The 90777-nt window shown below is 74.8% G+C and carries 92 protein-coding genes and 1 pseudogene; 51 read left to right on the top strand and 42 right to left on the bottom strand.

All coding sequences use genetic code 11. The features are described 5' to 3' along the window. Together ACI792_RS16100 and ACI792_RS16095 are read left to right on the top strand one after the other, a co-directional pair. A pseudogene (locus ACI792_RS16100) lies at positions 1 to 124 on the top strand (IS481 family transposase); the annotation flags it as partial. Between the two features lie 574 nt (positions 125 to 698). Then, positions 699 to 1271, top strand: a complete 573-nt coding sequence (locus ACI792_RS16095) for a hypothetical protein (RefSeq protein WP_456603476.1) — start codon at positions 699 to 701, stop codon at positions 1269 to 1271. Between the two features lie 748 nt (positions 1272 to 2019). Here ACI792_RS16095 and ACI792_RS16090 read toward each other — a convergent pair. Beyond that, positions 2020 to 2199 carry an RGCVC family protein gene (locus ACI792_RS16090; protein WP_456603479.1) on the bottom strand — a complete coding sequence of 60 codons (180 nt, stop codon included), beginning with the start codon at positions 2197 to 2199 and terminating at the stop codon, positions 2020 to 2022. Positions 2200 to 2438: 239 nt separating this feature from the next. Here ACI792_RS16090 and ACI792_RS16085 point away from each other — a divergent pair, with 239 nt between their 5' ends. From ACI792_RS16085 to betT, 10 genes are all read left to right on the top strand, one after another. Further along, the gene (locus ACI792_RS16085; protein ID WP_456603475.1) at positions 2439 to 2933 is read left to right on the top strand and encodes a DUF2975 domain-containing protein; all 495 of its coding nucleotides are present in this window, start codon (positions 2439 to 2441) and stop codon (positions 2931 to 2933) included. Beyond that, positions 2933 to 3178, top strand: a complete 246-nt coding sequence (locus ACI792_RS16080) for a helix-turn-helix domain-containing protein (RefSeq protein WP_456581108.1) — start codon at positions 2933 to 2935, stop codon at positions 3176 to 3178. Before ACI792_RS16085 ends, ACI792_RS16080 begins: the two co-directional genes overlap by 1 nt. After that, complete coding sequence (locus ACI792_RS16075; RefSeq protein WP_456603474.1) at positions 3175 to 4110, top strand: ABC transporter ATP-binding protein; 936 nt, start codon at positions 3175 to 3177, stop codon at positions 4108 to 4110. The genes ACI792_RS16080 and ACI792_RS16075 overlap by 4 nt, the downstream gene beginning before the upstream one ends. Continuing rightward, positions 4107 to 4904, top strand: coding sequence for a hypothetical protein (locus tag ACI792_RS16070; protein ID WP_456603473.1), 798 nt, complete (start codon positions 4107 to 4109; stop codon positions 4902 to 4904). The genes ACI792_RS16075 and ACI792_RS16070 overlap by 4 nt, the downstream gene beginning before the upstream one ends. After that, complete coding sequence (locus tag ACI792_RS16065) at positions 4901 to 6040, top strand: FAD-dependent oxidoreductase (RefSeq protein ID WP_456603472.1); 1140 nt, start codon at positions 4901 to 4903, stop codon at positions 6038 to 6040. Before ACI792_RS16070 ends, ACI792_RS16065 begins: the two co-directional genes overlap by 4 nt. A gap of 9 nt (positions 6041 to 6049) precedes the next feature. Further along, complete coding sequence (locus tag ACI792_RS16060; RefSeq protein ID WP_456603471.1) at positions 6050 to 6616, top strand: dienelactone hydrolase family protein; 567 nt, start codon at positions 6050 to 6052, stop codon at positions 6614 to 6616. A gap of 265 nt (positions 6617 to 6881) precedes the next feature. Further along, positions 6882 to 7103: a hypothetical protein gene (locus ACI792_RS16055; RefSeq protein ID WP_456581113.1), complete on the top strand. Its 222-nt coding sequence runs from the start codon at positions 6882 to 6884 to the stop codon at positions 7101 to 7103. Beyond that, the gene (locus tag ACI792_RS16050; RefSeq protein ID WP_456603470.1) at positions 7093 to 7965 is read left to right on the top strand and encodes a hypothetical protein; all 873 of its coding nucleotides are present in this window, start codon (positions 7093 to 7095) and stop codon (positions 7963 to 7965) included. Before ACI792_RS16055 ends, ACI792_RS16050 begins: the two co-directional genes overlap by 11 nt. Positions 7966 to 8190: 225 nt before the next feature. Then, positions 8191 to 10863, top strand: a complete 2673-nt coding sequence (locus ACI792_RS16045; protein WP_456603469.1) for a putative bifunctional diguanylate cyclase/phosphodiesterase — start codon at positions 8191 to 8193, stop codon at positions 10861 to 10863. A gap of 118 nt (positions 10864 to 10981) precedes the next feature. Continuing rightward, positions 10982 to 12976, top strand: a complete 1995-nt coding sequence (gene betT / locus ACI792_RS16040) for a choline BCCT transporter BetT (protein WP_456603468.1) — start codon at positions 10982 to 10984, stop codon at positions 12974 to 12976. A gap of 14 nt (positions 12977 to 12990) precedes the next feature. Here betT and phaZ read toward each other — a convergent pair whose 3' ends face one another. From phaZ to ACI792_RS16010, 6 genes are all read right to left on the bottom strand, one after another. Then, positions 12991 to 13818, bottom strand: a complete 828-nt coding sequence (phaZ, locus tag ACI792_RS16035; protein ID WP_456603467.1) for a poly(3-hydroxyalkanoate) depolymerase — start codon at positions 13816 to 13818, stop codon at positions 12991 to 12993. Beyond that, positions 13802 to 15565: a PHA/PHB synthase family protein gene (locus ACI792_RS16030; protein WP_456603466.1), complete on the bottom strand. Its 1764-nt coding sequence runs from the start codon at positions 15563 to 15565 to the stop codon at positions 13802 to 13804. The genes phaZ and ACI792_RS16030 overlap by 17 nt, the downstream gene beginning before the upstream one ends. Before the next feature lie 110 nt (positions 15566 to 15675). Further along, positions 15676 to 16323 (bottom strand): phosphatase PAP2 family protein, encoded by a 648-nt coding sequence (locus ACI792_RS16025; protein ID WP_456603465.1) that lies wholly within the window; start codon positions 16321 to 16323, stop codon positions 15676 to 15678. 25 nt (positions 16324 to 16348) lie between these two features. Further along, positions 16349 to 17443: a flippase-like domain-containing protein gene (locus ACI792_RS16020; protein ID WP_456581120.1), complete on the bottom strand. Its 1095-nt coding sequence runs from the start codon at positions 17441 to 17443 to the stop codon at positions 16349 to 16351. Next, positions 17440 to 18027 (bottom strand): hypothetical protein, encoded by a 588-nt coding sequence (locus ACI792_RS16015; protein ID WP_456581121.1) that lies wholly within the window; start codon positions 18025 to 18027, stop codon positions 17440 to 17442. The genes ACI792_RS16020 and ACI792_RS16015 overlap by 4 nt, the downstream gene beginning before the upstream one ends. Further along, on the bottom strand, positions 18024 to 19739 hold the full coding sequence (locus ACI792_RS16010; protein WP_456603464.1) for a phosphatase PAP2 family protein: 1716 nt from the start codon (positions 19737 to 19739) through the stop codon (positions 18024 to 18026). Before ACI792_RS16010 ends, ACI792_RS16015 begins: the two co-directional genes overlap by 4 nt. Before the next feature lie 89 nt (positions 19740 to 19828). Here ACI792_RS16010 and ACI792_RS16005 point away from each other — a divergent pair, with 89 nt between their 5' ends. Then, complete coding sequence (locus ACI792_RS16005; RefSeq protein ID WP_456603463.1) at positions 19829 to 20725, top strand: ABC transporter substrate-binding protein; 897 nt, start codon at positions 19829 to 19831, stop codon at positions 20723 to 20725. Positions 20726 to 20806: 81 nt separating this feature from the next. Here the strand turns inward: ACI792_RS16005 and ACI792_RS16000 are convergent, their stop codons facing one another. After that, entirely contained in the window at positions 20807 to 21988 is a 1182-nt protein-coding gene (locus ACI792_RS16000) for an acyl-CoA dehydrogenase family protein (protein WP_456603462.1), read from the bottom strand. Between the two features lie 123 nt (positions 21989 to 22111). On the opposite strand from ACI792_RS16000, the gene ACI792_RS15995 reads away from it, so the two are divergent. Next, on the top strand, positions 22112 to 22819 hold the full coding sequence (locus tag ACI792_RS15995; protein ID WP_456603461.1) for a hemerythrin domain-containing protein: 708 nt from the start codon (positions 22112 to 22114) through the stop codon (positions 22817 to 22819). 221 nt (positions 22820 to 23040) lie between these two features. Here the strand turns inward: ACI792_RS15995 and ACI792_RS15990 are convergent, their stop codons facing one another. Further along, the gene (locus tag ACI792_RS15990; protein ID WP_456603460.1) at positions 23041 to 24081 is read right to left on the bottom strand and encodes a YihY/virulence factor BrkB family protein; all 1041 of its coding nucleotides are present in this window, start codon (positions 24079 to 24081) and stop codon (positions 23041 to 23043) included. Positions 24082 to 24188: 107 nt separating this feature from the next. Beyond that, positions 24189 to 25700, bottom strand: coding sequence for an MFS transporter (locus ACI792_RS15985; protein ID WP_456603459.1), 1512 nt, complete (start codon positions 25698 to 25700; stop codon positions 24189 to 24191). 192 nt (positions 25701 to 25892) lie between these two features. On the opposite strand from ACI792_RS15985, the gene ACI792_RS15980 reads away from it, so the two are divergent. Further along, positions 25893 to 26063 (top strand): hypothetical protein, encoded by a 171-nt coding sequence (locus tag ACI792_RS15980; protein WP_456581128.1) that lies wholly within the window; start codon positions 25893 to 25895, stop codon positions 26061 to 26063. Between the two features lie 66 nt (positions 26064 to 26129). Here ACI792_RS15980 and ACI792_RS15975 read toward each other — a convergent pair whose 3' ends face one another. Then, complete coding sequence (locus ACI792_RS15975) at positions 26130 to 27941, bottom strand: acyl-CoA dehydrogenase (RefSeq protein ID WP_456603458.1); 1812 nt, start codon at positions 27939 to 27941, stop codon at positions 26130 to 26132. A 97-nt stretch (positions 27942 to 28038) separates the two neighbouring features. On the opposite strand from ACI792_RS15975, the gene ACI792_RS15970 reads away from it, so the two are divergent. Both ACI792_RS15970 and ACI792_RS15965 read left to right on the top strand, forming a co-directional pair. Then, entirely contained in the window at positions 28039 to 28485 is a 447-nt protein-coding gene (locus ACI792_RS15970) for a hypothetical protein (protein WP_456581130.1), read from the top strand. Beyond that, positions 28482 to 29651: a zinc-dependent alcohol dehydrogenase gene (locus ACI792_RS15965; RefSeq protein ID WP_456603457.1), complete on the top strand. Its 1170-nt coding sequence runs from the start codon at positions 28482 to 28484 to the stop codon at positions 29649 to 29651. Before ACI792_RS15970 ends, ACI792_RS15965 begins: the two co-directional genes overlap by 4 nt. Before the next feature lie 129 nt (positions 29652 to 29780). On the opposite strand, the gene ACI792_RS15960 is transcribed toward ACI792_RS15965, so the two are convergent. Both ACI792_RS15960 and ACI792_RS15955 read right to left on the bottom strand, forming a co-directional pair. Beyond that, the gene (locus ACI792_RS15960; RefSeq protein WP_456603456.1) at positions 29781 to 31550 is read right to left on the bottom strand and encodes an MDR family MFS transporter; all 1770 of its coding nucleotides are present in this window, start codon (positions 31548 to 31550) and stop codon (positions 29781 to 29783) included. Next, on the bottom strand, positions 31547 to 32053 hold the full coding sequence (locus ACI792_RS15955) for a MarR family winged helix-turn-helix transcriptional regulator (RefSeq protein WP_456603455.1): 507 nt from the start codon (positions 32051 to 32053) through the stop codon (positions 31547 to 31549). The genes ACI792_RS15960 and ACI792_RS15955 overlap by 4 nt, the downstream gene beginning before the upstream one ends. A 176-nt stretch (positions 32054 to 32229) precedes the next feature. On the opposite strand from ACI792_RS15955, the gene hrpA reads away from it, so the two are divergent. Next, on the top strand, positions 32230 to 36192 hold the full coding sequence (hrpA, locus tag ACI792_RS15950; protein ID WP_456603454.1) for an ATP-dependent RNA helicase HrpA: 3963 nt from the start codon (positions 32230 to 32232) through the stop codon (positions 36190 to 36192). On the opposite strand, the gene ACI792_RS15945 is transcribed toward hrpA, so the two are convergent. Further along, entirely contained in the window at positions 36189 to 36551 is a 363-nt protein-coding gene (locus tag ACI792_RS15945) for a hypothetical protein (RefSeq protein WP_456603453.1), read from the bottom strand. The two genes, hrpA and ACI792_RS15945, sit on opposite strands and share 4 nt — an antisense overlap. Before the next feature lie 209 nt (positions 36552 to 36760). Between ACI792_RS15945 and ACI792_RS15940 the strand changes: the two genes are divergently transcribed. From ACI792_RS15940 to ACI792_RS15930, 3 genes are all read left to right on the top strand, one after another. Then, complete coding sequence (locus tag ACI792_RS15940; RefSeq protein ID WP_456603452.1) at positions 36761 to 37150, top strand: ATP-binding protein; 390 nt, start codon at positions 36761 to 36763, stop codon at positions 37148 to 37150. A 75-nt stretch (positions 37151 to 37225) separates the two neighbouring features. Further along, entirely contained in the window at positions 37226 to 37390 is a 165-nt protein-coding gene (locus ACI792_RS15935; protein ID WP_456579812.1) for a hypothetical protein, read from the top strand. A gap of 85 nt (positions 37391 to 37475) precedes the next feature. Then, positions 37476 to 38792 carry a cytochrome P450 gene (locus ACI792_RS15930; RefSeq protein WP_456603451.1) on the top strand — a complete coding sequence of 439 codons (1317 nt, stop codon included), beginning with the start codon at positions 37476 to 37478 and terminating at the stop codon, positions 38790 to 38792. 88 nt (positions 38793 to 38880) lie between these two features. Here ACI792_RS15930 and ACI792_RS15925 read toward each other — a convergent pair whose 3' ends face one another. Continuing rightward, positions 38881 to 40203, bottom strand: coding sequence for a sulfate adenylyltransferase subunit 1 (locus ACI792_RS15925; protein ID WP_456603450.1), 1323 nt, complete (start codon positions 40201 to 40203; stop codon positions 38881 to 38883). A gap of 68 nt (positions 40204 to 40271) precedes the next feature. Between ACI792_RS15925 and ACI792_RS15920 the strand changes: the two genes are divergently transcribed. Next, positions 40272 to 40490 (top strand): hypothetical protein, encoded by a 219-nt coding sequence (locus ACI792_RS15920; protein WP_456603449.1) that lies wholly within the window; start codon positions 40272 to 40274, stop codon positions 40488 to 40490. Here the strand turns inward: ACI792_RS15920 and cysD are convergent. The 6 genes from cysD to ACI792_RS15890 all read right to left on the bottom strand — a co-directional run bounded on the left by cysD (position 40481) and on the right by ACI792_RS15890 (position 46057). Beyond that, positions 40481 to 41389, bottom strand: coding sequence for a sulfate adenylyltransferase subunit CysD (gene cysD, locus ACI792_RS15915; RefSeq protein WP_456603448.1), 909 nt, complete (start codon positions 41387 to 41389; stop codon positions 40481 to 40483). The two genes, ACI792_RS15920 and cysD, sit on opposite strands and share 10 nt — an antisense overlap. Before the next feature lie 82 nt (positions 41390 to 41471). Then, positions 41472 to 42221, bottom strand: coding sequence for an inositol monophosphatase family protein (locus tag ACI792_RS15910; protein ID WP_456603447.1), 750 nt, complete (start codon positions 42219 to 42221; stop codon positions 41472 to 41474). Beyond that, on the bottom strand, positions 42212 to 42934 hold the full coding sequence (locus ACI792_RS15905; RefSeq protein WP_456603446.1) for a PaaI family thioesterase: 723 nt from the start codon (positions 42932 to 42934) through the stop codon (positions 42212 to 42214). Before ACI792_RS15905 ends, ACI792_RS15910 begins: the two co-directional genes overlap by 10 nt. Before the next feature lie 22 nt (positions 42935 to 42956). Continuing rightward, positions 42957 to 44435: a sensor histidine kinase gene (locus ACI792_RS15900; RefSeq protein WP_456603445.1), complete on the bottom strand. Its 1479-nt coding sequence runs from the start codon at positions 44433 to 44435 to the stop codon at positions 42957 to 42959. Next, on the bottom strand, positions 44432 to 45160 hold the full coding sequence (locus ACI792_RS15895; RefSeq protein ID WP_456603444.1) for a response regulator transcription factor: 729 nt from the start codon (positions 45158 to 45160) through the stop codon (positions 44432 to 44434). The genes ACI792_RS15900 and ACI792_RS15895 overlap by 4 nt, the downstream gene beginning before the upstream one ends. 102 nt (positions 45161 to 45262) lie before the next feature. Then, positions 45263 to 46057, bottom strand: coding sequence for a siderophore-interacting protein (locus ACI792_RS15890; protein WP_456603443.1), 795 nt, complete (start codon positions 46055 to 46057; stop codon positions 45263 to 45265). 101 nt (positions 46058 to 46158) lie between these two features. Here ACI792_RS15890 and ACI792_RS15885 point away from each other — a divergent pair, with 101 nt between their 5' ends. Both ACI792_RS15885 and ACI792_RS15880 read left to right on the top strand, forming a co-directional pair. Beyond that, a complete protein-coding gene (locus ACI792_RS15885) occupies positions 46159 to 46368 on the top strand; it encodes a DUF2945 domain-containing protein (protein WP_456579802.1) in 210 nt (69 codons plus the stop codon). Positions 46369 to 46427: 59 nt separating this feature from the next. Further along, positions 46428 to 46892 (top strand): DUF2795 domain-containing protein, encoded by a 465-nt coding sequence (locus ACI792_RS15880; RefSeq protein ID WP_456579801.1) that lies wholly within the window; start codon positions 46428 to 46430, stop codon positions 46890 to 46892. A gap of 24 nt (positions 46893 to 46916) precedes the next feature. On the opposite strand, the gene ACI792_RS15875 is transcribed toward ACI792_RS15880, so the two are convergent. Continuing rightward, positions 46917 to 48011 carry a hypothetical protein gene (locus tag ACI792_RS15875; RefSeq protein WP_456603442.1) on the bottom strand — a complete coding sequence of 365 codons (1095 nt, stop codon included), beginning with the start codon at positions 48009 to 48011 and terminating at the stop codon, positions 46917 to 46919. A gap of 589 nt (positions 48012 to 48600) precedes the next feature. Between ACI792_RS15875 and ACI792_RS15870 the strand changes: the two genes are divergently transcribed. Further along, entirely contained in the window at positions 48601 to 50160 is a 1560-nt protein-coding gene (locus ACI792_RS15870; protein WP_456603441.1) for an LCP family protein, read from the top strand. 93 nt (positions 50161 to 50253) lie between these two features. Here ACI792_RS15870 and pstB read toward each other — a convergent pair whose 3' ends face one another. The 6 genes from pstB to ACI792_RS15840 form a co-directional block, all read right to left on the bottom strand. Then, entirely contained in the window at positions 50254 to 51033 is a 780-nt protein-coding gene (pstB, locus tag ACI792_RS15865; RefSeq protein ID WP_456579798.1) for a phosphate ABC transporter ATP-binding protein PstB, read from the bottom strand. 25 nt (positions 51034 to 51058) lie between these two features. Then, positions 51059 to 52141 carry a phosphate ABC transporter permease PstA gene (gene pstA, locus ACI792_RS15860; RefSeq protein WP_456603440.1) on the bottom strand — a complete coding sequence of 361 codons (1083 nt, stop codon included), beginning with the start codon at positions 52139 to 52141 and terminating at the stop codon, positions 51059 to 51061. Further along, entirely contained in the window at positions 52141 to 53091 is a 951-nt protein-coding gene (gene pstC / locus ACI792_RS15855; protein WP_456603439.1) for a phosphate ABC transporter permease subunit PstC, read from the bottom strand. Before pstC ends, pstA begins: the two co-directional genes overlap by 1 nt. A gap of 130 nt (positions 53092 to 53221) precedes the next feature. Continuing rightward, a complete protein-coding gene (pstS, locus tag ACI792_RS15850) occupies positions 53222 to 54343 on the bottom strand; it encodes a phosphate ABC transporter substrate-binding protein PstS (protein ID WP_456603438.1) in 1122 nt (373 codons plus the stop codon). Positions 54344 to 54494: 151 nt separating this feature from the next. Further along, the gene (gene mshD / locus ACI792_RS15845; protein ID WP_456603478.1) at positions 54495 to 55418 is read right to left on the bottom strand and encodes a mycothiol synthase; all 924 of its coding nucleotides are present in this window, start codon (positions 55416 to 55418) and stop codon (positions 54495 to 54497) included. Positions 55419 to 55428: 10 nt separating this feature from the next. Continuing rightward, positions 55429 to 56184 (bottom strand): winged helix-turn-helix transcriptional regulator, encoded by a 756-nt coding sequence (locus ACI792_RS15840; RefSeq protein WP_456603437.1) that lies wholly within the window; start codon positions 56182 to 56184, stop codon positions 55429 to 55431. A 239-nt stretch (positions 56185 to 56423) separates the two neighbouring features. Here ACI792_RS15840 and ACI792_RS15835 point away from each other — a divergent pair, with 239 nt between their 5' ends. From ACI792_RS15835 to ACI792_RS15815, 5 genes are all read left to right on the top strand, one after another. Continuing rightward, positions 56424 to 57248, top strand: a complete 825-nt coding sequence (locus tag ACI792_RS15835; RefSeq protein WP_456603436.1) for a hypothetical protein — start codon at positions 56424 to 56426, stop codon at positions 57246 to 57248. Positions 57249 to 57250: 2 nt separating this feature from the next. Then, a complete protein-coding gene (locus ACI792_RS15830; protein WP_456603435.1) occupies positions 57251 to 57934 on the top strand; it encodes an LmeA family phospholipid-binding protein in 684 nt (227 codons plus the stop codon). A 47-nt stretch (positions 57935 to 57981) separates the two neighbouring features. Further along, positions 57982 to 58320, top strand: coding sequence for a thioredoxin family protein (locus ACI792_RS15825; protein ID WP_456603434.1), 339 nt, complete (start codon positions 57982 to 57984; stop codon positions 58318 to 58320). A 236-nt stretch (positions 58321 to 58556) separates the two neighbouring features. Beyond that, entirely contained in the window at positions 58557 to 59384 is an 828-nt protein-coding gene (locus tag ACI792_RS15820; protein ID WP_456603433.1) for a sulfurtransferase, read from the top strand. A gap of 6 nt (positions 59385 to 59390) precedes the next feature. Continuing rightward, positions 59391 to 59684, top strand: coding sequence for a DUF1416 domain-containing protein (locus ACI792_RS15815; protein WP_456579789.1), 294 nt, complete (start codon positions 59391 to 59393; stop codon positions 59682 to 59684). A gap of 107 nt (positions 59685 to 59791) precedes the next feature. Here ACI792_RS15815 and ACI792_RS15810 read toward each other — a convergent pair whose 3' ends face one another. Beyond that, positions 59792 to 61549: a SpoIIE family protein phosphatase gene (locus tag ACI792_RS15810; RefSeq protein WP_456603432.1), complete on the bottom strand. Its 1758-nt coding sequence runs from the start codon at positions 61547 to 61549 to the stop codon at positions 59792 to 59794. A 186-nt stretch (positions 61550 to 61735) separates the two neighbouring features. Then, on the bottom strand, positions 61736 to 62839 hold the full coding sequence (locus tag ACI792_RS15805; protein WP_456603431.1) for a right-handed parallel beta-helix repeat-containing protein: 1104 nt from the start codon (positions 62837 to 62839) through the stop codon (positions 61736 to 61738). 395 nt (positions 62840 to 63234) lie between these two features. Between ACI792_RS15805 and ACI792_RS15800 the strand changes: the two genes are divergently transcribed. Together ACI792_RS15800 and ACI792_RS15795 are read left to right on the top strand one after the other, a co-directional pair. Then, complete coding sequence (locus ACI792_RS15800; RefSeq protein WP_456603430.1) at positions 63235 to 63768, top strand: FABP family protein; 534 nt, start codon at positions 63235 to 63237, stop codon at positions 63766 to 63768. Then, the gene (locus tag ACI792_RS15795) at positions 63765 to 65465 is read left to right on the top strand and encodes a DUF885 domain-containing protein (RefSeq protein WP_456603429.1); all 1701 of its coding nucleotides are present in this window, start codon (positions 63765 to 63767) and stop codon (positions 65463 to 65465) included. The genes ACI792_RS15800 and ACI792_RS15795 overlap by 4 nt, the downstream gene beginning before the upstream one ends. On the opposite strand, the gene ACI792_RS15790 is transcribed toward ACI792_RS15795, so the two are convergent. The 3 genes from ACI792_RS15790 to ACI792_RS15780 form a co-directional block, all read right to left on the bottom strand. Beyond that, a complete protein-coding gene (locus ACI792_RS15790) occupies positions 65462 to 66196 on the bottom strand; it encodes a hypothetical protein (RefSeq protein ID WP_456603428.1) in 735 nt (244 codons plus the stop codon). The two genes, ACI792_RS15795 and ACI792_RS15790, sit on opposite strands and share 4 nt — an antisense overlap. A 368-nt stretch (positions 66197 to 66564) precedes the next feature. Next, positions 66565 to 68175 carry a Na+/H+ antiporter NhaA gene (nhaA, locus tag ACI792_RS15785; protein ID WP_456603427.1) on the bottom strand — a complete coding sequence of 537 codons (1611 nt, stop codon included), beginning with the start codon at positions 68173 to 68175 and terminating at the stop codon, positions 66565 to 66567. Positions 68176 to 68264: 89 nt separating this feature from the next. Further along, on the bottom strand, positions 68265 to 69113 hold the full coding sequence (locus tag ACI792_RS15780; protein ID WP_456603426.1) for an aminotransferase class IV: 849 nt from the start codon (positions 69111 to 69113) through the stop codon (positions 68265 to 68267). A gap of 39 nt (positions 69114 to 69152) precedes the next feature. On the opposite strand from ACI792_RS15780, the gene ACI792_RS15775 reads away from it, so the two are divergent. The 7 genes from ACI792_RS15775 to ACI792_RS15745 all read left to right on the top strand — a co-directional run bounded on the left by ACI792_RS15775 (position 69153) and on the right by ACI792_RS15745 (position 74153). Continuing rightward, positions 69153 to 69611 (top strand): Fur family transcriptional regulator, encoded by a 459-nt coding sequence (locus ACI792_RS15775; protein WP_456603425.1) that lies wholly within the window; start codon positions 69153 to 69155, stop codon positions 69609 to 69611. Next, complete coding sequence (gene ygfZ / locus ACI792_RS15770; RefSeq protein WP_456603424.1) at positions 69608 to 70717, top strand: CAF17-like 4Fe-4S cluster assembly/insertion protein YgfZ; 1110 nt, start codon at positions 69608 to 69610, stop codon at positions 70715 to 70717. Before ACI792_RS15775 ends, ygfZ begins: the two co-directional genes overlap by 4 nt. Positions 70718 to 70841: 124 nt before the next feature. After that, positions 70842 to 71402 carry an RsiG family protein gene (locus tag ACI792_RS15765; RefSeq protein WP_456603423.1) on the top strand — a complete coding sequence of 187 codons (561 nt, stop codon included), beginning with the start codon at positions 70842 to 70844 and terminating at the stop codon, positions 71400 to 71402. Then, positions 71399 to 72370, top strand: coding sequence for an asparaginase (locus tag ACI792_RS15760; RefSeq protein ID WP_456603477.1), 972 nt, complete (start codon positions 71399 to 71401; stop codon positions 72368 to 72370). Before ACI792_RS15765 ends, ACI792_RS15760 begins: the two co-directional genes overlap by 4 nt. Before the next feature lie 88 nt (positions 72371 to 72458). Then, on the top strand, positions 72459 to 72923 hold the full coding sequence (locus tag ACI792_RS15755) for a helix-turn-helix domain-containing protein (RefSeq protein ID WP_456579777.1): 465 nt from the start codon (positions 72459 to 72461) through the stop codon (positions 72921 to 72923). A gap of 35 nt (positions 72924 to 72958) precedes the next feature. Then, a complete protein-coding gene (locus tag ACI792_RS15750) occupies positions 72959 to 73732 on the top strand; it encodes a hypothetical protein (RefSeq protein ID WP_456603422.1) in 774 nt (257 codons plus the stop codon). 133 nt (positions 73733 to 73865) lie between these two features. Further along, complete coding sequence (locus ACI792_RS15745) at positions 73866 to 74153, top strand: DUF2516 family protein (protein ID WP_456579775.1); 288 nt, start codon at positions 73866 to 73868, stop codon at positions 74151 to 74153. Positions 74154 to 74178: 25 nt separating this feature from the next. Here ACI792_RS15745 and ACI792_RS15740 read toward each other — a convergent pair whose 3' ends face one another. Both ACI792_RS15740 and ACI792_RS15735 read right to left on the bottom strand, forming a co-directional pair. Beyond that, on the bottom strand, positions 74179 to 74382 hold the full coding sequence (locus tag ACI792_RS15740; RefSeq protein WP_456603421.1) for a PspC domain-containing protein: 204 nt from the start codon (positions 74380 to 74382) through the stop codon (positions 74179 to 74181). A 41-nt stretch (positions 74383 to 74423) separates the two neighbouring features. Then, positions 74424 to 75263 (bottom strand): spermidine synthase, encoded by an 840-nt coding sequence (locus tag ACI792_RS15735; RefSeq protein WP_456603420.1) that lies wholly within the window; start codon positions 75261 to 75263, stop codon positions 74424 to 74426. A 100-nt stretch (positions 75264 to 75363) separates the two neighbouring features. On the opposite strand from ACI792_RS15735, the gene ACI792_RS15730 reads away from it, so the two are divergent. Continuing rightward, the gene (locus tag ACI792_RS15730; protein WP_456603419.1) at positions 75364 to 75711 is read left to right on the top strand and encodes a hypothetical protein; all 348 of its coding nucleotides are present in this window, start codon (positions 75364 to 75366) and stop codon (positions 75709 to 75711) included. 7 nt (positions 75712 to 75718) lie between these two features. On the opposite strand, the gene ACI792_RS15725 is transcribed toward ACI792_RS15730, so the two are convergent. After that, positions 75719 to 76582, bottom strand: coding sequence for a class I SAM-dependent methyltransferase (locus ACI792_RS15725; RefSeq protein WP_456603418.1), 864 nt, complete (start codon positions 76580 to 76582; stop codon positions 75719 to 75721). 34 nt (positions 76583 to 76616) lie between these two features. On the opposite strand from ACI792_RS15725, the gene ACI792_RS15720 reads away from it, so the two are divergent. Further along, positions 76617 to 77663, top strand: a complete 1047-nt coding sequence (locus tag ACI792_RS15720; protein WP_456603417.1) for a UDP-N-acetylmuramate dehydrogenase — start codon at positions 76617 to 76619, stop codon at positions 77661 to 77663. A gap of 64 nt (positions 77664 to 77727) precedes the next feature. Here ACI792_RS15720 and ACI792_RS15715 read toward each other — a convergent pair whose 3' ends face one another. Further along, positions 77728 to 78510: an SDR family oxidoreductase gene (locus ACI792_RS15715; RefSeq protein WP_456603416.1), complete on the bottom strand. Its 783-nt coding sequence runs from the start codon at positions 78508 to 78510 to the stop codon at positions 77728 to 77730. A gap of 84 nt (positions 78511 to 78594) precedes the next feature. Here ACI792_RS15715 and mshA point away from each other — a divergent pair, with 84 nt between their 5' ends. The 4 genes from mshA (at position 78595) to ACI792_RS15695 (ending at position 82872) form a co-directional block, all read left to right on the top strand. After that, positions 78595 to 79932, top strand: coding sequence for a D-inositol-3-phosphate glycosyltransferase (gene mshA / locus ACI792_RS15710; RefSeq protein ID WP_456603415.1), 1338 nt, complete (start codon positions 78595 to 78597; stop codon positions 79930 to 79932). Next, positions 79929 to 80459, top strand: a complete 531-nt coding sequence (locus ACI792_RS15705; protein WP_456603414.1) for a YbjN domain-containing protein — start codon at positions 79929 to 79931, stop codon at positions 80457 to 80459. Before mshA ends, ACI792_RS15705 begins: the two co-directional genes overlap by 4 nt. After that, positions 80456 to 82039 (top strand): MFS transporter, encoded by a 1584-nt coding sequence (locus tag ACI792_RS15700; protein WP_456603413.1) that lies wholly within the window; start codon positions 80456 to 80458, stop codon positions 82037 to 82039. The genes ACI792_RS15705 and ACI792_RS15700 overlap by 4 nt, the downstream gene beginning before the upstream one ends. A 71-nt stretch (positions 82040 to 82110) precedes the next feature. Beyond that, positions 82111 to 82872: a phosphoglyceromutase gene (locus ACI792_RS15695; RefSeq protein WP_456579765.1), complete on the top strand. Its 762-nt coding sequence runs from the start codon at positions 82111 to 82113 to the stop codon at positions 82870 to 82872. 68 nt (positions 82873 to 82940) lie between these two features. Here ACI792_RS15695 and phoU read toward each other — a convergent pair whose 3' ends face one another. Next, the gene (phoU, locus tag ACI792_RS15690; protein WP_456603412.1) at positions 82941 to 83606 is read right to left on the bottom strand and encodes a phosphate signaling complex protein PhoU; all 666 of its coding nucleotides are present in this window, start codon (positions 83604 to 83606) and stop codon (positions 82941 to 82943) included. A 167-nt stretch (positions 83607 to 83773) separates the two neighbouring features. Here phoU and ACI792_RS15685 point away from each other — a divergent pair, with 167 nt between their 5' ends. Together ACI792_RS15685 and ACI792_RS15680 are read left to right on the top strand one after the other, a co-directional pair. Continuing rightward, positions 83774 to 84982 (top strand): sensor histidine kinase, encoded by a 1209-nt coding sequence (locus ACI792_RS15685; RefSeq protein WP_456603411.1) that lies wholly within the window; start codon positions 83774 to 83776, stop codon positions 84980 to 84982. Beyond that, complete coding sequence (locus ACI792_RS15680) at positions 84979 to 85668, top strand: winged helix-turn-helix domain-containing protein (protein ID WP_456579762.1); 690 nt, start codon at positions 84979 to 84981, stop codon at positions 85666 to 85668. The genes ACI792_RS15685 and ACI792_RS15680 overlap by 4 nt, the downstream gene beginning before the upstream one ends. A gap of 64 nt (positions 85669 to 85732) precedes the next feature. On the opposite strand, the gene ACI792_RS15675 is transcribed toward ACI792_RS15680, so the two are convergent. Both ACI792_RS15675 and ACI792_RS15670 read right to left on the bottom strand, forming a co-directional pair. Continuing rightward, a complete protein-coding gene (locus ACI792_RS15675; RefSeq protein WP_456579761.1) occupies positions 85733 to 85921 on the bottom strand; it encodes a DUF3072 domain-containing protein in 189 nt (62 codons plus the stop codon). A gap of 10 nt (positions 85922 to 85931) precedes the next feature. Further along, positions 85932 to 86150 (bottom strand): hypothetical protein, encoded by a 219-nt coding sequence (locus ACI792_RS15670; RefSeq protein WP_456603410.1) that lies wholly within the window; start codon positions 86148 to 86150, stop codon positions 85932 to 85934. Positions 86151 to 86231: 81 nt separating this feature from the next. On the opposite strand from ACI792_RS15670, the gene ACI792_RS15665 reads away from it, so the two are divergent. Then, positions 86232 to 87317, top strand: coding sequence for a helix-turn-helix domain-containing protein (locus tag ACI792_RS15665; protein WP_456603409.1), 1086 nt, complete (start codon positions 86232 to 86234; stop codon positions 87315 to 87317). Here ACI792_RS15665 and ACI792_RS15660 read toward each other — a convergent pair. Next, positions 87201 to 88040 (bottom strand): hypothetical protein, encoded by an 840-nt coding sequence (locus ACI792_RS15660; protein WP_456603408.1) that lies wholly within the window; start codon positions 88038 to 88040, stop codon positions 87201 to 87203. The genes ACI792_RS15665 and ACI792_RS15660 overlap by 117 nt on opposite strands. Before the next feature lie 82 nt (positions 88041 to 88122). Between ACI792_RS15660 and ACI792_RS15655 the strand changes: the two genes are divergently transcribed. Both ACI792_RS15655 and ACI792_RS15650 read left to right on the top strand, forming a co-directional pair. Then, complete coding sequence (locus ACI792_RS15655; protein ID WP_456603407.1) at positions 88123 to 89067, top strand: Ppx/GppA phosphatase family protein; 945 nt, start codon at positions 88123 to 88125, stop codon at positions 89065 to 89067. Next, positions 89067 to 89888, top strand: coding sequence for a hypothetical protein (locus tag ACI792_RS15650; protein ID WP_456603406.1), 822 nt, complete (start codon positions 89067 to 89069; stop codon positions 89886 to 89888). The genes ACI792_RS15655 and ACI792_RS15650 overlap by 1 nt, the downstream gene beginning before the upstream one ends. A 7-nt stretch (positions 89889 to 89895) precedes the next feature. On the opposite strand, the gene ACI792_RS15645 is transcribed toward ACI792_RS15650, so the two are convergent. Beyond that, positions 89896 to 90462, bottom strand: coding sequence for a type 1 glutamine amidotransferase domain-containing protein (locus ACI792_RS15645; RefSeq protein WP_456579755.1), 567 nt, complete (start codon positions 90460 to 90462; stop codon positions 89896 to 89898). Between the two features lie 59 nt (positions 90463 to 90521). Here ACI792_RS15645 and ACI792_RS15640 point away from each other — a divergent pair. Then, a partial coding sequence (locus ACI792_RS15640; RefSeq protein ID WP_456603405.1) for a hypothetical protein occupies positions 90522 to 90777 on the top strand: 256 nt, incomplete at its 3' end.

Genomic DNA, 90777 nt, shown 5'->3' with positions numbered 1-90777 from the left:
CCGCGAACGCGCCGACGTGCTCCCCGGCTGGCTGCACACTTACAACCACCACCGCAGCCACACCGCACTCGACGGCCAACCACCGATCAGCCGCGTCAACGACCTACCTGGTCACTACAGCTAGCGGCTGGCTACGGCACGGACGTCCGCGCGGGCCAACAGTCCGTGCCCAGAGGCGAGATGTCAAAGATCTAAAGTCGGCGCTCGATGCCTTCAAGGCCCAGCAGCTGACCGCGCGTGGCGTATCAGGCAACCACGAGGCCAAGCGTGAGGTCGAGCCGTCAGCCTCCTAACGGTGGCTGGACCTTGGCTGCTGAGAGGTGGCGATGCCCTTGCACGGCCTCAGGGGGCAACCACCTCCCTGGGCGCGGCGCGGCTACGCCCGGGCATGTCCCGAGGCGTGCACCCACCCGAGGACATGCGTCAGAGCTGTCGGCCGCGTTCGCGGCGGCGAGAGGGCACGCAAGCGCCCGCCAGTCCCAGCCACCACTGGGCTGCGCCGGCCCAATCCGAAGCCTGGCCCCGCAGGCTGAACGCTGTCCTGAAGCGGCCTGCTATGGGACATCCGCGTGGGCCCTCGGCGGTTCCTCGTCAACCCCAATCACGACCGCGGTCCTCCCCGCCGAGGCCGCCGGTCAGGGACCTCTCGGCCGTAGCGTGAGTCAGTGCCTTCTGACTTCACGGCGTGGATTGCGCCCGTGGCGACGCTGGTCGGCGTAGTCCTCGGGGCGAGGCTGAACGGGAACAGGACGGAGCGTCGCGAGGATCGAAAAGCGATCTTGGCTAGTCGCGCGGATTTGATCGCGGAGCTGGACCTGGAACCTCTGGCCGCCCATATCCGGATGGGGGAGGGGCGGGACCGTGTGGAGCTACTCCTGCTCGGGATCGGCCTCTCCTCGTGGTCGGTCTGGTCCTTCCTGCGAGTCCTGGAGGCGCATGAGCAGGACAAGGGCTCATTGGCCGTCGACACGGAGCGGAGGATCGTGATTCCCGCCCTCGTGCAGCGGGCGAATGCCTACCGCGACGCGGTCGGGGCTCTATCTCGGTACCTCGACGGTTCGATGAGCCGACGCCGGACTGAGCGCCGCTTGGTCAAGGCTGGCCACCACATCAACACGAGCCGCGGTCGCCTAACGAGGCATAGCCGCCGCTGGGCCAACCACCAGGCCCGCGCCTTCGACCCGCCATTAAAGATTCTCAGCACGCGGAACCACGTCGGGCCTCCCGGGACGCTCGGGGGCAACCCAGGTCCGCGGGGCACTGAGGGTTGAGGCCCTGGCATCGGCGGAGTGGTGACCTGCACTTGCGATCTTCCAACTGGGTTCGACTGGTGGACCACCGACCTCCCGGGTGTCCCTGAGGCCGCTAACTGGGGGAGTGAGCGCTGACTGGTTCGGCTGGTGACGAGCCTTCGCGGGCCCGTCTGCCAGTCGAGGAGGGGTACGGCGGGACGGTCGCCTTGCGTCAGACTCGCCGGGCCGTTACAGCCCCCCGGAAACCCCCCACTTTCAGCGAGAGCTGCCGTGAGTCAGCGTGAGGCCTGAACGAGCTGTCCTCGCGATGACCAGCAAGGATCGTTGTCGGCATGAATCGGCGTGACCCCCTGCCAACTAATCCGCGGGTTGTGGGTTCGATCCCCACGGGGCCCACGCGCGACCGCCGTCGACCAGGGCTTTCACCCGTCGAGGATGGTCCCGTCAGCGAGGTGCTCGATCCGTCCCTCGAGAACGTTCCCCCGGCACAGGTCGGGCTGGGGCCGTTCCTGCGGATGGTCTGCGCCGCCATCGATGTCCCTGGAGGTGGTGGCCTCGGAGACAGCCCGGCGCCCCACCGACCGTGTGCGCTGAGGCCCCATTTCCGGGCCGGGAACGGGGCCCTGCCGCGCACGGTCGACCGGTCTCGATGCCCGATCCGGCGGCCCACAGCGGGCCGCTTCACCAGGTGCCGGCTGCTGGCGGATCCCGTCGCGGGTGCTAACGGCCCGGATCGCCGGGCCGGCGTCGCCTCGCCCGGCGGCGGTCAGGTCCGGCAGGCGCACCCACGGGCGATGGCGCCGTCGACGGTCGCCGAGCAGAACCGCGCGGCGATCGCGTCGTGGTCCGCCCGAGGGTGCGGGCACGCGCCGCACGCGGCGCCGAATGCCGGCGCCTGCTCGGGCGCTCGTCTCTCGACGGAGGTCGTGGTCGGGGCGTGGAGCATGGAGGAGGTCATGGCGGAAGCGGCCTGACTCCACCGCGGCGCGGCGGGATAGCGGTGCGTCGGTCCCGGCGCTGCAGGGAGGCAGCGAACGAGGAGGGGCCGGAACGCCGACGCTACGCCTGGCCCGCGCGCCCGCCGTCGTCCGAGGCAGCGCCGCCCGACCCGCGACGTGACGACCCCGCCGGAGCGCCCGCGCGTTTCTATTGACTTTCGATAGATAGGCGGCGACAGTCGATCGCATGACCCATCTGCGGCACGTGGTGCTCCCGCTCCGGATCCTGCTCGCGGTCGTCCTCGCGGCCCTGCTCGCCGCGCAGCTGTGGGTGGTCCCCGAGCTGCTGCCGGAGATCGCCGAGCCCTCGCTCGAGCAGTCGGCCATGCGCGTGGTCATGCTGGTGGCCGCCGTCGTGGCGCTGGCCTGCGTGCAGGTCGTCGTCGTCTGCACCGGGAGGCTGCTCACGCTGGTCACGCAGGACAAGATCTTCAGCCCGGGTGCGCTGCCGTGGGTGGACGGGATCGTCCGGGCCGTCGCGGTCGGGTGGACGATGCTCCTGGCCACCTTCGTCTGCGCCTACTACTTCATCGTCGACGAGGTCAGCGACGACCCGGTGCTGCCGGCGCTGCTGCTCCTCCTGCTGCTCGTCGGCGCGGTCCTGGGCCTGCTCGTCGTGGTCATGCGGGCGCTCCTGCGGCAGGCCACGAACCTGCGGGCCGACATGGAGGCGGTCATCTGATGCCGATCGTCGTGCGCATCGACGTCGAGCTCGCCCGCCGGAAGATGAGCGTCGGGGAGTTCGCCGAGCGGATCGGCCTCACCCCGGCCAACGTCGCCGTCCTGAAGAACGGGCGCGCCAAGGCCGTCCGGTTCAGCACGCTGGAGGCCATGTGCCGGGTGCTCGAGTGCCAACCCGGTGACCTGCTCGAGTGGGTCGAGGACGAGCACGCCGTGCCGGAGCCCGCTCAGGGAGCCGGCCGGTGATCGAGGTCCGCGGGCTCACCCGCCGCTACGGCGACGTGCTCGCCGTCGACGACCTCAGCTTCACCGTCGAACCGGGCACAGTCACCGGGTTCCTCGGGCCCAACGGCGCCGGCAAGTCCACGACCATGCGGGTGGTCCTCGGCCTCGACCGCCCGACCTCGGGCCAGGCGCTGGTGAACGGGCGCCCCTTCGCCGCCCTCCACGAACCGCTGCGCGAGGTCGGCGCGCTCCTCGACCCCGGGGCCGCACACCCCGGCCGAACGGGACGGCAGCACCTGCGCGTGGCCGCGCGCGCCAACGGGATCCCAGGGCGCCGCGTGGACGAGGTCGCCGAGCAGGTGGGCCTCGACGGCGCCGCCCGCCGCCGGATCCGCGGCTACTCCCTCGGCATGCGGCAGCGGCTGGGCATCGCGGCGGCGCTGCTCGGCGACCCCCGCGTGGTGCTCTTCGACGAGCCGGTCAACGGCCTGGACCTCGACGGCGTCCGCTGGATCCGCGCGCTGCTGCGGCGGCTGGCCGACGAGGGCCGCACCGTGCTCGTCTCCAGCCACCTCCTCAGCGAGATGCAGCAGGTCGCCGACCGGCTGGTCGTGATCGGCCGCGGTCGCCTGATCGCCGACACCACGACGCAGGAGGTCCTCCGCGGCCTCGGGCACGGCCGGGTGCGGGTCCGCAGCCCGCGCGCCGACGAGCTGGTCACCCTGCTCCGGGACGGCGGCATGACGGCCGAGCGCACGGGCGCGGAGGAGCTGGTCGTCGAGGAGGCGACCGCCGGGCAGGTCGGCGAGGCCGCCAACGACGCCCGCATCCCGCTGCACCACCTCTCCGAGGAGGCCCGGTCATTGGAGGAGGCCTACCTCGCCCTGACCGGCGGCAGCGTCGAGTCCACCGACCGCAGCGCCGAGCCGGCAGCAGCCGGGGCCGCACGGTGAGCGCGACCACGGCACGGGGTGCGGCGCACGACGTGCCGGTCACCCGCCTGCTCGGGCGCACCTGCGCCGCCGAGTGGACCCGGTTGTGGACGGTCCGGTCGACCTGGTGGTTCCTGCTCGCGGCGGCGATCGCCATGGTGGGGCTGGGTGCGGTGCTGGGAGGTGAAGCGGCGTCGGACCCCGGGGGTCTGCGGGGTGAGCCGGCCTGGATGGTCTCGACCTTCACCGCGATGCCGGCGCAGTTCGCCCTCCTCGGGCTGGCCGCCCTCGCGGTCACCGCCGACTACGCCACGGGCGGGATCGTCCCGGCGCTGCAGTGGACCCCCCGCCGCGCGGTCCTCCTGCTCGCCCGCACCGCCGTCGTGGTCGCCGCGGCCACCCTCGCCGGGGTGCTGCTCGGCGTCGTCTCGGCCCTGGCGGCCCGCGCGGTGGCCGGCCCCGGGCTCACGCTGCCGCTGGACGCCGGCCTGGACGCCCTCGGCACCCTCGCCCTCGTCGTCGCGGCGGGTGCCGCGCTCGCCACCGGGCTCGGCTTCCTGCTGCGCTCCACGGCCGGCGTGCTCGTCTCGGTCTTCCTCCTGATGCTCGTCCTCCCGCTCCTCCTGCCGCAGTTCGGCTACGACTGGACGACGACGGCGGCGCAGTGGCTGCCCGGGTCCGGTGCCGCGTTCCTGCTCCTCGGGGAGGCGCAGGGCATGACCCGCGGCTCCTCGGTCACCGTCCTGGTCACCTGGGCGACCGCGGCGGTCGTCGTCGGCGGCCTGCGCCTGGTGCGGGACGACGCGCACCGGTGACGCGACCCGAGCCCGCCGACGTCCTCGTGGTCGGCGCCGGGCTGGCCGGCCTGCACACCGCCACCTCGCTCGCCCGGCGCGGCCACGACGTCCTGCTGGCCGACCGGCGCACCGAGCTCGCCGGTGCGATCCGCACCACCGGCATCCTCGTGCAGAAGACCCTCGACGACTTCCCGCTCCCCCCGGAGCACCTCGGCCCGCCCATCCGCCGGGTGGCGCTCTACCCACCGGACCTGCGGCGTCCGCTCGAGCTGGTCAGCGGGCGCGACGAGTTCCGGGTGGGGGACATGGCGGGCCTGTACCGGGCGGCCGCCGCGAGCGCCGAGGCCGCCGGCGTGCGGCTCGCCCTGGGCACGCGGTACGTCGGCCGGCGGTCCGGCCGCTCCCTGCTCGCCGGTCGCGGGGGCCCGGCGGAGGTGCGGGCGCGCTTCGTCGTCGGCGCCGACGGAGCGCGGTCGCGGGTCGCCCGCGACCTGGGGCTCGACCGCAACGACCACCTGCTGGTCGGCGCGGAGGAGGTGTTCGACGTCCCCGGCGTCGACGGACCGCCGACGTTCCACTGCGTCCTCGACCCCTCGCTGGCGCCCGGCTACCTCGCCTGGGTCGTGAACGACGGTCGGCACGCCCACGTCGGCGTCGCCGGCTACGGCGACCGCTTCCCCCACGGGCTGCGCCGCGCGCTGGACCGGTTCGCCGCCGCCGCGCCCGGTCTCGCCGACGGCGGCCGGCCGGCCGACGTCGAACGACGGGGCGGCCCGATCCCGGTCGGTGGGCTGCTGCGCCGGATCAGCAGCGCGGAGGGGCTCCTGGTCGGCGACGCGGCGGGGGCGGTCTCGCCGCTCACCGCCGGCGGACTGGACCCGTGCCTGCGGCTGTCCGAGCACGCCGTCGACGTCCTGGACCGGGCGCTGCGCGCGGGGGATCCCGAGGTGCTGCGCGACTACGACGGCGCCACGCTGCGCGCCCGCTTCCGCGGCCGGCTCTTCCTGCGCCGGGGACTGGCGCAGGTGCGCACGCCGGCCATGGCGGCGGCGGCCTTCGGGCTGCTCCGGACGCCGCTGGGCAGGGCCGCGGCGGCCCGCGTGCTCTTCGGTGACCGGTCGTTCCCCGACCCGAGGGTCGGTGCTCCCGGCTAGCGTGCCGCCATGGCCGAGCTGGTGCTGTTCCACCACGCGCAGGGGCTGACCGCAGGGGTCCGCGCGTTCGCCGACGACCTGCGGGCCGACGGGCACGTCGTCCACACACCCGACCTCTACGGCGGGCGCACCTTCGCCACGCTGGAGGACGGCGTCGCGCACGCCCGGGAGCTCGGCTTCGGCGCGGTGCTGGAGCGCGGCCGGGCGGCCGTGGCGGAGCTGCCCGAGCGGCTGGTCTACGCGGGGTTCAGCCTCGGCGTCATGCCGGCGCAGCTGCTGGCGCAGACCCGCCCGGGCGCGGCCGGTGCGGTCCTGATGCACGGCGCCGTCCCCCTCGGGGAGTTCGCCGACGAGTGGCCCGAGGGGGTGCCGGTGCAGTTCCACGTCATGGACGCCGATGAGTGGGGGGACGTCGCCGAGGCGCGCGAGCTCGCCGCGGCGATCGGTGACGCGGAGCTGTTCCTCTACCCGGGGGACCGGCACCTGTTCACCGACCGCAGCCTGGCCGACCACGTCGAGGCGGCCGCTGCCCAGGTGCTCGACCGCGTGCGGGCCTTCCTCGCCGCCCGGGCGTAGCCCCCGACACGCCGGCGCAGCGGGGCGGCCGCGGGATGACCGAGCTGCTCCCGACCCTCCGCCACGCTCGTGGAGCGGCGGTTTGTCGACAGGTCGGTGCGCCGGGGGAACGGTCACCGGGCCCCTCGCGGGCACCGTGCAACGAATGGGACACGGGCCCGGTCCGGGGCCGGTCGCGGGGGCCGTCGGAGGGGCTCCTCCTCCCTAGCCTTCGGGACGTCCGCGGTGCTTCCCAGCCGCGGTGATCCGCCTGCGAGGAGCCCCTGTGCACGCCACCGCTTCACCGGTCCGCAAGCCCGTCCCCGATCTCCTGGAGGGCGCCGACGAGGGCCTGGGCCTGCTGCGCGAGCTGATGGTGGAAGAGCCCGCCCCGGCGCCGCCGGCACCCCGCCCGCCCCATCCCGGGTGGACCGCCCGCGTGCAGGACTGGACCCACCGCGCCTCGGCCTGGGGCGAGGGGCCGCAGGGGGCCTGGCGTGCCTGGTGAGCTGCTCGCGGTCGCCGCGCCGCTGATCGGGTGCGGCGCGCTGATCGCGATCGTCGTGGTGCTGGGGGCGAGCTCCACCGCTCGCTACGAGTTCGAGCGCAACGGGGTGCAGGCGCAGCGGCGGGCGTCGGTACACGCGTCCCGGCCGGCGGGCCCGGCCGCGGCCCGCGCGTCCGAGGTCACCGCCGCCGCGAGCGGTGCGGCCGAGCGGCCCGCGGCGGAGCGGTCGGCCGTCGGCCTGGCCACCCACCCGGCGGGGCGGGACCTGCCCGAGGGCCCCTCCACGACCGGCTGGTGGCTCGTCGCCGAGCACGACGGCGGCGCGGTGGCCGGCCCGTTCGCCGACTCGATGGACGCCGGGTGGGCGCGCCTCTCCGCGAACCTGACCGACACCACGCGCGTCGTGCACGGCGGACGGCGGCCGGACGGCGGCGTGGTGCGCCGGCAGCCGCCGGAGGAGCGGGAGTGGCTGGCCGACCTCGGGGACCAGCTCGACCGGCTCCCCGAGGACTGGGACCCGTTCATGGTCGACGACGAGGACGTGCTCGCCACGCTCGCCGTCGACGTCACCGCGGCGTTGCTGGAGGCGGGGCTCCCGCTGCACGACTGCGAGGCCCGGGAGCCGGCCGCCCACGCCGCGGGCGGCGTCTGCCTGACCCCGCACCCGGAGGGGGCGGGCGTCCTCGTCACCTGGCGGCAGCACGACCGGATGAACGTGCACCAAGCCCGCGGAGCCGCGCTGGAGGCCGCCGTGCAGCGGACGATGAGCGTCGCCGTCGCCTCCGTGCTGCGGCAGATGGGCTTCGGGGTCGCCGAGTTCGGCTCACCCGGCTGCCACCTGGTGACGGCACCGGACCGCTGACCGGCGGCCTCGGTGCCGGCAGCAGGGGCCCCGCGGACGGCGGGCGCACGGTGGGTCGCACGGGACGGGACGGGCGGGCAGGTCGGTCGCGGAGCTCCCCGGAGGGGCTGACCTCTTCCCGGGTGGGACCTGCGACGTGCCTGCCATTCCCCGGTCCGCTCCCGCCTCACCTGGACGGGTGGGGCCCCCTTCAAGCGACCTGCACCACAGCCCGATTGGAGCGGCGTGCGCACATCCCCGGACGTGGACCGCCGACGGCGGCGCGGCGTGCCGCTGTGGCGGTACCTGACCGCCCTCGTGCTGCTGCCGCTGATCGGCGTCGTCGTCCTCACCGGGGCGGCGGCCCAGGCCCGCGCGGCCGAGGCGGGGAGCGCCGAGCGCGCCGAGGTGGCCGTGCGCGCGCTGGCCCTGCTGGACGCCGCCCGCAGCGGGGTGGAGCAGGAGATGATCCCCGCCCTGTCGCTGGCGGTCATCGACGACCCGGCGGCCGCGGCGGCCTTCGGGCTGCCCACCTTCTTCCCGGCCGCCCAGCGGCAGGTCGCCCTCGACGAGGTGGCCCGGGCGCGCGGCATCACCGACCGTGCCCTGGCCCGCCTCGCCGACGGCCCGGTCGGCGCCGAGGCCGCGGCGCACGCCACGGAACACCTGGGCAGGCTGCGCCGGGGGCAGGACGCCGGGCGCCTGGACCTCGAGGAGCTGCACCTGCGGTTCCTCGCCGTCTCGAACGACCTGATGACCGCGCAGGCCGCCGCCGCAGCGACGGCGACCTCCGAGGGCGTGCCCCGCGCCACGCTGCTGGCCGTCCGTGACGTCCAGACCGTCGCGCACCTGGCCGAGACCGCCGGCCGGCAGATGCCGCTGTTCCTCGGTTCCCTGCTGGTCGACGGCGAGGACCGGCTGATCGGCTCCCGCGCCGCGTGGGAGACCTCGTGGATGGACTACCGGGACGCCCAGCGGACGATGGAGAGCCTGTCGGGGCAACCCCTGCGCGACGCCTGGCAGCAGGTGCGCACCTCGGACGTCGTCGCGGACGTGGACGGGCTGCTCGCCCGCGGCCTCGCCGGCGAGGTCAGGAACCTGCAGCTCCCCGACCTGGTCACCGCGCTCTTCCAGAGCCAGGAGCGCAGCGCCATGATGGCCGAACTGGTCGGGACGGCGGTCGACGAGGCCCGGCAGCTCGTCGCCGCGGACCGCGAGCGCGCCAGCGACCGGTTCCACGCCGTGCTGCTCATGGGGGCCGGCCTGCTCGGCGCCTCCCTGCTGGGGGCGTTCCTGCTGGGCCGCAGCGTCACCCGGGCGCTCCGGCTGCTGGCCGGCCAGGCGACCGAGATCAGCGAGGGGTCGCTGGTCGAGGTGGAGGTGGACGGACCGCGCGAGGTCCGGACGGTCTCGGCCGCGCTCGGCTCGGCGGTCGCGGGGCTCCGCCGGATCCAGGACCAGGCGCAGGCCGTGGCCCGCGGCGACGTCGACGAGGCGCTCCTCGACGAGCCCCTGCCCGGCCCCCTCGGCGCGGTCGTGCACGCGTCGGTCAAGGCCATCGTCACCTCGGTGCGCCAGCGCGAGGAGCTGCAGTTCGCCCTCGCGCACCAGGCCACCCACGACCCGCTCACCGGGTTGCCCAACCGCGCCCAGGCGCTCACCCTCGTCACCTCCGCGCTGCACCGCGGCCGGCGGTCCGGCGAGATGACCGGGCTGCTCTACGTCGACCTCGACGGCTTCAAGGCGGTCAACGACGCGCACGGCCACGCCGCCGGTGACCTGGTGCTGCACGAGGTGGCCACCCGCCTGGGCGCGGCCGTGCGGCCGGGGGACGTCGTGTGCCGCCTCGGCGGCGACGAGTTCGTCGTCCTGGTGGAGCCGGTGCACGCCGAGCACGACCTCATCGACCTCGCCGAGCGCCTCATCGCGTCGGTCGGCGAACCGATCGTCGTGGGTGCGGCGACGGTCGGCGTCGGCGCCAGCGTCGGCGTCGCGGTCAGCCGCGACGGCGGAACCGACGCCGACGTGCTGTTCGCCGAGGCGGACACCGCCGCGAACCGGGCCAAGGCCCACGGGCGGGGCCGGGCGGAGATCTTCGACGAGACGCTCCGGCTCCAGCTCTCCGAGCAGGCCGCGCTCGAGGCCGCGATGTGCCACGGCCTGGCCGCCGGGGAGATGCACCTGGTCTACCAGCCGGTCGTCGACGTGGCCTCCGACCGGCTCACCGGCTACGAGGCGCTCGTGCGCTGGGACCGGCCGGGCGTCGGCCCGGTGCCTCCGGACGAGTTCGTCCCGGTGGCCGAGCGCTCGTCCCTGATCCGGGACATCGACCGCTTCGTGCTCGGGGAGGCCACCCGCCAGCTGACCGAGTGGCGGGCCGGGATCCCGGTGACCCCGGGGTGGCCCGAGCCCACCGTGGCGGTGAACATCTCCGGCCGGCACCTCGCCGACCGGCGGGTCGTCGCCGACGTCGCGGAGGCGCTCGCCGCCGCGGGTCTCCCCGCGCACCTGCTGGTGCTGGAGGTGACCGAGACCGTGCTGGTGGACGACCCGGCCGCCTACGACCACCTGACCGAGCTGCGGGACCTGGGCGTCGGCATCGCCATCGACGACTTCGGCACCGGGTACACCTCGATCGGGCAGCTGCGCAGCATGCCCGTCGACACGCTGAAGATCGACCGCAGCTTCGTGGCGTCGGCCGAGCCCGCCCACCTGGAGCTGGTGGCGCTGATGATCCGCGCCGCGCACACGTTCGGGCTGACCGTCGTCGCCGAGGGCGTCGAGGAGCAGGGGCAGCTGGCCCGGCTCCGGGCGGAGGACTGCGACCGGGCGCAGGGCTACCTGCTCTCCCGGCCGCTGCCCGCGGCCGAGGCCGGCGCGTTGCTGCACCGGCGCGGGGCGGTCGCCGACCGCGCCTGAGGTTCCCGCCGTCCGTCGTGCGGCTGCCCCGCGGCGCGGGGTGTGCCACGATGCGCCCGGTGAGCGGCACAACGGAGTCGGCAGCGCTTTCCGCGTCCACCGGGCGGGGGGAGCGGGCGTGAGCGACCTCGACGTCCGGCCCGCCGAGGCGGAGAACGGGGTCAAGCGCCGGGTCTTCTACGGCTCGATCGCCGGGGTCCTGGCCATCGCGCTGTGGGCGACCGCGAGCCCGACCTCGGCCGCGGACACCATCGGCGCCCTCGTCGGCTGGACGTCGGAGTGGTTCGGCTGGTTCTACATCGCCTTCGCGACCGCGGTGCTCGTCTTCGTCCTGGCCATCGCCTTCTCCCGGTACGGGAAGGTGAAGCTGGGGCCCGAGCACTCGACCCCGCGGTTCAGCACCTTCGCGTGGGCCTCGATGCTCTTCGCCGCGGGCATCGGCACCGACCTGATGTTCTTCGCCGTCGCCGAGCCGGTCAGCCAGTACCTGGCCCCGCCGGTGGGGGAGGGCGGGACCCCCGAGGCCGCCAGCGAGGCGACCGTGTGGACTTTGTTCCACTACGGCATCAACGGCTGGGGCATGTACGCCCTGATGGGCATGGCCCTGGCCTACTTCGCCTACCGCATGAACATGCCGCTGGCGATCCGCTCCGTGCTCTACCCGATCTTCGGCAAGCGGGTGCACGGGGCGCTGGGCGACGCCGTCGACATCGCCGCGGTCCTCGGCACGATCTTCGGCGTCGCGACCTCGCTGGGCATCGGCGTGGTCCAGCTGAACTACGGGCTGTCGGTGCTGTTCGGGATCCCCGAGGGCCGCGCCGCCCAGCTCGGGCTCATCGCGCTGGCCGTCGGCATGGCGACCGTCTCGGCGGTCAGCGGCGTCGACCGGGGCATCAAGCGGCTGTCCCAGCTCAACGTCGTCCTCGCCCTGGGCCTGGCCGGCTTCGTGCTGGTCACCGGCAACACCGCGTTCCTGCTCAACGGGCTGGTGCAGAACGTCGGGGACTTCGTGAGCAGCTTCCCCGGCCTGACGACGGAGACCTTCGCGTACGACCGGCCGGACGAGTGGCTGAGCGCCTGGACGTTGTTCTTCTGGGCCTGGTGGATCGCCTGGGCGTCCTTCGTCGGGCTCTTCCTCGCCCGCATCTCCCGCGGGCGGACGATCCGCCAGTTCGTCGCCGGCACCCTGCTGCTCCCGTTCAGCTACATCCTCATGTGGGTGTCGATCTTCGGGAACAGCGCCATCGACCGGATCCGGCAGGGCGACGCGGCGTTCGGGGAGACCGCGATGAACCTCCCCGAGCGGGGCTTCTACACGCTGCTCGCCGACTACCCCGCGTTCCCGTTCATCGCGGCGATCGCGACCTTCATCGGGCTGCTCTTCTACGTGACGTCGGCCGACTCCGGCGCCCTGGTCATGGCGAACCTCTCGTCACGGCTGCGCCGGCCGCAGGACGACGCAGCCCCGGCCGTGCGCATCGTGTGGGCGGTCGCCACCGGCATCCTCACCGCCGCGATGCTCCTGGTCGGCGGCGTCCCCGCGCTGCAGAACGCGACGATCATCATGGGCCTGCCGTTCGGCTTCGTCATGGTGCTGGTGATGATCGGGCTGTACCGCGCGCTGCGCAGCGAGGCCGACCGCGCCGTGTACCGGCACCGCATCGCCCCCTCGGGCCGGCCGTCCGCACGGCGCCGGGCGCGGCTGCGCCGCCGCCGGGCGCCGGGCCCCACGGGACGGGAGCGGGTCGACCAGTACCTGCACGAGACGGTCCGGCCGGCCCTCGCGGAGGCGTCGGCCGAGCTGCGGGCGCGGGACCTGGCGTCGGACACCCGCTGGGTGGTCGACGACTCCGGGGTGACGTGCGTCGAGCTCACCGCCCAGGGCCACGACGGGGTGCCGTTCCGCTACCGCATCAGGCCGGGCCGCGCCCCCTATCGCGGCGGAGGTGGCGCCCGCCCGGCGTCGGACCTGGGGGGCTCGCGGCTCGACGTCCAGGTGGAGCCGGGCGGCCGCGACGGCGCGGTCGGCTATGACGTCATGAACTTCACCCACGCCCAGCTGATCGACGACGTGATGGACCGCTTCGAGCAGCACGTCGCCGCCCGGGGCTGAGCTGAGCCGGCCGGTCAGCTGTCGAGGAACTCCTCGACGACGGGCGCGAGTTCGTCGGCCTCGGTGACCAGCGCGATGTGCCCGCCGCGGTACACGTGCAGCTGCGCCCGGGGGATCAGCCGGGCCATCACCCGGGCGTTCACCACCGGGATGATCGGGTCGTCGTCGCCGGCGACGACCAGCGTCGGCTGACGGATGAGCCGCAGGAACGGCAGGCTGCTCCAGCCGGTGCTCGAGGCGAGCTGGTAGTAGTAGCCGCGCCGCGGGCCGACCCGGGTGTGGGCGTGCAGCGCCGCCGCGGCGCGCTCGGGCTCGGTGCGCACCGACCCCCCGTAGATCTGGCCGGCGATGCTGCGGGCGTAATCGGAGTCGCGGTGCCGCCGCGGCGTGAGCATGTGGGCCAGCACGCGGGGCCTGGCCGGCACCATGAGCGATCCGGTGGCCGTCGCGGCCAGCACCAGCTTCCGGCAGCGGCGCCGGTGCTGCACCGCGAAGTGCTGGGCCAGCCCGCCGCCCCAGGACAGGCCCAGGACGTCGACCGGCCGGTGGTGGCCCAGCCGGTCCAGCAGCCCGGCGATCACCGGGCTCAGCGTGGAGAGCAGGTAGGGGACGACGGGCGGGGGCGAGCCGCCGACGCCGGGCACGTCGAAGCGGATGACGGTGCGCCGGGGCTCCAGCGCGTCGACGAAGGGCTGCAGCACCTCCAGGCTGGCGCCGATGCCGTTCATGAGCAGCAGCGGCGGCACGGTCTCGTCGGTGCCCGGCCGCACGGAGGTGCGCAACGTCCGGCCGCCGATGGTCAGGCTCCGGACGACCTCCCGGTTGCTACTTGTCGAAGACATAGGTGCCGGGCGCGTCGGCCAGCGGTTCGAGGCCGTTGCCGCCGAGCTGCTGCGGTGCGGGGATCTCCTCGCCCGACCGCTCGCCGAGCCAGGCCACGTAGTCCGGCCACCAGGAGCCCGGCACCGTCTCCGCCCGGCGCAGCCACTCCTCGGGGTCCGGAGGCGTGCTGGGCGCGACCTGGAAGGTCGACTTCGGGTTGCCCGGGGGGTTGACCAGCGAGGCGATGTGCCCGCTGGTCGAGAGGACGAACCGGCTCTCGCCCCCGAGGAGCTGGGTGGTGCGGTAGCAGGCCTGCCACGGGCAGAGGTGGTCGGCGATGCCCGCCGTGACGTAGGAGTCGACGGTGACCTCCGACAGGTCCACCGGCGAGCCGAGCATGGCGGCCCGGCCGGGCTCGGTCAGCGCGTTGCCCAGCGCGACCTCGATGAAGTCGCGGTGCAGGGCCGCGCTCATCCGGGTGGTGTCGGCGTTCCAGAAGAGGATGTCGAAGTTCGGCGGGGGCTTGCCCTGCAGGTAGTTGTTGACCCAGTAGTTCCAGATCAGGTCGTTGGGGCGCAGCCAGGCGAAGACCTCGGCCAGCTGGGAGCCGTCGAGGTACCCCTTCCGCCGCGAGCGCTCGATGGCCGACTCCACGGCCTCGGGGTCCATGAGCGCGGCCATGGTGCCGGCCCGTTCCCAGTCGAGGACGGTCACCGCGAAGCTGGCCGAGCGGACGCGCTCCTGCCGCCCGGTGGCGGCCAGGTGGGCCAGCACCATCGCGGTGATGATCCCGCCCGAGCAGAAGGCCTGGACGCTGACCTGCTCCTGGCCGGTGATCCGGTCGACGGCGTCCATCGCGTCCAGGACCGCCTGGCCGTAGGTGTCCAGGCCCCAGTCGGCGTGCCGCTCGTCGGGGTTGCGCCACACGATCATGAACACCTGCTGGCCGCCGGCCACGTAGTGCTCCACGATGCTGCGGCCCGGCGCGAGGTCGGTGATGTAGTACTTGTTGATCGTCGGCGGCACGATGACGAGCGGCACCGACCGGACGGCCTCCGTCGTGGGCCGGTACTGGATGAGCTCGAAGACGTCGGTCCGGAACACCACGGCCCCGGGGGTGACCGCCAGGTCCTCGCCGACGGTGAACGCGTCGGGTTCCACCATCGAGGGCACCCGCGGCGGGCTCGTCAGGTCCGAGAGCAGGCGGCGCAGGCCCTTGAGGGCGCTGATCCCGCCGGTGTCGATGGCGGCCTTCAGGGACAGCGGGTTCAGCACCGGGACGTTGCTCGGGGCGAGGGCGTCGACCAGGTTCGTGGCGGTGAACCGGATCCGCTCGTCGTCCTGCCAGTCGAGGTCGGCGTCCTCGATCAGCTCCCAGGCGACCTGCGCCGTCGCGAGGTGGGCCTGCATGGTCCGCCGGAGCAGCGGGTTGCCGCTCCAGGCCGGGTCGGCGAACCGCTTGTCCTTCTTGCCGGGCGCGAGGTCGGAGCGGCCGAGGGCGACCTTGCCGAGCTCCTGGGCCAGCTCGCCCGCCCGGCGGGCCACCGTGCCCGGCTTGCGCGCGAGCGAGGTGCCGAAGCGGAGGGCCGTCCCCGCGGGCGGCACCAGCCGCCGCAGGGGGCCGCGGGCGGCGTCCACGAGCACCATGTCCAGCCCCGTGGCGGCCTCCACGGCCTCGTCGGGGCTGCCGGCGGGAGGTGCGCTCTCGGGACCTCCGCGCGGTGGTGCGGAGGCGCTGCGGGCCGGTTCGGTCGCGGGCTGGGCCATCGCGGGTCTCCTCGTGACGCGCTGCCCGGGGAGGCGGCGACGCCGTCCCCCGAGACGCGGTTGTGACCCGGCCCACTCAACCACAGGGCCCGGTGTCCGGCAGCCCGCGCTCAGGTCGTCGACGCCGTCGAGTCCCGCCGGTGCCGCAGCAGCATGAGGAGGGCCGGCCAGCCCAGCGCCAGGCCGGCGCCGATGAGGGCGCCGGCCACGGTGTCGGAGAGCCAGTGCGCCCGCAGGTAGACGCGCGACAGCGCCATGACGGCGGTGAACTCGACCGCGTGCACCTCCCAGCGCCAGCGGCTCGGGCCCGGATGGGCGAACACCAGCACGAGGCCGAGCGCGGTCACCGCGGTGGCGATGGCGTGCCCGGAGGGGAACGACGCGGCCGTCGTCTCGATCAGGGCGCCCGGCGGACGCGGCCGGTCGGTGGCGGCCTTGACGGGCCCGATGAACAGCTCGCTGGTCAGGACGGCGAGCGCGAACGCCGCCATGCGCAGCCAGTGCCGCCGCCAGGCGAGCAGGAGCAGCGCCGCGACGCGCAGCGGCCAGTTGACCTCGGCGCTCCCGATCCAGGAGAGGGCCCGCGCCACCGCGGTCACGGCCTCGCTCTGCGCGGCCCCCGCCCACCGCCACACCGCGTCGTCCACCGCCTGGACGGCCGGGGCGGTGGCGGGCAGGACGACGAGCACGCCGACGAGCACGCCGCCGCCGAGCAGCGCGCCGCTGACGGCCAGCCCGCGCCGGGAGTCGACCAGCATCAGCCCCGCCGCCCCGCCCGCACGCTCACGCCGCCTCCGGGACCAGCGCGGTCCGCGGCGCGGCGTTGGGCTCCCGCCGCCAGGAGCGGTTGTGCCGCCAGAACAGGTAGCTGCCCAGGCCGAGGGGGATGGGCAGCACGTAGCTCAGCGCCCGGAACAGCAGCACCGCCGCGGCCACCGGCGCGCGCGGCCCCCCGGCCGCCGCGAGGCCGGCGATCAGCGCCACCTCGACCACGCCGAGGCCGCCGGGGGTGAAGGGGACGGCGGTGAGCAACCGGGCGAAGGCGAAGACGACGAGGGCCTCGGCCACGCCGACCTGCTCGGCGCCCACCCCGACGAACCGGAGCGAGAGCAGCAGCAGCAGGAACAGCGACAGGTGGCTCACCAGCGTGGCCAGGGTGATCCAGTGCCAGCGGGCCCGCAGGAGCAGGACCGTCCGGTCGCGGAACTTCGTCGTCGCCAGGTCCCAGCCGACCACCGGGCCGCGCCCGAAGGGCCGCCGCGCGGCCGTCGCCGCCCGGGCGGCGAGGAGGCCGACCCGGGCGGCGCCGGCGGGGCTGCGCAGCACCGCCCCCAGCAGCGCGATCGTCGCGGCGAGGGCGCCCAGGGCCACCAGCCCGGCGACCAGCCGCGCGGCCGACGGCGGGGCGGAGAACGCGAGGAGGGCCAGGGCCAGCACGGGCAGGCCGAGCTTGGCGAAGTTGTTCCACAGCCCGGCCACCAGCAGCGCCACGGACGTGCGGGAGCGGGAGAATCCCCAGGAGGAGTTCATCGCGTAGGTGAGGCCGACGGCGAGGGCCGCCCCGCCGAGCACGGTGTTGGAGACGGCCGTCGCTGCCTCGGTCGCCACCGTCGCCTGCCGCAGGTTCATGCCAGGGGTCGTGGCGACGACGACGAACTGGTAGGTCGCCAGGTTCCAGCCGGCCGCCAGCAGCAGGGCCGCCGTCTCCACCCACGACAGGTCCGCGATCGCCGCCCACACCTGCGACAGGCTGGTGAACTGCGGCAGGAACCAGGCGAAGACGGCGACGACGAGGCCCACCGACAGCAGCGGCCCGAGGAGGCGGGACCACCGCGCGCGGGGGGCCTTGCCGCCCGCCGGGGCCGCGGCGGCGCTCACCCGCCACCGCCCGGCGGGTCGAGGTGCAGCTCACCGTCGGTCTGGTCGAGGACGGCGGCCCGCACCTCGTCGCGGGTCACCGCACCGATCCCCTGGGTGGCCACGCCCAGCGGCTCGGCGCGGTTCTCGCCGGACAGCCGGAACAGCACGCTCACGCACCCGCCGTCGAAGACGTAGAAGCGGGTGCCGACGTAGTGCGGGCTCACCTGGCCCACCTGCTCCCACCGGCGCATCCCCTCCCGCTCGCTGGGGATCTCCGTCGCGCCGGTTGTGTCGCAGGACGCGGTCAGCGCCACCTCCAGCGCGTGCACCCCGTCGCGGTCGGAGTCCAGCCAGAAGCGCGCGGAGCTCTCCGTGGCGACCAGGCCGGCCAGGCGCCAGCCCAGCGGCATGGCCTCCAGGCAGGGCAGCCAGGTGGCGCTCGGCACCGACTGGGCCATGAGGACGACCCCGTTGGCGGGGTGCCCCTCGTCGCCCCGTTTGCAGGCCAGCGTCTCCTCGCTGAGCACCTGCGGCTGCACGCAGCCCGAGAGCAGGGCCGTCGCGGCGAGCAGGAGCACGGCCGGGCGCCGTCGCGCGGTCACAGCGGGGACCCGAGCAGGCCGGTGGAGACGTAGGCGGCGATCCCGACCGCGGCGAGGGTGACGACGGTCAGGCCGGCCCGCCGCCAGGTCCAGCGCTGGATCCGCACCGGCGGCAGCCGGAAGGGCAGCAGGGCCAGGAACTCCGCCTGCAGGTCCCGGCCCCGCTGGCGGATCATGCGCCGCAGCTGGGAGGGCATGGTCAGCCCGCGGGTGGCGGCGAACGCCTCGGCGATCTCCTCGTCGGAGAAGTGCAGCCGCGCCCGCCGGTACACCCGCTCGGCGTCGGTCCGCAGCGCCAGGACCAGCATCATGTTGGCCAGGTCCACCGCCTGCCGCCACGGGCTCGGGCGCACCTCGGCGAACGCGGAGTCGATGAGGTACAGCGTGCCGTCGCGGACGAGCAGGTTGGCCGGCTTGATGTCCCGGTGGGCCACGCCGATCTCCCACATCCGCCGCACGGCCGCGAGGCCCTGGTCGATGACCGCGTCGTCGATCTCGGCCTCGCCGACCTCCTTCGCGCCGGCGATGAACTCGGTGACCAGCAGGTACTCCCGCTCGGGCGTGATCTCGACGATGCCGTGCGGCTGCGGCACCGGCAGCCCGCCGTCGCAGAGCACCCGCAGCACGTAGTCCTCGTACTGCACGAGCCGCCGCACGCTGTGGAAGGGCATCTCGTCCTCCAGCCGCCCGTACAGCAGCGTGCGCCCGAGCTTGTACCAGCGGTCGGAGCGGAGGTGGGTGGCCGCGTAGAGCTTGCCGAACACGCAGCTCTCGACGTCCCCGTGCGGGTCGTGGGCCTTGACGGTGATCTTCAGCGGCGTCGAGCCGCCCGAGCCGGCCAGCCCGAACGGCGCGACGTCGGTGGCCACCAGCCCCAGCTGGTCCTGCAGCGCCCGGACGATGGCCGCGCCACGCTCCCCGGAGACGTCGAGGTGGGCCGGCCGGGCGCGGGTGTAGCGCACCGGGTGGACGGCGTTCGGCGTGAGCAGCCGGAACGCGGCCAGCGGGGTGGCCACGCCGAGGACCACGCCGGCCAGGACGCCGGTCGGGTGGTCCTGGGCCAGGTAGAGCCGGGAGGCGGCGGTGATCACCAGCAGGGCGCACACCACCCACTTGCCGATCGCCCGCTTCCGGCCGGGCGGGACCAGCGAGTAGATCGTGCTGACCAGCAGGGCGGCGAGCACCGTCACGGGGAGGGACGGCATCGCGAACCCCGACCAGTCGCCGAGCACCTCGACCTCGAAGGGCCGGGGCCGCTGCAGGGTGGTCGCCATCGCGGCGCCGACGTTGACCACGAGCAGGCCGACGCCCAGCCAGACGAGCAGGTGCCGCCAACGGCGGAAGGCGGCGAGCAGGACCAGGTCGGCGAGCCAGAGGGCGTGCAGCGCCCCCGCGCTGGCCAGCAGGCCGGCGAGGTCGGCGACCGTGGTCAGGGCGGGGGAACGGATGCCGGCGATCGCCTGCAGGATCCGGGTGTCGGCGACGTCGACGTACCGGATGGTGCCGGTGGCGACGACGGCGACGCAGGCGAGCAGGACCAGCGCGCTGAGCGCCAGCCACCACCGGCCCGACGCCCGGAGCTGGCGGGGGAGGGGCGGTGGCTCGCCCGAGGGCCGGCGACGGCGACGGACGCGTGCGATCGGGGGCGGATCGGGGCGCGCGACCGGCCCCGTCGCCCGTGGCTCCGGAAGCGCCTGCGGCAGCGACGCCATGCGGGGAATGCTGCACCTCCACCCGCGTGCGGACCATCCCTTTCCGCCCGCTGCGGCGCTACGGTGGCCAGCCGCGGGAGGTGGGTGCCGTGCGCGCTGGCAGGTCCGTCGGAGCGGTGCTCCTGGCGCTGGCCGTGCTGGCCGGCTGCACCCCCGCGGAGGCGCCGCCGCCGGAGCCGGAGGTGATCCGGTTCGCCTCCTACGACTTCACGGAGAACCAGATCCTCGTGGAGGTCTACGCCGAGGCGGTCCGGAACCGTGGCCTCCCGGTCTCGGTGCAGCACGGCATCGGCACCCGCGAGGTGGTCTCGCCGGCGCTGCAGCAGGGTCTGGTGGACGTCGTGGTCGACTACCTCGGGACGGCGCTCTCCTTCGCCCGCCCGCAGTTCCCGCGCCCGCCGGCGGAGCCCGGGCAGATGCACGCCGTGCTCTCCCGCACGATGGGCGGCCGCGGGGTGGACGTGCTGACCCCCGCCGCGGCGGAGGACCAGAACGGCTTCGTCGTCACCGCCCAGTTCGCCGCCGAGCACGGGGTGAGCCGGCTGTCGGACCTGGCCCCGCTCGCCGGTGACCTCGCCTTCGGCGGGCCGCCGGAGTGCCCCGACCGCCCGTTCTGCCTGGTCGGCCTCGACGAGGTGTACGGGTTGCGGTTCGGGACGGTGACCAGCATGCCGTCGCGGGCGGCGACGCTCGAGGCGCTGCTGTCGGGCCAGGTGCAGGTGGGGATGCTCGAGACCACCGACGCGCGGCTGGCGGTGGCGCCCGTCGTCCTGCTGGCCGACGACCGCGGGTTGCAGCCCCGCGAGAACGTCGTCCCGATGGTCCGGGCGGAGGCGCTGGACCGGTGGGGCGAGCCCCTGCGCGAGGCCCTGGACGGCACGAGCGCGCGGCTGACCACCGGCGACCTGGTCGAGCTCAACCGCGCCGTGGAGTTCGACGGGCGGACCCCGGCCGAGGCCGCGCGGGCCTGGTGGGCCGCCCAGTAGGGGTCAGACGATGCCGCCGGTCCTGCTCCGCGCCCCGCTCCTCGCTCGCCGGCGCTCGCCGCGATGCTCACGGGGCTGTCGTCAGACGATCGCGCTGCTCCCCGTCACACCGCGCCCCACGATGAGCGTGTTCACCTCGCGGGTGCCTTCGTAGGAGTAGATCGCCTCGGCGTCGGCGACGTACCGGCCGACGTGGTTCTCCAGCAGGATGCCGTTCCCGCCCATCAGCTCGCGGGCCCAGCCGACGGTCTCGCGCATCCGCATGGTGCAGAACGCCTTGGCCAGCGAGGCCTGTTCGTCGGTCATCGTGCCGGCCCCCTGCAGGTGGGAGAGCCGCGTGCACATCGCGGCCGAGGCGGTGATGTTCCCGAGCATCCGCACCAGCAGGTCCTGCACCAGCTGGAACTCCACGATGGGCTGGCCGAACTGCTCCCGCTCCTTGGCGTACCTCAGGGCGTGCTCGTAGGCGCCGCGCGAGCAGCCGACGGCCGACCAGGCGACGCCGGCGCGGGTCATGCGCAGCACGTCGGCGGTTGCCCGGAAGCTGTGCGCCTCCTGCAGCCGGTTCTCCTCGGGCACCCGCACGCCCTCCAGGGTGATGTGCGCGTTCTGCACGGCCCGCAGCGCGATCTTGTCCTTGAGGTCGACGGCGGTGAAGCCCGGCGTCCCCTGCTCGACGACGAAGCCGAGCACCCGCTCGGTCTCCACGTCGCGCGCCCAGATGATGATCAGGTCGGCGAAGCTGGCGTTCCCGATCCACTTCTTCTCGCCGTCGAGCACCCAGGTGTCGCCCTCGCGGCGGCAGGTCGTCTGCAGGCCGCGCGCGACGTCGGAGCCGTGGTCGGGCTCGGTCAGCCCGAACGCGCCGATCAGCTCCATCCGGGCCATCGCCGGCAGCCAGCGCTCCTTCTGCTCCTCGGAGCCGCACAGGTAGACCGAGCCCATGGCCAGGCCGCCGTGGACGCCCATGAACGTGGCGATCGACGGGTCGCCCTTGGACAGCTCCATGGCGATCATGCCGTCCAGCAGCGGCGAGCGGCCGCGGCAGCCGTAGCCCTGGATCGAGACGCCGGCGATGCCGAGCTCGGCGATGCCGGGGATGAGCTGGCGGGGGAACTCCGCCCGGGTCCAGTACTCGTTGATGATCGGCGTGACCTGCTCGTCCATGAAGGTGCGCACCCGGTGCAGCAGCGCCCGGTCCTCGTCGTCGAGGAGCGCCTCGAGGTCGTAGAAGTCGGACGTGATCGTCGACGCGTCGCTCATCGCGGTACGGCCTCCTGGGTGGGATCGGTGGCCTGCACGTACCCGGGGGCGGTGGTGGCAACCAGGCGTGCGGTGCGGGCGCCGCGGGCACAGAAGCCCGACCGACCGACCGGAGGAACCCCCGTGACGAGATCCATCGCCGACCAGACCATCGAGGAGCTGGGCGGGCCGGGCAGCGTGCTCGCCCGCCAGCGCCGTGACCACGAGGAGCTCGACCGGCTCCTGCACGAGCTCGACGGCGCGGAGGGCGCCGCGCAGGAGGAGGTGCTCACCCGCATCGACCGGCTGGTGTTCAGCCACGCCTTCGCGGAGGAGACGGTGCTGTGGCCGGTGATCCGGCGGGTGCTGCCCGACGGCGACGCGCTGACCCTGCAGGTGGAGGAGGAGCACCAGGAGGTGAACGAGCTGGTCAGCGCGCTCGAGCGCGACGGCCTCGACGACCCCGGACGCCCCGCCCGGCTGCGGCGGCTGGTCGAGGTGCTGCGAGAGGACGTCCGCGACGAGGAGGACGTGATGCTGCCCCGGCTCCAGGAGCGGCTGACCCCCGACGAGCTGCGGGCGCTGGGTCGGCGCTGGGCGCTCATGGCCCGGATCTCGCCCACGCGGCCGCACCCGACCGTGTCGCGACGGCCTCCGGGGAACGCGCTCTCCGGCCTGCCGCTGTCGCTGATCGACCGCACCCGCGACGTCGTCGACGCCGGAACGCGCCGGGTGCCGGACCGGTTCACCCCGGCCGGGCGGGCGGTGAGCCAGGGCCTGGGCGCGCTGGCCGGGCTGGTCGAGCGGGTGCCGCTGAGCCGGCGGGGGGACGAGCCGCCGACCAGCCGCTGACCCGGCGGAGGGCCCGGCGCCCACGGTGCCGGTCCCTCCGCCGGTCCACGGCCGTCCCGGAGGTGCGCTCGACCTCGCGGCACTGGAGCGGACCTCGCGGCCCACCGCGCGCCCGGCTGACGTACGGCGAGGTCGACCGGGCCCGGGCACGCGACGGCCCCCTCCCGCAGCGGGAGGGGGCCGTCGGCGCTGTGTCGCACTCGGGCAGGAGCGGGCCTGTCTCAGGTGGTCTGCTTGTCGTCGGGCTCGTCGCGGGCGTCGAGCTGGATCTCCTTCTCCGCCCGCGGCACGCCCTCCTTCAGCTCCTTGGTGCGCTCCACCTCGGCGTCGAGCTCGATGCCGAACAGCAGCGACACGTTGATCAGCCAGAACCAGATCAGGAAGATCACCACACCGGCGAGCGCCCCGTAGGTGGCGTTGTAGCTGCCGAAGTTCGCCACGTAGAAGGCGAAGGCGGCCGAGGCCACGACCGCCACCAGGATGGCGACGCCCGCACCGGGGCTCACGAACTTGAAGCCGCGCAGCTTGGCGTTCGGCGTCGAGTAGTAGAGCACCGCGATCATCAGCGCGAGGATCACGAGGATGACCGGCCACTTGGCCCAGGTCCACACGGTCAGGACGGTCTCGCCCAGGCCCATGGCCTGGCCGACCGCGTCGACCACCGGGCCGCTGAGCACCAGCATCGCCACGATGAGCGCCGCGAAGAGGATGCCGACCAGGGTGATCAGGATCTGCAGCGGCTTGAGCTTCCAGACCTTGCGGCCTTCGCGCGTCTCGTAGACGACGTTCGCGGCGCGGGTGAAGGCGCCCACGTAGCCCGACGCGGTCCACAGGGCACCGACGAGACCGAGCACCAGGGCGAAGCCCAGCGGTGCGCTCTGCCCGGCGACGTCCTCGATGACGGGGTTGAGGGTCTCCGCCGCGGACTGGGGAACCACCGCCGTCAGCGCGGTGGTGAGCTCCTCGGGGTCGGTGAAGAGGCCGACGATGGCGGCCAGGGCGGTCAGCGCGGGGAACAGCGCCAGGACGCCGTAGTAGGTCAGCGCCGCCGCCCAGTCGGTGAGGTTGTCCTCGCTGAACTCCTTGACGCTCCGCTTGAGCGTGCCGCCCGTCGTGGGCTTGGGGTCGGCGCCCGTGGGCGCGTAGTCGGCCCGCGTGCCGCTGATGTTGTCGTCCTGCGGAGCGGGATCGCCGCCTGCGCGGTTGTCGTCGAAGCGCGTTTCAGCCTTCGCACGGCTGGACGAGCCGGTGGGTCGTGCCATGTGGGGTCCTCCAGGGACGAGGGCGGTCGCACCTCTCGTTGCCCCGGACGGGGGGGTTCCATGCCGGACGCGCCGGTAACGGTTGTGCGGCACCTGTGTCGGTGAGCTCAGCGCACCCCGGAGACCGGGGACCACTCACCGGCGCCCGCGGTGGCCTCCTCCACGTCGGCGAGCGGGTCGTGGCGCCGGTGGGGCCCGCCGCGCCGGTCGCCGCGCACCCCGATCAGGGCCACCAGCACGACGACGACCGAGGCGCCCGCCCCGATGAGCGCGACCAGCGTGAAGGCCAGGGCGCGTGGCAGGCCGGTGGCGGGGTCGAGGGTGCCCGCGATCAGCGTGACGGCGAGCGTGCTGCCCAGCGCCTGGCCGACCGAGCGGGCGATCGAGTTCACCGCGTTGGCCACGCCCGTCTCGTCCTCCCGGACGGCGTCGACCACGAGCGCCGGCAGGGCCGCGTAGGCCACCGTCACCGACACCTGGGTCAGCAGGCCGGCGACGACGACCAGCCACGGCTCGCCGCGCGCGCCGGCCAGGAGCCCGAAGCCCGCGATGCCGAACACGGCACCCGCGGTGAGCGTCGGCAGGCCGCCCACCCGGCCGACGACCCGGCCGGCGAACGGTGCGAGCAGGATGCCCGCCACCCCACCGGGCAGCAGGTAGACCACCGCGGCCTCCAGGACGCTCGCGTCGAACCCGTACCCGGCGACCGCCGGGTCGGCCTGCACGTACTGCAGGACGGCGAGGAAGGAGGCGAACAGCGCGATGCCGCTCATGACGCCGGCGACGTTGGGGACGACGGTCCGCCGGTCGGTGAGCATCCCCGGCCGCACCAGCGGCTCGGCGGTCCGCCGCTGCAGCACGACCCACCCGGTGAGGACGGCGACCGCGCCCGCGGCGCACCCCAGGGTCCCCGGGGAGACCCAGCCCCAGGCGGGCCCCTGCGAGAGCGGCAGCAGCAGCAGGACCAGGCCGAGGCCGAGCGCCAGCGCGCCCCACCAGTCGACCCGGCCGCGGGCGGAGGCCGGGCGGCGGGGGAGCAGCCAGGCGGCGAGCACCAGGGCGAGCAGGGCGACGCCCAGGCCCAGCCAGAAGGCGTGCCGGTAGTCGCCGTCGTCCCCGGTGATGAACCCCGTGGCGACCAGCCCGACCACCCCGCCGACGGCGAGCGTGCTGCTGACGACCGACATCGCCACGCTGAGCCGGGCCTCGGGGAGCTCCCGGCGCAGCACGCTGATCGACAGGGGGAAGAGGCCGTAGGACGCCCCCTGCAGGACCCGGCCCACCAGCAGCAGGGGCAGGGACTCCGTCAGGACGATCAGCAGCGTGCCCAGCGAGACCGCGACCAGGATGCCCAGGATGACCGGGCGCGCGCCCCGGAGGTCGCCCAGCCGGCCCAGGACCGGGGTCAGGACGGCAGCGGCGAGCAGGTTGGCGGTGAGTACCCAGCCGGCCGCGCCCGGGGAGACGCCGAGCTGCTCCTCGATCCGCCCCAGCGCCGGGACGACGAGGCTCTGCAGGAGCGAGAGGGTGGTGACGCCGAGGGAGAGGGCCACGACCAGCGCCAGCGGCCGCGTGCCGGCACCCGCACCGGCCCGAGGCGCTGCTGTGGGTTCGGGCACGTCCTGATGCAACCACGCCCCGGTTCCGCGCCTACCCGGGATGGCCTGTGTGCAACGTGTCACACCCCCTCAGGTGAACTCTCGGATCCGACGATTGAGACAGGGCCGGTCGGGGGACAGTCAGGCCCGATGACGTGCCACCGCCCCTGACCCGGCGGCGGCATCCGCGAGTTCGACGAGGAGAGCGATCTGATGATGTTGTGGCCGGCCGTGACCCTGCTGGGGTTCCTGGTCCTGACGGCCCTGGTCATCGCGATGGGCACCCAGTCCACCGCCCGGTACGAGCAGGAGCAGCGCGCGGCCAGCCGCGCCGCGAACACCCGCCGCTCCGGCTCCGAGTCCGTGGGGGCCGTGCGCGCCTGACGGGACGACCCCGAACGCCCCGCCGTCCTCCTGGACGGCGGGGCGTCGTCGTCCCTGAGGGAGGTCTCAGAGCCAGGCGTCGCGGGCGTCGAGCACCGTGCGGTCCAGGGACTCCAGCAGGTCGAACCAGGCGCGGGTGCGGGGCAGCTCCCAGCGCCAGAAGTAGCGGGCCGCGGCGCGCTTGCCCTCGTGGAAGTCCGTGCTGCCCGCCTCGGCGGCCAGCGCCTGCTCGAGCCACAGCCAGGCGACGACGACGTGCCCGGCGGCCTCCAGGTAGACGTGCGAGTTGGCCAGCGCGAGGTCGGGGTCGCCGGTGCCCCACAGGGTCGCCGTCACCGATCCCATCCGGGCGACGGCGGCGTCGAGGTCGGCGGCGAAGCCGGCCCACTGCGTCCCGGCGGCGCGGGCGGTCGTCGCGGAGATCGTCTCGCCCAGCAGCGCCAGACCGGCCCCGCCCTGCATGACCACCTTGCGGCCGAGCAGGTCGAGCGACTGGATGCCCTGGGTGCCCTCGTGGATCGGGTTGAGCCGGTTGTCCCGGTAGAACTGCTCCACCGGGTAGTCGCGGGTGTAGCCGTAGCCGCCGTGCACCTGGATCGCGAGGTCGTTGGCGGCCAGGCCCCACTGCGAGGGCCACGCCTTCGCGACCGGCGTCAGCATGTCCAGCAGCAGGTGGGCGCGGTCCCGCTCCTCCTGGGTCTCCGCCGTCTGCTCCTCGTCGACGAGCTTCGCGCAGTAGAGCCCCAGGGCGAGGCCGCCCTCGGCGTACGACTTGGCGGCCAGCAGCATCCGCCGGACGTCGGGGTGCTCGACGATCGGCACCATCGGGGAGGCGGGGTCCTTGGCGCCGGCCGGGCGGCCCTGGGTGCGCGTGCGCGCGTACTCCAGCGCGTGCAGGTAGCCGGTGTAGCCCAGCACCGTGGCGCCCATCCCCACACCGATCCGGGCCTCGTTCATCATGTGGAACATGTAGGTCAGGCCCTTGTGCGGCTCGCCCACCAGATAGCCGACGGCGCCGGGCTGCCCGCCGGGGGTGTGCACGCCCTCGCCGAAGTTGAGCAGCGTGTTCGTCGTCCCCCGGTACCCCATCTTGTGGTTGAGCCCGGCCAGGACGACGTCGTTGCGCTCGCCCAGGGAGCCGTCCTCCTCGACCAGGAACTTCGGGACGATGAACAGCGAGATGCCCTTCACCCCGGGCGGGCCACCCGGGATCTTCGCCAGCACCAGGTGGACGATGTTCTCGGTCAGCTCGTGGTCGCCGCCGGAGATCCACATCTTGTTGCCGCTGAGCCGGTAGGTCCCGTCGTCCTGCGGGACGGCCTTGGTGGTGATGTCGGCGAGCGAGGAGCCGGCCTGCGGCTCGGAGAGGGCCATGGTGCCGAACCAGCGGCCCTCGATCTCGGGCGCCACGTAGGTGTCGATCTGCTCGCGGCTGCCGTGTGCCAGCAGCAGACGGGCGTTGCCCATCGTCAGGAAGGGGTAGGCCGACGTGCCCACGTTGGCCGCCTTGAACCAGGCGAAGACGGCCTGGCCGACCACGTGCGGCAGCTGCATGCCGCCGAACTCCTCGTCGAACTCGCCGGCCATCAGCCCCGCCTCGGCGAAGACGCGGAGCGCCTCGGCGACCTCCGGGATCAGCTCGACCTTGCCGTCGACGAACCGCGGTTCGTTCTCGTCGGCCTTGCGGTTGTGCGGGGCGAAGTGGTCGGTGGCGATCTGCTCGGCCAGGTCCAGGACCGCGTCGAACGTCTCCCGGGAGTGCTCGGTGAACCGGGACCGCTTGGTCAGGGACTCGACGTCGAGCCACTCGTTGAGCAGGAAGTCCAGGTCACGGCGGGACAGGATCAGCGACGACGACGGCACGAGGTCTCCAGGCACGGGGGCGACGGGTCGGTGCGAACCACCTCACAGTAGGCCGGTTGCCCCGGGGGGCTGCGCGGGTAGGTCGGGGACCGTCGTCGACCGAGGAGCAGGCATGGAGCTACCCGCCATCGTCAGCCGCGCCGGAGGGGCGCTCCTGAGCACCCTCCAGCACGTCCGCCTCCCCGGCGTGGGCCAGGCGTCGGTGACCGACGACCCGCGTACCGCCGCACGCCGCTGGCGTGCGGTCACCGTGCTGCGCTCCCCCGAGGACGTCGGGCCGCTGCCCCCGCCGCTGGACGGCTTCGGCGACCGGATCGAGGTCCGGACCGCGCCGGCGCCGGGCGACCGCGGGACCGAGCTGGCCGCGCGCTTCCGGGGCACGCCCTCGGAGCGGGAGGTCGGTGAGCTGCGGTCGGCGCTGCGCGAGGCCAAGCAGCTGCTGGAGGTCGGTGAGGTGCTGCGCGTGGACCCGCAGCCGCACGGGCACCGGAAGCCGACGCCGCAGGGCGCGGTGCTGGAGGGCATGACCGCGCGTGCCGGCAAGGAGGGCGTGCTGTGAAGGCGGCGACCTGGGCGGGCGTCAACGAGGTCGCGGTCGAGGACGTCCCCGAGCCCACAATCCTCAACGACCGCGACGTGATCCTGAAGATCCGCCAGAGCGTGACCTGCGGCTCCGACCTGCACCTCATCGGCGGCTACATCCCCTTCATGCGCGCCGGCGACGTGATCGGCCACGAGTTCATCGGGGAGGTCGTCGAGGTCGGCAAGGAGGTCCGCGACCGGAAGGTCGGCGACCGCGTCGTCGTCGCGCCGTTCGCCGCCTGCGGCAACTGCTGGTACTGCACGCAGGGGCAGCACTCGCTGTGCGACAACGGCAACCCCGACCCGGGCATCACCGAGGGGCTGTGGGGTCAGAGCCCCGGCGGCTGCTTCGGCTACTCCCACGCGATGGGTGGCTACGCGGGCAGCCACGCCGAGTACATGCGGGTGCCCTACGCCGACGTGGGCACCTTCGTCGTCCCCGAGGGGATCTCGGACACCCGCGCCCTGTTCGCCTCCGACGCCGCCTCGACCGGCTGGATGGGCGCGGACCTCGCCGGCACCGGGCCGGGCGACGTCGTCGCGGTGTGGGGCGCCGGGGGAGTGGGGCAGATGGCCGCCCGCGCGGCGATGCTGCTGGGCGCCGAGCAGGTGGTGGTGATCGACCGGATCCCCGAGCGACTGGACCAGGTGCGCAGCCACGTGGGCGCGGAGGTCGTGGACTACACCGCCACCGACGTCCTGGCCGAGCTGCGCGAGCGCACCGGTGGCCGCGGCCCGGACGTGTGCATCGAGGCGGTCGGCATGGAGGCGCACGCACCCGGTGCGCCCGGCATCTACGACCAGGTCAAGCAGCAGCTGCGGCTGCAGACCGACCGGCCGACCGCCGTCCGGGAGGCGATCATGGCCTGCCGCAAGGGCGGCTCGGTCTTCACCCTGGGCGTCTTCGCCGCGATGGTGGACAAGTTCCCGCTGGGCGCGGCCATGAACAAGGGGCTGACGATCCGCGGCGCCCAGGTGCACGCGCAGCGCTACATCCCGGAGCTCCTGCGCCGCATGGAGTCCGGCGACCTCGTCACCGAGCACCTGGCCACCCACGTCATGCCGCTCACCGAGGCGCCCCGGGGTTACCAGCTGTTCAAGGACAAGGAGGACGGCTGCGTCCGGTCGGTCTTCCAGCCGTGACACCGTCGTCCTCGGGACGACCACCGCGACCAGGAGCCGTTGCCGGCGGGTGCTGAGCGCGAAAGTGCACGGCGGCGGGAGGCCTCCGGCCCCCACGCCGCCGCGCACCGTTCGATGGCCTCGCTGCGCTCAGCGCGGGGCGCGCGGGTCCTCGCCCGGCTGCCCCACCGGTGGCGGGACCGACGTGGGCGCCGCGGCGCCCACCGCCTCGATCGCCTCCTCCGCGGGGTCGCCCGGGTCGCTGGTCGCCGTCCCAGCCGCCGCGCCCTGCCGCGCCTGGATGCCCGACTGGGTGCTGAGCGCGAGCTGCGGCAGGAACAGGAAGACGAAGAACCCGATCGCCACGACGCAGGCGGCGATGAGGAAGACCAGGTCGATCGAGTTCGAGAAGCCGACCTTGAAGGGCTCGGCGAGGGCGGCCGGGAGTTCCTGGATGAAGGAGGTGTCGTCCAGCGCACCCGCGCTGCCGGCGCCCAGCTGCTGCAACTGCGGGGCCAGCTCCGGGTTCGTCCGCACCGTCTCCTGGACGGCGGCGTCGATGTCCTGCGGCAGCCGGGTGAACAGGATGGACAGGAACGCCGCCGTCCCGATGGTGCCGCCCATCTGGCGGAAGAAGGTCACCGAGGAGGTGGCCACGCCCATCTCCCGCGGGGAGACGGCGTTCTGCACGGCGAGGATGACCGGCTGGAAGTTGAAGCCCAGCCCGAGGCCGAGCAGGACCATGAACGGCACCAGGGTCCACACCGAGGTGTCGGCCTCGACGAGGAAGGACATCGAGAGCAGCGCGGTGACCATGAGGGCGATGCCGACGAGCGGGAAGACCTTGTACTTGCCGGTCCTCGAGATCGCGATGCCCGAGCTCATCGCGCCGACCATGATGCCGGCGACCAGCGGGATCATCTGCAGCCCGGCCACGGTCGCGCTCGAGCCCTGCACGATCTGCAGGTACTGCGGCAGCAGGAGCAGGCCGCCGAACATGCCGGCCCCCATGACGATGCTGCCGACGCCGCTCACCGCGAAGCTGCGGTTGCGGAACAGCCGCAGCGGCAGCAGGGCGTCGTCCCCGTAGGCGCGCTCGGCGAGGACGAACACCGCGAAACCGACGGCGCCGACCACGTAGCAGGTGAGGGCTCCCTGGGAGGCCCACCCCCAGATCCGGCCCTGCTCGGCGACGACGAGCAGCGGCACCAGGAAGGTGATGAGCGCCAGGGCGCCCGGCCAGTCGATGCGGTGCGGGCGGCTCTCGTGCGGGAGGTGCAGCACCCGCCACACGGCGAGGAACGCGACCACGCCCAGGGGCACGTTGACCCAGAAGATCCAGCGCCAGCCGTCGACGCCGAGCAGCGACCCCTGGCCGGCGAAGGAGCCGCCGATGACCGGGCCCAGCACGCTCGAGGTGCCGAAGACGGCCATGAAGTAGCCCTGGTACCTCGAGCGCTCCCGCGGCGGCACGATGTCGCCGATGATCGCCAGGGCCAGCGACATCAGGCCGCCCGCGCCGATGCCCTGCACCGCCCGGAAGGCGGCGAGCTGGTACATCGTGTCGGCGAGGCCGCAGAGGGCCGAGCCGACGACGAAGATGCCGATCGCGAACAGGTAGAACGGCCGGCGGCCGTAGATGTCGGACAGCTTCCCGTACAGCGGCGTCGAGATCGTCGACGTGATCAGGAAGGCCGTCGTCGCCCACGCCTGGAGGTCGTAGCCCTGCAGGTCGTCGGCGATGGTGCGGATCGCGGTGGAGACGACGGTCTGGTCCAGCGCGGCCAGGAACATCGCGACCATCAGGCCGGCCAGGATCGTGACGATCTGCCGGTGGCTGAAGACGCCGCCGGCGTCCGGCGCGGCGGCGGCCGCCCGGGCACCCCGGCGCTCGGCGGAGCTCGTGCGGGTGGAGGTCATGCGGGAACCGTCCGGTCGGGAGGTGTGGACATGGGGTCGGAGGGGAGGGTGGCCGCGACGCCGTCGAGCAGCCGGTCGAAGAGCGTGGTGAAGGTCTGCAGCTCGTCCTCGGTCCAGTCGGCGGTCACCTGGCGGAGGTAGGACTCGCGCTCGACGCGGAGCCTGTCGAGCTGCGCGCGCCCCGCGTCGGTGACGACGAGGTTGCTGGCCCGGCCGTCGGACTCGTCGGCCGCGCGGCGGACCAGCCCCTGCTCCACCAGCAGGGTCACGTGCCGGCTGACCGTGGAGGGGTCGGCGTGCACCAGGTCGGCGAGTGCTCCCTGGCGGAGCGGGCCGAGCCGGCACAGCGGGAACAGCAGCACGTGGGCCGCGCGATCGCGCCCGCCCTCGGCGGTGTGCTGGCTCTTCAGCCCGTGCATGAGCCGCATGAAGCGGGGCAGTTGCTCGCCGAGGGCGCCGACGGCGGAGCCGCGTCGGTCGCCGGCGGCGGAGGTGTCCGTCACAGAGCTCCTCGGATGCGGGGCGGAGGGAATGACTGGATGCACGCTACACCTTGTTGTAAGGCGCATGCATCTGGTTCTCCCGTGCCTTCCGGCACGCCCGGGAGACGGTGCGATGCTGGAAGGGGTCACCCGTCGGCGGTGACGTCACCGGACCGGAGAGGAGCGCGAGAACCGCCGTGACCGCCCTGCACGAGGACCTGCGGTCGCGGCTGTCGCAGCTCACCCTCGCCGACGAGCACCGGCTGCGTCGCCGGCTCGACGGGCTGCGCCGGACGAAGGACGCCCGCGCCCGCGAGCAGCAGCGCGAGCGCCTCGCGACCGACGTCGCGGCGGCGGAGGAGCGGATGGCGCGGCGCCGGGCCGCCGTGCCGGCGATCTCCTACCCGGAGGACCTGCCGGTCAGCGCCCGCCGCGAGGACATCGCGGCCGCGCTCCGCGACGCGCAGGTGGTGGTGGTCGCGGGCGAGACCGGGTCGGGCAAGACGACCCAGCTGCCCAAGATCGCCCTCGAGCTGGGCCGGGGCGTGCGGGGCCGGATCGGGCACACCCAGCCCCGCCGGATCGCCGCACGCAGCGTGGCCGAGCGGATCGCGGAGGAGCTGGCGACGCCGCTGGGCGAGGCCGTCGGCTTCACGATGCGCTTCAACGACCAGGTGTCGGACTCGACGCTGGTCAAGCTCATGACCGACGGCGTCCTGCTGGCCGAGATCGGGCGCGACCGGCTGCTGCGCCAGTACGACACGATCATCATCGACGAGGCCCACGAGCGGAGCCTCAACATCGACTTCCTGCTGGGCTACCTCGCGCAGATCCTGCCGCGCCGGCCCGACCTGAAGCTGGTCATCACCTCGGCGACGATCGACGTCGAGCGGGTGGCGGCCCACTTCAGGGGCGCGCCGGTCGTGGAGGTCAGCGGCCGCACCTACCCGGTGGAGGTCCGGTACCGGCCGATCGTCGACCCGGACGACCCGGACGCGGACGAGGACCGCGACCAGGTCACCGCGATCTTGGACGCCGTCGACGAGCTGGTGGCCGAGGGGCCCGGCGACATCCTCGTCTTCCTCGCCGGCGAGCGGGAGATCCGCGACACCCAGGACGCGCTCGCCGACCGCGCGCTGCCGGGCACCGAGATCGTCCCGCTCTACTCGCGCCTGTCGGCCGCCGACCAGCACAAGGTCTTCGCCCCGCACACCGGGCGGCGGATCGTGCTGGCCACGAACGTGGCCGAGACCTCGCTGACCGTGCCGGGGATCCGCTACGTCATCGACCCCGGGACCGCGCGCATCTCCCGGTACAGCCATCGCACCAAGGTGCAGCGGCTGCCGATCGAGCCGGTGAGCCAGGCCTCGGCCCGCCAGCGCTCCGGCCGCTGCGGGCGCCTCGGGCCGGGCATCGCGATCCGGCTCTACACGGAGGCCGACTTCGAGTCCCGCCCCGAGTTCACCGACCCGGAGATCCTGCGCACCAACCTGGCGTCGGTCCTGCTGCAGATGGCGGCGCTCGACCTCGGGGCCGTCGAGGACTTCCCGTTCGTCGACCCGCCGGACCGGCGCGCCGTCGCCGACGGCCTGGCGCTGCTCGAGGAGCTGCACGCCCTCGACGAGCACGGGAAGCTCGCCGGCACCGGCCGCTCCCTGGCCGCCCTCCCGCTGGACCCGCGCATGGCCCGCATGGTGGTGGAGGCCGACGAGCGCGGGGTCCTCGACGAGGTGCTGGTGATCGCCGCCGGGTTGACGATCCAGGACCCGCGCGAGCGGCCCACCGAGCACCAGCAGGCCGCCGACGAGCTGCACCGCCGCTTCGCCGACGAGAACTCCGACTTCCTGGCGCTGCTCAACCTCTGGCGCTACCTCGGCGAGCAGCAGGCAGCGCTGAGCGGCAACCAGTTCCGGCGCACGGTGAAGCGGGAGTTCCTGCACTACCTGCGCATCCGCGAGTGGCAGGACCTGCACGGCCAGCTCCGCGGCACCGCCCGTCGCCTGGGCATGACGGTCGGTGAGCCGGCGGCCGAGCCCGACGAGAAGGGCATCCACGCCGCGCTGCTGTCGGGGTTGCTGTCGCAGATCGGCATGCAGGCGGAGCCGGTCAAGCAGCGGGACGGCAAGCCAGGGCGGCCGGGCCGGGAGTACGTGGGCACCCGGAACACCCGCTTCGTCCTCGCCCCGGGTACACCGCTGGCGAAGAAGCCGCCGCGCTGGGTGGTGGCCGCCGAGCTGGTCGAGACCAGCCGGCTGTTCGCCCGCACGGTCGCCCGCATCGACCCCGAGGTGGTCGAGCGGCTGGCCGACCACCTGGTCAAGCGCCAGTACTCCGAACCGCGGTGGGACGCCAAGCGCGGCTCCGTCGTCGCCACCGAGCGGGTCACCCTCTACGGGCTGCCGCTGGTGGTCGGCCGGCGCGTGCAGTACGGCTCCATCGATCCGGTGGTCTCCCGCGAGCTGTTCATCCGGCACGCCCTGGTGCAGGGGGAGTGGACCACCCACCACGGGTTCTGGGCGGAGAACCAGCGCGCCATCGAGCGGGTCGCCGAGCTCGAGGAGCGGGCCCGCCGCCGCGACATCGGCGTCGACGACGAGACGCTGTTCGAGCTGTACGACGGGCGGATCCCCGCCGACGTCGTCTCCACCCGGCACTTCGACCGCTGGTGGAAGCGGGCGCGGCACGAGCAGCCCGACCTGCTGACCTTCACGCCGGAGATGCTCACCAACGCGGCCGCGGCGGCGCAGGTGCGCCCGGAGGACTTCCCCGACGAGGTGCGGCTGGATGCCGGGGCGGGGGGCGGGACGGGCAGCGGCCTGACGCTGCCCCTGTCGTACGCGTTCGCCCCCGGCAGCACCGAGGACGGCGTGACCGTCGACGTGCCCCTGGGCGTGCTCGACTCGGTGGCGCAGCGGACGTCGGGCGAGTCCCTGGCCTTCACCGTCCCCGGGCTGCGCGAGGAGCTGGTGACGGCGCTGCTGCGCACCCTGCCCAAGCAGCTGCGCCGGGCGCTGGTGCCGATCCCCGACCGGGTGCGGGCGGTGCTGCCGGGCATCGACCCGGGCGAGCCGCTGCTGCCGGCGCTCGAGCGCGAGCTGCGCCGGGCCGCGGGCGTGGTCGTCCCGCCGGACGCGTGGCAGCCCGACCAGGTGCCCGACCACCTGCGCGCCACCTTCCGGGTGCTCGACGACCAGCACCGGCCCCTCGCCACGGGCAAGGACCTCGCCGCGCTCAAGGCGCAGGTGGCCCCGCAGGCCCGGGCCAGCCTGGCGCGGGCTGCCTCGGAGCTGGAGCGCACCGGCTGCAGATCCTGGGAGTTCGGCGAGCTGCCCCGCACGGTGGAGGTGCGCCGCGGCGACCACGTCGTCACCGCCTTCCCGGCGCTGGTCGACGAGGGCGAGACGGTCGGCGTCCGCGTCGTCCCGACCGAGGCCGAGGCGCAGCGGCTGACCTGGCGCGGTGCCCGCCGGCTGCTGGTCCTCGTCGCCGGCTCACCGGTGAAGCAGGTGGTCAAGGGGCTGGGGCCGGCCACCCGGCTGGCCCTGCAGTTCAACCCGGACGGCGAGATCCCCGACCTGGTGGCCGACTGCGTGGACGCCGCCGCCGACGAGCTGATCGCCGCCGTCGGCGGGCCGCCGCGGGACCCGGAGGTCTTCGCCGCGCTGGTGGCGACGGCGAAGCAGCAGCTCCACCCGCTGACCGCCGAGACCGTCCGCCGGGTCGAGGCGGTGCTGACCCGGGCGCGCGAGGTCGCGGGCGCGATCGGCTCCGCGCCCGCCCGGCGGGTGCCCGATGCGGCCGTGGCCGACCTGCGGCGGCAGATGACCGGGCTCCTGCACCGCGGCTTCGTCGCGGCGACGGGGCGACGGCGGCTGCCCGACCTCGTCCGCTACCTCACCGCGATGGCGCACCGGCTGGAGAAGCTGCCGGCCAACGCGGTCCGCGACGAGCTGTGGATGCAGCAGGTGGCGGCGGTGACGGCGGAGTACGACCAGCTGCGGCGGCAGGTGCCCCCGACCGGGGCGCCCGACGACCCGGTCACCCGGGTGCGCTGGATGCTCGAGGAGCTGCGGGTGCAGCTGTTCGCCCAGAAGGTCGGCACGCCCCGCCCGGTGTCCGAGCAGCGCATCTACAAGGCGATCGACGCGATCGGGGTCTAGCTCCCCGTCCCGTCCTCCTTCAGCAGCGCCGAGATGCGCTGCCGGGTGACGCCGAAGAGTGCGGCGATCCGGTTGATGCTCACCTGCTCGCGCTGCAGGGCCGCCGCCTCCTCCCGCCGGAACGCGTGGCCGGCCGTGGCGAGCGAGGCGAGCACCGTCGAGACGCTCTCGACCACGAGCGGGCCGGACTCCTCGGTCACCAGCTCCAGCCACGGCCGGCCGGCCCGGCGCTCGCTCAGCAGCAGGTCGGCCCGGGTGCGGGCGTGCTCCAGTTCGGCGAGGGAGGAGTCGATGCAGGCGATGAGGCGCTGCAGCGCCTCCGCGGCCGGCTCGTCCGGCGTTCCGCGCGGGCTGCTCATCGCTGCTCCTCACGGGGGTGGGGGGACGGGTGACACTGTAGCCCGATGAGTAGTGCACAACCGGCAGGGGGGCAAGGGGGGTTGCGCCCGACCCCCCGACGTGTCATGTTGTGCACAACCAGTCGAGTTCCTGCTCCGGTCCGCCGATGACACCGGTACCGGGCGACCAGGCCGCCTCCCCGCCCGCCGGCAGATCGGAACCGCACCCCGTGTCCACGCTCAGCGCCAGCCTCGACCTCCCCCCGGTCGCCGCCAGCGTCCCGGCGGCCCGCCGGCTGGTGCGCGAGCTGCTGTGGTCCTGGAGCGCCCGCCAGGACCACGAGGACGCCGCCCTGCTGGTGACCGAGCTGGTGGCCAACGTGGTCGACCACGTGGGCGGCAGCGCATGCCTCACGGTGGAGGCGACCCTCTCCGATGACTGGCTCCGCCTGGCCGTCGTCGACTGCTCGCCGGCCCGGCCGGCGGTGCAGCAGCTCTCCGCGGACCGGCCCCGGGGCCGCGGGATGCTCATGATCGAGCTGCTCGCCGACCGGTGGGGGTGCGAGGACCACCGCGACGGAAAGCGGGTGTGGTTCGAGCTTCGTCCACCCGGGCCGTGACCCACCGGCTGGTTTGCCGCGGTGCCCGATCGGGGACCGGCGAGGAGGAAGCCAGCCGAAGGAAGGGACTGCGCGATGAGCGAGCCGAACACCCACGCCGCCGGTGAGGGCGTCTCCGACGAGGAGATGGTCGAGACCGTGGCGGGCCAGACCGACAGCGCGTCGGAGAACGCCGACGTCGCGGGCAAGGACTGGGACGGCGACCCGGGCGCCGCGCCCGCCCCCAGCGACGAGGCCTGACCGCCCCGAGCCCGCGCACCGCCCCCGCCCCGCTCCCGGGTCGGGGGCGGTGCCGTGCCCGGCCCCGCGTTGGCAGACTGCGGTGATGAGCGCCGCAGCGGAGCAGTTGGCCCGGCCCGCCCGCACCGCGGCCCGCTGGGCCGTCCGGCACGCCCTCCCCGCCGTCTACCTGTCCCGCAGCGCCCGCCGTGGTGACGCCGTCGGCCGGCTGATGCGCGATCCGGTCCTCCGCGAGCAGCCCTACGACTTGTACGAGGAGCTGCGCGCCCGCGGGCCGCTCGCGGGCAGCAGCCTGGGGCTGGTCACGACCTCCCACCCGGTCGCCCAGGAGGTGCTGCGCAGCGACCGCTTCGGCGTCGGCTGGGACCGCTCGGCCGCGCCGCGGGTCCTGCGCTGGGCGCTGGAGTTCGGGGACGACCCCTCCGCGGCAGGGGTGGCGGAGCCGCCGTCCATGCTGGTCGTGGACCCGCCCGACCACACCCGCTTCCGCCGGCTGGTCAGCCGCGCCTTCACCCCTCGGGCGACGGCGGCGTTCGAGCCGGCGGTCCGGCGCACCGCCGACCGGCTGCTGGACGACCTCGAGGGCCGCGACGGCGTCGTCGACCTCGTCGAGGCCTACGCCGCGCAGCTGCCCGTGCTCGTCATCGCCGAGCTCCTGGGCGTGCCCGCCGCACGCCGCGACGACTTCCTCCGCTGGGGCGCCGCGGCCGCCGCGACCCTGGACCCGGGCCTTCCGCTGGGCCGCTTCCTGGCCGCGGAGCGGGCGCTGCGCGCGATGCACCGCTTCCTCGGCGAGCACTTCGCCCGGCTGCGCCGGGAGCCCGCCGACGACCTGGTGAGCCGGCTGGTCACGCTGGCGCCCGACGAGGCGTTGAGCGACCGGGAGCTGCACGCCACGGTGCTCCTGCTGCTGGGCGCGGGCTTCGAGACGACGGTCAACCTGCTCGGCAACGCCGTGGTGCTGCTCGACGCGCACCGCGACCAGTGGGACGCCCTCCGCGGCGGGGCGGCGGGGTGGGACGGCGCCGTCGAGGAGGTGCTGCGGCTGGACAGCCCCGTCCAGCTGACCGGGCGCAGCGCGCGGGCGGACGTCGAGCTCGCCGGGCGGCGGGTGGCCGCCGGCACCCGGGTGACGCTGCTGCTGGGGGCGGCCAACCGCGACCCCGACGTCTTCCCCGAGCCGGCTCGCTTCGACGTCACCCGCGCCAACGCCCGCGAGCACCTGGCCTTCTCCGGGGGCATCCACTACTGCCTGGGCGCCGGGTTGGCCCGGCTGGAGGGCGTGGTGGGCCTCCAGGCGCTGGGCGAGCGCTTCCCGGGCCTGCGCGTGGCGGGCCGCCCGGTGCGCCGCGACCTGCAGACGCTGCGCGGCTTCGCGACGCTCCCCGTCACGCTCCGCTGACCCCCTCGGGTGAGGCAGGACCCCCATCGGCCACCCTCCAGGGGCCCACGCCGGGCGTGCGAGGCGTCGGGGGCAGGGTGGTCCTCCCTCAGCTGCCGGGGACCAGCATCCCGGCGCCGACGGTCGCGTTGGTCGCCTCGTCGACGAGGATGAAGCGCCCGGTCACCCGGTTGCGGGAGTACTGGTCGACGAACAGCGGCTGCGTGGTCCGCAGCCGCACCCGGCCGATGTCGTTCAGGCCGAGCTCGGTGGCGTCCTGCTCGCGGTGCAGCGTGTTCACGTCCAGCCGGTACTGCAGCTCCTTGACCACCGCCCGCACCGACCGGGTCGTGTGCTTGACGGCCAGCCGCTGCCGGGGGCGCAGCGGCTCGTCGGTCATCCAGCAGACCATCGCGTCCAGGTCCTGCGTCACGTGCGGGGCGTTCGCGGGCCGGCAGATCAGGTCGCCGCGGGAGACGTCGAGGTCGTCGGTGAGCCGGACGGTCACCGACATCGGCGCGAAGGCCTCGTCGACGGGGCCGCGCGGCCCGTCGATGGCGGAGATCGTCGTCGTGAGGCCGCTGGGCAGCACCTGCACCTCGTCGCCGGGCCGCAGCACACCGCTGGCGACCGTCCCGGCGTAGCCGCGGTAGTCGTGGTGCGCGTCGGACTGCGGGCGGATCACGTACTGCACCGGGAACCGGACGTCGACCAGGTTGCGGTCGCTGGCGACGTGGACGTGCTCGAGGTGGTGCAGCAGCGACGAGCCCTGGTACCAGGGCGTGTTCTCCGAACGGCGGACGACGTTGTCGCCGTGCAGCGCCGAGATCGGCACCACGGTCAGGTCGGGGACGTCGAGCTTCGCGGCGAACGAGGTGAACTCGTCGCGGATCGCCTCGTAGACCTCCTCCGACCAGTCGACGAGGTCCATCTTGTTGACGGCGACCACCAGGTGCGGCACCCGCAGCAGCGAGGCGAGGAAGGCGTGCCGCCGGCTCTGCTCCAGCATGCCCTTGCGGGCGTCGACCAGCACGATCGCCAGGTCGGCCGTGGAGGCGCCGGTGACCATGTTCCGCGTGTACTGCACGTGGCCGGGCGTGTCGGCCAGGATGAAGGTGCGCCGGGGGGTCGCGAAGTACCGGTAGGCGACGTCGATGGTGATGCCCTGCTCGCGCTCGGCCCGCAGCCCGTCGGTGAGCAGCGCGAGGTCGACGTAGTCGCCCTTGCTGGCCCGCTCCACCGCCTCGTACTGGTCCTCGAAGACGGCCTTGCTGTCGTACAGCAGGCGGCCGATCAGCGTGCTCTTGCCGTCGTCCACCGAACCGGCCGTGGCGATGCGCAGGATGTCCTTGCGCGCGGTGGCGATCTCCGCGGCCGCCTCCGCGGCGGCCGAGTGCACGTCGATCGGGGCGTCGGGGTGGGCAGCGGTCATCGGGCGGTCTCCTGGCGCAGGGCGGCGGCGTGGCGGACGCTGGTGTGCGTCGACCGGGGAGGCAGCGGGTGTTCGTGTTGCTCGCCGTACCGGGCCTGCTCGTCGTGGTCGCGGGCTACGTCGTCGGCTTCGCCGTGGCGGACTGGGTGTGCGGGCTGCTGGACGCCCGGCCGGGCGGGACGCCGGAGGTGACCGGCTGGGTGACGGGGCTGCTGCTGCTCGCCGTCGTGCTGCGGGTGCTGCTGGCGCTGCGCCGCCGCCGCGCGAGGGAGGGCCATCAGAAGTAGCCCTCCTTCTTGCGGTCCTCCATCGCGGCGTCGCTGACCTTGTCGTCCCCGCGGGTCGCGCCGCGCTCGGTCATGCGGGTCACCGCGATCTCGGCGATGACCTCCTCGACCGTGGTGGCGGTGGAGGGGACGGCGGCGGTCAGGTTGGCGTCACCGACCGTGCGGTAGCGGACGCTCCGGCGCTGCACCTGCTCGCCCTCGCGCGGCCGGATGAACTCGTTGACCGCGTAGAGCATCCCCTGGCGCTCGACGACGTCCCGCTCCTGCGCCAGGTACAGCTCCGGGATGCCGATCTCCTCGCGCAGGATGTACTGCCAGATGTCCAGCTCGGTCCAGTTCGACAGCGGGAACACCCGGATCGACTCACCGAGGTGGATGCGGCCGTTGTAGAGGTCCCAGAGCTCGGGCCGCTGGTTCTTGGGGTCCCACTGGCCGAACTCGTCGCGGAAGGAGAAGACCCGCTCCTTGGCCCGCGCCTTGTCCTCGTCGCGCCGGGCGCCGCCGAACAGCGCGGTGAAACCGTGCTCCTCGACCGCGTCGAGCAGCACCGGCGTCTGGATGCGGTTGCGGGAGCCGTTGGGCTCCTCCTTGACCGTGCCCGCGGCGATGGCGTCGGGCACGGAGGCGACCACGAGCTGCACGTCGAGCTCCGCGACCCGCTTGTCGCGGAAGGCGAGCACCTCGGGGAAGTTCAGCCCGGTGTCCACGTGCATGACGGGGAACGGGATGCGGGCCGGCGCGAACGCCTTGCGGGCCAGCTCCAGCATCACGATGGAGTCCTTGCCGCCGGAGAAGAGCAGCACCGGCCGCTCGAGCTCGGCCACCACCTCACGGATGACGTGGATGGACTCGGCCTCCAGCGTCTCCAGCTGGCTGAGCCGGTAGTCGGGCGTCGTCACGCGTGCATGCTCCACGGGTAGGGATCGGGCCGGCGACCAGCGCAACCCGATCGGTTCGGTGCGGATTCCCCGCCAGTGTCCGCTATCGGGCCGCGGCGACCGCAGCCAGGACCTCGCGGGCCGACTCCGGCCGGGCCACCACCAGGTCCGGCAGCGCGGGGTCGGCTCCGTTGTAGACCAGCGGCGAGCCGTCCAGCCGGCAGGTCACCAGCCCGGCGGCGCGGGCCACGGCGACCGGCGCCGCGGAGTCCCACTGGTACATGCCGCCGCCGTGGACGTAGGCGTCGACCTCCCCGCGGACGACCGCGAGCGCCTTGTAGCCCGCCGACCCCATCGGCACCAGCTCGCCGCCGAGCGCGTCGGCCACGGCCTGCGCCTCGGCCGGGGGCCGGGTGCGGCTGACGGCGATGCGGACCCGGCCCTCCGGGCGGGACGGCAGCGCGGGAGCCGGGTCGGTTGCGTGCACCTCGCCCAGCGCCGGAAGGGCGACGGCGGCGGCGACGAGCTCGCCCCCGGCCCAGAGCGCGACGTGCACCGCCCAGTCGCTGCGGGCCGGGTCGGAGTACTCGCGGGTGCCGTCGAGCGGGTCGACGATCCAGACGCGATCGGCGGTCAGCCGGGCGGCGTCGTCCACCGCCTCCTCGCTGAAGACGGCGTCACCGGGGCGGGCGTCGCTGAGCACCGCGAGGATCGCCCCCTGCGCGGCGGCGTCACCGGCGTCGCCCAGCGCGCGCCCCTCCAGGCCGCCGGTCCGCAGGGGCAGGAGCACGGCGGCGGCGGCCCGTGCGGCGGCGACGGCGACGGCGGCGTCGCCGCCGGGCGTCAGCTCCACTGCACCGAGGTGGCGTCACCGGGCCGGCGGGGCGGCGTGTGCCGGCCCGCGGCGTCGGTGATGGTGCCGAAGTAGGCCTTGGCCTTCTCCGGCCGTGGCATGACGAAGATGCCGCGGGCCTCGACCAGCGGGCGGTCGGGATCGGACGCCAGCGCGATCGTGCCGACGATGACCGACTTGCGCCCCTCGTTGGACTCGACGCGCGCCCGCATCACCAGCGGGGTCTCCAGCGGCAGCGGGCCGCGGTAGTCCAGCTCCAGGTGCGCGGTCATCCCCCAGAGGCCCGCCGCGCCGGCCGCGCTGCCGAGCAGCTGGTCCATGAACAGGGCGCTCATCCCGCCGTGCACGTAGCTGGGCGGGCCCTCGTAGGCGACGCCCAGGGTGACCTCGGCGACCACGCCGCCCTCCTCCCGGCGCACCACCAGCGGCGGCGCCAGGGCGTTGCCGATGCCGACGACCGGGTTGAACACGCGGCGGCCCACCGACGGGTCGTCCAGCGCCGGGAGCTGGGCCGCGGGGCGCCGCGAGGCGCCGATCGCCGCGGTGGCCCGGCGGACCTGCTCGGCGGCCGCGGCCACCTCCGCCGCCGGCGCCGTCGTGACCACCGAGGCCTCGATCAGCTCGCGCAGCGCCGCGCCGAGCTCGGTGGAGGCTGCCATGAGCTCGGCGTCGTAGGGGGCCCCGGACTCCGGGGCGCCGTCGTTCGTCGTCACCGGGGGATGGTCGCAAGCCGGCTCAGGCGGCCGGCGCGCCACCCCCGGGGGGGCCGCTCCGGGGAAGGCGCACGGTGACCGCCAGCCCTCGGCCCGGCGCGGTCTCCAGCGACGCCGACCCGCCGTGGGCGGCGGCCAGGGAGGCGACGATGGACAGCCCGAGACCGGTGCCGCCGGCGGCGCGGGTGCGGGAGGCGTCGGCCCGGTAGAACCGCTCGAACGCGCGCTCGGCGTCGGCCTGCGCCATGCCCGGCCCCTCGTCGGCGACCCGCAGCAGAAGCACGTCCGGGTCGTCGGGGGCCTCGGCCACGGAGACCAGCACCCGGGCGGACGGCGGCGTGTGCGTGAGCGCGTTCGTGACCAGGTTGCCGACCACCTGGCGCAGCCGGCTCTCGTCGCCGAGCACGACGGGCACGTCGGTGAGCGACTCGTCCAGGTGCAGGCTGATCGGCCGGTCGGGCTGGACGGCGCGCGCGTCGTGCACCGCGTCCCCGGCGATCGCGGCGAGGTCGACGGGTGCCACGGAGAGCGGCCGCTGCTGGTCCATGCGGGCGAGCAGCAGCAGGTCCTCGACCAGGAGCCCCATCCGGCCGCCCTCGGCCTCGATCCGCTGCATGAGCCGGGCGACGTCCTCCTCCGACCGGGCGGCGCCCTGCCGGTACAGCTCGGCGAAGCCGCGGATGGAGGTCAGCGGCGTGCGCAGCTCGTGGCTGGCGTCGGCGACGAAGCGGCGCATCCGGTGCTCGGAGCCGCGCGCCTGCTCCTCCGACGCCTGCTGGGCGCGGAAGGCGCTCTCGATGCGGGCCAGCATCACGTTGAGCGCGGCGGCCAGCCGGCCGACCTCGGTGCGCTGGTCCCCGGCCGGCACGCGCTGGGAGAGGTCGCCGGCCGCGATGGCCTGCGCCGTCCGCTCGACCTGGGTCAACGGCCGGAGGCTGTTGCTCACCAGCACGTACCCCGTGGCCCCGAGGAGCACCAGCAGCGCCAGCCCGACGACCAGTTCGATGCGGACCAGCCGGGCGATGGCCCGCTCGTCCCCCTCGAGGTCGGTGCCCACCACCAGGGTGTAGCCGCCGGGCAGCTGCCCGGTCATCACCCGCCACTTGGTGCCGTCGTCCGCGCGGACCGTCACGGGATGCCGCGACATGTCTCCGCCGGTCACGTCCTCGGCGTCGATCTCCGGGAGGCCGCGCTCCTCGGGCGGCCCCTGGAGATCGACGACCTCGTCCGCCTCGGGGGCCAGGCACCCGAAGTACGCGGCCCGCGGACCGGCCTGGTACTCACCGTCCAGGCACGCCTGGAACACCTTGGGATCGGTCTGGTTGACCGCCGTGCGCAGGGCGTCGTCCTGCTGGTCGACGAGGTAGTCCCGCAGCAGGGACGTGGTCGCGATGCCGGTGACCAGGAGGGCCACGCTCAGGAGCGCGACGAGGAGCGCGACGAGGGTGACCCGCAGCGGAACCCGAGGGCCGCGGACGGTGGGCGTGGCCGGAGGGGTCACGTGCCGCGCGGCAGCCGGAGGGTGTAGCCCACGCCCCGGATCGTGTGCAGCAGCCGGGGCTCGGTCGTGTCGATCTTGCGGCGCAGGTAGGAGATGTAGGACTCCACGACGTTGGCCTCGCCGTTGAAGTCGTAGTTCCAGACGTGGTCGAGGATCTGCGCCTTGGACAGCACCCGCCCGGCGTTGGCCATCAGGTAGCGCAGCAGCTTGAACTCGGTGGGGGAGAGGCTGATGACCTCGCCGGCCTTGATGACCTCGTGGCTCTCCTCGTCGAGCTCGATGTCGGCGAAGGTCAGCCGCGGCGCCTCGGCCGCCCGCTGCACGCCGGCGGTGCGGCGCAGCACGGCCCGGATGCGGGCGACGACCTCGTCCAGGCTGAACGGCTTGGTCACGTAGTCGTCGCCGCCCAGGGTCAACCCGGAGACCTTGTCCTCCGCGGCGTCGCGGGCGGTGAGGAACAGCACGGGCGTGTGGCGGCCGGTCTCCCGGAGCCGGCGGACGACGCCGAAGCCGTCCAGCCCCGGCATCATCACGTCGAGGACCAGCAGGTCGGGGCGGAACGAGGCGGCCATGGCCAGGGCCTGCTGGCCGTCCGCGGCGGTGGCCACCTCGAAGCCCGCGTACCGGAGGCTGGCCGACAGCAGCTCGCGGATGTTCGGCTCGTCGTCCACCACCAGCAGGCGGGCCTCCGGAGCGGTGCGCCCGCTGGGCTGGGTGCCGGACATCGATCCTCCGGGGGCGTGCGCCGGTGCGGTTGACATGACCCCAGGCTGGGCGCGGCGGCTGCGGTGGTTCTGGACGCTACCTGTGAACCGGCTGGGAACGGTTCAGCCCGCGGGAGCCATCGCCCGGCCGCGCCGCCAGTAGCCGATGGCGTGGTGCTGCGCCCGCCCCAGCCCCCACCGCCCGCGCAGGTCGGCCCGGATGGCGCGCACGGCGGCCGACTCGGCGCCCACCCAGGCGAAGACGTCGTCGTCCGCCGGGCGTTCCAGGGCGGCCACGGCGTCGACCAGCAGGGAGCTCTCCCCGGGCGGCGTCGGCCCCCGGTGCAGCCAGCGCACCTCCACACCAGGCGGGGTGGGCAGCACCTGCTCCTCCTCGGGCCCGGCCACCTCCAGGTAGGCGATGCCCTCGGTACCCGGCGGCGCGGCGGCGAGGATGCGGCTGACGGCCGGGACCGCGGTCTCGTCCGCGACCAGCAGCAGCCACGGGGCCGGGCGCTCGGCGAGCGAGGCGGCGCCGGCGACGCCGAGCAGGGCGCCGGGGCGCGCCGCGGCCGCCCACGAGGCCGCCGGCCCGTCGCCGTGCAGCACGAAGTCGATGTCCACCTCGCCCGCGGCCGGATCCTGCCGCCGGGCCGTGTAGCTCCGCAGCGCCACCCCGTGGCTCCCCTGCGGCCACACGATCCGGCCGTCGCGCTGGATGCCCGGCCACCGGGGGGCGGGGTCGTCCACCCGGGGCACCAGCAGGTTCACCGTCGGCCCGGCGGCTGCCACGGCGTCCGGCGTCCCCGAGAGGGTCACGCGGCGGACGGAGGGGGTCACGTCCGTGACCGCGACGACGGTGAGGACGTCGACCGGGCGCAGGCCGTCCACGAAGGCGGCGTCGTCAGCGGTGGTCACGCCGTCCGAGCCTAGGTGGACAGCCGGTCCGGTCCCGATGTGTGTCCGCGCGGTGCTGCGGGCACCGGCAGGGGCAGCACCGTCCGACGAACGGAGAAGCGATGGCCGACGAGTTCCAGAAGGGCGACCACGTCGCCTGGAAGAGCCACGGGTCGACGACCGAGGGCACCGTCGAGAAGAAGATCACCTCGGACACCGAGGCCTCCGGCCGCACCGTGCGCGCCAGCGAGGACGACCCGCAGTACGAGGTCCGCAGCGACAAGAGCGGGCGCACCGCGGTGCACAAGCCCGGCGCCCTCGACGAGGCCTGAGTCCCTCGCGGACGGACCCACGGCCCGGCGCTGCCGGGCCCGATCAACAGGAGGCACACGTGACCGAGTCCGCAGGCGAGTTCTCCGGCTCTCGCAGCACCAAGCACAACCCGCGGCTCGACGAGGAGCTCGAGCACGAGGTCCAGGGCATGCTCAAGGCCGAGCGGGCCACCCGGGCGCACGAGTGGCGCGAGGTCGAGCCGGTGGCCGAGGGTGATCCCGACATCGACTCCGACCCGGCCGGCACCCTGACCGGCGGCGTCCCCGTGGGGATGACCGAGGACGCCGTCGTCGCCCGCGCCGAACTGGCGCGCTGGCTGGACCGTGCGGACTTCCCGAGCACCGGCCCCGACCTCGTCGAGGCCGCCCGGGACCACCGGGCCCCCGATGCAGTCGTCGCCGAGCTCGAGCGGCTGCCGGAGGGTGAGACCTACGAGCGCATCGGCGACGTGGTCCGCGCTCTCGGCTACCCGACCGAGACCGGCCCGGGGCCTGGTGCCTCGGAGAGCGCGCAGGACTCCTGACCTCCCGGCGGGGAGGGCGCCGGCTCAGGCGTCGGCGCTCTCCCTGGCCTCGTCGTCGGCGATCTCCTCGGCGCCTCGACGGCGGAACAGCTTGGAACCGGGGAAGCCCTTCACGATCTGACGCATGTCCTGGACGGTGTCCACGAGGTCGTGGACGTCGGTCCCCACGTTCTCCAGACCCTCGAGCGCCGGGAGCACCTGCTCGTCGAGGTGGCCGAGCACCTGCGGCAGCCGGTCGATCAGCGTGATGAGCGCGTCGACCTCCGTCGTGTCGAACTCGGCCGCGAACCGGCGGATCGCCGGGGCGAGGGCGGTGAGCGCCGGCTCGTAGTCGGCTAGTAGCGGCTCCACCCGGCCGACCATGCCCTCTCCGCGGCCGACGATGCCGTCTGCCCGCTCGGTCGTCCCGCGCACCCGGTCGATGGCGTCGTCGGCCTTGCCGCGGGTCTGGCCCATGGCCTCGATCGCGGCGTCGGCCTTGCCGCGGGTCTGGCCCATGGCCTCGATCGCGGCGTCCGCCTTCGCGCGGGTCTCGCCCATGGCCTCGATCGCGGCGTCGGCCCTGCCGCGGGTCTCGCCCATGGCCTCGATCGCGGCGTCGGCCCTGCCGCGGGTCTCGCCCATGGCCTCGATCGCGGCGTCGGCCCTGCCGCGGGTCTCGCCCATGGCGTCGACGGCGTCGTCGGCCCTGCCGCGGGTGTGGTTCATGGCGTCGATCGCGGCGTCCGCCTTCGCGCGGGTCTCGCCGATGCCCGCGATGGCCTCGTCGGCCCGTGCGCGGGTCTCGCCGATGCCCGCGATGGCCTCGTCGGCCTTCGCCCGGGTCTCGCCGATACCGGCGATCGCCTCGTCGGCCTTCGCCCGGGTCTCGCCGATACCGGCGATCGCCTCGTCGGCGACGGCGCGCGTGGTGTCCAGCCGGGTGATCGCGCCTTCCGCGCGGTCCAGCAGAATCTCGGCCCGGTCGACGGCGCCGGACACACGAGCGAGCAGCTCCTCCAGCTGACCGAGGGCCGCCGCGGCGCGGGGCACGAGCGCGAGGGCGTCACCGACGCCGTCCCGCATGCCTCCTACCAGGGCGACGACGTCGGAGGGGCCGGGCACGGAGGGCAGACGCACCGTGGGGACGCTACGCACCACGCCGCTTGCCCACCATTCGGTCGGGCGCAGTCCTCCGATCGGGGGGCGCCGCCGGTCCCGGGAGTGCCCGCGCGTCGGCGTGGCGAACGCCCGGACGCCCGTATCGTGGGACGACGGGCACGGACATGCGGACGACGAGAAGGTGTCGACACCTGTGGGGGATCAGCCGACGAGGGGCGACGTGGGCGACCGCGACGTCCCCGGTCGCAACCGCCGCGGACGAACCTCGGGAGGCGGCGCCGCGGAGCCGGTGACCGTGGAGCAGCTGCTCGCCCGGCAGGGGAACGACGTCGGCGGCCGGCGGGCGGCCCGCCGGGGCGCCACGTCTGCCTCTCGCCGCGGCGCCGCGGCCGAGCCCCGGAAGGGTGGTGCCCCGGGTCCGGCCGAGCGTGATCCTGACGCCCCCGCCGTCCGGTCCGGGCTCCCGCCGGTGCCCGGCGGCGCGCGCCCCGGTCCCGTGCCCGGTGCCCAGCCGGGGCTGCCGCCCGTGCCCGGTGCCCAGTCCGGGCTGCCGCCGGTCCCCGGGGCGCATCCACCGCCCGCCCGCTCCGGTCCGGTCGGGGCCCCGGTGGCGTGGGCGCCGGACCAGCGGCCCTCTCGGCGCAGCGGCCCGATCCCCCCGCTACCGGGACTGGCCGCGCCACCACCCCCGGCGAGCGCCACCCATCGCCGGCCCGCCGCCGGCCGCTCGCCGCGCAGCCCGGGCCGCCGCCGGCTGGGGCGGGCGGCGACGGCGCTCGCCGCGATCGTCGGCATCGTCGTGCTCTACCACCTGGCGCTGTACTTCTACGTCGACCAGCGCATCGACCGCGTCGACGCGCTGGCCCTCGACGGCCCGGAGGTCCTCGCCCCCGAGCTGCAGGAGGCCGCCGAGACCTACCTGGTCGTCGGCACGGGCGTCCCGGGGCAGACCGGCGCGGCCTCGGTCGCGACGCTCGTCGTCTCGGTCTCCGCCGACGGCGAGCGGGCGGCGCTGGTCAGCGTGCCCCCGACGGCGCTCGTGGACACGCCGATGTGCCGCACGCCCGACGGCACCCTGCGCACGCCGGTCACCGAGGCGTTCGCGAGCTCGCTGCTCGACGGCGGGCCCGCCTGCATGGTGCGGGTGATCCAGCAGCTGTCCGGGCTCCGGGTCGACCACTACCTGGGGGTGGACCTCACCCGGCTCCCCGGGATGGTCGACGCCCTGGGCGGGGTCCCCGTCTGCGTGGTCCCCTCCACGGCCACCGCCGCCGCGGCCACCCCGCCCCCGGCCGGGCTCTCGGAGCTCTCCGGCGCCGCGGCATCCGGCTTTCTGCAGCCCGGGGACAGCGGCGTCGACGTCACCGGGGCGGCGGTCGCCGAGCGGGCGCAGCGCCTGCTCACCTCCACGCTCCGGGCGGCGATGTCGGCCGACACGATGCTGGACCCGGTCGCGTCGACGCGCTTCCTGTCCCGCGCCTCCGACGCGCTGACCGTGGACGAGCAGACGACGCTGGGCGATCTGCGCGTCCTCGCCGGCACGCTCGGCGACCTCTCCGGTGACGCCGTCCAGCGCGCCGAGCTGCCGGTCGCCCAGGTGGGCTACGTGCCGGCGGGCACCGAGCAGGCGTACGTCGTCCTGGATGCGCCGGCCACCCGGACGCTCTTCGACGAGGTCATCGACGGCGCGCGCCTGCCGGCGGAGCTGCTCGCCGCCCCGGAGGCGCTGCCGGAGGCCGCCGCGCCCCAGTCCCTCGAGCAGGAGGCCCCGGCCGGGCCGGAGCCGCTCACCGCGGCCCCCGGCGAGATCACCGTCGACGTGCTGAACGGCACCGCGACCACCGGGCTGGCCGCCACGGTCGCCGACGCCCTCCGCGGTCAGGGCTTCGACGTCGGCACGGTGGGCAACGAGCCGGGCACCGTGAACGAGAGCGTCGTCCGGTACGGGGCGGCCGCGCTGGAGCGGGCGCGCACCGTGGCCGCCGCCGTCCCCGGCGCCGTGCTGCAGCCCAGTGACGCCCTCGGCGACGCGGTGCAGCTGGTCGTCGGACCGGGGTACTCCACCGTCGTCCCCGTGCAGATGGGCGCGCCCGAGCCCGTCCAGGAGGCCACGCCGGACACGGCGACGGCCGCCCCCGTACCGGAGGCGGCCGCAGTCCGCTGCTAGGAGGACCCGGGTGCCCCCCATCGCTCGCAGGCTCGTGGGGGCCTGCAGCAGGGCCGGTCCGAGCGGAGCCAGGTGCGAGGACGGGGTCCTTGTTCAGCCGAAGCGGCCGGAGATGTAGTCCTCGGTCGCCTTCTGGTCGGGGTTGCTGAAGATCTTCTCGGTGGGGTTGAACTCGATCAGCCGGCCGGGCTGCCCCACGCCGTTGAGGTTGAAGAAGCCGGTCTGCTCGCTGACGCGGGCCGCCTGCTGCATGTTGTGCGTGACGATGACGATGGTGAAGCGCTCCTTGAGCTGCTCCATCAGGTCCTCGATCGCGAGCGTGGAGATCGGGTCCAGGGCCGAGCAGGGCTCGTCCATCAGCAGCACGTCGGGCTCGACGGCGATGGCGCGGGCGATGCAGAGCCGCTGCTGCTGACCGCCGGAGAGGCCCGACCCGGGGCGGTCGAGGCGGTCCTTGACCTCGTTCCAGAGGTTCGCCCCCTTGAGGGAGCGCTCCACCAGGTCGTCGAGCTCGGCCTTCTTCATCTTCGTGCTGTTCAGGCGCAGCCCGGCCGCGACGTTCTCGTAGATCGACATCGTCGGGAACGGGTTCGGCCGCTGGAAGACCATGCCGACCTGCCGGCGCACCGACACCGGGTCGGTGTCGGCGCCGTACAGGTCCTGGCCGTCCATGACGACCTTGCCCTCGACGCGCGCGCCGGGAATCACCTCGTGCATGCGGTTCAGCGTCCGCAGGAACGTGGACTTGCCGCAGCCCGACGGGCCGATCAGCGCGGTGACGCTGCGGGGTTCGATGGAGACGTTGACCCCTTCGACCGCCAGGAAGCTGCCGTAGTAGATGTTGAGGTCGGAGACGTCGATGCGCTTGGCCACGGGGGTTTCCTCCGGGTCGGTCCGGTCAGCGACCGGTCTTGGGGGCGAAGAAGCGGCTGATCAGGCGGGCGACGACGTTCAGCCCCATCACCAGCATGATGAGCAGGAGCGCTGCCGTCCAGGCCCGGTCGATGGCGAACTCCGGCGGCACCCCGGGCTGGGTGAGCTGGTAGTAGGCGTAGACGGGCAGCGTCGCCATGCGCCCGTCGAACGGGTCGAAGTTGGTGGCGTTGGTGATGCCGACGGTGATCAGCAGCGGGGCGGTCTCACCGATGACGCGGGCGATGGCCAGCGTGACGCCGGTGCCGATGCCGGCGATCGCCGTCGGGATGACCACCTTGGTGATGGTCCGCCACTTGGGGACGCCGAGGGCGTAGGAGGCCTCGCGCAGCTCGTTCGGGACCAGCTTGAGCACCTCCTCGGCCGAGCGGACGACCACCGGGATCATCAGCACCGACAGCGCGATCGCGCCCATGATGCCCAGCCGGATGCCGGGGCCGAAGATGAGCACGAAGAGCGCATAGGCGAACAGGCCGGCGACGATCGACGGGATGCCGGTCATGACGTCGACGAAGAAGGTGATGGCGCGCTTCAGGCGCCCCCGCGCGTACTCGGTGAGGTAGATCGCCGTCATCAGGCCGATGGGCACCGAGAGCAGCGTGGTGAGCAGCGTGATGATGAGCGTGCCCATCAGCGCGTGGTAGGCGCCACCGCCCTCACCGATGATGCCCTGCAGCGACGCTCCGAAGAACTCGCCGTCGAGGCGCTCGATGCCCCGGCTGACGACCTCCCAGATCAGGGCGACGAGCGGCACCATCGCGATGCCGAACGCGGCGGTCACCAGCGAGGTGACCAGCCGGTCGGTGGCGGTCCGCCGGCCCTCGGTCACCCGGGAGACGACGTAGACCGCGACCGTCCCCAGCACCACCGCGTAGATCACGAACAGCACGATGGTGAAGCCCGTCAGGGCGCTCAGCACGGCGGCGACCGCCACCCCGGCGGCGAAGACGGCCAGCGGGACCCAGCGCGGCAGCGAGCCGTCCTGCCGCTGCTGCGGACGGGTGGGCGCGGAGGACCCGGTCGTGGGGGTGGGCGTCTGGACGCTCATCAGTTGGCTCCGGAGAAGTCGGCGCGGCGGTTGACGATCCAGCGCGCCAGCATGTTCACCGCGAGCGTGATGACGAAGAGCGCGAGGCCGCTGGCGATCAGCGTGTTGACGTCGATACCGGTGGACTCGGGGAAGTCGAGGGCGATGTTGGCCGCGATGGTGGCCGGGTTCGCGCTGCTGATCAGGTTGAAGGTGATGCCGCCGGAGACCGACAGGATGATCGCGACGGCCATCGTCTCGCCGAGCGCGCGCCCCAGGCCGAGCATGGCGCCACCGATGATGCCGCTCTTGCCGTAGGGGATCACCGCCATCTTGATCATCTCCCAGCGGGTGGCGCCCAGGGCCAGCGCGGCCTCCTTGTGCAGCGTCGGCACCTGGCGGAAGACCTCGCGGGAGATGGCGCTGATGATCGGCAGGATCATGATCGCGAGCACGAGCCCGACGGTGAGCATCGTCCGGCCGGTGGAGGACGTCGGCCCGGCGAACAGCGGGATGAACCCGAGGTTCTCCTCGAGCCAGCGGTAGAACGGGACGAGCTTGGGGGCCAGCCAGAAGATGCCCCAGAAGCCGTAGACGATGCTGGGGATGGCGGCGAGCAGGTCGACGACGTAGCCCAGCCCCTGGGCCATCCGGCGCGGTGCGTAGTGCGTGATGAACAGGGCGATCGCCACGGCCAGGGGCGTGGCGACCACCAGCGCGATGATCGCCGAGAGCAGGGTGCCGAAGAGCAGCGGGGCGATGTAGCCGAGCAGCCCCTCGTCGCCGGGGATCTCCTCGGCCGGAGCGGTGAACGCCGGCAGCGCCTCAGCCATCAGGAAGGCCGCGACGCCGGCGAGGATGACGAGGATCAGGATGCCCGCGCCCTTGGCGGTGCCCGCGAAGATGCGGTCGCCGGGCCTGCTCGGTGGCTTGGTCGTGCTCTGGTCGGACGGCGTCCGGGTGGCTGTCACCGCTGCTCCGTGGGGTGTGGGCGATCTGGTGCTGGGGACTTCCTACCCGTCGCCGGGCGGCGCAACGGCCCGGGGCGTCGGACGACGCCCCGGGCCGGTGCCAGGTGGTGCGGGATCACCAGGGCTCAGGTCACCCGGCGACCGTGATGGCCTGGATCGCCGACTCCGCCTGCTCGCGCAGCCCGTCGGAGATCGGTGCGGACCCGGCGGCCTCGGCCGCGGCCTGCTGGCCCTCCTCGCTCACGACGTAGGTCATGAAGTCCTTGACCAGGTCGGCGGTCTCCTGGTCCTCGTACTCGACACAACCGATGTGGTAGCTGACCAGCACGATCGGGTAGTTGCCCGACTCGGTGGTGTCGCGGGCCAGGTCGATCGCGTAGCTGTACTCCGGCCGGTTGGCGTCGTCCACCTGCTCGGAGTTCTCCACGACCGCAGCCGCGGCCTCGGCCGAGGGCGGGACGAACTCCTCCCCGACACCGACGTTGGCGACACCGAGGTCGCCGGCCTGGCTCAGGTCGGCGTAGCCGATGGCGCCGTTGCCGGCCTCGACCGCGCTGACCACGCCCGAGGTGCCCTGCGCGGCCTCGCCACCGGCGACCGGCCAGTCACCGCTGGCCTCGTGCGGCCAGGCGTCGCCCGCGGCGGCGGCCAGGTACTCGGTGAAGTTCTCCGTGGTGCCCGACTCGTCGGACCGGTTGACCGGCGTGATCGGCAGGTCCGGCAGCGTGGCGTCGGGGTTCGCCTCGGCGATCGCCGGGTCGTTCCAGTTCGTGATCTGCTGGTTGAAGATCCCGGCGATCACGGCCGGGGGGAGGTTCAGCTCGTCGACGCCCTCGAGGTTGTAGACGACCGCGATCGGCGCGATGTAGTTGACCAGCTCGAAGATCCCGGAGGGGCCGCAGCGCTCCTCGGCCTGGGCGAGCTCCTCCTCGTCGAGGTAGGCATCCGAGCCGGCGAAGTCGGTGCCCCCGGCGAGGAACTGCTCGCGGCCGCCGCCGGAGCCGACCGGGTCGTAGTTGACGGTGACGTCGGGCTGGACGCTCGAGTAGCCGGCGGTCCACCCCTGCATGGCGGCCTGCTGGGCACTGGAGCCGGCCCCTACCAGCGTGCCGCTCAGCTCGGAGCTGGAGCCGGTGCCGGTGTCGCTGCTGCTGCTCGCCGTCTCGTTGGAGGCGCCGCAGGCGGCGAGCGCGAGGGTGCTGGCGAGCGCAACGGAGAGCGTGGTGGCGCGCGTCTTGGTGCTGAGCTTCAACTCAGGGCCTCTCAGGTTCGCCCGGACCGATTCCGAGCAGCGTGGGACCGACGAGAGGGACGGTAGGGAGCCCAGGTGGCGGCATGGCCCAGGTGAGGTGAACGGACGGTGAACGACCGCCGAGGACTCAGATGATCATGCGTGGTGCGCGTCACGCCGGGTGACGATGCGGAGTTGCGACCTCGCCGGGAGGGGCCTGGCGGACCCAGGCCACGTCCACGGAGTACCGGGAGAAGCCCCGGCCCTCGTACAGCCGCACCGCCGTCGTGTTGTCCTCCTCCACGTAGAGGAGCACCTCGCCCAGGCCCTGCCCGCGCAGGTGCGCGAGCCCCAGGTCGGTGAGCGCGCGCCCCAGCCGCAGCCCCTGGGCGGCGGGGTCGACGCCCAGCACGTAGACCTCCCCGACCGGGGCGGGTCCGGCGGCACCGGCCGGGTGGACCTTGGTCCAGTGGAAGCCGAGCAGCTCACCCCCGGGCCCCGGCTCGCCGCGCCAGGCCATCAGGAACCCGGCCGGGTCGAACCACGGCTCGGCCTCCCGGCGCTCGAGGTCGGCACGGGTCATCCGCCCCTGCTCCGGGTGCCAGTCGAAGGCGCGCGCGTTGACCCGCAGCCACGCCTCCTCGTCCCGCCCTGGGACGAACGGCACCACGCGGACGTCGCCGGGCAGCTCGGGACGCGGGTCGGGGTCGACGCCGGCCAGGTCGCGCCGCAGCTGCAGCAGGACGCGCGCCCGTCGGAACCCGTGGGGGGTCAGCAGCTCGGCCGACCCGGGCAGGTCCCCGTGCGCCCAGATGCTCAGCGGCCGGTCGCCGGCGGCGTGGAGGAGGCGCCGCAGCAGCGCGGTGCCGTGGCCGCGGCGGCGCAGCGCCGGGTGCACCACCAGCTCGGCGGTGCCGTCGTCGAGCCGGGCGTAGCCGGCGAGCGCGCCGTCCGCGTCGCGGACGGTGAGGTCCTGACCGCCGGGGGAGCCGTGCCGGAGGCGCAGCTCGGCCTCCTCGGACACCGGGCGCACCCCGTCGGCGGCGCCGGCGGCGCGGAGCAGGTCCAGGACGCCGGCGACGTCGGGTTCGTGCATCACCCGGCCATCAGACCAGTTCGGCGCCCGCCTGGTGGTCGGCGGTGGCCGCGCGGTCCTCGGCGGCCGCGCGGGCGGTCGCGTCCGCCACCTGCTGGTCGAGCTTGTAGCCGACGTTGCGCACGGTGCCGATCAGCGCCTCGTGCTCGGTGCCGAGCTTGGCCCGCAGCCGGCGCACGTGGACGTCGACGGTGCGGGTGCCGCCGAAGTAGTCGTAGCCCCAGATCTCCTGCAGGAGCTGCGCGCGGGAGAAGACCCGGCCCGGGTGCTGGGCCAGGTACTTCAGCAGCTCGAACTCCTTGTAGGTGAGGTCGAGCGGGCGGCCGCGCAGCTTGGCGGAGTAGCTGTGCTCGTCGATCACCAGCTCGCCGGCCTGGGTGAGCCCGCCGTCGCCGCCGTCGGCGGGGGTCGCGGCGGCCAGGCGCCGGGCGGTGGCCCACTTCAGCCGGGCGTCGACCTCGGCGGGGCCGGCGGTGTCCAGCAGCACGTCGTCGACGCCCCAGTCCGCCGACAGCGCGACCAGGCCACCCTCGGAGAGGACGGCGACCAGGGCCGCCGCCACGCCGGTCGAGGAGAGCAGCCCGCAGAGGGTGCGCGCCTGGATGAGGTCGTACCGGGCATCGACGAGGACGACGTCGCCGGAGTCACCGTCCAGCAGGCTGGAGAGCTCGGGGGCCACGACGCGGACCTGGTGGCCGAGCAGGCCCAGGGCGGGCAGGACCTCGGTGGTCGCTTGGCGGGCGGCGGTCATGAGCACGAGTCGCATGGCGTCTCCTCAGGGGTCCGGGGCCGACGGGTGCCGACCGGACCTGCGACAACGCTGTCGAGGTGAGAGGGCAGGATAGCGGACCTGCGGGCCCGACCGTCGTTCCCACCGGGACACGGCCGGTCGAGGTGCGCCCCCGCGACGCGCGCGGCTGCCCCGGGGGTGGTCGTCCGGGCCGCTGCTCCCGGGTCCCGGCTCGTCGAGCGGATCGGACGCCGGGCTTCTGAGACGATCGGTCGGTGAGCTCCACCGCCGTCCCGTCGACGACGCCGGCCCGCCCGCACCACGTGCCGGCCGCGGGCCTCGCCGTCGTGGCGGCGGGGCTGCTCGCCGGGCTCCCCGTGGTGCTCGGCGACGTCGGGACGCTGGCCGCCGTCCTCGTGCTCCAGCTGGCGCTGGTCCTCTCCTGGGTGCTCGCCACCGGGATGCAGGGCTTCGGGGCGTCGCTGGCCGTCGGCACCGCCGCCGCCGTGGCCGCGGACCTCGCGCTGGTGCTGCCCGAGGACCCGGTGCCCGGCGGCCTGCTGGCCGTGCTCGGCGTCGGCTTCCTCGCCGCCGTGCTGCAGCAGATGGTGCGCACCCCGCGGGACGCCCTGGTCGACTCGCTGGCGGGCTCCGCCGTCCTGCTGACCGCCGTCGGCGCGCTGGCCGCTCTGCTCCTGCTGGGCCGGGCCGACGACGGCGGCCTGGCCACCGCCGCGTTGGTCGCCGGGGTCGCGCTGGTCGTCGGCCACCTCGTCGACCAGGTGCTGCCGCGGCCCCAGCTCGCCCCCGGCGTCCCCCGCGGGCTGCTCGGCGTCGTGCTCGCCGTCCTGGCGGGCGCGGCGACGGCGTGGGCTCTCCGCGACCTGGCCGGGCTGGGCGCGCTGCGTGCCCCAGCGGTCGGTGCCGTCGTCGCCGGGGTGGTGGCCCTGGTGGCGGTGGCCGGGAGCTACCTCGCCGTCGAGACGACGAGCGAGGGGGAGGCCGAGGCGTTGTCGCCGTGGGCGCCCACCGTGGTGCAGGTCGTGCTGCCCTTCGCCGCCTGCGCGCCGGTGGCCCTCGCGCTCCTCACCGTCCTGTGAAGGTGCTCGCCGTCCTGCTCGTGCTGGTGGTCGCCGCGGGGATCGTCCTCGACCGCGTCGCCGAGAACATCGCCGAGGGCCAGGTGGCCGACGAGCTGGCGAGCCAGGGGGCGCTGGCCGGCGCGCCTGAGGTGGAGGTCGGCGGCTTCCCCTTCCTCACCCAGGCCGTCGGCGGGCGCTACGAGGAGATCCGCATCTCGCTGACCGCCGACGTGCTGGGGCAGCCCGAGGGGACCCGCGCCGATGTCACCCTCCGCGGGGTGCACGTGGCCCTCTCCGCGCTGCGGGCGGGCACCGTGGAGGAGGTGCCGGTCGAGCGCATCGAGGGCACCGCGACGCTCTCCTACGCACTCCTGGCCCGCGAGCTCGGCGGCGACACCGTCCTCGAGCGGGAGGGGGACGGGCTGCGGATCACCCGCACGGTGGAGGCGCTGGGCCGCAGCGTGCCGCTCACCGCCGCCGGCACCGTCTCGCTCGACGGGGACGAGCTCGTGATCGACGTGGACCGGGCGTCCGGGGTCGGCGTCGACCTGCCCGGCGTCCTCGTGGACCGGGCCACCGACCTGCTCGACCTGCGCTACCCGGTCGAGCTCCCCTACGGGCTGCGGCTCACGGACGTGACCCCGCGGGAGGGCGGCGTCGCGGTGCGCGCGGTCGCCGAGGACGCGGTCATCGGCCCGGAATAGCGCTGCGGCCGGGCCGGGTTGTGCCCTCCGGGACCCGAGGAGGACGTGTGGAGACGGCAGCGGTGTTCGACCGGCTGGGTGTGCGCCCGGCCGAGGCGGATCTGACCGTCGTCCAGTTCTCCACCGCCTTCTGCGGGCCGTGCCGCGCCACCCGTGCCCGGCTGGCGCGGCTGGCCGCGCTCCGGCCCGGGCTGGCCACCGTCCACGTCGACGCGGAGAGCCACCTGGACGCCGTCCGGGAGCTGGGGGTCCGGCGGACGCCGACGCTCTTCTACCTGGACCGGGACGGGCGGCTGCTCGGCCGCCGCAGCGGTGCGCCGCAGCCGGAGGAGCTCCTCGCCCTGGTGGAGGCGCACGTGGGTGGGCCGACGGGCCGGTCGTCGTGATCGGCTACCCTCGCGCCGTGGGCATCCTGCTGACCTCGCGCCGCACAGTCGACCTGTGCCGCGTCGGCAGCTGCCTGTGTCCCGCCCTCTGAGGGCGGCACTGCGCCGTCCAGACGCGCCCTCCGCGCCGTCGGGATGCCCCCTCTCCCGCTGATTCAGCGCTGCGAGCGATCCGCGTCGTCCCGCACCACCCGACCGACCGACCGCACACACCGATCATCCGGAGGACCACCACCATGAGCCGCAACGACGTGCTCGTCACCGTCGACTGGGTCCAGGAGCACCTGGGCGAGCCCGGCCTCGTCCTCGTCGAGGTCGACGAGGACACCACCGCCTACGACGGCGGCCACATCGAGGGCGCCGTCAAGCTGGACTGGAAGAAGGACCTCCAGGACCCGCTGCGCCGCGACTACCTCGACAAGGGCGCCTTCGAGGAGCTGCTGTCCAGCCGCGGCATCGCCAACGAGGACACGGTCGTCCTCTACGGCGGCAACAACAACTGGTTCGCCGCCTACGCCTACTGGTACTTCAAGATCTACGGCCACTCCGACGTCAAGCTGATGGACGGCGGCCGCAAGAAGTGGGAGCTGGACGGTCGCCCGCTCTCCAAGGACGCCGTGCAGCGCCCGGAGACGCAGTACAAGGCGTCCGAGCCGGACCTGTCGATCCGCGCGTTCCGCGACGAGGTCGTGGCGTCCATCGGTTCGAAGAACATCGTCGACGTGCGCTCGCCCGACGAGTTCTCCGGCAAGATCCTCGCCCCCGCCCACCTGCCGCAGGAGCAGTCGCAGCGGGCGGGCCACGTGCCCACGGCGATCAACATCCCCTGGAGCAAGGCGGCCAACGAGGACGGCACCTTCAAGTCCGACGAGGAGCTCGCCAAGCTCTACGCCGAGCAGGGCTACGACGAGAGCAAGCCGACCATCGCCTACTGCCGCATCGGCGAGCGCTCGAGCCACACCTGGTTCGTGCTGCGCGAGCTGCTCGGCAAGACCGACGTCAAGAACTACGACGGCAGCTGGGTGGAGTACGGCTCGCTCGTCGGCGTCCCGATCGAGAAGTGAGCTGACATGTGCGGAGCGCCGAAGCAGGGCGGCACCCTGGACGGGATCGACCTGAGCACCCAGACGGTCATCCAGGGCTCGGTGTGGCACGACGGTGCGCCGGTGGCCGGGGCCTACGTCCGGCTGCTGGACGCCACCGACGAGTTCACCGCCGAGGTGGTCACCAGCCCGGAGGGTGAGTTCCGGTTCTTCGCCGCGCCGGGGCCGTGGAAGCTGCGTGCCCTGGCCGCGGTCGGCAAGGGGGAGCGCGTGCTCTCCGCCGACGTCGGGCTGAACGAGACCACGGTCGCCCTCGGTTGAGGACCCCGTCCCCCTGAGCGCTCGCGAGCTCGCGGCGAGCCTCTGAACGGGGCCGGAAGAACATCGCAGCGCCCGTCCCGGTACGCCGGGGCGGGCGCTGCGGCGTCTCAGGAGACGCCCGGGGGCAGCCGGCGAGGACCGGCCTCGGCCGGCCGCGGCCGGTCCTCGGGGAAGGCGCGCACCGCCACGATGGCGACGTCGTCGGCGCCTGCGTCGGGCACCAGCCGGCCGAGGACGACGTCCAGCAGCTCCTCCAGCGGCATGCCGCCCAGGTCCCGCAGCGCCTCCCGCAGCCGCTCCAGGCCCTCGTCGAGGTCGATGTCGCGCCGTTCCACCAGCCCGTCGGTGACCAGCAAGAGGGTGTGCCCGTCGGGCAGTTCGGCGGTCTGGTCGCTGCGCGGCGCGTCGGGGTCGATCCCGAGCATCAGCTCGGGGCGGCTGGTGAGCAGCGCGCTCGTGCCGTCGGGCGCCACCAGCACCGGGGGCAGGTGCCCGGCGTTGCTCCACCGCAGCAGCCGCCGTCCGGCGACGGGGTCCCCGGGGTGCCGCTCGATGCGCGCCAGGACCGCCGTGGCCAGGGTGGAGACCGCCAGCCCGCGGGCGGCGTGCTCCACCCGGGTGAGGGTCGTCGCCGGGCCGCCCTCGGCGGCGTACGCCAGGGCCCGCAGCAACCCGCGGAGCTGTCCCATGGCCGCGGCCGCGCTGCTGTCGTGGCCGACGACGTCGCCGATGACCAGCATCGTGGCCCCGTCCGGCTGCAGGAAGGCGTCGTACCAGTCGCCCCCCACCTGCGCCTCGTGCGCCGCGGGCCGGTAGCGGACGGCGATCTGCAGGTGGTCGGGCTCGGGTGGCGGCGTGAGCAGGGACTGCTGCAACCGGTCGGAGAGCGCGCGGTCGGCCGCGGCCCGGGCGGCCAGCGCCTCGAGCTCCGCGGCCTGCCGCTGGGCGGCCAGCCGGTCGGTGAGGTCGCGGAAGGAGACCACCACGCCGGTGAGCTCCCCGCCCTCCACGGTGGGCACGACCACCATCTCGACCGGGATCGGCGTGCCGTCGCTGCGCCACAGCGTCTCGTGGTCGGCGACGACGGTGCGGCCGGTGCGCAACGCCTGCCAGACCGGGCACTCCTCGCGGGGGTAGGGGCTCCCGTCGGGGCGCCGGCTGTGGATCATGGCGTGCTGGTCGCGGCCGAGCTGCTCGCCGGGGCGGTAGCCGGTGAGGCGGGCCGCGGCGGGGTTGAGGAACTCGACCCGACCGTCGGCGTCGAGGCCGTAGATGCCGTCGGCGACGTTGGCCAGCACGCGCTCGGTGATGGCCAGGGCGCGGGTCAGCTTGGCCTCGGTCTCCCGCAGGACCTCCAGGTCCTGCGCCCGGGCGGTGGCGACCTGGCGCAGCGTGGTGGCCTCGGCGCCGGCCGCCCGCGCCTCGGCGGTGAGCCGCTCGTTCTCCAGCCGCTCGGTGACGTCCAGCCCGGTGACGAGCAGGTACTCCTCCTGCGTGCCCTCGCTGACCAGCTGCAGGGTCAGGTCGGCGACCCGCCGCCGGCCGTCGGCGAGGAAGAAGTCCGTGGCCGCGCGCACCGGCTCGCCGCCGGCGGCCACCTGCAGGCACCAGGCGGTCACCCGGGCGCGGGCGTCCTCGTCACCGGCCCACCAGCCGACGTCCCACAGCGGCCGGCCGAGCTGCTCGCGGCGGTCGAAGCCGCAGTCCTCCAGGGCCAGTCGGTTGGCGGTGAGCAACCTGCCGCCGGTGTCGCAGACCGCGGCGAGCAGCAGCGAGGAGTCCTGCAGCACCGAGAACCACGAGGGCGCCCCGGGCAGCGCCTCCTCGCCCGGTATCGGCGCCGCGCTGCGGCCGGCCTGGCCCATCTGGATGTCCGCTCCTCCCCGCTGGTGCCCGCGTGCGCAAGGCCGGTCCAGCCTGCCGTACGACCCTCCCGGGCCACCAGCGACCCGGCCTGTCGCGTCGGCCTCACCCCCGGCCACCGGGGTGCACGCACGACGGCGCCCGCCCCGGCGTGGAGCCGGAGCGGGCGCCTGGGGTCGTGCGCGGGCTCAGCCGCAGAGCCCCTCGGGGATCGAGGTCACGCACCGGTTCTTGTCGAAGTCGACGTCCCCGGTCTCGTCCCAGTTGATGTCGGCCGGCTGGTTGCCCTTGGCCTTGTTGCGCTCGACGTCACCGCTGGGGTCGAACGGCGCGAGCCCCGGCACGGAGCCGCTGGAGAGGACGACGATGCCGCCCTGGAGCGCGCTGTCCGGCGCGGCCGGGACGTTGTCGAAGACCCGGTTCTCCCTGACCCGGAAGTCCTGTGCCCCGACCAGCGCGATGCCACCACCGCTGAGGGTGGGCGCGCCTTCTTCGCCGCCCTCACCCGGGCACAGCTTGTTGTTCGCGGACATCTCGTTCTTCCGCAGCTCCCAGTCGGTGACCGGCCCGGGGGCGCCGGCCAGCAGCAGGGTGCCGACGCAGTTGCCGACGCCGACGTTGCCCTGCATCTTGCCGACGCTGGCGTTCCGGTAGAAGTAGCCGATCTCGTTGTCCGCCGAGTAGTTCCCGTGGACGTGGGCGTCGGCGTGCGGGCTGTCGCCGATGTAGAAGCCCGCCTCGGCGTTCCCGGTGGCCTTGTTGCCGTGGAAGGTGGTGCCCTCGGTGGCGAAGCTGGCGGCGCCGTACCCGCCGTTGTCGGTGAACCTGCTGTCGCTCACCTTCAGGTCCTCGGTCGCGACGGCGATCAGCCCGTCGCCGGCCGCGCCGGTGACGGTGACGCCGCGGACGCTGACCCCGCTCACCCGGTCGCCGGCCTCGAAGGTCTCGAGGTCGATCTCGCCGAGGATGCAGATGCCGGACACGCGGTCGGTCTCGGGGCCCTCCAGGGTGTCGCAGGCGGTCGGTGCCGCCCCGGCGGGCGCGATGACCACGCGGTGGCCGAGCAGCGTGATGCCGTCCTTCTGGATCGTGACGGACTCGTGGTACGTGCCGGGTGGGATGCGGATCGTGTCACCCGGTTTCGCGGCGTCCACCGCGGCCTGGATGCTGAAGCCGGCGTGCGGGTGGCCGGGCTTCTTCCCGCCGTCCGCGGCCGCCGGTCCGGCTACGCCGACAGCGACCAGGGCGGTGGCGGACGCCACCGCCAGGAGTCGTGCTCTACCGATGTGCATGGGTGCTCCCCGGTTCCGGGCGGCGGCCCCCGGTGGGCGGACGTCGTTATCCGCCGCGCGTCGCCCTGAGGGGGGCAGCCTCCGCCCGGCCCCTGGAGGCGCGGAACCCCCGATTTCGGGGGGTTCCGTCAGAGCACGGGGCCGGGGGCCGGTTCCGCCATCGCGCGGCCGGAGCAGCGCTCGGTGTCCAGCACCGGACCCGCTCCCCTGGGCGTAGGTGGTCGCGGCGACCGCAGGCCGCGCCCCGGCGGCCGTCTGAGGCCGGGCCGCGGCGTCGTCACTACGGTGGTCGCCATGGTCTCTGCCTGGCTCCTGGTCACCTTGACGGCGTCGTCCGCCGTGGCGCTCGGCTACGGCGCCGTCCGGCTCTCCCGCGGCCCGAAGGCGGGCCGGCGGTGACCGCCCCCACCGAGCTGCCGGTGCCCGACACCGCCGACGTCCGCAGCGGGCCGGAGGTGTCGGAGGAGATCCTCTCCGTGCTCCCCCTCCTCGGGGAGTGGCACGGCGAGGGCCAGGCGGCCGGGACCGGCGGCGACCACCGGTTCGGTCAGTGGGTCCGCTTCGCCCACGACGGCCGGGGTTTCCTCGCCTACGAGTCCCGCACCTGGCGGCTCACCGACGACGGGAGGATCGTGGGCCCGGACGTCCGGGAGACCGGCTTCTGGCGGCCCCGCGGCGGCGACGAGGTCGAGCTGCTCGTGGCCAGCCCCGACGGGCTCGTGGAGATCTACGTCGGCACCGCGCGCACGACCACGAGCTGGGAGCTGACCAGCGACGTGCTGGCCCGGACGCCGGACGCCCCGGAGGTCACCCGCGCGGTGCGGCTCTACGGCATCGTCGAGGGCGCCCTCATGTACGCCATCGACCGCGCCGTGGGGGAGCAGCCGCCGCGCCCGGTGATGTCGGCCCGACTGGAGCGCATCCGGTGACCACCCCGCCCGCCACCCCGCGCGAGGTCGCCGACCGCTACGTCGACGCCGTCTGCGACCTGGACCCGATCGTCGCGACCTCCCTGGGTGCCCGCCCCGGGGACGACCGGCTCCCCGACGTGAGCCCGGCCGGCCTCGAGGCCGAGGCGGCCCTCGCCCGCGCCACGCTGACCGAGCTCGACCGGGTGCAGGCGGCCGACCCCGCGCTCGACGACGACCCGGTGGAGCGCCGCTGCGCCCGCCTCCTGCGGGAGCGGCTCGGCGCCGAGCTCGCCGTCCACGAGGCCGGTGAGGGGTTCCGGTCGCTCAACAACCTGTTCAGCCCGCTGCACTCGATCCGCCAGGTGTTCATGCTCATGCCGGCAGCGACGGAGGAGGACTGGTCCGTCCTCGCCCGCCGGCTGGCCCGCGTGCCGGAGGCCTACCGTGGCTACCGGGAGACGCTGGCCGAGGGGGCGCGCCGGGGGCTGCTCGTCGCCCCGCGGCAGGTGCGCACCGTGCTCGCCCAGCTCGACGAGTGGTCCAGCGGCCCGTTCTTCGCCTCGTTCGTCGCCACCGGCCCCGAGGCGCTGCGGGGCGAGCTCGCGTCGGCCGCGCGCGCCGCGGACGAGGCGGTCGTCGAGGTCCGCGACTTCCTGCGGGACGGGTACGCCCCTCGCACCGAGGGGACACCGGACGCCGTCGGGCGGGACCGCTACGCCGTGGCCGCCCGCCGCTGGACCGGATCGGACCTCGGTGCCGGCCGCGGGCTGGAGGAGGCCTACGCCTGGGGCTGGGCCGAGCACCGGCGGATCCTGGCCGAGCAGCGCGTTGAGGCCGACCGGGTGCACGAGGGCGCGACGCCGCTGGAGGCGATGCGCCGGCTGTCGCTCGAGGGCCCCGCGGTCGAGGGCGTGGCGGCGATCCGCGAGCGGCTGCAGCAGATGATGGACGAGGCGATCGCGGCGCTGGACGGCACGCACTTCGACCTCGCCGAGCCGGTGAAGCGGGTGGAGGCGATGATCGCCCCGCCGGGGAGCGCCGCCGCGCCGTACTACACCCGTCCCGCCCAGGACTTCTCCCGGCCGGGCCGGACCTGGCTGCCCACGCTGGGCCGCACCCGGTTCCCGCTCTGGGACCTCGTGTCGATCTGGTACCACGAGGGCGTCCCCGGCCACCACCTGCAGCTCGCGCAGTGGGTGCACGTGTCCGGGCAGCTGTCGACCTACCAGACGTCGTTGGGCTCGGTGGGTGCGAACGTCGAGGGGTGGGCGCTCTACGCCGAGCGGCTGATGGACGAGCTCGGGTACTTCGCCGACCCCGGCGAGCGGCTCGGGTTCCTCGACGCCCAGCAGCTGCGCTCGGTGCGCGTGGTCATCGACATCGGCATGCACCTGGGCCTGCCCGTCCCCGACGACGCCGACGGCGTGCTGGCCGAGCACCGCGGCCGGCCGTGGACCCCCGAGCTCGCCCGCGCGTTCCTGGGCGAGCACTCCGGTGCGGACGTCGCCTTCCTGGACAGCGAGCTGGTGCGCTACCTCGGCCTACCGGGGCAGGCGATCAGCTACAAGCTCGGCGAGCGGGCCTGGCGGGACGGTCGGGCCGCGGCGCAGCGCGCCCGGGGTGCCGGCTTCGACCTCAAGGCCTGGCACATGGCCGCCCTCTCGCAGGGGTCGCTGGGGCTGGACGACCTCGCGGGCGAGCTGGCGCTGCTCTAGTCGCGCCGCGGCAGGGGGTTGACCGGGTCGTCGGCGTGACCGACCCGGTCCTCCGCCGCGCTCGGCAGGGCCTCCAGCGCGGGTGCGGCCAGGAGCTCGGCGACGCAGGCGACGCTGCCCCCGACGTAGGTGCTCATCAGGTCGATGTCGGTGGCGACCACCCAGGAGCGGTCGGCCGGCCACCACAGGTTGGCGCTCTGCTCGGAGGGCTCGGGCGCCAGGTTGCGCGCCGCGTCGGCGGCCGCGCCCCGCACCAGCACCGCGTCGCGCTGCCGGGGCAGCGGCAGCGTGGGCGCCCCGCGCAGCTCGGCGGCGTCGAACCCGAAGCCGGCCCACCGGCCCAGCAGGCAGTCGTCGGGCCTGCCGGTGTGGCGGGCGAGGACGGCTGCCATGCGCGCGGCGACGCCGGTGGGCAGGTGCCCCTCGGCGGGCGCGCCGTCCCAGTCGGGGGGCTGGCTGTCCTCGGTCAGGTACTCCCAGCCGCCGGTCACCGCGGGCCACTGCATCAGCGGGTGGGCGACGGTGCCGTTGAGCGCGGCGACGTCGGCCCAGGCCACCTCGACGTCGTCGTCGCCCTCGTACCGGTAGGCGGGGTGCAGCACGCGGGCGTAGGCCGGGAAGAGCGGCGGCACGAGCGCGGCCACGGTGCCCCAGCAGGCGCGGGCGACGGCCTCGGCGACCCAGGTGCCGGTGGAGACGTCGGTCTCGACGGGCAGACCGCCGAGCTGCACGAGCGCCTCCTGGGAACGGACAACCCCCGGGCTGCTCCGCGGCGCTCCCGGAGGAGCTGCACGCGGGCCGACTGGACAAATGTCGGCGGCCCGGGGGTCGGGTGACTGTCCGGTTCTCGCTCGCCGCCGTGCGACGGACGGGCGATCCTGCCGTCGTTCGGATTCCGGTCCGAACGGGCGGCCCATCTGGACGGCGGCTAGCGGACAGCCACCTCACGAGTCCTGTAGCTCAGCAAAGTTACGGACCACCTCCTCTCTCGTGTGCCACGACGGTACGACCGCGCGCGCGGAGGCGGCAACCGATTTCGTCTGCTGTGGGCGAACACGCTGGTGGGCGGACCCGGACCGGCGTGCCCCGGCCGGCGAGGTCAGTCGCCGGGCCCGAGCGTGCGCCCGGGCGGGCGGCTGCCCTGCCAGTCGGGGTCGTGCTCGGCCGCGTCGTCGACCGTCTCGTACCGGGGCCGCGGGCCGTCGTGGCCCCCGCTGTCCTCGGCGGCGTCCGTGGCGGTGCGCCCGGGAGGCGGGCTGCCCTCCCAGTCGGGGTCGTGCTCGGCCTCGTCGTCGACCGTCTCGTAGGCCGGGCGCGCGGCGTCGGCCCCGAGCTCGTCGGTGGCGGCGGAGGCGCCGGGCCCGGGCGGCGGGACGGCCCGGCCGTCCCCGACGTGCCGGGGGCGGTCGTCCACCGTGTCCCAGGCGTCGGGGATGCCGTCGCGGTCGACGTCGCTCATCTCGTGCAGGTACATCGCCTTGTAGCGGCGGTTGCGCACCCGGAGGATCACCGCGGCGAGCAGCGCCGCCAGCAGCGTGCCGAAGAGGATGCCGACCTTGGCGTGGTCGTAGGCCTCGCTCTCGGCCCCGTACGCCAGCTCGGTGATCAGCAGCGAGACGGTGAAGCCCATCCCGCCCAGCAGGGCGAGGCCCACGACGTCGGGCCAGCCGAGGTTCTCGTCCAGCTGCGCCCGGGTGAAGCGGGAGACCAGCCAGGTGGCGCCGGTGATGCCGATCGCCTTGCCGGCGACGAGCCCGAGCATGATCCCGATGGCGATGCTGTCGCCGAGCGACTCGCCCAGGCCGGAGAGCCCGCCGATGGCGACACCCGCGGAGAAGAAGGCGAAGACCGGCACGGCGACGCCCGCCGACAGCGGGCGGATCCGGTGCTCGAAGTGCTCGGCCATGCCCGGTCCGGCCTCCGGCCCGCCGGCGGCGTCGCTGCGCACGACCGGGACGGTGAAGGCCAGGAGGACGCCCGCGACGGTGGCGTGCACCCCGGACTCGTGCACCAGCACCCAGGTGACGGCGGCGAGGGGCAGCAGCAGCCACCAGGACCGGATCCGCTTCTGCACCAGGAAGCCGAACAGCGCCAGCGGGATCAGCGACAGCAGCAGCGGCGTGGTGGCCAGCGAGGCCGTGTAGAAGATCGCGATGATCGTGATCGCCAGCAGGTCGTCGACGACGGCCAGCGTCAGCAGGAAGGTGCGGAGCGAGCTGGGCAGGTGGGTGCTGATGACCGCCAGGACGGCGAGCGCGAAGGCGATGTCGGTGGCCGAGGGGATGGCCCAGCCCGCGAGCGCCCCCTCGGGTCCGTTCAGGTTGAGCAGCACGAAGAACAGCGCGGGGACCACCATGCCGCCGACCGCAGCCGCGATGGGGAGCGCCGCCCGGCGGGGCTCGCGCAGGTCGCCGGCGACGAATTCCCGCTTCAGCTCCAGCCCGGCGACGAAGAAGAAGATCGCCAGCAGACCGTCGGCGGCCCAGGTGCCCAGCGTGAGGTCCAGGTGCAGCGACTCCGGCCCCACCCGGGTGTCACGGAGGGCCTCGTAGCTCTCCGCCCACGGGGAGTTCGCCCAGATCAGCGCGATCGCCGCGCCCACCAGCAGCAGCGCCCCGCCGACGGTCTCCTTGCGGAGCACCGAGGCGACGCGCTGCGCCTCGGTCCAGGAGCCGCGTCCGAAGAGGCGGGTGGGGGCGGGTGTCGTCACGGGGCGGCTCCGGAGGGCAGGTTCGGGTCGGGACGCGCCCTCGACGGACGCGCTGCCGACCAGACTTCCCGGCGCACCAGGATCTCACGCTACCCGGCGAGCAGTTCCCTGATCATCGAGGAGAGGCCGGCGTCCCCGCGCCGGACGCCGTCGATGGTGTGCACCGGGGCTGCGCCCCGCACGCCGGAGAGCAGCCACACGGCGTCGGCGGCGTGGAGGTCCTCGACCGTGCCGGGGGTGGTGGCGGTGGGCCGGCCGGCCGCGCGGGCGGCGGCGAACAGCCGCGCCTGGGTGGTGCCGGCGAGGATGCCGCTCTCCACCGGCGGGGTGTGCAGGGTGCCGGAGGCGGCCCAGACGACGGTCGAGGTCGGCCCCTCCAGCACCCGCCCCTCCAGGCTGGTGAGCACGACGTCGTCGGCGCCGAGGTCGTGGGCGTGCCGCTGGGCGGCCATGTTGACCGCGTAGGAGAGCGTCTTCGCGCCGCCGAGCAGCCAGGGCGCACCGGCGCGGAAGTCGGCGGGCAGCCCGAGCCCGAGCGTCACCACGGCGATGCCCTCCACCCGCTGCCGCACCGTCTCCGGGGGCACCGGGGCGAGGAGGGCCAGCGCCGTGGGAGGGGTGCCGTCGCCGAGCCCGCGCGTGAGCAGGAGGCGGCAGACGCCCTCCTCGTCGGCCGGCCAGCCCGCCACCACGGCCGTCACCAGCGCCCGCCAGGCGGCGTCGCCGGGCTGGGTGAGCCCCAGCAGGGCGGCGGAGCGGGTGAACCGCGCCAGGTGGGCCTCCAGGTGCGGGGTGCGCCCGCCGACGACGGCCACCGACTCGAAGACGCCGTCCCCGCGGCCCAGGCCGAGGTCGAAGGCGGTCACGACCGGCTGGTCGGCGGGGACCCGCTCCGCCGCGCCGTCCCGCCAGACCGCCACCCTGCGTCGATCGCTCACGGGGGCAAGCCTGCCGTACGACCGGCATAGGCTCTCGCCATGGGGACCGACGACGTCGCCGCGCCGCTGGCGGAGCAGCTGCGCGCGCGGGGGCTGCGGCTGACCCCGCAGCGCGCCCGGGTGCTGGCCGCGGTGGCGGCGCTGGCGCACGCCACGCCGGAGGCGATCGGGGCCCGGCTGCGCGAGGAGGCCGGGCCGGGCGGCAGCGCGCCCGACACCTCGACGGTCTACCGCACCCTGGAGCTGCTGGAGCGCCTCGGGCTGGTCTGGCACACCCACCTCGGCCGCGGGGCGCCGGTCTACCACGCCGCCGAACGCCCCCACCTGCACGTCGTCTGCTCCTCGTGCGGCGAGATCTCGTCCGCGGCGCCGGACCTGCTGGACGGGGCGGCGGAACGTCTGGCGGCCGAGCTGGGTTTCACCGTGGACGTCGGCCACGTCGCCCTGTCGGGCACGTGTCGCGCCTGCCGAGACCGCGCCGGAACGGAGTCGTCATGACCACCCCCTCACCCCTCCTCGCCCGCCCCGGGGCGGTGTCCGTCGAGCCGGGGCCCGAGGCCGCCCGGGTCGTCGCGGCGCACTACGGCGACCCCCTGCGGGAGCAGCGGCTGCTCGCCGAGGGCGTCGGCCTGGTCGACCGCAGCGACCGTGACGTGCTGGCGGTGCCCGGCGCCGACCGCCTCTCCTGGCTGCACAGCATCACCAGCCAGCACTTCGAGCGGCTGGGCGACGGCGTCGGGAGCGAGGCCCTGGTGCTCAGCCCGCACGGCCACGTCGAGCACCACCTGGTCGTCACCGAGCTGGGCGGCACCACGTGGGCCGACGTCGAGCCGGGGGCCGGCCCCGTGCTGCTGGCCTTCCTCGAGCGGATGCGCTTCATGCTCCGGGTGGAGCCGCGGCTGGTCACCGACGACCGGGCGCTGCTGACGCTGGTCGGCCCCGGCTCGGCCGCGGCCCTGGCGGCGGCCGGGCTGCCCGTGCCCGCCGCGCCGTACGTCGTGGAGCCCGCCGGCGACGGCTGGGTGCGCGGCATGCCGGCACTCGGCGACGGGTCGGCCGGGGCCTACGACCTGCTGGTGCCGCGCGCCGAGGTCGACGCGCTGGCCGACCGCCTCGGCGTCCCCCTCGCGGGCGCCTCCGCCTTCGAGGCGCTGCGCGTGGAGGCCCGGCGCCCCCGGTTCGGCGTCGACAACGACCACCGCACCATCCCCAACGAGCTGGAGTGGCTGCGCACCGCCGTCCACCTGGACAAGGGCTGCTACCGCGGCCAGGAGACGGTCGCCCGCGTGCACAACCTCGGCCGCCCGCCGCGCCGGCTCGTGCTGCTGCACCTCGACGGCGTCAGCGAGGACCTCCCGGCGCCCGGCGAGCCGGTGCTGGCGGGCGCCCGGACGGTCGGCCGGGTGGGCAGCGTCGTCCGGCACCACGAGCTGGGCGTCATCGCGCTGGCCCTGGTCAAGCAGTCGGTGGCCCAGGACGCCACCCTGGCCGTGGCGGGCTCGACGGCCGCGATCGACCCCGACGACGCCCCGCCGGCGCTCGACGACACCCAGGTGGCCGCGCGGAACCGGGTGCGGGCCGTCCGGTCTGGGACGATCGGCTGAGCGTGCCGCGGCCCCGCCTCGAGGTGGGCAGGCCGGGGTCGCTCACCTACGCTTCGGCCAGCGTCCGCCGCTGACCACCGCCGACGTCCGCGTGCCGGGCGTCCCGCACCTGGAGGCCACCCCCGTGAGTCCGAAGCCGTCCCCCGCCGGGGGTGCCGCCGTCGACGCGCTGCTGGACCCGGCGTTCCTGGAGGGCGCCGTGAGCCGGCCCATGGGCGACGTGCGGCGGCTGCGCCGCGAGGCCGAGCAGCAGGAGGTCAACCTCTCCTACACCCGCCGGCTGCTGCAGGGCCGCCTGGACATCGTCAAGCGCGAGCTGCAGCGGCGGGCCGAGCACGACGGGCGGTCGCTGGTCGACCTGCTGCCGGAGATCCTCTCGGAGAAGGGGCGTGGCCCCGCGCACGGCCTGGGCCGGCACCAGACGGTGCAGCCGGCGGACCCGCAGGAGTACGAGTCCTGGGTGAACTCGCTGACGCCGGGGGCCGACCTGTCGGCGATCACGGAGCTCTCGGACGCCAAGCTGGAGGCGGCCGCCCGCGCGCTCACCGACGCCGAGAAGGGGCTGTCGGAGCGCCGCCGCGGCGTGCAGCAGGTCATGGACGGCCTGGCGGCAGAGCTCGGGCGCCGGTACCGCGACGGCGAGGCCGACGTCGCCGCCCTGCTCGCCGACGAAGGCCGGCACTGAACGCGACCTGGCCCGACTCGCCCGTCCTGGTCGAGGTCTGGCGGTCGGGCTTCCTGGAGTCGGTGCACCGCGGGTCGCTGGTGGTGCTCGGTGCCGACGGCGAGGTGCTCTCCCGCGCGGGTGACGTCGCGCGGCCGGTGCTGCCCCGCTCGGCGAACAAGCCGGTGCAGGCGACCGCGCTGCTGGCGGCCGGCTGGTCCCCGCGGTCGGGCGAGGAGCTGGCGATCGGCGCGGGCTCGCACACCGGCGAGGACGGGCACCGCGACGTCGTCGCGGCGATGCTCGCCGCCGTGGGGCTCGGGCCCGACGACCTGGGCTGCCCGCCGGCCCTCCCGCAGCACGAGCCGACGAGGGCGGCCTGGTTGGTCGCCGGGCGGTCACCGGAGCGGCTCGCCATGAACTGCTCGGGCAAGCACGCGGCGATGCTCTCCGCCTGCGTCGCGGCCGGCTGGCCCACGGTGGGCTACCTGGCGCGGGAGCACCCGCTCCAGCAGGCGATCGAGGCACGGCTGGGCGAGGCGGCCGGCGAGCCCGTCGCGGACGTCGTCGTCGACGGGTGCGGAGCGCCGCAGCACGCCCTCTCCCTCACCGGCCTGGCCCGCGGCGTGCTCTCGCTCGTGCAGGCGCCCGAGGGCACGCTGTCCCGGTCGGTCGCCGACGCGGTGCGTGCGCACCCCTGGTTCGTCGCGGGCACCGGCCGCGAGGACACCGACCTCATGCGCGCCGTCCCCGGCCTGCTGGTGAAGGGCGGGGCCGACGGCGTGCACGTGGCGGCGCTGCCGGGCGCGGGCGCCGTGGCGCTCAAGCTCGACGACGGCGGCGACCGCGGCCGGACTCCGGCGCTCGCGGCGGGCCTGCGCCGGCTCGGCGTCCCGGGCGAGGTGCTTGCTCCGTGGGCGCGGACGCCCGTGACCGGCGGCGAGGGTGTCGTCGGCGAGGCCCGGGAGTCGGCGGCGCTCGGCGCCTGACCAGCGCAACCGCGGTGTGGCCGTCCTCACGCCCGGGTGCTAGCGGCTCCGCTTGCAAGAGCTAGCACCCGGGGCTACCGTCGTAGGCGTGCAGACCCCCGGTGAGTTCGTCCGCGAGCAGGTGACCACGGTCCGCTCCACGGTGGACCGGGTCGCCGGCAGCGTCGCCGACTCGGTCGCCGACGCCTCCCACGTCTCGGCGGTCGGCTCGTCGGTGGGCGACTTCATCCGCGAGCAGCGCAGCGCCGCGCGCGTCTCGCTGCGCGAGCTCGCCCGCACCGCCGGGGTCAGCAACCCCTACCTGTCCCAGGTGGAGCGGGGCCTCCGCAAGCCGTCGGCGGAGATCCTCGCGTCGATCGCCCGGGGCCTGAAGATCTCGGCCGAGACGCTCTACGAGCAGGCGGGGATCCTCGACCGGCGTTCCGGGAACCCGGACACCGTGGCGGCGATCCGTGCCGACGACGCGCTGTCCGAGCGGCACAAGGCCGTCCTGCTCGAGCTCTACGAGACCTACGTCCGCGAGCACCGGGCTTCCTCCCCGGCCGCCGGCTGAACCTCCCCCACCTCCCACTCCCAAAGGAGTCCGGCATGACCCCCACCCAGACCGTGAAGCAGTACGGCGAGTTCGCCGTGGCCCAGGGCCGCACCCTCGCCGAGCAGGCCCGCACCCCGCTGCTCGCCTTCGTCGGCGCCGGTGACCTCGCCGTCGAGCGCGCCCGCACCGTCGTCGCGCAGTTCCGCAGCACCGCCGAGGCGCTGCCGGGCGAGGCCCAGGTCCAGGCCGACCTCGCCGTCAAGGAGGCCCGCACCCGGGCCGCCGAGGCCGCCGGCAACGCCCGCACCACGGCGCAGCAGCTCGCCGTGGCCGTGCGCCCGGAGACCCTGCGCAGCACCGTCGCCGGCCTGGTCGGGACCGCCCGCACCCAGGCGCTCACCACCGTCGAGACGCTTGCCGAGCGCGGCGCCGTCGTCGTCGAGGACCTGCGCCGCCAGCCCGGCGTCCGCCGGGTCGTCCGTCGCGCCGAGGAGACCGTCGACGCCGTCGAGGAGCGCCTCGAGGACGTCATCGAGGAGGGCGCCGAGGCCGTCGTCGAGGCCTCCAACGAGGTGACCTCGGTGGCGCAGAAGACGGCCGCCAAGGCCACCAAGGTCGCCGCCAAGGCCGAGGACAAGGTCGAGGACGCCGCCGAGGCCACCAAGGCCACCGCGGAGGAGGCCGTCGCCGCCCCCAAGCGGCCGGCCACCAAGAAGAACACCTCCGCCGCCCGCAAGTCGCCGGCCAAGGCCACCTCGGCCCGCGTGTCCCGCGCCCGCACGGCCAAGCCGGCCGACCCGACCGCCGTGCCCGCCAAGAAGAACTGACGCCACGGCACCCCGACCAGGGCCCCGGAGCTGCGACCAGCGCTCCGGGGCCCTGTCGCGTCCCGCCCCTGCTTCCGGGCGAGCCGTCGGCCGGCCGGCCCGGCGGAGCGGTCGGCGCGGGTAGGCTCGGGTCATGGGCGTGTTCGACGGGTGGCTGCTGCTGCTCCTCTACTGGGCCTCCCTGGCGCTGACCGCCTGGGCGTTCGTGGACGCCCTCATCCGGCCGGCCGCCGGGTACGTCGCCGCCGGCAAGCTGACCAAGCCCGGGTGGGCCGCGATCACCGGTCTCGCCCTGCTCGTCATCCTCTGGACGCAGACGCCGCTGTCGCTGCTGGGCCTGCCCGCCGTCATCGCGGCGATCGTCTACCTCGTCGACGTGCGCCCCGCGGTCGGCGGGATGCGCCGCGACAACACCTGGTAGCAGGCGGGCACTGCTCCGGCAGGGGTCAGGGCCGGTCGTCGGCCGGCATGAGGACCCAGAGCAGCAGGTAGGCGACGAACTGCGGGCCAGGGAGCACGCAGGAGACCACGAACGCCACGCGCAGGCCGCTGCGCGAGAGCCCGTAGCGCCGTGCGATCCCGGCGCAGACGCCGGCGACCATCTTGTGGCGGGTGTCCCGGCGCAACCGGTAGGGGGCAGGCGTCGTCATGGACGCAGCCTAGGGCCACCGGCGGGGTGCCCGTGCCGTGTTCAGCGGCCGAAGACGCCCTCCGGCGGTTCGGGCGACGGCTCGGCGTCGGCGTCGGCGACCGGCCGCGCGTTGCCGGTGAAGCGGTCGAGCTCTGCGCCGTCCACCACCCGCGAGGGCATCGGGTCCCGCGCGCACGCACGGCTGAGCTCCGCGAGCGGCAGCGGCGCGTCGGAGGCGACGGCGACCAGGTTGCCGAAGCGCCGGCCCCGCAGCGTGCCCGGCTCGGCGAGCAGGCAGACGTGGCGGAAGGCGGTGCGGAGCGTGGCGACCTGGCCCCGCGCGAAGCGCAGCGGCGGCCCGTCCGCGACGTTCGCGGCGTAGACGCCGCCGGGCCGGAGGGCCCGCGCGACCTCCGCCGCGAACTCGACGGTCGTCAGGTGGGCGGGCGTGCGTGCGCCGGCGAAGACGTCGGTGACGACGACGTCGGCGCTGCCCGGGTGCAGCGCGGTCAGCGCCTCCCGCGCGTCGGCCGCCCGCACCCGTACCCGGGCCGTGCGGGGCAGGGGCAGGTACGCGCGCACCAGGTCGGTGAGCGGCTGGTCGATCTCGGCGACCCGCTGGCGGGACCCGGGGCGGGTGGTGGCCACGTAGCGGGGGAGCGTCAGCGCCCCGCCACCGAGGTGCACGACGTCGAGGGGCGCACCCGGCTCGGCGGCGGTGTCCAGCACGTGCCCGATCCGGCGCACGTACTCGAACTCCAGGTGGGCCGGATCGGCCAGATCCACGTGCGACTGCGGGGTGTCGTTGAGCATCAGCACCCACGACCCGTCGCGGTCGGCGTCGGCCAGGAGCTCGGCGGTGCCTCCGTCGACGGGGACCGGCCCCGGCGGCGTCCTCACCGGAGCGCCATCCCCACCCGGCGCTCGGCCGTCCCCGCTGTCATCCGGGCCATGGTCGCACCGGAGGACTCCGGGTGCCCGGGTGGCTACCGTCCCGGGCGTGCGCCGGGTCCACCTCTCCCCGCGGGAGATCACCGCCTTCGGCAGCCGTGGCGTCTCCATGGTCCCGCCGGCCCGGGTGCTCGAACCGGTGGCCGGCTTCGCCGTCCACGTGGCTACCTACGCGGTCGGCGCGGTCCTGGGCCGGCACGAGACCCGCCTCTGGCAGCTGCTCGCGGTCGTCTCCGGGGACGGGTGGGCGGCCGGCGCCGACGGCATCCGGCTGGCGCTGGCCGCCGGCGACGCCGTCCTGTGGGAGCCCGGTGAGCCGCACGAGAGCGGATCGGACGGCGGGATGGTCGCCGTCGTCGTCGAGTGCCCGGTGGCGCCGGTGCCTCCCGAGGGCTGAGCCGCGGTCAGACGGGCGCGACCGCCGACCACCGCACGGTCACCTCGCCGTGCCGCCAGCGCCGGCTGGAGCCGACCAGCGGCCAGCCCTGAGCGCTCAGGCCCTCCACCGCGGCCGTCCAGCGCTGCCGCGGGCCGAAGGTGCCCATCCCCGCCGCGGCGGCCCAGGCGGCGTCGAAGGCGCGCAGGAACTCGTGCACGGGCTGGCCCGGCACGTTGTGGTGGATGAGCGCCTTGGGCAGCCGCTCGGCGAGGTCGGAGGGGGTCGCGATGTCGGAGACGCGCGCGGCGAGGGTGAGGGTGAGCGGGCCGTCGGCGTCCAGCGCCACCCAGGCCGAGCGGCGCCCCCACTCGTCGCAGGTCCCCTCCACGAGCAGCCCGCCGGGCGCCAGGGCGCCGCGCATCGTGTCCCAGGCCCGGGCGGCGGACTCCTCGTCGTACTGGCGCAGCACGTTGAAGGCGCGGACCAGCACAGGCCGCAGGCCGGCGAGCTCGAACCCACCGACCCGGAAGTCCACCCGCGGCGGGTCGCGGTCGGCGGCCACCGCCGCCACCCGGTCCGGGTCGATCTCCAGGCCCACGACCTCCAGGCCGTCCACCTCCGGGCCGAGGCGCTCGACCAGCTCCAGCGTGGTGACGGCGGAGGAGCCGTAACCCAGGTCGACGACGAGCGGGTGGGCGGCGTCGCGCAGCCGCGGCACCTGCGTGGCCACCAGCCAGCGGTCGACCCGGCGCAGCCGGTTGGCGTTCGTGGTGCCGCGCGTCGGCAGGCCCAGCGCACGTGCCCGCCCCGCGGCCAGCCGCGGCGCCCGGCGCTGCGCCCGCGGGGACAGCGAGGCCCGACGCTTGTGCTCGTTCCCCGGCTCGGTCACCGGCCAGGAGCGTAGCCCCGGCTACCGTCGAGCCGTGCAGGTGCGATCCGACGTCCCCCTCGCGACGCTCACGACCCTGGCCGTGGGCGGCCCCGCCGACCGGCTGGTGGAGGCCGAGAACGCCGCCGAGCTGGTGGCGGCGGTCCGCGACGCCGACGAGTCCGGCCGCCCGCTGCTGCTGCTCGGCGGCGGCTCGAACCTCATCGCGCCCGACGAGGGGTGGCCCGGCGACGTCGTCGCCGTCCGGTCGCGGGGCGTCGTGCGCACCGGCGACGTCCTGACCGTGCAGGCGGGGGAGGACTGGGACGCCCTGGTCGCGCACACGGTCGAGCAGCGGCTGGCCGGCATGGAGGCGCTCTCGGGCATCCCGGGCTCCACCGGGGCGACCCCGGTGCAGAACGTGGGCGCGTACGGCCAGGAGGTCGCGCAGACCATCACCGCCGTCCGGGTGTACGACCGCACCGAGAAGGTCGAGCGCACCCTCGCGCCGGCCGAGTGCGGGTTCGCCTACCGCGACAGCCGGCTCAAGCGGGAGGCCGGCCGGTTCGTCGTCCTCGAGGTGGACTTCGCGCTGCATCCCGGCGAGCTCTCCCGGCCGGTCGGCTACGCGGAGCTGGCCCGCACGCTCGGCATCCAGGTGGGGCAGACCGCGCCGCTGGCCGCCGTCCGCGACGCCGTCCTGGCGCTGCGCCGGGGCAAGGGCATGGTCTGGGACGCGGCCGACCCCGACTCCCGCAGCGCCGGGTCGTTCTTCACCAACCCGATCGTGCCCGCCGAGCGGGCGGTCGAGGGCTGCCCGAGCTGGCCGGCCGGGGACGGGCAGCTCAAGCTCAGCGCCGCCTGGCTGGTGCAGCACGCCGGCTTCGGCCGCGGCACCCGCGACGGGCGGGTGGGCACCTCGTCGCGGCACAGCCTCGCGCTCACCACCGAGGACGGCGCGACGGCGGCCGAGCTGCTCGCCTTCGCCGACCGGGTGGTCGCCACCGTGCGGGAGCGGTTCGGCGTCACCCTGGAACGCGAACCCACCGCTGTGGTGCCTGGTCGCGCCGAGTGGGCCCCGGAGGGGTCCCGAAAGGTATGAGGGCTGAGCTCCGCGCAGCAGGGGGACGGCCGTTGGCCGCGGTGTCGTCCGGAGGACGACGGTGTCACCCGCGATCGACCTTGTGCTGGGCGGCCTGGGCGCGCGGCCGGACCACCAGCAGGTCGACGTTCACGTGGTGCGGGCGGGTGAGCGCCCACGCGATGCAGTCGGCGACGTCCTCGGCCACCAGCGGCTCCCGCACACCGCGGTAGACGGCGTCGGCCCGCTCCTGCGAGCCGGTCCGGTTGAGCGAGAACTCCTCCGTCCTCACCATCCCGGGGGCGATCTCGATCACGCGGACGGGGTCGCCGCAGAGCTCCAGGCGCAGGGTCTCGGCCAGCGTGTGCACCCCGTGCTTGGCCGCCGTGTACGACGCCCCGCCCTCGTAGGAGATCAGGCCGGCGGTGGAGCCCACGAACAGGACGTCGCCCGCGCCGGAGGCCCGGAGCTTCGGCAGCAGTGCCTTGGTCAGGCGCACGGTGCCGAGCACGTTGACCTCGTAGGTGCGCGCCCAGGAGTCGAGGTCGGCCTCGGCAACGGGGTTGGTGTCGAATGCGCCGCCGGCGTTGTTGACCAGCACGTCAACCCGGTCGAGGGCGGCGGTGAACGCCTCCACCGACGCGGGGTCGGTGACGTCGAGGGGCAGGGCGCGGCCCCCGGTGGACGCAGCGAGCGCCTCGAGGCGTTCCAGCCGGCGCGCGCCGAGGACGACGTCGAAGCCCTCGGCGGCGAGCCGGCGCGCCGTGGCCGCCCCGATCCCGCTGGAGGCGCCGGTGACGACGGCGGTGCGACCGGCACCGGGCGGGGGGCCGTCCCCCGCAGGGGTCGAGGGTGAGGTACCTGACATGCCCCCATCCTGGCGCTGTTGCAAGATGGAGGACCGACAGGGGTGCTGGTCGGGGGCCCTCGCAGAGCAGAGCGGAGGTCCGTGGTGCCCGCTCGCCGCTTCCCCGCACCCGGCCGCCCGGCACGCGTCGCGACGCTGTCGGTGCACACCAGCCCGCTCGACCAGCCCGGGGCGGGCGACGCGGGCGGCATGAACGTCTACGTCGTCGAGGTGTCCCGCCGGCTCGCCGCCCGCGGCATCGAGGTCGACATCTTCACGCGGGCCACCTCCAGCGAGCTGCCGCCGGTGGTCGAGATGACCCCGGGCGTCACGGTGCGGCACGTCAGCGCCGGCCCCTTCGAGGGCCTGGGCAAGGAGGAGCTGCCCGCGCAGCTCTGCGCCTTCACCGCGGCGGTGCTGCGCGCCGAGGCCCAGCACGAGCCGGGGCACTACGACGTCGTGCACTCGCACTACTGGCTCTCCGGGCAGGTCGGCTGGCTGGCCCGCGACCGGTGGGGCGTGCCGCTGGTGCACACCGCGCACACCCTGGCCAAGGTCAAGAACGAGGCGCTGGCCGACGGCGACCGCCCCGAGCCGCGCGCCCGGGTCATCGGCGAGGAGCAGGTCGTGGCCGAGGCCGACCGGCTGATCGCCAACACCGACGAGGAGGCCCGCCAGCTCGTGCGCCTCTACGGCGCCGACCCCGCGCGCACCCTCGTCGTCCCGCCCGGGGTCGACCTCGACCGGTTCACGCCCGGCAGCCGGGGCGCCGCCCGCCGCGCCGTCGGCGTGCGCGAGGACGCCGTCGTCCTCCTCTTCGTCGGGCGCATCCAGCCGCTCAAGGCGCCCGACGTGCTGCTGCACACCGCCGCCCGCATGCTGGCCGACGACCCGGCGCTGCGGGCGCGCCTGCAGGTGCACGTGGTCGGCGCGCCCAGCGGCACCGGCCTGGACGCGCCCCGGCAGCTGGAGCAGCTGGCCCGGTCGCTGGGCATCGCCGACGTCGTCCGCTTCCACCCGCCGCAGCCGCCCGCGCGGCTGGCCGAGTTCTACCGCGCCGCGGACGTGACGGTCGTGCCCAGCCACAACGAGTCCTTCGGGCTGGTCGCGCTGGAGTCGCAGGCCTGCGGCACCCCCGTCGTCGCGGCGGCCGTGGGCGGGCTGCCGACGGCGGTGCGCGACGGCGTCTCAGGGGTGCTCGTCGACGGCCACCGCGCCGACGACTACGCCGGTGCGGTGCGCGCGGTCCTCGCCCGCCGCGAGCTGCTGGCCGCCGGCGCCGGCCGGCACGCGGCCGGGTTCTCCTGGGACCGCACCGCCGACGCCCTGGTCGAGGCGTACACCGCCGCCGCCGCCGAGATGGCGGCCCCGAGGGCGCGCTCGCTGCGGGAGCGGCGGCCCGGATCGCTGCGGGCCCTGCCCGGGATGGGGGTGGCCCGGTGAGCCGGACCATCGAGGAGCTCGACGCCGTCATCGACCAGACGCTGCGCGAGAACGAGCTGGTGCACGACCACCCGCGGCCGGGCACCTGGCTGGTGGACCTGCCGGGCACGCAGAAGCTCAAGACGGTGTGCGGGCTGGTCGTCGGCGACCACGCGCTGCGGGTGGAGGCGTTCGTCTGCCGCCAGCCCGACGAGAACCGCGAGCAGCTCTGGACCTACCTGCTGCAGCACAACGCCCGCATGTACGGCGTCGCGTACTCGATCGACTCCGTGGGCGACGTCTACCTGACCGGGCGGCTGCCGCACGCCGCCGTCACGCCCGAGGAGCTCGACCGGGTGCTCGGGTCGGTCCTGAGCTACGCCGACGACCACTTCAACACGATGCTGGAGATCGGCTTCGGCACGTCGATCCGCCGGGAGTGGGACTGGCGGGTCAAGCGCGGCGAGTCGCTGCGCAACCTGGAGGCCTTCGCGGCGTTCGCCGACCCCGGTCGCCGCCGGGCCGCCGACCCCGCCCCCGGGGAGTGACCGCGACCGACAGGCCGCGCCCGGACGCGGCCGCGTCCGGGGAGGAGAAGGGCCCCGGCTACGAGCGCCGGTGGTGGGTGCTGGCCACCATGACGGTCTGCCTGCTCGTGGTGATCATGGGGAACACGATCCTCAACGTCGCCCTCCCGACGCTGCAGCGGGAGCTCGAGGCCAGCCAGGGCGAGCTGCAGTGGGCCGTCGACGCCTACATTCTCGTGTTCGCCGGCCTGCTGTTCACCTGGGGCGTCATCGGCGACCGGATCGGCCGCCGGCGGGTGCTGCTCATCGGGCTGGGCGTCTTCGCCGTGGCGTCGGTGTTCGCCGCGCTGAGCGACAGCCCCCTGGAGCTCATCGTCTGGCGGGCGGTGATGGGCATCGGCGGGGCGGCCGTCCAGCCGACGACGCTGGCGGTCATCACCAACGTCTTCCCGCCCCGCGAGCGCGGGCGGGCGATCGGCGTCTGGGCGGGGACGGCGGGGATCGCCGTCGCGGGTGGGCCGCTGGCCGGGGGTGCGGTCCTGGAGCACTTCTGGTGGGGCGCGGTCTTCCTCGTCGGCGTCCCCGTCGCGGTGCTGGGCATCGCTGCCGTGCTCGCCTTCGTGCCCGAATCGAAGGATCCCTCCCCGGGGCGGCTGGACCTCCCCGGCGTGCTGCTGTCGATCGTCGCGCTGGCCGGCCTGGTCTACGGGATCATCCACGGCGGTGGCGGCGCGGGGTGGACGACGCCGGGCGTCCTGGTGCCGCTGCTCGGTGGCCTGGTCCTGCTGGCCCTCTTCGTCTGGCTGCAGCGCCGCTCGGCCCACCCGGCGCTCGACGTCTCGCTGTTCCGCAACCCGGCGTTCTCCGCCGCCGCCGCGGCCCTGGGGCTCAACTTCTTCGCGCTCCTCGGCGCCACCTTCTACCTGGTGTTCTACCTGCAGGGCGCGCGCGGCTACTCGCCGTTGCAGAGTGGTGCGGCGCTCATCCCCGTCGCGCTGGGCATGGCGCTCATGGCGCCGCGCAGCTCCGGGCTGGCCGAACGGTTCGGGGCCAAGGCCGTGTGCGCGTCCGGCTTCCTGCTCATCACCCTGTCGTTCCTCGGCGTGCAGCTGCTCGACCTCACCTCGCCGGTCTGGCTGCTGCTGGTGGTGCTCTCGGTGCAGGGGCTCGGCATGGGCGCGGTCATGGCCCCCGCGACCGAGTCGATCATGTCCGTGGTGCCGCGGGAGAAGGCCGGTGCCGGGGCCGCGGTCAACAACTCGGTGCGGCAGGTGGGCGGCGCCCTGGGCGTCGCGATCCTGGGCTCGCTGCTCGCCGCCACCTACTCCGCCCAGCTGGGCTCCGCGGCGGACGGGCTGCCGGCGGGTGCGCGCGACGACGCCCGGCAGTCGATCGTCGCCACGCTGGACGCCGTCCGCCGGGCGCAGGCCGAGGCGACGCCGGAGGCCGCCCGCGCCGCGGCCGCGGTGGCCGACCCCGCCCGCGAGGCCTTCGTCACCGCGATGCACCTGACGGCGATCGGCACGGCGGCCGCGACCCTCGTCGCGGCGGTGGTCGTGCTGATCTGGCTGCCCGGGCGGGCGCGGTCGGCCACGCGCTGACCCGGGAGGGCGGTGGGGACCCGTCCGGGGCTCCGCTGCCCGCGACGGCGACGTCGGGCAGGATGATCGCCGTGACGACCTCCACGGGAACCCTGGTGCTGCTCCGCCACGGCGAGAGCGAGTGGAACAAGGCCAACCTCTTCACCGGCTGGGTGGACGTCCCCCTCACCGAGAAGGGGCGCGAGGAGGCCGCCCGCGGCGGGCGGCTCATGGCCGAGCACGGGCTGCTGCCCGACGTCTCGCACACCTCGCTGCTGCGCCGGGCGATCATGACCGCCGAGCTGGCCCTGCACGAGGCCGACCGGCAGTGGATCCCGGTGAAGCGCTCCTGGCGGCTCAACGAGCGGCACTACGGCGCGCTGCAGGGCAAGGACAAGGCCGCCACGCTCGCCGAGTACGGCGAGGAGCAGTTCATGACCTGGCGGCGGTCCTACGACACCCCGCCGCCGCCGATCGAGCCGGGGAGCGAGTTCTCCCAGGACGGCGACGCCCGCTACTCGTTCCTGCCGCCGGAGGCGCGCCCGGCGACCGAGTGCCTCGCCGACGTCGTCGTCCGGATGCTGCCGTACTGGTACGACGCGATCGTCCCGGACCTGCGGCTCGGGCAGACCGTGCTGGTCGCCGCCCACGGCAACAGCCTGCGGGCGCTGGTCAAGCACCTCGACGGCATGGGCGACGACGAGGTCGTCGGCCTCAACATCCCGACCGGGGTGCCGCTGCGCTACGACCTCGACGACGACCTGCGCCCGGTGAAGACCGGGGGCGAGTACCTCGACCCCGACGCCGCGGCCGCCGCCATCGAGGCGGTGAAGAACCAGGGCAAGAGGACCTAGTCGCCCCCCACGCCTCGCTGACGCTCGGCGCGGGCCCCTGCGACCAGGCCGGAGGGACCCGCACCGGGTCAGGCCTGGCCGGCGGCCTCGGACTCCCAGCGCTCGCCGGTGACCAGGTAGCAGACGCGGCGGGCGACGCTGACCGCGTGGTCGGCGAAGCGCTCGTAGTAGCGGCCGAGCAGCGTGATGTCGATGGCCGACTCGATGCCGTGCGGCCAGTCCTCGCTCAGCAGCTGGCGGAACAGCCCGCGGTGGATCTGGTCCATCGCGTCGTCGTCGGTCTCCAGCTCCTGGGCGGCCTGGACGTCGCGCTTGGCGATGACCGTCGCGGTCTTGGTGATGAGCAGCTCGGCGACGTTGCCGGCCTCCAGGAAGGCCGGGCGGACCTCCTGCGGCACGGCGTGGTCGGGGAACCGCATCCGCGCCACCTTGGCGATGTGCGCGGCCAGGTCGCCCATCCGCTCGAGGTCGGCGACGATCCGCATCGCGGTCGTGATGGTCCGCAGGTCACCGGCCACCGGCTGCTGGCGTGCGAGCAGGGTGAAGGTCCGCTGCTCGATGTTCTCGCGCGTGGCGTCGATCTGGTCGTCGCCCGCGATCACCAGGTCGGCGAGGGCGACATCGGCGTCCAGCAGCGCCGTGGTCGCCGTGCTCATCTGCGACCCCACGGAGTTGGCCATCTCCACCAGGCAGGCGTTGATGTCGTCGAGTTCCTCGTGGTAACTGTCCCGCACGGTCGTCCTCTCGTCGTGATTCACCGGCGACAGTAGGCGCGACCGGGACCGATCCGGCCGCGGCGAGGTGAACTCCGGCCCTCCCGGCGGTGAACAGTGCCCCGTCGGAGCGGTGAACCTCTCGCCGGATCATGGTCCCCCGCCCACGTCCACCTAGCATCTGGGCCGTGAGTCCACTGGTCGCCCTGGTGGTCGGCCTCCTCCTGGGTGGGGTGGTGGCCGCCGCCGCCGTCATCATCATCCGCTCCCGTCCCGACCTGGGGCGCCACCCCCTCGACGGGGCCTCCGTCCCGCTGCCCGAGGCGGCGCTGGCGCGCCGGCTCGTGGACCTCATGGACCCGGCCCTCGTGGTGGTGGGCATCGACGACGCCGTGCTGCTCGCCAACCCGGCGGCCCGGGCGCTGGGCATCGTCCGGGGCACCCGGTTGCTCGTGCCCGAGCTGCTGACACTGGCCCGGGCGGTGCGGACCGGCGGGACCCGGCGCGCCGACGTCCGGCTGCCCGGGGACGTGGTCGGCGCCGGGCCGCGGCTGGTCGGGGTGCACGGCGTCCGCCTCGACGGCGGCGCGGTGCCGTCCCCGGGCCCGGTCGCGCTGGTGCTGCAGGACGTCACCGAGGCGCGGCGGGTGGAGGCCGTGCGCCGCGACTTCGTCGCGAACGTCGGCCACGAGCTGAAGACGCCGGTGGGCGCGCTGGCGCTGCTGGCCGAGGCGATCGAGGGCGCGGCCGACGACCCCGAGGCGGTGCAGCGCTTCGCGGCGCGCATCGCCCACGAGGCCGACCGGCTGGGCCGCCTGGTGCGCGAGCTGATCGACCTCTCCCGGCTGCAGGGCGGCGAACCACTGCCCGAGCTGGTCCCCGTGGAGGTGGACCGCGTCCTCGGCGAGGCGGTCGACCGCACGCGCACCGCCGCCCGCGCCAAGGAGCTGGAGATCGTGCTCGGGGGGCAGCCGGGCCTGGTGGTCCGTGGCGTCGAGAGCCAGCTGGTCACGGCCGTGACCAACCTGCTGGCCAACGCGGTCGCCTACAGCACCGGGAAGAGCCGGGTCGCCGTCGCCGCGCGGGCCCGGTCGGGGTTCGCGGAGATCGCCGTGACCGACAGCGGCATCGGCATCCCGCGGGCCGACCGGCACCGGGTGTTCGAGCGCTTCTACCGGGTGGACCAGTCCCGAGCCAGCAGCACCGGGGGGACCGGGCTGGGGCTCGCGATCGTCAAGCACGTCGCCAGCAACCACGGTGGTTCGGTGACGGTCTGGAGCGAGGAGGGGCTGGGGTCGACCTTCACCCTGCGCATCCCGCTCGACGGTTCCTCCGAGAGCCCGGCGGCGGAGTCGTCCGCCCCCGCAACGCAGAAACTGGAGAACGAGCACCTATGACCCGTGTCCTGGTCGTCGAGGACGAGGAGTCCTTCTCCGACGCCCTGTCCTACATGCTGCGGCGGGAGGGGTTCGAGACCGTCGTCGCCGCCACGGGGCCCGACGCCCTGGCGGAGTACGACCGCGGTGGAGCCGACATCGTCCTGCTCGACCTCATGCTCCCCGGCCTGCCCGGGACCGAGGTCTGCCGGGCGCTGCGGAGCCGCGGCAACGTGCCGATCATCATGCTCACGGCCAAGGACGGCGAGATCGACAAGGTCGTCGGCCTGGAGCTCGGCGCCGACGACTACGTCACCAAGCCGTACTCGGCGCGGGAGCTGGTCGCCCGCATCCGCGCGGTGCTGCGCCGCCGCGGCGAGGCGGCCGACGCGCCGCCCGCCGAGGGCGGGGTGCTGGTCGCCGGCCCGGTGCGCATGGACGTCGAGCGGCACGTGGTCGCGGTGGACGGCGAGCAGGTGGCCCTGCCGCTCAAGGAGTTCGACCTGCTCGAGTTCCTGCTGCGCAACGCCGGGCGGGTGCTCACCCGGGCGCAGCTGATCGACCGCGTCTGGGGCTCGGACTACGTCGGCGACACGAAGACGCTCGACGTCCACGTCAAGCGGTTGCGGGCCAAGCTCGAGCCCGACCCCGCCAACCCGAAGTACCTGCTGACGGTGCGGGGCCTGGGCTACAAGCTCGAGGCCTGAAGAAGGACTGCGTCCTCCTCACCCCTCGCACGCTCGGGGTGGGACCCGGGACGGGGCCGGGGTCCTACGACTTGAGGTCGTCGATCTTCTTGGAGGCGTCGGCCTTCGAGATGTCCTCGGGGATCTCCTCGTCGGTCCCCCGGGCGAGCGTCTCGAGGTAGCTCTTCTGCGCCCCGGTGGCGGGCTCGTCCCCGGTCACCCAGTCGTCCGGGTCCTTCTCGGTGGTCTGGTCGGCAGCGGTCGGTTCGCTCATGTGTTCGATGCTAGGCCGGGTGCAGCTCGGGCGCCCGCCGGACGGGAGCGGCGGCGCGGGCGGCCTGGGTCGCCGCCCACCGCCGGCCGGTCGGGTAGACGTGGACCGCCCCGCAGGCGGGGCACTCCACGTGCAGGGCGATGTGCGTCGGGTGGTTGGTGACCGACCGGATGCGCCGGTCGGCGACCAGCTCGTCGGTCCTGGTGACGGGGCAGGTGATCAGCAACATGGGAGAAGCGTCGCGCCGGCCGTCCGCCCGCACGAGTGGCAGGAGTGACCGCTAGCGCAGCTTTTCTGCCATAGTCTGCGCATGGCATCCGGACGCCCGCTCGTGGTCAGCCTCGTGGTCGGCGAGGGTCTCGTCGCCAGCTTCGGGCTGGGGGTGAGCAACGAGGTGTTCGGCTACGACCGTCCCGAGATCGGCCTGCCGCGCTTCGACTTCGCGCTCGTCACCGAGCAGCCGGGCGTCCTGCGCACCGACACCGGCATCGGGATCCTCGTCGAGCACGGCCTCGACCGGCTGGACCGGTCGGACATCGTGCTCGTCACCGCCTGGGAGGTGGTCGACCGGCGCCCCTCCCCGGCGCTGCTGGACGCCCTCCGGCGGGCCCACGCCCGGGGCGCGATCCTGGTGAGCCACTGCACGGGCGTCTTCGCCCTGGCCGCCACCGGCCTGCTCGACGGGCTGCGGGTCACCACCCACTGGCGCTACGCCGGTGAGCTGGCCGCCCGCTACCCGCAGCTCGAGGTCGACCCGGCGGTGCTGTACGTGGACAACGGGCGCATCCTCACCGGGGCGGGCACGGCGGCCGGCGTCGACGCGCTGCTGCACCTGGTGCGCCGCGAGTGGGGCGCCGCCGCGGCCAACGCGCTGGCCCGCGAGATGGTCGTCCCCCCGCACCGCGACGGCGGGCAGGCGCAGTTCATCGACGCCCCGGTGCCCGCGTGCTCCGACGACCTGCTCGGCCTGGTGCTCGAGTGGGCCGGGCAGCACCTGGCCGAGGACCTCTCCGTCGACGTCCTCGCCCGGCGGGCGCTGATGAGCCCGCGCAGCTTCGCCCGGCGGTTCAAGGCGACCACCGGGACGACCCCGCACGCCTGGCTGCTCGCGCAGCGCCTGGCGGCCGCCGAGGAGCTGCTGGAGAACAGCGACGCGCCGGTCGAGGAGATCGCCCGGCTGGTCGGCTTCGGCACCGCGGCCGGGCTGCGCGAGCAGTTCACCCGCCGGCGCGGGGTGTCCCCGCGGGCGTACCGGCAGACCTTCCGGGCCGGTGCGGTCTCACGCCTGGGGACGGCGCCGGTGCAGCTGGACGGGCACCGGCCCGGCGAGGGCGGGGCTGGCCGGGTGCGGCGCGATCAGCCCCTGGTCGAGCCGCAGCTCGGCCAGCCGGCGTAGCTCGTCGTACGCCGGGCCGCCGAGCAGCGCGACCAGCTCCGCGGCGTAGGTCTGCACCAGCGGCTCGGGGGAGACGTGCGCGGTGGGCGATCCGGTGCACCACCAGTGCAGGTCGTGGCCGCCGGGCCCCCACCCGCGCCGGTCGAACTCGCCGATCGTCGAGACGAGCACCCGCGTGCCGTCGGGCCGGTCCACGTGCTCCTGCTCCCGGCGCACCGGCAGCTGCCAGCACACGTCGGGCTTGGTCGTCAGCGGGTGCAGTCCGGTGCGCAGCGCCATCCGGTGCAGCGCGCAGCCCGCGCCGCCGGCGAACCCGGGCCGGTTGAGGAAGACGCAGGCGCCGTCGACCACGCGGGTCCGCAGCGACCGCGCCGGCTCGCCGGCGGCGCCAGCCTCCGGCGGGTCCTCGGCGTCGTCCTCCTCGGTCCACCCGCCGCGTCCGGCGGGGGCGAGCTGCCAGTCCTCGTCGGTGAGGTCGGCCACCGCGGCGGTGACCCGGTGGAGGTCGTCCTCGTCGGTGAAGAAGGCGCCGTGGCTGCAGCAGCCGTCGTCCGCCCGTCCCTCCACCACACCGGCGCAGCCGCGGCCGAAGACGCACGTCCACGCCGAGGTGAGCCAGGTCAGGTCGGCCCGGACCAGGTGCTCGGGGTCGGCCGGGTCGGGGAACTCCACCCATTCGCGGGCGAAGTCGGGGGCGACCTCGTCGGGGGGCTCGTTCCGCACCGGGCCAGCCTAGAAGGACCCCCCGTCGTCCCACCTGGCTGCGCTCGGCGCGTGCCCTGGGGGAGCCGGGCAGACTGGTCCCATGCGACTCGGTGTGCTGGACGTCGGCTCGAACACGGTGCACCTGCTGGTGGTGGACGCCCACCGCGGCGCGCACCCCACGCCGATGCACGACGACCGCTGGCTGCTGCGGCTCGCCGAGCAGATCGGCGACGACGGGATGCTGTCCAAGGCGGGGGAGAAGGCGCTCCTGCGCGCGGTGCAGAACGCCTGCGTCCAGGCCGAGAAGCAGGGCTGCGAGGAGCTCCTCGCGATGGTGACCTCCGCCATCCGCGACGCGGCCAACGGCCTCGAGGTGCTCGACCGCGTCCGCGAGCGCACCGGCGTCGAGCTGCAGGTCCTGAGCGGCGAGGACGAGGCGCGGCTGACCTTCCTCGCCGTCCGCCGGTGGTTCGGCTGGAGCGCGGGGCGGCTGCTGATCTTCGACATCGGTGGCGGGTCCCTCGAGCTGGCCAGCGGCGTCGACGAGGAGCCGGACGTCGCCCTGTCCCTGCCGCTCGGCGCGGGTCGCATGACCCGGCGTTTCCTGCCCGAGGCGCAGCGGGGCGGGCGGCCGGACCTGGCGGCGCTGGACGAGCTGGCCGACTACGCCGGCGGGCTGATCGAGCCGGCGGCGAAGAAGCTCCGCGGCGCCGGGGCGCCCGACCTGGTGGCGGCCACCAGCAAGACCTTCCGCACGCTCGCCCGCCTCACCGGTGCCGCCCCCTACTCGGCGGGGCTGCAGGTCCCGCGCGAGCTGACCGCCGACGGGCTGGGGCAGCTGGTGGGCTTCATCTCACGGATCGAGAGCTCGGCGCTGGCCGAACTGCGAGGCGTCTCGCCCGACCGAGCGCACCAGGTTCCCGCCGGTGCCGTCGTGGCTGCCGCTACGCTGCGTGCGCTCGACGTACGGTGCGTGCGGATCTGTCCGTGGGCCCTGCGCGAGGGAGTCATCCTCCGCCGGCTGGACTCGTTGGGAGGGGCGTGATGACCGAACCGGACTGGAACCCGGACACGGGAGGTCGCTCGCTCGCCGAGATCCTGCGCGAGGCCGGCATCGAGTCGGCCGCCCGTACCGCCCGCCGACGGCGCTCCGACGACGACGACGACACCGGGATCCGCCAGCGGCGCGCCGACGCCGGTGGCGACCGCGCCGGCTACGGCCGGCGCCGCAGCGACCTGCAGGGCCCGGAGCCGGCCCCCGCCGCGCCGGCCCGTGAGAGGCGGGCGTCCGGGCGGGCCGCCGATCCCGTCACCGCCGCCATCCCGGGGCTGCGCCCGGACCGCAAGCCCGGTGTCCCGCACCCCTCCGGCCCGGTGCCGCCGCTGCGGCGGACCGCCGGGGATGAGCCGGCGCGCAGCGCCCACAGCGAGGCCGATCGGGCCGGGGCGCAGCGCACGGCCACCCGCCGGGCAGCCCGCGGGGCCGCGGCCGCCGGCGCGACCCCCCGCGACAGCGTCGCCTCGACCGGGCCGATCCCCGTCGTCCGGGCGGACGACCCGGAGGCCGACCTCGACACCACCCCGCGCGAGAGCGCGCTGGCCTGGCTGCGGTTCGCCGGCGAGCTGGTCATCGCCCTCGCGGCGGGGGTGGGCATCTACTTCGCCGCCACGGTGCTCTGGGAGATGATCCCGCACCTGGCCGTCTTCCTGGCGCCGCTCGCGGTCACCGGCCTCGTGGCCGGGGTCAACCTGTGGCGGGAGCGCCAGGGCGCCGAACCGATGGGCGCCCGGCTGCTCGCCGTCCTGGTGTTCGCCGGGACGCTGCTCACGATCGCCCCGGCGGCCACCCTCCTCGCGACGTCCTGACCGTCGTTCAGGCGTCGGCCGGCTCGGCGTCGCGCGACGCGGCGAACTCGTCGACGATCGCCGCACCGAAAGCGTCCAGGTCGTCGGGCTTGCGGCTGGTCACCAGGTTGCCGTCGACCACGACCTCCTCGTCCACCCACTGGGCGCCCGCGTTGCGCAGGTCGGTCTGCAGCGAGGGCCAGGAGGTCATGCGGCGGCCGCGCACGACGCCGGCCTCGATGAGCACCCAGGGGGCGTGGCAGATCGCCGCCACCGGCTTCCCCGCGTCGAAGAAGGCCTTGACGAAGGTCACGGCGTCGGCGTCCGCGCGCAGGAAGTCGCCGTTGATCACGCCGCCGGGCAGGACGAGGGCCGCGTAGTCGTCCGGGTCGGCCGAGCCCAGGTCGGTGTCGACCGTCCGCTTCTCGCCCTTGTCGATGTGCTCGTAGGCGGTGATGGTGCCCGTCGAGAACGAGACCAGCTCCGGCTCCGCACCCGCCTCCTCCAGCGCCTGCCAGGGGCGGTCCAGCTCGACCTGCTCCACACCGTCGGTGGCCAGCACGGCCACCCTCATCCCGTCCAGTTCTCCTGCCATGGGGGCGGCGCTACCCGGCACCCGGAGGCGGCACACGCCTGAGCACTACGGTTTCGGGCGTGCCCGTCCGCCTGCGCGCCCGCCGGTTCCGCGCCCGCGCGGCCCCGCGCCCCCGGGGCGCCGTCCGCGCGGCCGGCCGCTGCCTCGACACCCTCGTGGCGGGCGACGGGGAGCCGCCCGTCGCGACCATCGATCCACGAGAGATCGCCATCACCGGTGAGCGCGCGGCCCGGAGCGGCCGCGCGCCCCACAGCTCGGAGCACCTCAGGCCCTGGGGAGCCCCGACCGAGGAGCAGCAGCGCCTGCTCGCCGCCG

The organism is Blastococcus sp. SYSU DS0669 (assembly GCF_054050895.1).
Note: the sequence above shows the minus strand (reverse complement) of the source record. Positions and strands in the feature narration are given on the sequence as shown.

Coding starts and splice junctions, on each gene's coding strand:
- ACI792_RS15745 (WP_456579775.1), top strand. CDS start 73,866: ATGGGCGTGTTCGACGGGTGGCTGCTGCTGCTCCTCTACTGGGCCTCC.
- ACI792_RS16080 (WP_456581108.1), top strand. CDS start 2,933: ATGCCGATCGTCGTGCGCATCGACGTCGAGCTCGCCCGCCGGAAGATG.
- ACI792_RS15680 (WP_456579762.1), top strand. CDS start 84,979: ATGACCCGTGTCCTGGTCGTCGAGGACGAGGAGTCCTTCTCCGACGCC.
- ACI792_RS15815 (WP_456579789.1), top strand. CDS start 59,391: ATGTGCGGAGCGCCGAAGCAGGGCGGCACCCTGGACGGGATCGACCTG.
- ACI792_RS15740 (WP_456603421.1), bottom strand. CDS start 74,382: ATGACGACGCCTGCCCCCTACCGGTTGCGCCGGGACACCCGCCACAAG.
- ACI792_RS16010 (WP_456603464.1), bottom strand. CDS start 19,739: ATGGCGTCGCTGCCGCAGGCGCTTCCGGAGCCACGGGCGACGGGGCCG.
- ACI792_RS15935 (WP_456579812.1), top strand. CDS start 37,226: ATGAGCGAGCCGAACACCCACGCCGCCGGTGAGGGCGTCTCCGACGAG.
- ACI792_RS15775 (WP_456603425.1), top strand. CDS start 69,153: ATGGGGACCGACGACGTCGCCGCGCCGCTGGCGGAGCAGCTGCGCGCG.
- ACI792_RS15715 (WP_456603416.1), bottom strand. CDS start 78,510: ATGTCAGGTACCTCACCCTCGACCCCTGCGGGGGACGGCCCCCCGCCC.
- phaZ (WP_456603467.1), bottom strand. CDS start 13,818: ATGTCTTCGACAAGTAGCAACCGGGAGGTCGTCCGGAGCCTGACCATC.
- ACI792_RS16025 (WP_456603465.1), bottom strand. CDS start 16,323: ATGCTGGTCGACTCCCGGCGCGGGCTGGCCGTCAGCGGCGCGCTGCTC.
- ACI792_RS15840 (WP_456603437.1), bottom strand. CDS start 56,184: ATGCGACTCGTGCTCATGACCGCCGCCCGCCAAGCGACCACCGAGGTC.
- ACI792_RS15895 (WP_456603444.1), bottom strand. CDS start 45,160: ATGTCCGGCACCCAGCCCAGCGGGCGCACCGCTCCGGAGGCCCGCCTG.
- ACI792_RS15960 (WP_456603456.1), bottom strand. CDS start 31,550: ATGACCTCCACCCGCACGAGCTCCGCCGAGCGCCGGGGTGCCCGGGCG.
- ACI792_RS15810 (WP_456603432.1), bottom strand. CDS start 61,549: ATGGGCCAGGCCGGCCGCAGCGCGGCGCCGATACCGGGCGAGGAGGCG.
- ACI792_RS15805 (WP_456603431.1), bottom strand. CDS start 62,839: ATGCACATCGGTAGAGCACGACTCCTGGCGGTGGCGTCCGCCACCGCC.
- ACI792_RS16060 (WP_456603471.1), top strand. CDS start 6,050: ATGGCCGAGCTGGTGCTGTTCCACCACGCGCAGGGGCTGACCGCAGGG.
- ACI792_RS15970 (WP_456581130.1), top strand. CDS start 28,039: ATGGAGCTACCCGCCATCGTCAGCCGCGCCGGAGGGGCGCTCCTGAGC.
- ACI792_RS15885 (WP_456579802.1), top strand. CDS start 46,159: ATGGCCGACGAGTTCCAGAAGGGCGACCACGTCGCCTGGAAGAGCCAC.
- ACI792_RS15925 (WP_456603450.1), bottom strand. CDS start 40,203: ATGACCGCTGCCCACCCCGACGCCCCGATCGACGTGCACTCGGCCGCC.
- ACI792_RS16090 (WP_456603479.1), bottom strand. CDS start 2,199: ATGCTCCACGCCCCGACCACGACCTCCGTCGAGAGACGAGCGCCCGAG.
- ACI792_RS15650 (WP_456603406.1), top strand. CDS start 89,067: ATGACCGAACCGGACTGGAACCCGGACACGGGAGGTCGCTCGCTCGCC.
- ACI792_RS15645 (WP_456579755.1), bottom strand. CDS start 90,462: ATGGCAGGAGAACTGGACGGGATGAGGGTGGCCGTGCTGGCCACCGAC.
- ACI792_RS15675 (WP_456579761.1), bottom strand. CDS start 85,921: ATGAGCGAACCGACCGCTGCCGACCAGACCACCGAGAAGGACCCGGAC.
- ygfZ (WP_456603424.1), top strand. CDS start 69,608: ATGACCACCCCCTCACCCCTCCTCGCCCGCCCCGGGGCGGTGTCCGTC.
- ACI792_RS15750 (WP_456603422.1), top strand. CDS start 72,959: ATGACCCCCACCCAGACCGTGAAGCAGTACGGCGAGTTCGCCGTGGCC.
- ACI792_RS15820 (WP_456603433.1), top strand. CDS start 58,557: ATGAGCCGCAACGACGTGCTCGTCACCGTCGACTGGGTCCAGGAGCAC.
- ACI792_RS15945 (WP_456603453.1), bottom strand. CDS start 36,551: ATGAGCAGCCCGCGCGGAACGCCGGACGAGCCGGCCGCGGAGGCGCTG.
- mshD (WP_456603478.1), bottom strand. CDS start 55,418: ATGCACGAACCCGACGTCGCCGGCGTCCTGGACCTGCTCCGCGCCGCC.
- ACI792_RS15990 (WP_456603460.1), bottom strand. CDS start 24,081: ATGGCACGACCCACCGGCTCGTCCAGCCGTGCGAAGGCTGAAACGCGC.
- ACI792_RS16085 (WP_456603475.1), top strand. CDS start 2,439: ATGACCCATCTGCGGCACGTGGTGCTCCCGCTCCGGATCCTGCTCGCG.
- ACI792_RS15980 (WP_456581128.1), top strand. CDS start 25,893: ATGATGTTGTGGCCGGCCGTGACCCTGCTGGGGTTCCTGGTCCTGACG.
- ACI792_RS15930 (WP_456603451.1), top strand. CDS start 37,476: ATGAGCGCCGCAGCGGAGCAGTTGGCCCGGCCCGCCCGCACCGCGGCC.
- pstA (WP_456603440.1), bottom strand. CDS start 52,141: ATGAGCGTCCAGACGCCCACCCCCACGACCGGGTCCTCCGCGCCCACC.
- ACI792_RS15665 (WP_456603409.1), top strand. CDS start 86,232: ATGGCATCCGGACGCCCGCTCGTGGTCAGCCTCGTGGTCGGCGAGGGT.
- ACI792_RS15670 (WP_456603410.1), bottom strand. CDS start 86,150: ATGTTGCTGATCACCTGCCCCGTCACCAGGACCGACGAGCTGGTCGCC.
- ACI792_RS16030 (WP_456603466.1), bottom strand. CDS start 15,565: ATGGCCCAGCCCGCGACCGAACCGGCCCGCAGCGCCTCCGCACCACCG.
- ACI792_RS15655 (WP_456603407.1), top strand. CDS start 88,123: ATGCGACTCGGTGTGCTGGACGTCGGCTCGAACACGGTGCACCTGCTG.
- ACI792_RS16000 (WP_456603462.1), bottom strand. CDS start 21,988: ATGAGCGACGCGTCGACGATCACGTCCGACTTCTACGACCTCGAGGCG.